General features: G+C 64.7%; 108 protein-coding genes and 1 tRNA gene (2 of these 109 cut by a window edge). 65 read left to right on the top strand and 44 right to left on the bottom strand.

All coding sequences use genetic code 11. The annotated features are described in order from the left end of the window. Together ABIA70_RS15540 and ABIA70_RS15535 are read left to right on the top strand one after the other, a co-directional pair. Nucleotides 1–338 carry the end of an alpha-E domain-containing protein gene (locus ABIA70_RS15540; protein ID WP_111909491.1) on the top strand. 589 nt of this gene lie to the left of the window's left edge, so only the last 338 of its 927 coding nucleotides appear in the window; its start codon lies off the left edge, out of view; its stop codon occupies nucleotides 336–338. Further along, nucleotides 335–1186 (top strand): transglutaminase family protein, encoded by an 852-nt coding sequence (locus ABIA70_RS15535; RefSeq protein ID WP_354148468.1) that lies wholly within the window; start codon nucleotides 335–337, stop codon nucleotides 1184–1186. The genes ABIA70_RS15540 and ABIA70_RS15535 overlap by 4 nt, the downstream gene beginning before the upstream one ends. A gap of 53 nt (nucleotides 1187–1239) precedes the next feature. Here the strand turns inward: ABIA70_RS15535 and ABIA70_RS15530 are convergent, their stop codons facing one another. The 3 genes from ABIA70_RS15530 to glgC form a co-directional block, all read right to left on the bottom strand. Further along, entirely contained in the window at nucleotides 1240–1704 is a 465-nt protein-coding gene (locus tag ABIA70_RS15530) for a pyridoxamine 5'-phosphate oxidase family protein (RefSeq protein ID WP_354148467.1), read from the bottom strand. A 43-nt stretch (nucleotides 1705–1747) separates the two neighbouring features. Beyond that, complete coding sequence (locus ABIA70_RS15525) at nucleotides 1748–3199, bottom strand: SDR family NAD(P)-dependent oxidoreductase (protein WP_354148466.1); 1452 nt, start codon at nucleotides 3197–3199, stop codon at nucleotides 1748–1750. 73 nt (nucleotides 3200–3272) lie between these two features. Beyond that, entirely contained in the window at nucleotides 3273–4682 is a 1410-nt protein-coding gene (gene glgC / locus ABIA70_RS15520; RefSeq protein WP_354148465.1) for a glucose-1-phosphate adenylyltransferase, read from the bottom strand. Nucleotides 4683–4783: 101 nt separating this feature from the next. Between glgC and glgA the strand changes: the two genes are divergently transcribed. Then, the gene (gene glgA / locus ABIA70_RS15515; protein ID WP_354148464.1) at nucleotides 4784–5980 is read left to right on the top strand and encodes a glycogen synthase; all 1197 of its coding nucleotides are present in this window, start codon (nucleotides 4784–4786) and stop codon (nucleotides 5978–5980) included. Nucleotides 5981–6098: 118 nt separating this feature from the next. Here glgA and ABIA70_RS15510 read toward each other — a convergent pair whose 3' ends face one another. Together ABIA70_RS15510 and ABIA70_RS15505 are read right to left on the bottom strand one after the other, a co-directional pair. Continuing rightward, nucleotides 6099–8243, bottom strand: a complete 2145-nt coding sequence (locus ABIA70_RS15510) for an acyl-CoA dehydrogenase family protein (RefSeq protein WP_354148463.1) — start codon at nucleotides 8241–8243, stop codon at nucleotides 6099–6101. Nucleotide 8244: 1 nt separating this feature from the next. After that, complete coding sequence (locus tag ABIA70_RS15505; protein ID WP_502917216.1) at nucleotides 8245–8952, bottom strand: TetR/AcrR family transcriptional regulator; 708 nt, start codon at nucleotides 8950–8952, stop codon at nucleotides 8245–8247. A gap of 61 nt (nucleotides 8953–9013) precedes the next feature. Between ABIA70_RS15505 and ABIA70_RS15500 the strand changes: the two genes are divergently transcribed. From ABIA70_RS15500 to ABIA70_RS15490, 3 genes are read left to right on the top strand one after another with little or no spacing between them, the layout of a single operon-like run. After that, nucleotides 9014–10381, top strand: coding sequence for an acetyl-CoA C-acetyltransferase (locus tag ABIA70_RS15500; protein ID WP_354148461.1), 1368 nt, complete (start codon nucleotides 9014–9016; stop codon nucleotides 10379–10381). Between the two features lie 8 nt (nucleotides 10382–10389). Next, nucleotides 10390–11730, top strand: a complete 1341-nt coding sequence (locus ABIA70_RS15495) for a 3-oxoacyl-ACP reductase (RefSeq protein ID WP_354148460.1) — start codon at nucleotides 10390–10392, stop codon at nucleotides 11728–11730. Then, nucleotides 11727–12638: a MaoC family dehydratase gene (locus ABIA70_RS15490; RefSeq protein WP_354148459.1), complete on the top strand. Its 912-nt coding sequence runs from the start codon at nucleotides 11727–11729 to the stop codon at nucleotides 12636–12638. The genes ABIA70_RS15495 and ABIA70_RS15490 overlap by 4 nt, the downstream gene beginning before the upstream one ends. A gap of 23 nt (nucleotides 12639–12661) precedes the next feature. Here the strand turns inward: ABIA70_RS15490 and ABIA70_RS15485 are convergent, their stop codons facing one another. From ABIA70_RS15485 to ABIA70_RS15470, 4 genes are all read right to left on the bottom strand, one after another. Beyond that, nucleotides 12662–13717, bottom strand: coding sequence for an FUSC family protein (locus tag ABIA70_RS15485; RefSeq protein ID WP_354148698.1), 1056 nt, complete (start codon nucleotides 13715–13717; stop codon nucleotides 12662–12664). Nucleotides 13718–13822: 105 nt separating this feature from the next. Further along, on the bottom strand, nucleotides 13823–14932 hold the full coding sequence (locus tag ABIA70_RS15480) for a serine hydrolase domain-containing protein (RefSeq protein ID WP_354148458.1): 1110 nt from the start codon (nucleotides 14930–14932) through the stop codon (nucleotides 13823–13825). A 35-nt stretch (nucleotides 14933–14967) separates the two neighbouring features. After that, entirely contained in the window at nucleotides 14968–16053 is a 1086-nt protein-coding gene (locus ABIA70_RS15475; protein ID WP_354148457.1) for a glutathione S-transferase family protein, read from the bottom strand. A 9-nt stretch (nucleotides 16054–16062) separates the two neighbouring features. Then, a complete protein-coding gene (locus ABIA70_RS15470; protein ID WP_354148456.1) occupies nucleotides 16063–16806 on the bottom strand; it encodes a M50 family metallopeptidase in 744 nt (247 codons plus the stop codon). A gap of 105 nt (nucleotides 16807–16911) precedes the next feature. On the opposite strand from ABIA70_RS15470, the gene ABIA70_RS15465 reads away from it, so the two are divergent. Next, nucleotides 16912–17376: a GatB/YqeY domain-containing protein gene (locus ABIA70_RS15465; RefSeq protein ID WP_354148455.1), complete on the top strand. Its 465-nt coding sequence runs from the start codon at nucleotides 16912–16914 to the stop codon at nucleotides 17374–17376. Between the two features lie 109 nt (nucleotides 17377–17485). Here ABIA70_RS15465 and ABIA70_RS15460 read toward each other — a convergent pair whose 3' ends face one another. Then, a complete protein-coding gene (locus tag ABIA70_RS15460) occupies nucleotides 17486–17788 on the bottom strand; it encodes a DUF4193 domain-containing protein (protein ID WP_108598821.1) in 303 nt (100 codons plus the stop codon). 345 nt (nucleotides 17789–18133) lie between these two features. On the opposite strand from ABIA70_RS15460, the gene ABIA70_RS15455 reads away from it, so the two are divergent. Both ABIA70_RS15455 and ABIA70_RS15450 read left to right on the top strand, forming a co-directional pair. Further along, complete coding sequence (locus ABIA70_RS15455) at nucleotides 18134–18349, top strand: hypothetical protein (RefSeq protein WP_354148454.1); 216 nt, start codon at nucleotides 18134–18136, stop codon at nucleotides 18347–18349. Nucleotides 18350–18455: 106 nt separating this feature from the next. Next, complete coding sequence (locus tag ABIA70_RS15450) at nucleotides 18456–18707, top strand: hypothetical protein (protein ID WP_354148453.1); 252 nt, start codon at nucleotides 18456–18458, stop codon at nucleotides 18705–18707. Between the two features lie 59 nt (nucleotides 18708–18766). Here ABIA70_RS15450 and ABIA70_RS15445 read toward each other — a convergent pair. Continuing rightward, nucleotides 18767–18849, bottom strand: a tRNA-Leu gene (locus ABIA70_RS15445). A 174-nt stretch (nucleotides 18850–19023) separates the two neighbouring features. Between ABIA70_RS15445 and ABIA70_RS15440 the strand changes: the two genes are divergently transcribed. After that, complete coding sequence (locus tag ABIA70_RS15440) at nucleotides 19024–20328, top strand: M20/M25/M40 family metallo-hydrolase (protein ID WP_354148452.1); 1305 nt, start codon at nucleotides 19024–19026, stop codon at nucleotides 20326–20328. An 11-nt stretch (nucleotides 20329–20339) separates the two neighbouring features. Then, nucleotides 20340–21500: an acyl-CoA dehydrogenase family protein gene (locus ABIA70_RS15435; RefSeq protein WP_354148451.1), complete on the top strand. Its 1161-nt coding sequence runs from the start codon at nucleotides 20340–20342 to the stop codon at nucleotides 21498–21500. Here the strand turns inward: ABIA70_RS15435 and ABIA70_RS15430 are convergent. Beyond that, the gene (locus tag ABIA70_RS15430; protein ID WP_354148450.1) at nucleotides 21497–21730 is read right to left on the bottom strand and encodes a DUF5703 family protein; all 234 of its coding nucleotides are present in this window, start codon (nucleotides 21728–21730) and stop codon (nucleotides 21497–21499) included. The two genes, ABIA70_RS15435 and ABIA70_RS15430, sit on opposite strands and share 4 nt — an antisense overlap. Before the next feature lie 39 nt (nucleotides 21731–21769). Here ABIA70_RS15430 and ABIA70_RS15425 point away from each other — a divergent pair, with 39 nt between their 5' ends. Then, nucleotides 21770–22042, top strand: coding sequence for a hypothetical protein (locus tag ABIA70_RS15425; protein ID WP_354148449.1), 273 nt, complete (start codon nucleotides 21770–21772; stop codon nucleotides 22040–22042). 26 nt (nucleotides 22043–22068) lie between these two features. Here ABIA70_RS15425 and ABIA70_RS15420 read toward each other — a convergent pair whose 3' ends face one another. After that, complete coding sequence (locus ABIA70_RS15420; RefSeq protein WP_354148448.1) at nucleotides 22069–23004, bottom strand: aldo/keto reductase; 936 nt, start codon at nucleotides 23002–23004, stop codon at nucleotides 22069–22071. A gap of 51 nt (nucleotides 23005–23055) precedes the next feature. Here ABIA70_RS15420 and ABIA70_RS15415 point away from each other — a divergent pair, with 51 nt between their 5' ends. Both ABIA70_RS15415 and mshC read left to right on the top strand, forming a co-directional pair. After that, nucleotides 23056–23889: an undecaprenyl-diphosphate phosphatase gene (locus ABIA70_RS15415; RefSeq protein WP_354148447.1), complete on the top strand. Its 834-nt coding sequence runs from the start codon at nucleotides 23056–23058 to the stop codon at nucleotides 23887–23889. A gap of 15 nt (nucleotides 23890–23904) precedes the next feature. Further along, nucleotides 23905–25182, top strand: coding sequence for a cysteine--1-D-myo-inosityl 2-amino-2-deoxy-alpha-D-glucopyranoside ligase (mshC, locus tag ABIA70_RS15410; RefSeq protein WP_354148446.1), 1278 nt, complete (start codon nucleotides 23905–23907; stop codon nucleotides 25180–25182). Between the two features lie 9 nt (nucleotides 25183–25191). Here mshC and ABIA70_RS15405 read toward each other — a convergent pair whose 3' ends face one another. Beyond that, nucleotides 25192–26097 carry a PAC2 family protein gene (locus ABIA70_RS15405; protein WP_354148445.1) on the bottom strand — a complete coding sequence of 302 codons (906 nt, stop codon included), beginning with the start codon at nucleotides 26095–26097 and terminating at the stop codon, nucleotides 25192–25194. A 200-nt stretch (nucleotides 26098–26297) separates the two neighbouring features. Between ABIA70_RS15405 and ABIA70_RS15400 the strand changes: the two genes are divergently transcribed. The 18 genes from ABIA70_RS15400 to ABIA70_RS15315 all read left to right on the top strand — a co-directional run bounded on the left by ABIA70_RS15400 (nucleotide 26298) and on the right by ABIA70_RS15315 (nucleotide 46706). Then, a complete protein-coding gene (locus ABIA70_RS15400) occupies nucleotides 26298–26984 on the top strand; it encodes an HAD family hydrolase (RefSeq protein ID WP_354148697.1) in 687 nt (228 codons plus the stop codon). Continuing rightward, nucleotides 26981–28126, top strand: a complete 1146-nt coding sequence (locus ABIA70_RS15395; RefSeq protein WP_354148444.1) for a site-2 protease family protein — start codon at nucleotides 26981–26983, stop codon at nucleotides 28124–28126. Before ABIA70_RS15400 ends, ABIA70_RS15395 begins: the two co-directional genes overlap by 4 nt. Nucleotides 28127–28261: 135 nt before the next feature. Then, a complete protein-coding gene (locus tag ABIA70_RS15390) occupies nucleotides 28262–29326 on the top strand; it encodes a tRNA (adenine-N1)-methyltransferase (RefSeq protein ID WP_354148443.1) in 1065 nt (354 codons plus the stop codon). Nucleotides 29327–29409: 83 nt separating this feature from the next. After that, nucleotides 29410–31161, top strand: coding sequence for a proteasome ATPase (gene arc, locus ABIA70_RS15385; RefSeq protein WP_354148442.1), 1752 nt, complete (start codon nucleotides 29410–29412; stop codon nucleotides 31159–31161). A gap of 50 nt (nucleotides 31162–31211) precedes the next feature. After that, a complete protein-coding gene (gene dop / locus ABIA70_RS15380) occupies nucleotides 31212–32831 on the top strand; it encodes a depupylase/deamidase Dop (RefSeq protein WP_354148696.1) in 1620 nt (539 codons plus the stop codon). Between the two features lie 84 nt (nucleotides 32832–32915). Beyond that, on the top strand, nucleotides 32916–33119 hold the full coding sequence (locus ABIA70_RS15375) for a ubiquitin-like protein Pup (protein WP_354148441.1): 204 nt from the start codon (nucleotides 32916–32918) through the stop codon (nucleotides 33117–33119). Nucleotides 33120–33201: 82 nt separating this feature from the next. Next, nucleotides 33202–34023, top strand: coding sequence for a proteasome subunit beta (prcB, locus tag ABIA70_RS15370; protein WP_354148440.1), 822 nt, complete (start codon nucleotides 33202–33204; stop codon nucleotides 34021–34023). 1 nt (nucleotide 34024) lies between these two features. After that, nucleotides 34025–34744 (top strand): proteasome subunit alpha, encoded by a 720-nt coding sequence (gene prcA, locus ABIA70_RS15365; protein WP_354148439.1) that lies wholly within the window; start codon nucleotides 34025–34027, stop codon nucleotides 34742–34744. A gap of 1 nt (nucleotide 34745) precedes the next feature. Then, the gene (pafA, locus tag ABIA70_RS15360) at nucleotides 34746–36110 is read left to right on the top strand and encodes a Pup--protein ligase (protein WP_354148438.1); all 1365 of its coding nucleotides are present in this window, start codon (nucleotides 34746–34748) and stop codon (nucleotides 36108–36110) included. 111 nt (nucleotides 36111–36221) lie between these two features. Further along, a complete protein-coding gene (locus ABIA70_RS15355) occupies nucleotides 36222–37151 on the top strand; it encodes an FKBP-type peptidyl-prolyl cis-trans isomerase (protein WP_354148437.1) in 930 nt (309 codons plus the stop codon). Nucleotides 37152–37201: 50 nt separating this feature from the next. Next, nucleotides 37202–37597, top strand: a complete 396-nt coding sequence (locus ABIA70_RS15350; RefSeq protein WP_354148436.1) for an FKBP-type peptidyl-prolyl cis-trans isomerase — start codon at nucleotides 37202–37204, stop codon at nucleotides 37595–37597. Nucleotides 37598–37713: 116 nt separating this feature from the next. Further along, on the top strand, nucleotides 37714–39696 hold the full coding sequence (locus ABIA70_RS15345) for a helix-turn-helix transcriptional regulator (RefSeq protein ID WP_354148435.1): 1983 nt from the start codon (nucleotides 37714–37716) through the stop codon (nucleotides 39694–39696). Nucleotides 39697–39706: 10 nt separating this feature from the next. Then, nucleotides 39707–40057 carry a hypothetical protein gene (locus ABIA70_RS15340; RefSeq protein WP_354148434.1) on the top strand — a complete coding sequence of 117 codons (351 nt, stop codon included), beginning with the start codon at nucleotides 39707–39709 and terminating at the stop codon, nucleotides 40055–40057. Nucleotides 40058–40089: 32 nt separating this feature from the next. Then, on the top strand, nucleotides 40090–40380 hold the full coding sequence (gene tatA / locus ABIA70_RS15335; RefSeq protein WP_108599376.1) for a Sec-independent protein translocase subunit TatA: 291 nt from the start codon (nucleotides 40090–40092) through the stop codon (nucleotides 40378–40380). Between the two features lie 48 nt (nucleotides 40381–40428). Next, nucleotides 40429–41223 (top strand): twin-arginine translocase subunit TatC, encoded by a 795-nt coding sequence (tatC, locus tag ABIA70_RS15330; RefSeq protein ID WP_354148433.1) that lies wholly within the window; start codon nucleotides 40429–40431, stop codon nucleotides 41221–41223. 24 nt (nucleotides 41224–41247) lie between these two features. Then, complete coding sequence (locus ABIA70_RS15325) at nucleotides 41248–44154, top strand: DEAD/DEAH box helicase (RefSeq protein WP_354148432.1); 2907 nt, start codon at nucleotides 41248–41250, stop codon at nucleotides 44152–44154. A gap of 46 nt (nucleotides 44155–44200) precedes the next feature. After that, entirely contained in the window at nucleotides 44201–45856 is a 1656-nt protein-coding gene (locus tag ABIA70_RS15320) for an amidohydrolase (protein WP_354148431.1), read from the top strand. 115 nt (nucleotides 45857–45971) lie between these two features. Continuing rightward, complete coding sequence (locus ABIA70_RS15315) at nucleotides 45972–46706, top strand: polyprenol monophosphomannose synthase (RefSeq protein WP_354148430.1); 735 nt, start codon at nucleotides 45972–45974, stop codon at nucleotides 46704–46706. A 118-nt stretch (nucleotides 46707–46824) separates the two neighbouring features. Here ABIA70_RS15315 and ABIA70_RS15310 read toward each other — a convergent pair whose 3' ends face one another. From ABIA70_RS15310 to ABIA70_RS15295, 4 genes are all read right to left on the bottom strand, one after another. Continuing rightward, nucleotides 46825–47172, bottom strand: a complete 348-nt coding sequence (locus ABIA70_RS15310) for an RNA polymerase-binding protein RbpA (protein ID WP_003802221.1) — start codon at nucleotides 47170–47172, stop codon at nucleotides 46825–46827. Nucleotides 47173–47434: 262 nt separating this feature from the next. Continuing rightward, on the bottom strand, nucleotides 47435–48382 hold the full coding sequence (locus tag ABIA70_RS15305) for an SPFH domain-containing protein (protein ID WP_354148429.1): 948 nt from the start codon (nucleotides 48380–48382) through the stop codon (nucleotides 47435–47437). Nucleotides 48383–48419: 37 nt separating this feature from the next. After that, nucleotides 48420–48884 (bottom strand): NfeD family protein, encoded by a 465-nt coding sequence (locus ABIA70_RS15300; protein ID WP_354148428.1) that lies wholly within the window; start codon nucleotides 48882–48884, stop codon nucleotides 48420–48422. 112 nt (nucleotides 48885–48996) lie between these two features. Next, nucleotides 48997–49881: a putative RNA methyltransferase gene (locus ABIA70_RS15295; protein WP_354148427.1), complete on the bottom strand. Its 885-nt coding sequence runs from the start codon at nucleotides 49879–49881 to the stop codon at nucleotides 48997–48999. A 40-nt stretch (nucleotides 49882–49921) separates the two neighbouring features. Here ABIA70_RS15295 and ABIA70_RS15290 point away from each other — a divergent pair, with 40 nt between their 5' ends. Next, nucleotides 49922–51952, top strand: a complete 2031-nt coding sequence (locus ABIA70_RS15290; RefSeq protein WP_354148426.1) for a S9 family peptidase — start codon at nucleotides 49922–49924, stop codon at nucleotides 51950–51952. Between the two features lie 12 nt (nucleotides 51953–51964). On the opposite strand, the gene ABIA70_RS15285 is transcribed toward ABIA70_RS15290, so the two are convergent. Next, nucleotides 51965–52621, bottom strand: a complete 657-nt coding sequence (locus ABIA70_RS15285; protein ID WP_354148425.1) for a peptide deformylase — start codon at nucleotides 52619–52621, stop codon at nucleotides 51965–51967. Between the two features lie 55 nt (nucleotides 52622–52676). Here ABIA70_RS15285 and ABIA70_RS15280 point away from each other — a divergent pair, with 55 nt between their 5' ends. After that, a complete protein-coding gene (locus ABIA70_RS15280; RefSeq protein ID WP_354148424.1) occupies nucleotides 52677–53096 on the top strand; it encodes a nuclear transport factor 2 family protein in 420 nt (139 codons plus the stop codon). Nucleotides 53097–53123: 27 nt separating this feature from the next. Here ABIA70_RS15280 and ABIA70_RS15275 read toward each other — a convergent pair whose 3' ends face one another. From ABIA70_RS15275 to ABIA70_RS15260, 4 genes are all read right to left on the bottom strand, one after another. Further along, nucleotides 53124–54314 (bottom strand): FAD-dependent oxidoreductase, encoded by a 1191-nt coding sequence (locus ABIA70_RS15275; RefSeq protein ID WP_354148423.1) that lies wholly within the window; start codon nucleotides 54312–54314, stop codon nucleotides 53124–53126. Beyond that, nucleotides 54274–54981 carry a class I SAM-dependent methyltransferase gene (locus ABIA70_RS15270; protein WP_354148422.1) on the bottom strand — a complete coding sequence of 236 codons (708 nt, stop codon included), beginning with the start codon at nucleotides 54979–54981 and terminating at the stop codon, nucleotides 54274–54276. The genes ABIA70_RS15275 and ABIA70_RS15270 overlap by 41 nt, the downstream gene beginning before the upstream one ends. A 13-nt stretch (nucleotides 54982–54994) precedes the next feature. Next, the gene (locus ABIA70_RS15265) at nucleotides 54995–56176 is read right to left on the bottom strand and encodes a type III polyketide synthase (RefSeq protein ID WP_354148421.1); all 1182 of its coding nucleotides are present in this window, start codon (nucleotides 56174–56176) and stop codon (nucleotides 54995–54997) included. A gap of 243 nt (nucleotides 56177–56419) precedes the next feature. Then, a complete protein-coding gene (locus ABIA70_RS15260; protein ID WP_354148420.1) occupies nucleotides 56420–57253 on the bottom strand; it encodes a S1 family peptidase in 834 nt (277 codons plus the stop codon). Nucleotides 57254–57542: 289 nt separating this feature from the next. Here ABIA70_RS15260 and ABIA70_RS15255 point away from each other — a divergent pair, with 289 nt between their 5' ends. The 4 genes from ABIA70_RS15255 to ABIA70_RS15240 all read left to right on the top strand — a co-directional run bounded on the left by ABIA70_RS15255 (nucleotide 57543) and on the right by ABIA70_RS15240 (nucleotide 60883). After that, on the top strand, nucleotides 57543–58013 hold the full coding sequence (locus tag ABIA70_RS15255) for a GyrI-like domain-containing protein (RefSeq protein ID WP_354148419.1): 471 nt from the start codon (nucleotides 57543–57545) through the stop codon (nucleotides 58011–58013). After that, the gene (locus ABIA70_RS15250; protein ID WP_354148418.1) at nucleotides 58013–59458 is read left to right on the top strand and encodes a DUF5129 domain-containing protein; all 1446 of its coding nucleotides are present in this window, start codon (nucleotides 58013–58015) and stop codon (nucleotides 59456–59458) included. Before ABIA70_RS15255 ends, ABIA70_RS15250 begins: the two co-directional genes overlap by 1 nt. A 77-nt stretch (nucleotides 59459–59535) precedes the next feature. Further along, nucleotides 59536–60396, top strand: a complete 861-nt coding sequence (locus ABIA70_RS15245) for a universal stress protein (RefSeq protein WP_502917215.1) — start codon at nucleotides 59536–59538, stop codon at nucleotides 60394–60396. A 13-nt stretch (nucleotides 60397–60409) separates the two neighbouring features. Beyond that, nucleotides 60410–60883 (top strand): pyridoxamine 5'-phosphate oxidase family protein, encoded by a 474-nt coding sequence (locus tag ABIA70_RS15240; protein ID WP_354148416.1) that lies wholly within the window; start codon nucleotides 60410–60412, stop codon nucleotides 60881–60883. Between the two features lie 17 nt (nucleotides 60884–60900). On the opposite strand, the gene ABIA70_RS15235 is transcribed toward ABIA70_RS15240, so the two are convergent. Then, nucleotides 60901–62802: a heavy metal translocating P-type ATPase gene (locus tag ABIA70_RS15235; RefSeq protein WP_354148415.1), complete on the bottom strand. Its 1902-nt coding sequence runs from the start codon at nucleotides 62800–62802 to the stop codon at nucleotides 60901–60903. A gap of 67 nt (nucleotides 62803–62869) precedes the next feature. Between ABIA70_RS15235 and ABIA70_RS15230 the strand changes: the two genes are divergently transcribed. Genes ABIA70_RS15230 through ABIA70_RS15220 form a run of 3 tightly spaced genes read left to right on the top strand, consistent with a single transcriptional unit; the run spans nucleotide 62870 to nucleotide 66145 of the window. Continuing rightward, nucleotides 62870–63808, top strand: coding sequence for an ABC transporter ATP-binding protein (locus ABIA70_RS15230; protein WP_354148414.1), 939 nt, complete (start codon nucleotides 62870–62872; stop codon nucleotides 63806–63808). A 1-nt stretch (nucleotide 63809) separates the two neighbouring features. Then, nucleotides 63810–64982 (top strand): ABC transporter permease, encoded by a 1173-nt coding sequence (locus ABIA70_RS15225; protein WP_354148413.1) that lies wholly within the window; start codon nucleotides 63810–63812, stop codon nucleotides 64980–64982. Beyond that, nucleotides 64979–66145: an ABC transporter permease gene (locus tag ABIA70_RS15220; RefSeq protein ID WP_354148412.1), complete on the top strand. Its 1167-nt coding sequence runs from the start codon at nucleotides 64979–64981 to the stop codon at nucleotides 66143–66145. The genes ABIA70_RS15225 and ABIA70_RS15220 overlap by 4 nt, the downstream gene beginning before the upstream one ends. On the opposite strand, the gene ABIA70_RS15215 is transcribed toward ABIA70_RS15220, so the two are convergent. Then, nucleotides 66129–67772: a DUF4389 domain-containing protein gene (locus tag ABIA70_RS15215; RefSeq protein WP_354148411.1), complete on the bottom strand. Its 1644-nt coding sequence runs from the start codon at nucleotides 67770–67772 to the stop codon at nucleotides 66129–66131. The genes ABIA70_RS15220 and ABIA70_RS15215 overlap by 17 nt on opposite strands. A 216-nt stretch (nucleotides 67773–67988) precedes the next feature. Here ABIA70_RS15215 and ABIA70_RS15210 point away from each other — a divergent pair, with 216 nt between their 5' ends. Further along, nucleotides 67989–68630, top strand: coding sequence for an NADPH-dependent F420 reductase (locus ABIA70_RS15210; RefSeq protein ID WP_354148410.1), 642 nt, complete (start codon nucleotides 67989–67991; stop codon nucleotides 68628–68630). 86 nt (nucleotides 68631–68716) lie between these two features. Beyond that, nucleotides 68717–69400, top strand: coding sequence for a response regulator (locus tag ABIA70_RS15205; RefSeq protein WP_502917214.1), 684 nt, complete (start codon nucleotides 68717–68719; stop codon nucleotides 69398–69400). A 70-nt stretch (nucleotides 69401–69470) separates the two neighbouring features. On the opposite strand, the gene ABIA70_RS15200 is transcribed toward ABIA70_RS15205, so the two are convergent. Continuing rightward, nucleotides 69471–71246, bottom strand: coding sequence for a GAF domain-containing sensor histidine kinase (locus tag ABIA70_RS15200; protein WP_354148409.1), 1776 nt, complete (start codon nucleotides 71244–71246; stop codon nucleotides 69471–69473). Between the two features lie 160 nt (nucleotides 71247–71406). Here ABIA70_RS15200 and ABIA70_RS15195 point away from each other — a divergent pair, with 160 nt between their 5' ends. From ABIA70_RS15195 to ABIA70_RS15160, 8 genes are all read left to right on the top strand, one after another. After that, entirely contained in the window at nucleotides 71407–71874 is a 468-nt protein-coding gene (locus ABIA70_RS15195; protein WP_354148408.1) for a pyridoxamine 5'-phosphate oxidase family protein, read from the top strand. Further along, nucleotides 71846–72886 carry a zinc-dependent alcohol dehydrogenase family protein gene (locus tag ABIA70_RS15190; protein ID WP_354148407.1) on the top strand — a complete coding sequence of 347 codons (1041 nt, stop codon included), beginning with the start codon at nucleotides 71846–71848 and terminating at the stop codon, nucleotides 72884–72886. The genes ABIA70_RS15195 and ABIA70_RS15190 overlap by 29 nt, the downstream gene beginning before the upstream one ends. A 155-nt stretch (nucleotides 72887–73041) precedes the next feature. Continuing rightward, a complete protein-coding gene (locus ABIA70_RS15185; protein ID WP_354148406.1) occupies nucleotides 73042–73557 on the top strand; it encodes a universal stress protein in 516 nt (171 codons plus the stop codon). After that, nucleotides 73544–74407: a universal stress protein gene (locus ABIA70_RS15180; protein ID WP_354148405.1), complete on the top strand. Its 864-nt coding sequence runs from the start codon at nucleotides 73544–73546 to the stop codon at nucleotides 74405–74407. The genes ABIA70_RS15185 and ABIA70_RS15180 overlap by 14 nt, the downstream gene beginning before the upstream one ends. A 217-nt stretch (nucleotides 74408–74624) precedes the next feature. Beyond that, nucleotides 74625–75680, top strand: coding sequence for a zinc-dependent alcohol dehydrogenase family protein (locus tag ABIA70_RS15175; protein ID WP_354148404.1), 1056 nt, complete (start codon nucleotides 74625–74627; stop codon nucleotides 75678–75680). Further along, the gene (locus ABIA70_RS15170; protein ID WP_354148403.1) at nucleotides 75677–76135 is read left to right on the top strand and encodes a flavodoxin family protein; all 459 of its coding nucleotides are present in this window, start codon (nucleotides 75677–75679) and stop codon (nucleotides 76133–76135) included. The genes ABIA70_RS15175 and ABIA70_RS15170 overlap by 4 nt, the downstream gene beginning before the upstream one ends. Then, a complete protein-coding gene (locus ABIA70_RS15165; RefSeq protein ID WP_354148402.1) occupies nucleotides 76132–76665 on the top strand; it encodes a flavodoxin family protein in 534 nt (177 codons plus the stop codon). Before ABIA70_RS15170 ends, ABIA70_RS15165 begins: the two co-directional genes overlap by 4 nt. A 10-nt stretch (nucleotides 76666–76675) precedes the next feature. Beyond that, on the top strand, nucleotides 76676–79132 hold the full coding sequence (locus ABIA70_RS15160) for an HAD-IC family P-type ATPase (RefSeq protein WP_354148401.1): 2457 nt from the start codon (nucleotides 76676–76678) through the stop codon (nucleotides 79130–79132). Between the two features lie 24 nt (nucleotides 79133–79156). Here ABIA70_RS15160 and ABIA70_RS15155 read toward each other — a convergent pair whose 3' ends face one another. Continuing rightward, nucleotides 79157–79621: a pyridoxamine 5'-phosphate oxidase family protein gene (locus tag ABIA70_RS15155; protein WP_354148400.1), complete on the bottom strand. Its 465-nt coding sequence runs from the start codon at nucleotides 79619–79621 to the stop codon at nucleotides 79157–79159. Between the two features lie 142 nt (nucleotides 79622–79763). Between ABIA70_RS15155 and ABIA70_RS15150 the strand changes: the two genes are divergently transcribed. Then, nucleotides 79764–80186 (top strand): Hsp20/alpha crystallin family protein, encoded by a 423-nt coding sequence (locus ABIA70_RS15150; protein WP_354148399.1) that lies wholly within the window; start codon nucleotides 79764–79766, stop codon nucleotides 80184–80186. A 58-nt stretch (nucleotides 80187–80244) separates the two neighbouring features. On the opposite strand, the gene ABIA70_RS15145 is transcribed toward ABIA70_RS15150, so the two are convergent. The 3 genes from ABIA70_RS15145 to ABIA70_RS15135 are packed head-to-tail and all read right to left on the bottom strand — an operon-like array spanning nucleotide 80245 to nucleotide 86331. After that, a complete protein-coding gene (locus ABIA70_RS15145; RefSeq protein ID WP_354148398.1) occupies nucleotides 80245–81270 on the bottom strand; it encodes a 6-phosphofructokinase in 1026 nt (341 codons plus the stop codon). Beyond that, a complete protein-coding gene (ppsA, locus tag ABIA70_RS15140; protein ID WP_354148397.1) occupies nucleotides 81267–83651 on the bottom strand; it encodes a phosphoenolpyruvate synthase in 2385 nt (794 codons plus the stop codon). The genes ABIA70_RS15145 and ppsA overlap by 4 nt, the downstream gene beginning before the upstream one ends. Before the next feature lie 58 nt (nucleotides 83652–83709). Continuing rightward, nucleotides 83710–86331: a cation-translocating P-type ATPase gene (locus ABIA70_RS15135; RefSeq protein WP_354148396.1), complete on the bottom strand. Its 2622-nt coding sequence runs from the start codon at nucleotides 86329–86331 to the stop codon at nucleotides 83710–83712. A gap of 201 nt (nucleotides 86332–86532) precedes the next feature. On the opposite strand from ABIA70_RS15135, the gene ABIA70_RS15130 reads away from it, so the two are divergent. From ABIA70_RS15130 to ABIA70_RS15120, 3 genes are read left to right on the top strand one after another with little or no spacing between them, the layout of a single operon-like run. Further along, nucleotides 86533–86841, top strand: a complete 309-nt coding sequence (locus tag ABIA70_RS15130; protein ID WP_354148395.1) for a PLD nuclease N-terminal domain-containing protein — start codon at nucleotides 86533–86535, stop codon at nucleotides 86839–86841. Continuing rightward, on the top strand, nucleotides 86838–87767 hold the full coding sequence (locus ABIA70_RS15125) for an ABC transporter ATP-binding protein (RefSeq protein ID WP_354148394.1): 930 nt from the start codon (nucleotides 86838–86840) through the stop codon (nucleotides 87765–87767). Before ABIA70_RS15130 ends, ABIA70_RS15125 begins: the two co-directional genes overlap by 4 nt. Beyond that, nucleotides 87764–88528 carry an ABC transporter permease gene (locus ABIA70_RS15120; protein WP_354148393.1) on the top strand — a complete coding sequence of 255 codons (765 nt, stop codon included), beginning with the start codon at nucleotides 87764–87766 and terminating at the stop codon, nucleotides 88526–88528. The genes ABIA70_RS15125 and ABIA70_RS15120 overlap by 4 nt, the downstream gene beginning before the upstream one ends. On the opposite strand, the gene ABIA70_RS15115 is transcribed toward ABIA70_RS15120, so the two are convergent. The 3 genes from ABIA70_RS15115 to ABIA70_RS15105 form a co-directional block, all read right to left on the bottom strand. Next, a complete protein-coding gene (locus ABIA70_RS15115) occupies nucleotides 88523–91777 on the bottom strand; it encodes an HAD-IA family hydrolase (RefSeq protein WP_354148392.1) in 3255 nt (1084 codons plus the stop codon). The two genes, ABIA70_RS15120 and ABIA70_RS15115, sit on opposite strands and share 6 nt — an antisense overlap. 12 nt (nucleotides 91778–91789) lie before the next feature. Then, nucleotides 91790–92641: a hypothetical protein gene (locus ABIA70_RS15110; protein WP_354148391.1), complete on the bottom strand. Its 852-nt coding sequence runs from the start codon at nucleotides 92639–92641 to the stop codon at nucleotides 91790–91792. Nucleotides 92642–92738: 97 nt separating this feature from the next. Next, a complete protein-coding gene (locus ABIA70_RS15105) occupies nucleotides 92739–92888 on the bottom strand; it encodes a hypothetical protein (protein WP_354148390.1) in 150 nt (49 codons plus the stop codon). A gap of 190 nt (nucleotides 92889–93078) precedes the next feature. Here ABIA70_RS15105 and ABIA70_RS15100 point away from each other — a divergent pair, with 190 nt between their 5' ends. After that, complete coding sequence (locus tag ABIA70_RS15100; RefSeq protein ID WP_354148389.1) at nucleotides 93079–93498, top strand: DUF3054 domain-containing protein; 420 nt, start codon at nucleotides 93079–93081, stop codon at nucleotides 93496–93498. An 83-nt stretch (nucleotides 93499–93581) separates the two neighbouring features. Further along, nucleotides 93582–93863, top strand: a complete 282-nt coding sequence (locus ABIA70_RS15095; protein ID WP_056340053.1) for an Lrp/AsnC family transcriptional regulator — start codon at nucleotides 93582–93584, stop codon at nucleotides 93861–93863. A gap of 71 nt (nucleotides 93864–93934) precedes the next feature. Here the strand turns inward: ABIA70_RS15095 and trpD are convergent, their stop codons facing one another. Then, entirely contained in the window at nucleotides 93935–94993 is a 1059-nt protein-coding gene (trpD, locus tag ABIA70_RS15090; protein ID WP_354148388.1) for an anthranilate phosphoribosyltransferase, read from the bottom strand. 148 nt (nucleotides 94994–95141) lie between these two features. Here trpD and ctaE point away from each other — a divergent pair, with 148 nt between their 5' ends. The 4 genes from ctaE (at nucleotide 95142) to qcrB (ending at nucleotide 99474) form a co-directional block, all read left to right on the top strand. Continuing rightward, a complete protein-coding gene (gene ctaE, locus ABIA70_RS15085; RefSeq protein WP_181365225.1) occupies nucleotides 95142–95780 on the top strand; it encodes an aa3-type cytochrome oxidase subunit III in 639 nt (212 codons plus the stop codon). An 86-nt stretch (nucleotides 95781–95866) separates the two neighbouring features. Next, nucleotides 95867–96655, top strand: a complete 789-nt coding sequence (gene qcrC, locus ABIA70_RS15080) for a cytochrome bc1 complex diheme cytochrome c subunit (protein ID WP_354148386.1) — start codon at nucleotides 95867–95869, stop codon at nucleotides 96653–96655. 100 nt (nucleotides 96656–96755) lie between these two features. After that, the gene (gene qcrA, locus ABIA70_RS15075; protein ID WP_354148385.1) at nucleotides 96756–97823 is read left to right on the top strand and encodes a cytochrome bc1 complex Rieske iron-sulfur subunit; all 1068 of its coding nucleotides are present in this window, start codon (nucleotides 96756–96758) and stop codon (nucleotides 97821–97823) included. Continuing rightward, nucleotides 97801–99474, top strand: coding sequence for a cytochrome bc1 complex cytochrome b subunit (gene qcrB / locus ABIA70_RS15070; RefSeq protein WP_354148384.1), 1674 nt, complete (start codon nucleotides 97801–97803; stop codon nucleotides 99472–99474). Before qcrA ends, qcrB begins: the two co-directional genes overlap by 23 nt. 86 nt (nucleotides 99475–99560) lie before the next feature. Here qcrB and ABIA70_RS15065 read toward each other — a convergent pair whose 3' ends face one another. Then, on the bottom strand, nucleotides 99561–100352 hold the full coding sequence (locus tag ABIA70_RS15065; RefSeq protein ID WP_354148383.1) for a GntR family transcriptional regulator: 792 nt from the start codon (nucleotides 100350–100352) through the stop codon (nucleotides 99561–99563). 193 nt (nucleotides 100353–100545) lie between these two features. On the opposite strand from ABIA70_RS15065, the gene ABIA70_RS15060 reads away from it, so the two are divergent. Further along, a complete protein-coding gene (locus tag ABIA70_RS15060; protein WP_354148694.1) occupies nucleotides 100546–100833 on the top strand; it encodes an HPr family phosphocarrier protein in 288 nt (95 codons plus the stop codon). Nucleotides 100834–101359: 526 nt separating this feature from the next. Here the strand turns inward: ABIA70_RS15060 and ABIA70_RS15055 are convergent. The 5 genes from ABIA70_RS15055 to ABIA70_RS15035 all read right to left on the bottom strand — a co-directional run bounded on the left by ABIA70_RS15055 (nucleotide 101360) and on the right by ABIA70_RS15035 (nucleotide 106573). Continuing rightward, a complete protein-coding gene (locus ABIA70_RS15055) occupies nucleotides 101360–101761 on the bottom strand; it encodes a cytochrome c oxidase subunit 4 (protein ID WP_354148382.1) in 402 nt (133 codons plus the stop codon). Then, nucleotides 101758–103491, bottom strand: a complete 1734-nt coding sequence (gene ctaD / locus ABIA70_RS15050) for an aa3-type cytochrome oxidase subunit I (RefSeq protein WP_502917213.1) — start codon at nucleotides 103489–103491, stop codon at nucleotides 101758–101760. Before ctaD ends, ABIA70_RS15055 begins: the two co-directional genes overlap by 4 nt. Nucleotides 103492–103501: 10 nt before the next feature. Then, complete coding sequence (gene ctaC / locus ABIA70_RS15045) at nucleotides 103502–104374, bottom strand: aa3-type cytochrome oxidase subunit II (protein WP_354148381.1); 873 nt, start codon at nucleotides 104372–104374, stop codon at nucleotides 103502–103504. Between the two features lie 186 nt (nucleotides 104375–104560). Beyond that, complete coding sequence (locus ABIA70_RS15040; RefSeq protein ID WP_354148380.1) at nucleotides 104561–104950, bottom strand: HesB/IscA family protein; 390 nt, start codon at nucleotides 104948–104950, stop codon at nucleotides 104561–104563. Between the two features lie 180 nt (nucleotides 104951–105130). Then, nucleotides 105131–106573, bottom strand: a complete 1443-nt coding sequence (locus ABIA70_RS15035; RefSeq protein WP_354148379.1) for a dipeptidase — start codon at nucleotides 106571–106573, stop codon at nucleotides 105131–105133. Between the two features lie 54 nt (nucleotides 106574–106627). On the opposite strand from ABIA70_RS15035, the gene ABIA70_RS15030 reads away from it, so the two are divergent. Continuing rightward, nucleotides 106628–107230, top strand: coding sequence for a DUF3043 domain-containing protein (locus ABIA70_RS15030; RefSeq protein ID WP_354148378.1), 603 nt, complete (start codon nucleotides 106628–106630; stop codon nucleotides 107228–107230). Nucleotides 107231–107421: 191 nt separating this feature from the next. Here the strand turns inward: ABIA70_RS15030 and ABIA70_RS15025 are convergent, their stop codons facing one another. Then, on the bottom strand, nucleotides 107422–108504 hold the full coding sequence (locus tag ABIA70_RS15025; protein ID WP_354148377.1) for a quinone-dependent dihydroorotate dehydrogenase: 1083 nt from the start codon (nucleotides 108502–108504) through the stop codon (nucleotides 107422–107424). Nucleotides 108505–108577: 73 nt separating this feature from the next. On the opposite strand from ABIA70_RS15025, the gene ABIA70_RS15020 reads away from it, so the two are divergent. Together ABIA70_RS15020 and ABIA70_RS15015 are read left to right on the top strand one after the other, a co-directional pair. After that, on the top strand, nucleotides 108578–109669 hold the full coding sequence (locus ABIA70_RS15020; RefSeq protein ID WP_354148376.1) for an alpha/beta hydrolase: 1092 nt from the start codon (nucleotides 108578–108580) through the stop codon (nucleotides 109667–109669). Next, on the top strand, nucleotides 109666–110781 hold the full coding sequence (locus ABIA70_RS15015; RefSeq protein WP_354148375.1) for an alpha/beta hydrolase: 1116 nt from the start codon (nucleotides 109666–109668) through the stop codon (nucleotides 110779–110781). Before ABIA70_RS15020 ends, ABIA70_RS15015 begins: the two co-directional genes overlap by 4 nt. On the opposite strand, the gene ABIA70_RS15010 is transcribed toward ABIA70_RS15015, so the two are convergent. The 3 genes from ABIA70_RS15010 to leuA form a co-directional block, all read right to left on the bottom strand. Continuing rightward, nucleotides 110694–111566 (bottom strand): isoprenyl transferase, encoded by an 873-nt coding sequence (locus ABIA70_RS15010; protein WP_354148374.1) that lies wholly within the window; start codon nucleotides 111564–111566, stop codon nucleotides 110694–110696. The genes ABIA70_RS15015 and ABIA70_RS15010 overlap by 88 nt on opposite strands. 2 nt (nucleotides 111567–111568) lie before the next feature. Continuing rightward, a complete protein-coding gene (gene recO / locus ABIA70_RS15005) occupies nucleotides 111569–112321 on the bottom strand; it encodes a DNA repair protein RecO (RefSeq protein ID WP_354148373.1) in 753 nt (250 codons plus the stop codon). A gap of 84 nt (nucleotides 112322–112405) precedes the next feature. Further along, nucleotides 112406–114071 carry the 3' portion of a 2-isopropylmalate synthase gene (gene leuA, locus ABIA70_RS15000; RefSeq protein ID WP_354148372.1) on the bottom strand. It continues 74 nt past the right edge of the window, so 1666 of the gene's 1740 nt are visible here — the last part of the coding sequence; its start codon lies off the right edge, out of view; its stop codon occupies nucleotides 112406–112408.

The following is a 114071-nucleotide window of genomic DNA, read 5'->3' as shown; positions in this document are numbered from 1 at the left end:
GGACCCGCCGCGCTGCCTTCGGGGACCAGCACGCCGCCGAGTTCCTCCTGCTGGACCGCTTGTTTCCCCGTTCCATTGTCTACGCCCTGCGCGACGCCGACGAATGCCTCGCCAAGCTGGACCCCTCGGCTCAGCGCGTGGGCTTCATCAACGACGCCCGCCGGATTGTCGGGCAGGCCCGGACCTTCCTCGAGTTCCACCGGACCGACGATCTGATGTCCGAACTGCCGGAGCACATGGAACGCGTGCAGAAGGCCGTGGCCCAGGCCTCGGACGCCATTTCCCGTAAGTACTTCAATCAGGCGGACGAACTTGCCTGGGTGGGAGAAGTTTCATGACCCGGCTGAGTATCGTCCACACGACGGCCTACAAGTACAACAAGCGCGTCACGCTCTCCTATAACGAAGCCCGCATGACGCCCCTGACCGATCCCCAGCAGGTGGTCCTCGAGTCGGTGCTCAAGGTATCCCCGACCCAGGCGGCCGTCAGCAGTTACCGTGACTACTGGGGCACCAGGGTTACAGCCTTCGATATGCAGATGCCGCACGACCACCTCGAAGTCATCTCCAACATCACGGTGGAGGTTCACCGTGCGGAGAAAATCCCGTCGGATTCGGAGATCGCCGGCTGGGACGTGCTGGCTTCGGCCGAGACCCTGAACAGGTTCAGTGACTGGTTGCCGCAGTCCCAGCTGAGCGGCCCGGGGGACGAGGTCCTGGGAATTATCCCCGGCGTGGTGGCGGGCAAGAACCCGTACGAGGCAGCGCAGGCGATCTTCGGGTGGATGCGCGGTGAGATGACGTACATGACGGGTTCCACGGCGGTGACCACCAACGCCGAGGAAGCCTGGGGCCAGCGGCAGGGCGTCTGCCAGGACCTTGCGCACCTGGCCATCGGCGCACTGCGAAGTTGCGGAATCCCGGCCCGCTATGTGTCCGGCTACCTGCACCCGCGGTCGACGGCGGGAATCGGCGAGACGGTTGCCGGCCAGTCCCATGCGTGGCTGGAGTGGTGGGACGGGGACTGGCGCAGTTGGGACCCGACCAACCACAAGCCCGCCGGTGACTACCATGTCACCGTGGCGAAGGGCCGGGACTACCGGGACGTGCCGCCGCTGAAGGGCATCCTGTCCGGCGGCGGCGGATCGGCGCTGAGCGTCAGCGTGGAAATCACCCGCCTCGCCTGACTGGCTGTAGGACTGTCCGTCGGACCGCCCCGGGGGCCGGAAGTCCGGGGGACCTACTCCGGGGATGCCTTCGCTGCTCCGCTGAGCTGGGTCCACCACGTCACAGGAGCGGTGACCTTGAACCGCCTGCCCGTGAGGGTGTCAGGGCTGATCCTCACAAAAACGTCCTTTTTCCCTGCTTGCCAGGGGAACAGGTAGAGGGCTGCGGTGTCCAGGATCCGTTCCGTCCCCTTCACCACGGCTGCGGGCCCCTTCAGCACCACGCTCCAAGCGAGGCCGCTGACGGCATCAACGCCGTCAGCCTCCACAGCCACCGGTGAGCCTCCTGTGGCGCTGGCCAGCTTGGTGCCCTCGGCGGTGCGGAAAACCAGCGTGCCGCCGTCGACGGTGAAGTTAATGGGGAAGATGTCCGGGTGACCGTCCACCACCACGGCCAGCCTGCCCACGGACACGGTCCGGAGCAGTTCCCAGCACTCGTGGTGTTCCAGGTTATGCACTTCGGAAATTGATTCGCTCATGCCGCTGAGCCTACGCCGTAGCGGGCCCGCAGGACAGTTCCTGTTACCAGGGGCTGGGCTTGTAATCCTTCAGGAAGACCCCGTACTGGTCCTCGCCCGCTTCGCCCATCACGATCGGATCGTAAACGCGCGCGGCGCCGTCAACCAGGTCCAGGGGAGCGTGGAAGCCCTCTTCCATCAGCCGGACCTTGGTGAAGTGCGGCCGTTCATCAGTGATCCAGCCCGTGTCCACCGCCGTCATCAGGATCCCGTCAGCGTCCAGCATTTCCTGCGCGCTGGTCCTGGTCATCATGTTGAGGGCGGCCTTTGCCATGTTCGTATGGGGATGGCCGGGTCCCTTGTAGGCCCGGGAGAACTGGCCTTCCATGGCGGATACGTTCACAATGTATTTCCGGTGCGCCGTGGAGCGTTTCATCGCCTCCCGCAGCCTGCTGACCAGCAGGAACGGAGCGGTGACGTTGCAGAGCTGGACTTCCAGCATTTCCAGCGGGTCCACCTCGTCCACCACCTGGGTCCAGCTGTTGATGCCGGCGAGGTCCGGGACCAGGCCGCCGGCGTCGATGGCCGTGCCGGCGGCAATGCGCTCCAGCGAGGCTGACCCTGTGGAGAGCGCCAATGACGTGATGGCGTCGCCGGCCAGCACAGGGTGCTCGGTGACACTGCTCGCCAGGGCAAGGGGGTGCTTGTCATGGGCATGGCCGAACGTGACAAGCTCCGGGCCGCCGTTGGCCGGTTCCAAGGCCGCCGGCAACGGTTCGTCCTCAGCGTCCACCAACGGTTTGTAGGCGTTGCCGGAACGGCGCACCGTCTGGGCGGCGTTGTTGATGATGATGTCCAGGGGGCCTGCAGTGTTCAGGGAATCCGTTAGGGCCATCACCTGGGAGGGGTCGCGGAGGTCGATGCCCACGATCCGGAGCCGGTGGAGCCAGTCGCCGCTGTCCTCCATGGCCGCGAACCGGCGGGCCGCATCTTTGGGGAACCTGGTGGTGATGGTGGTGTGCGCGCCGTCCCGGAGCAGGCGCAGGGCGATGTACATGCCGATCTTGGCGCGCCCGCCGGTCAGCAGCGCAGCCCTGCCGGAGAGGTCCGTCCGGGCATCGCGTTTGCTGTGGCTGAAGGCTGCGCATTCCGGGCAGAGCTGGTGGTAGAAGGCGTCCACCTGGGTGTAATGCTTCTTGCAGATGTAGCACGGCCGCGAACGGATCAGATGCCCCGCCACCTTGCCGGTGGCTGACGTCTCCAGCTTGTTGCCGCGCGTTTCGTCGTCGATCCGGTCCGGGGCCGCTGTTGCCGTCTGGGCGATAACCGCGCGGTCCGCTTCTGAGATCAGATCCCGCTTGGTCACCCTGCGGTGGCGCTTCACGGCCTTGAACATCTTGCCGGTGGCACGGCGTACCGAGACGTAGTCAGGGTGTTCCTCGTCGTAGACGTGGATAGTGTTCAAAACCTTGAGGCAGGCCTGGATTTCCTCAGGCGTCAGATCGGGGGAGCTCATTGTACTGATTTTACAGCCTGAAGAAGATCCGGCCGGCCCTGGTGTCAGGGTCCGGCCGGGACAACCGGGCGGTTCAGGAACGTCTGGCGCCGGAAGGGGCCCCCGCCGACGTGCCGGCGTGCTCTCCCGTTGCCTGCTTTATGGAGTCCCGGAATTCCGGAGACTGGGCAGTGGCGGCCCTGACTGCATTCGGAAGAAGGTGCATGTTCCTGGCGGCAAGCTCCCGCTCGGCGTCCCCCGGTTCCGGGACCTCCTGGCCCTTGGAAAGTACCGTGATGCCGGATTCGGTGACCTTGAAACCCCGGGCACGGTCCAGGTCGTGGTCCAGGCCGATGGCTGCACCGGCGGGCACCTTGACGTTCTTATCAATGATGGCGTGGTTCACCACCGCACCTTCACCGATGTACACCTTGTCCATCAGGACGGAATCCACCACCCGGCTGCCGGTCCCCACAAACACGTCCTGGGACAGGACCGAGCCCTCGACGATGCCGCCGGAGACGACCACGCCGCTGGAGACAATCGAGTCAAGGGCTGTTCCTACGGCGTCATTGACGCCCCGCACAAATTTGGCCGGCGGCGAAATGCTCTGCCGGGTGTAGATGGGCCACTCGGAGTTGTAGAGGTTGAAGACGGGCAGCGGTGAGATGAGGTCAATGTGTGCGTCGTAGAACGAATCGATGGTGCCAACGTCACGCCAGTAGGTCCGGTCACGCTCTGTCGAACCGGGAATGTCATTGAGCGTGAAGTCATAGACGCCGGCCTCACCCTGGTTGACGAAGTAGGGGATGATGTCCCCGCCCATGTCGTGTTTGGTGTCAAGCCGCTCGGCGTCGACATGCAGGGCAGCCACCAAAGCATCGGCGTTGAAGACGTAGTTGCCCATCGAGGCGAGGAACTGGGTGGGGTCCGCGGCGAGGCCGGGGGTGGTGGCAGGCTTCTCCACAAAAGCGGCGATCTTCTGGGGATCGTTCTGGTCCACTTCGATCACGCCGAACTGGTTTGCCATGTGCAGCGGCTGGCGTACAGCAGCAACGGTGGCCTTGGCCCCGCTGAGAACGTGCTGCTCAACCATCTGTGCGAAGTCCATGCGATAGACGTGGTCCGCACCGACCACGACGACGATGTCGGGGTTGGCGTCATGGATCAGGTTCAGGGACTGGTAGATGGCGTTGGCGCTGCCCAGGAACCAGCTCTTGCCGACGCGCTGCTGTGCAGGGACGGAGGCGACGTAGTTGCCGAGCTGGGTGGACATCCGCCAGGTTTCGGAGATGTGCCGGTCAAGGCTGTGGGATTTATATTGCGTCAACACCACGATCTGCAGATAGCGGGAATTCACCAGGTTGGAGAGGGCGAAGTCGATCAGGCGGTAGCTGCCCGCAAAGGGCACGGCCGGTTTGGCACGGTCTGCCGTCAGTGGCATTAGCCGGTTTCCCTCGCCGCCTGCGAGGACAATAGCCAGGACTTTTTTGTTCAACGGCATGGTGGTCGCTCCTGTACGCCTTCGTAACTCCCCAAACAGTCCGGCATGCCCGGACTCCTTCACACTAGAACAGTTAAGCCGGAACGACTACCTTGGGTAGCGTGCGAATAGACATTGTGACTAAAGAGTTCCCGCCGGAGATCTATGGTGGCGCCGGAGTCCACGTAGCCGAGTTGAGCAGGGTGCTTAGTAAGCATGTTGACCTGCAGGTTCGTGCTTTCGGCGCTCCCCGTGATGCCGATTACCACGGGGCCGGGGTGACATCCTATTCCGTGCCCGAGGACCTCGGTTCGGCCAATGCCGCCATCCAGACGCTCGGTGTGGACCTCCGGATCGTCCCGGACGTCGCGGGCGCAGACCTCGTCCATTCGCACACCTGGTATGCCAACATGGCGGGCCACCTGGCATCGCTGTTGCACGGCATCCCGCACGTCCTGAGCGCCCACAGCCTTGAACCGCTGCGCCCCTGGAAAGCGGAGCAGCTCGGCGGCGGCTACGCTGTCTCCTCCTGGGTCGAGAAGACCGCCTACGAGGCCGCAGCAGCCATCATCGCGGTTTCCGAGGGCATGCGCCAGGACATCCTGCGCAGCTACCCCGAGGTGGACCCTGCCAAGGTCCGTGTGGTGCATAACGGCATCGACGTCGACATGTGGCACCGCGACGAAAACGACGACGCCATCAGGGCACTTGGCATTGACCCTGACAAGCCCAGCGTGGTGTTCGTAGGCCGCAACACCCGCCAGAAGGGTGTGCCGTATCTCCTGCGCGCCGCGGCAAAGCTGCCTGCAGATGTGCAGCTTGTGCTGTGCCTCGGCGCGGCCGACACCCCTGAGCTGGCGGCGGAGACTGCACGCCTGATCGAGGAACTGCAGACCCAGCGGACCGGCGTCGTTCTCATTGAGCGGATGCTGCCCCGGAACGAACTGATCCAGGTCCTCAGCCACGCCACGGCTTTCGCCTGCCCCTCCATCTACGAGCCGCTGGGCATCGTCAACCTGGAAGCCATGGCCTGTGGTGCTGCCGTCGTTGCGAGCGCCACCGGCGGGATCCCCGAGGTGGTCGAGCACGGCAGGACCGGCCTGCTGGTGGACATCGAGCAGGTCACCGACGGCACGGGCACGCCGCTGGATCCGGAGAAGTTCGTCACAGAATTTGCCGCGGCCCTGACCGAGGTGGTGTCAGATCCCGAACGGGCCCGGGCCATGGGGCAGGCCGGCCGGCGCCGCGCGGAAGAGCACTTCTCCTGGGAGTCCATCACGGAAACCACCCTCGAGGTGTACCGGTCAGTTCTCTCCTGACGCGTCGGTTCTGACGTACGTTCAGCCAGTACACGACGACGGCGCCGCCCCCGCAGAGGGGGAGCGGCGCCGTCGTCATCTGTAAGTGGAAGGCGGGGCTGCCGGTCCGCTGGACGGCTTACTGGCCGCGGGTCGGCCGGGAGTTTGCGGCCGCCTTGGCGGCGGCCCCGGCCGAGGCACGGGCGATCAGCACCTTCTCATCGACAGGGGCGTTGCCGCTTGCGCGTTGTGCCCTGAAGTAGGCGCGCGCCTCGTCCTGCCGCGCCTTCTCAGCACCGGTAGCGATCGCGGCACGGACGTGGTCATCGCCGTACCCGAAGGCTTCCACCAGGTCCAGCGCATGCGGCCGGATCTTCACCAGCAGGCGGTTGATGTAACCGCCTACCGTCCGCGCCCGCTGCATGGAGAGCCTGCCGTTCATGAGGTACCACGAGAGGTTCTTTTCGATCAGCGAGAGGCCGAAGAGGTCACGGAGCCAGGTCAGGACGGTTTTGGTACCAGGGTCTGTGACGTCGGCGAGAGCTTCAGTGAAGGCCTCCCACTGCAGGAGTTCGGCGTGGGCCTGGGCGGCATCAATCAGCTCGTTCTGGTGCTGGTTGAAAAGGGCCGCACCCTTTTCAACCGGCAGCTTGTTGGCACCCTTCAATGCCGAACCGACGTCGGCCACCATGGTCTGGACCCGGTCGGTGAGCAGCGCCCGCTGGCCGTCCTCGTCCCGGAGGGCCAAGGCTGCCTTCTGGACTGAGCCGGTGTCGGCAACGAACTGCGCCACCTGGCGAAGGCCGGTCCGGTGGATGGCCGCGCCGGTCGCCTGGCCGACGACGTAGCGGGCCAGAACGCCGAAATCGACGTTCCGGAATTCCTTGGCATAGTCGGCCAGGAGGCGTTTGGCCACGAGCTGGAGGAGCACCGTATTGTCGCCTTCAAAGGTGACGTACACATCCAGGTCGGCACGGAGGGAAGCGAAGCGGTTTTCGATCAGGAACCCGGCGCCGCCACAGGCTTCCCGGCACTCCTGCAGGGTGTCGAGGGCATGCCAGGTGCTGAGCGGCTTGAGGGCGGCCGCGAGGGTCTCCAGGTCCTGCCTGTCAGCGTCGGTGTCATGGGCGCCGGAAAAGACTTCGTCGTACTTCCGGAGCAGCTGCTCGTGTGCGAAGCCTGCGGCGTAGGTGGTGGCCAGGCGGGTGAGCAGGCGGCGCTGGTGCCGCTGGTAGTCCAGGAGGACCTCCTCGTCGGTGTGGGACGAGGCGTTGAACTGGCGGCGCTCTGTGGCGTAACGGACCGCAGCAGTAAGGGCGATCTTCGACGCCGCCACCGCTGCGCCGTCCAGCGATACCCTGCCCTGGACGAGGGTTCCCAGCATGGTGAAGAACCGGCGGCCGGGGCTTGCGATGGTGGACGTGTAGGTGCCGTCCGCAGCCACGTCACCGTAGCGGTTGAGCAGGTTTGTCCTCGGAATGCGGACGTTGTCAAAGTGCAGCCGGCCGTTGTCGATGCCGTTGAGGCCGCCCTTGACGCCGTCGTCTTCACCGCCGATGCCCGGCAGGAACTCTTTGGTCCCGGGGTCCCGCAGCTCCACGTAGAAGGCGTGTACGCCGTGATTGACGCCCTTGGTCACCAGCTGGGCAAAAACCACCGCGTCCAGACCGTCGACGGCTGCGTTTCCGATGTAGTCCTTCCACGCCGCGCGGAACGGCGTGTGGACTATGAACTCCTGGGTCTCCGGGTCGAAAGTGGCCGTGGTGGCGATGCTGGCGACGTCGGAGCCGTGGCCGGTCTCCGTCATGGCGAAGCAGCCGGGGATCTCCAGGCTCATGATGCCCGGCAGCCACTTGGCATGGTGCCCGGCGGTACCCAGGTGCATGACGGCTGAGCCGAACAGGCCCCATTGGACGCCGGCCTTGATCTGCAGGGACGGATCCGCGGTGACCAGTTCCTCGAACCCGGCCACATTGCCGCCGTGGTCATCGGCACCGCCCAGCTCCGACGGAAAAGCCCGGTGCACGCCATTGTTCTCGACGAGGTACGTCAGCTGGCCGAAGGCCCGGGCCCGGTGGTCGGTGTGGGTCAGGCCTTCAATTTTGTGAAGTTCCGGCTGACTGGCCAGCGCACGTGCCTGCCGGCGGGCAGCCGCCCACTTGCCAAGCAGCTGTTCGCCAAGGGCCGCAACGTCAACGGCGGGCTGGACAGCCGTTTGCTGAGTGGCAGCCGGGACGCCCGTGGCGGGCCCGTTGCCGGTGGGACGGTCAACTACTTCAGTCATGTCAATGTCCTTCGTTGGTTCTGACAATTGGTTCGATAAGTTCAGGGGCGATACCGACGCACAGCCACGCCGTGATCTGGCGGGCCATGGCTTCCTGGTCCGGTTTCGTGCCCGACTCCGGCGTGCTGAGCCACTGCTCGCCCGCGTTCCGGACCAGGCCGATCGCTGCCGTGGGCCAGTATCCGATCACCGCTTCCTTGCCGCCGCCCAGGTGTGTCCGCATCGGCGCGGCGATCATCTCGGCGATGGATTCGAAGAAGTGGCCCAGCGCGCCTGAGATCGCCGCCGATGCCTGGGGACTGACCGCTTCAGCGGGGGAGTGGCGGGTGACAAAGGCGTACACGTTGGGGCTGGTCTCCGCCATCTGCAGGTACGCGGAAATCATGGCGAGCAGCCCTTCGCGCGGTGTCTGGGCGCTCTGGGCGGCGTCGCGGATCTTGCGCTGCATCTGGCTGAGGACAACTTCACCCACCGCCTGCTGCAGGCCGGCCTTGTCGCCGAAATACCGGTAGAAGACAGACTTGGACGTGCCCGCAGCGGCCGCAATTTCCTCCATGGAGGCATCGCTGCCCAGAGCATGCACTGCACGCCGCGCAGACTTGATGAGCTCCCGGCGTCGCTCCTCCCTGTGCGTCTGCCAGCGTGAGGAGCGGCCGTCGGCACTCGCGCCGGAAGGCGGCGTAGGAAGGTCCGGGGAGAGGTTGTTCACGATACCCAGCGTATCAGGTACGCTGGGTATCGATAACCGCCGCAGATCAGAGGAGACAGCCATGTCCGTCAACGGACAGTCCGCAACCGGACCCCAGGAATTCAGCAGCTCCGCAGTATCCGGCGGAGTGCGGCCGCTTCGCCGGGCAGTGGTGGTGGGCGGCAACAGGATCCCGTTCGCCCGCACGGGAGGTGCGTACACCAAGTCGTCCAACCAGGACATGCTCACGGCTGCCCTGGACGGCCTGATCGCCAGGTTCGGGCTGCAGGATGAGCGCATCGGCGAGGTGGCGGCCGGCGCGGTCCTTAAGCACTCCAGGGATTTCAACCTCACCCGCGAAGCCGTTCTCGGTTCCGCATTGTCAGCAGAGACTCCCGCCTATGACGTGCAGCAGGCGTGTGCGACAGGCCTTGAGACCGTCCTCGGCCTGGCCAACAAGATCAAGCTGGGCCAGATCGATTCCGCGATCGCCGGCGGCGTGGACTCGGCATCGGACGCGCCGATCGCGGTCAGCGAAGGGCTGCGCGAAGTCCTCCTCGATCTCAACCGGGCCAAGACCCTACCCCAGCGCCTGAAAGTGCTCAGCCGGCTCCGGCCCAAGGACATTGCACCCGACGCGCCGAACACCGGGGAGCCGCGCACGGGCCTGTCGATGGGGGAGCACCAGGCGCTGACTACCGCCCAGTGGAATATTCCGCGTGAAGCCCAGGACGAACTTGCCTACAACAGCCACCGCAACCTGGCGGCAGCCTACGATGCAGGTTTTTTCGATGACCTCCTGACGCCCTACCGCGGGCTGTCCCGGGACTCCAATCTCAGGGCGGACACCACCCTGGAGAAGCTGGCCACGCTCAAGCCCGTGTTCGGGAAGAGCCTCGGCGCGGAGGCCACTATGACGGCGGGAAACTCGACGCCGCTGACCGACGGAGCATCCACGGTCCTGCTTGCCTCGGAGGACTGGGCTGACGCCCATGACCTGCCCAAGCTCGCAGCCGTGGTGGACGGCGAAGCTGCTGCCGTGGATTTCGTCCACGGCAAGGACGGCCTGCTGATGGCCCCGGCGTTCGCGGTCCCGCGGCTGCTGGCCCGCAACGGCCTGACGCTTGCGGACTTTGACTTCTTCGAGATCCACGAGGCCTTCGCCGGGACCGTCCTGAGCACCCTGGCTGCGTGGGAGGACGAGGAATTCGGCCGCACCCGGCTCGGGTTGGACGGCGCCTTCGGGAGCATCGACCGGACCAGGCTGAACGTCAATGGCTCCTCCTTGGCCGCGGGGCACCCGTTTGCAGCCACCGGCGGCCGGATCGTCGCCTCGCTCGCAAAGATGCTGGCGGCAAAGAGGACGGTCGACGGCAGGCCGGCACGCGGCCTGATATCCATCTGCGCAGCCGGCGGCCAGGGCGTCGTCGCAATTCTCGAAGCACTCTAGGGGACCCGATGACGGACAAATACACCCGGTTGGTGAACCAGGGTCTCGGCCGGAACGTCGCCAGGAAGCTTGGCCTGCCGCAACCCGCAATCCTACGCCGGTACCAGCCAGGACAGCCGCTGATCACCGGGCCCGTCCTGGTCCAGGGCTCCACGGCGGGCGCCGATGCCCTTGCCGCCACGCTCCTTGCCTGGGACCTCGACGTCCGAAGGCACGCCGTCCCGCGTGAACGGCTCGGCGCCATCATCCTGGTGCTGGACGACGTCGCGCATCCGGACGGCCTGGAACGTCCCGTCCTGTCGGTGGCGTCCTCATTGCGGGATCTCGGCCCGAGCGGCCGGGTCATAACGGTGTCGCGGCCGGTCACCGCCGGCCTGGCGCCTGCCCAGGCGGCGGCGCGCCAGGGTGTGGACGGTTTCCTGCGATCGCTGGCCATGGAACTCAGGGCGGGCTCAACCGGCAACGGGATCCTGCTCGAAGAGGGCATCGAAACGACAAGCCCCAGTGCGCTGGCGGCCGTGCGGTTCCTGCTCTCCGGCCGGTCAGCATATGTGGATGGCCAGTTCCTGACGGTCACTTCCGCCGACGGCACGCTCCCCGCGGACCCCGACAAACCACTGGCCGGCAAGGTCGCCGTGGTCACCGGCGCAGCCCGCGGAATCGGCGCAGCCATCGCGCGCACCCTCCACCGGGACGGGGCCACCCTGGTGCTGGTGGACATTCCGGCCGCCGGAGACCACCTCGCCCGGGTTGCCAACGAAATCCGCGGCACAGCCCTGCAACTGGACATCAGCCGCGATGACGCCGGCCAGCGGATCATCGATCACGCTGTCCAGCGCCACGGCCATCTGGACATTGTTATCCACAACGCCGGCATCACCAGGGACAAGCTGCTGGCCAACATGGACCACGCGCGCTGGAGTTCCGTCATCAACGTCAACGTTGCCGCGCAGCTCAGGATCAACGACGCGCTCCTGGCCTCAGATCATTTCCGTGATTCGCCCCGGATTGTTTCGGTCGCCTCCACAAGTGGAATCGCCGGTAACCGCGGACAGACCAACTACGCCGCGTCCAAAGCGGGCGTCATGGGGATGGTCCGGGCAACCGCGCCACTGCTGTCGGAGCGCGGCGGGACCATCAACGCCGTCGCCCCCGGCTTCATCGAGACGGACATGACCGCCCGGGTCCCGCTGGTACTCAGGGAAGCCGGCCGCCGGCTCAACTCGCTCCGCCAGGGCGGCCAACCCACTGACGTTGCCGAGGCCATCGCTTTCCTGGCAAGTGACGCCGCCGGCGGCATCAACGGCGGCGTGCTCCGCGTCTGCGGACAATACATGGTGGGGGCATGAGCCACGTCCAGCCGGTTATTCTCGGGGAAATGCCGTCACTGTCCAAGCTGTACGTCAATGCCGCCGCGCAGGCCGCCCGCCGGCGGGTGCTTGGCACCCATGGGGGTTCACGCCTGCCGGAATCCGGCCATGAGGTGCGGGGGGTAACGGCCGACGTCGTCAACCTCACCGCGTACCAGCACCTCATCGGACTGACGGCACGGGACACCCTGCCGGCCGGCTACCTTCACGCCCTGGCGTTCCCGCTGGCGATCAGCGTGATGAACCGGGACGATTTTCCGCTGCCTGTGCTGGGTATGATCCACCTCAGCAACCATGTCGAGCAACGCTCGCCGGTCCTGTTCACCCAGCCCCTGGACATCCTGGCGTGGGTGGAAAACCTCAGGGGACACCGGGCAGGCACGCAAGTGGACGTTGTGGCCGAGATCCGCGCGGCCGGTACACCGGACATCCGCTGGACGGGCCGCTCCACTTACCTGGCGAAGGGGGTGTTCCTGCCCGGGATCGACAAGCCCATCCCGCGCAACGGCCTGAATGACTTCACCCCGGGAGACCCGACGGCGATCTGGCAGCTGGGGGTCGACACGGGCCGGGCCTACGCGGCCGTGTCCGGGGACTTCAACCCGATCCACCTCAGCGTCCTGTCGGCCAAGGCACTGGGGATGCGGCGCTCCATCGCCCACGGCATGTACCTTGCCTCGCGGGCACTGGCGGACGTAGGCCCGGCCAAGGGCGAGGCTTTCAGCTGGGACATCACGTTCGAGGCGCCGGTGTTCCTGCCCGGGCGCGTTGCCTTGGATATCAGGACGGCGCAGGGGTCCGGCGGAGCCTGGCACCGTTCTGACTATGTCGCATGGAATCCCCGCTCGGGCCGGAAGCACTTCAGCGGCTCCGTGGCGCCGCTCTAAGGGAGCACCCTCGCTGCGCTGGGCTATCCAGATTGCGGCCGCGCGGCACGGAGAATCCGGTGCAGGCTCAGGAGAATTGACTCGGAAGCGGGCACGGCGCCTTCAGTGGGCGTCCGCGCTGCCGCCGCAGCCACGCATTCCTCCACCGCAGATTCGGCCGCAGCGAGCAGTTTCCGTTGTTCTTCCACGTCCTCGTGCTGGAATGACTGCAGCAGCTGGCCGGTCGCAGTCATGGCTTCCGCGAGCGGAGCACTGTCCTCAAAGGGGACTTCGTAGGGGACGTCGTCCTTCCAGATGACGTCGGCGAGGACCTCAGTCATGTCCTGGATGTGGAAGGTCACCCGCTCGAGTTCGCGGAGATTGCGGTAGTCAAGATCCACGTCGCGGGGGTGCAGCTTCCGCCGGGGGTTGGCACGGCGGCTGGCGTCAGCTTCTTCAACCAGGTGGCGTACAGACCGTGCCGCTTCGGCCAGCTTGTCCGAGCGGCTCGACCAGTCCTCATGCTCAGGCGGCCATTCCTCCTTCAGGGCCGCTCCCATGTCGGTGAGTTGCTGGCCCAACGCGGCGCGGAGTTCATTTATGCTCTTCGCCGCTGCAGCGAAATGCAGAGGCGGGAAGATGAGGAAGTTCACGGCAATGCCCACAGCCACGCCGGCCCCCATTTGGATCAGGTAGCCAAAGGAGTAGTCCTCCGGATCACTGCCTCCCACCAGCAGCACCAGGAGGGCCGCCGTCGGGATCCAGTCACTCCCTGAACCGATCCTGGGCAGCCCTCCCAGCAGGACTCCGATGCCCATGAACACGGCCACACTGATCGGCGAGGGATCTGTGACGTTGACCAGGAGGAATGCCAGGCCAATACCTATGGCCAGGCCCGCCAGGGCCTGAACGCCCTGCCTTACCGAACCCGACACGTTGTGGTACATCGCAACGAGGGCGCCAAGGGGTGCGTAGTACGGGTAGTTCGCAGCGGCGCCCGGCATGAGCGGGGCAATGAGGAACGCCAATCCTGCCGCGATCGCCGCCTTGGCCGCGAGCTGCAAACGCTGCACGGTAAAGGCGGCGGCCAGTCCGGCCACGGCATTTCTTAGAAGCGTCGTTTCCTTGGCACTGGGCTCCGGCTGGGTTTTAGAGTTTCGCACCGCCCAACATTAGGGCGCCGCTTCGATCAGGACAAGGCGACGCTAGGACAGCATAGACGCTGCCCGCCGTACCTCAGCGGCGAGCCGGTGCGCTTTCCCTGGCGTACGGCCTTCCTCGGCCCGCTGCGGGATGTAGCCAAAACCCAGACCGTAGGCGGGATCCGCGAAGCCGAGCGCAGCGTTTGCACCCTCGTGGCCGAAAGCGCGATGGCTGCCAAAATTCCGTGATGGATGCGGCTTCATGAAAACCACGGCGAACGCGTTATCCAGCCCGGAGGTCCGGTCCAGTCCCCAGACCTGCTCCTGGGACATGGCATTGATGGTGTTAGGGATCAGTAACGCTGCCCCGCCGTCGACGCCGGTTGTCGCCGCTGCGTAAAGGCGGGCCAGGCCCTCGGCGGTGCCGACGCCGCCGGCAGCACTCATCCCGGCGGCGCGTACCACCCGCCGGTTAGGCAGTTCCATGATCGATCCGACTGCCGCGTTGCTGTTCAGGCCATCCAGGCTCAAAGGATCCAGCCAGGGCTGTCCGGGTTCCACCTCGTAAATAACGTCCCGGTAGCGCGGCTCCAGTTCTTCGGGCAGGCCCAGGAAGAAGTCGATTCCGTAGGCGCCCCGGATCCTGTGCTCATAGATGCTCTGCAGGTCTCTCCCGCTGACCCGCCGGCAAAGTTCCTCCATGAGGATGCCGATGGTGAGGGCGTGGTAGCCGAAGCAACGACCCGGACGCCATGAAGGCCTGGCGGCAGCGAGCCTCGCAGCTGCCTGCGTTGTGTGAAATTCGTCAAGGGCGAATCCGCCTTCCACACCGATGAGGCCAGCCTGGTGCGACAGTGCTTCACGCACCAGGAGCCGGTCCTTGCCGAGGACACCGAACTCGGGCCAGTAGTGCGCTACGGTCCGGTCAAGGTCCAGAAGCCCGTCCTGGACCAGCAATGAAATCACCAGCGCGGCTACGCCCTTGGAGACGGAATAAGCACCCGTCATGGAATCGGCGGTAATATGCGGTCCGCCGTTCAGGTCCACAACCTTCCGACCGTTCCGGTAGGCGGCGACCTGCGCGCTGTATTCCGGATCTTCCGCCAGCAAGGCCTCAAACAGGTTCAGAACGTTCTCATATCCGGGAGCTGCAAAGCCGTTCGATTTCTGCATGGTTCCCAGCCTAGCGGGTCAGAAAGCGCTTTCCTTCAGGAACGCGCGCCGTGGCCCGCCGCGACTTCCTCGCCGGGCCGGACCGGCCCAGGAGGAGTGCCGTCGCCGAACGGCCGGCCGCCAAGGGCTTCCCTGTTGTGCGGCTCCAGCCAGCCGGCAAGATCAGGTCCCTGCGGAACGATCCCGGTGGGGTTGATGTCCTCATGAACGATGTAATAGTGCTGCTTGATCTGGACGAAGTCGATGGTGTCGCCAAAGCCGGGGGTCTGGAAGAGATCCCGTGCATATCCCCAAAGCGCTGGCAGCTCGGTCAGTTTCTGCCGGTTGCACTTGAAATGCCCGTGGTACACCGGGTCGAAGCGGGCAAGAGTGGTGAACAGTCGCACGTCCGCCTCAGTGATGGTCTCGCCCACCAGGAATCTCTGGCCGGTGAGGCGTTCCTCAAGCCAGTCCAATGCCGTCCACAGGCGGTCGTACGCGGCGTTGTAGGCGTCCTGGGAGCCGGCGAAGCCGCACCGGTAAACGCCGTTGTTGACCTCAGTGAAAACCCGCTTATTGACCGCGTCGATCTCCTCCCGGAGGGCCTCGGGGTAAAGGTCCGGGGCGCCGTCACGGTGAAACGCGGTCCATTCCGTGGAGAAGTCAAGGGTGATCTGCGGAAAGTTGTTCGTCACCACCGCGCCGCTGGGCACGTCGACGATGGCCGGTACGGTAATGCCGCGCGGATAATCCGGGAAGCGACGGAAATAAGACTCCTGGATCCGTTCTATACCGAGCACAGGGTCCACCCCGCCGGGGTCCAGGTCAAAGGTCCATGAGCGTGCGTCGTGGGTGGGACCAGGCTGGCCCAAAGAGATGGCGTCCTCCAGCCCAAGGAGCCTGCGCACGATCACGGTCCGGTTTGCCCAGGGGCACGCACGCGCCGCTATCAGCCGGTAGCGGCCGGCTTCCACGGCCCAGCCCGGCTCGCCGTTGTCGCCGGCACGCCCGTCACGGGTAATCCGGTCCTCTATGTAATTCGTGTCCCGGGTGAATTCCGCTCCGCCGGTGACGTAGGCGCCACGGGTGCTGTGGTCCGGGGTTCCCGTGGTCTTCTGGGTCGCTTGCGTTTCCTGGCTCATGGGACCAGCCTATGCGCCGGCGGCAAGGATCGTGGAGATGGGGAGCCAGGCGACCAGCCAGCAGCCTGCCACGACCGCGGTGAACAGGACTATCCAGATAAAAGCCGGCACCGACGTGGCCCGGTACAGCAGGTAGGCGTCGGAACTGGCCAGTCTGTCGCGCCGGCGGAGGTGCACGTTGGTCAGTTTGATGAGGTCCCGGACAGCGGCCACGAGCAGGGCCAGTCCCAGAACGATCGCTGCGGGACCGCTGAATTCGGCAGGCACCCACAGGACCAGTGCGGCGCTGCCGAGGACACAAACCGCGGTGATCAGCAGCCCTGCCAGGTTACGGATGAAGATGAGCGAGACAAGCAGTATGAGGGTTCCGACGACGAGTGCGGCAGGTCCCCAGCCGCTGAAGCCGCACCACACGAATGCCGCGCCCACCAGGGCCGGTACGGGGTACCCCCAGAACCCGGACCAGACGGCGGCAATTGGCCGGCGGCTGTAGCTGGTGGTTGTGCCTGAGTGGTCGAGCCTGAGGTGGATCCCGCCGAGGCGCTGTCCGCTCAGTACAGCGGCGAAGGCATGGCCGAGCTCATGGGTAGCTGTTGCCAGCAGGCCGAAGTACTGCCAGGTCTGCCGCGGGATGGACAACGCGATCGCTGCGGCCAGGACAACCAACAGCTCGGTAAGCGTTACGGCGGGCGGTGCCGTGCGGCTGAAGGCTTCGATCAGCCGTTGCCACAGTTGCCCGGGGAGGGGGATCATGGCGGTCAGGAGGGGGAGTGGTCATTGTCAGCCATAGACCTCTACGGTACTAGAGGACCCTGAAAGACCACCCGCCGGGCCTGGCGTTGATGAACAGAGGAAATCGTGAGCACTTTGAAGGAACGGCTGCATGCCGACGTCGTAGTCCATATGAAGGAACGCAACAAGACGGCGTTGACGACCGTCCGCAATGTATTGGGCGAAATCGAAACGCGGGAGAAGTCAGGCAAAGCTCCCATCGAGCTTGACGACCTCCAGGTGACGGCACTGCTGCAGAAGGAAGCAGCCAAGCGGCGCGATACGGCCCGCATCTACACCGAGGCAGGCGAGCCTGAGCGCGCTGCCGCCGAAATTGCCGAAGCACAGGTTATCGAGGCCTATCTGCCCCAGGCCTTAACGCAGGCGGAAGTGGAGGCGATCGTGGATGAGGTCATCGCCGGCCTGCGGGAAGAGGGACGGGAGCTGACGGCCCGGCAGATGGGAGAGGTCATGAAACCCGTGACCGCGAAAGTTGCGGGCCGCTTCGACGGCAAGGCCGTGAGCCAGATCGTCCGCAGCCGCCTTGCCTAGAGGCCGGTAGCCCCACAACACGTAAGGCACGTCCACCATTGGGTGGCCGTGCCTTACATGTGCTGCCGGCACCGGAAATGGCCGGCGCCGGGAAGTCCTTTGTGACGGATCAGCCTTCGCAGTCCGTGCAGTAAGTGTGTCCGTCTTTCTGCTTCGCAATCTGTGAGCGGTGCCGGACCAGGAAGCAGGAATAGCAGGTGAACTCGTCGTCGGCCTGCGGGATGACCTGAACCACCAGTTCTTCGGCTACGAATTCGCCTCCGGGAACACCGGCGCCGTCCAGTCCGTCTGCTTCATCGAGCTCGAGGACCACGCTGCGGGCGTCCGGCGCGTTGGCTGACTGAAGCTGCTCGAGCGAGTTGTCCTGTGATTCCTTGACGTCGGAACGGAGCTCGTCGTAATCGGTTGCCACTTAGGTGTTTCTCTTTTCTTTGGTTCGTCTGTCGCGTATGAAACGTACAGCATCACACTGGTATTCCCCAATAGGTTCACGGAATTAAACCCCACATCCGCCGGAAAGTGCACCGGATGTGACCAACGGCACCTCCACTGCCGGCTGGTGAGGGCGCGAACACGGGGTTGGGAACGGGAGGTATTCGCAATCCCCCAGAGGCGCCGGCAGAAGGCGGAAAATTTTCGTTGTCTTCCGTAGTGGAGTGGCGTACTTTGGGGGCTCGGGGACCTCTCATATTCCTCGTCAATACCATGTTGCACACCGTGAGAACCAGCACCCATTCGGAAGGCAGCATCGATCACGATGAACATCAAAGACAATTGGGACCGCCTCGACCCGGCCACGCAGACGTGGCTCATCGAGAACCCGGGATGCCAGATTCTTCCGCGGACAATCACGTCCATCATCTCCAAGGAAACCGGAGCAGATCCTGCCACCGGGCAGCATGGGGAGATGGCCCTGTCCAAGGAAGACCATGACTTCATCCGCTCCAGAGCAGGCCGGGCCCTCAGCACGTGAGGTCACAGAAAGCCCCCGGAATCCACGGATTTCAGGGGCTTTCGCCATTTAAGGCACGCACCGGGGCGCATTCCTGATCAACCGGCGGCTAACAGGGGGAATTCAAGTGAGCGAGAACCGAACTGCACGCCGCGGGGGATGGCCTGGAACCGTGCTCTGGGGCCTGCTGGTCATTGCCGCCGTGGTCCTCATCGCCATAGGACTGCGGAGTGCCCTCTTCTTCGGCTACATGCCCGAACCCTCACAGGTCAAGGATCTTGAGACCGGCAGCCTCTACATCTTTGCGGGATCCGCCGTGTCTCTGGGTGCGGCACCGTGGTCAGCCCTTCGTGGTGATCCCTTTTGGGTCACGGCCTGAGGGGCCGTAGACGCAGAAAAGCCCCTGGAATCCGTGAATTCCAAGGGCTTTTCCCATTGTGCGCGGAGGGGGACTTGAACCCCCACCCCCTTTCGAGGACTAGCACCTCAAGCTAGCGCGTCTGCCATTCCGCCACCCGCGCAGGTGGTAATTCGGACCGCGATTCCGCCTTTCAGCGTTTCGCTCTTGTCCGAAGCAGCGAGAAAAACTCTAACACGAACTTTCCGGAAAGATGGAATCGGGACAACTGGGTAGGCTGAAGGCACATGAGGCCGCACAGCTTCTTAGCCGCCGTCCTACCGCCCAAGGAGTTTTTATGTCTGACATCCGTGCCGAGGATGAAGTAGTCCGGATCTGCCAGGAACTCATCCGAATCGACACCTCGAACTTTGGTGACGGATCCGGGCCGGGGGAGCGCGCGGCGGCTGAATACACCGCGGGACTGATCGAGGAGGTCGGCCTCACGGCCGAGATCTTCGAATCCGCCCCGGGCCGGGCCAGCGTGGTGACCCGGATGGAAGGGGAGGACCCATCGGCCAGTGCGTTGGTGGTGCATGGCCATCTGGATGTGGTTCCAGCCCTGCGTGAACAGTGGTCGGTGGATCCTTTCGGCGCCGAACTGAAGGACGGGCTCATCTGGGGCCGCGGGGCAGTTGACATGAAGGACATGGACGCCATGATCCTCTCCGTTATGCGGGATTTCGCCAGATCGGGACGCAAGCCCAAACGCGACATTGTCTTCGCTTTCTTCGCCGATGAGGAAGCGGGCGGCGAGTACGGCGCCCGCTATGCGGTGGACAAGCGGCCGGAGCTTTTCGATGGAGCAACGGAAGCCATCTCGGAGGTCGGCGGGTTCTCAGCGACCATCGGCGGTCAGCGCACTTATCTCCTGCAAACAGCCGAGAAGGGCATATCGTGGCTTCGCCTCGTAGCCCACGGCCGCGCAGGCCATGGTTCGCAGATCAACACCGACAACGCGGTCACGCGCCTGGCCGCGGCGGTGACCCGGATCGGCGAATACAAATGGCCCATCGAACTGACCCCCACCACGATTCAGTTCCTGGACGGCGTGACAGAACTCACCGGCGTCGAGTTCGATCCGGATAACCCTGACCGCCTGCTGGACCAGCTCGGCACGGTGGCCCGGTTCGTGGGAGCCACCCTGCAGAACACCACCAACCCCACATTGCTCAAGGGCGGCTACAAGCACAACGTCATCCCCGAATCTGCCGAAGCCCTGGTGGACTGCCGGACCTTGCCCGGCCAGCAGGACCACGTCCTGGAGATCGTAAGGGACCTCGCCGGCGCCGGCGTCGAAGTCAGCTACGTCCACAACGACGTCTCACTCGAAGTCCCGTTCGCCGGAAACCTGGTGGACTCCATGATCGACGCACTCCACTCCGAGGACCCCGGGGCCAAGGTTCTGCCCTACACGCTCTCCGGGGGAACGGACAACAAGTCACTCAGCCGATTGGGCATCACAGGCTACGGCTTCGCTCCGCTCCAACTGCCGGACGAACTCGATTTCACCGGCATGTTCCATGGCGTGGATGAAAGGGTCCCGGCCGACTCGCTGAAGTTCGGTGCCCGGGTCCTGAACACCCTTCTCACCAACTACTGAGGAAGCCGGCCTTGACTCCCGAAGAAGTGCTCCCCGAACCGCTTATCGAAGCCATCCGCGGGCGCGCTGCAGGCTACGACCGGGACAACGCATTCTTCACCGAAGACCTTGAGGAGTTGACGGCGGCCGGCTATCTCAAAATGTTTGTTCCCATGTCCGACGGCGGTCGGGGGCTCGGGCTCGAGGCTGCAGCCCAGTGCCAGCGGAGGTTGGCGACGGCCGCCCCGGCCACCGCCCTGGCGGTCAACATGCATCTGGTGTGGACCGGCGTCGCGCAGGTCTTGGCAGCCCGGGGGGACCGGTCCCTGGACTTTGTCCTGCGGGAAGCCGGCGGGGGAGAGATCTTTGCGTTCGGAAACTCTGAAGCAGGCAACGATTCCGTACTTTTCGACTCAAAGACTGATGCCGTCGCACTTCCGGGCGGAGGCTACAGCTTTACCGGGACGAAGATCTTCACAAGCCTTTCGCCGGCGTGGACGCGGCTGGGGATCTTCGGCAAGGACGGCCAGGGGCGGGATGGCCAGGGGGAACTGGTCCACGGGTTCATCACCCGGGACACCCCCGGGTACAGGATCCTGGACGACTGGAACACCCTCGGCATGCGCGCCAGCCAGTCCAACACCACGGTGCTGGAGGGAGTGGAGGTGGGTGCCGACCGGATCTTCCGCAGGCTGCCCGTCGGGCCGGCCCCGGACCCGCTGATTTTTGCCATTTTCGCCTGCTTCGAATCCCTCCTCGCCGCCGTATATACGGGCATCGGCGAGAGAGCCGTTGTTCTGGCGGTGGAGGCCGTGAAACGACGGACATCGTTCAAGAACGACGGCAGAAGCTACTCCCAGGACCCGGACATCCGGTGGAAGGTGGCCGAGGCCGCCATGGCGATGGACAGCCTCTACCCCCAACTGCAGTCCGTAACCCGCGACGTCGATGCCCTCGCCGAACATGGTGCCCAGTGGTTTCCCAAACTCGTTGGATTGAAAGTCAATGCGACGGAGACGGCGCGCCGGGTGGTGGACCTGGCGATCCGCGTCAGTGGGGGGTCCAGTTACTTCCGGGGCTCGGAACTCGAACGTTTGTACCGCGACGTACTGGCCGGGATGTTCCATCCCTCGGATGATGAATCAGCCCACAACACCGTGGCGAACGCCTGGCTGGGACCTCTTGAGACCTAGACGGTCCGCCGGACCTGCATGACACGCCGGCGGAGCCAGAAGCGCCTGGCGCCGCCAAGATACAGCTTGCTGCGTTCGAGTTCCCACTTGCCGTATTCGGAGTGCTCCACGAGCCGGCGCCTGGCTTCAGGCAGTGAATCGACGGGACTGACCGTCAGTACGAGGTACTCGTACTGACCGAGAAAGTCCCGTTCCCGCTGGACCGAGCTGGCCAGAAAATGTTCCTTCATTGCTCTCCATTTTCGTCCTTTTCCGGCTAACGTGAAGTCATGAGCATCGATCCGCGTGTCGCGCTTCAATCCTTGACCACCGCCTTGGAAGAACACCTTATAGCAGCATCCAACCGACGCGGAGATGGGGATCCTGCCGTTGAAGCCGCGTTTTTCGCGGTGGCCGATGCTTTCGAGGTCTATGAAGACGCAATCTACGAGGCTTACAGCGAAGTCACACCCCTCCAGGTCTTTGACGATGAGGAAGACGAGGACGAGGACGAGGAATCCGGTGTCGACGACGACGAGGACATCGAGATCCTCGAAGACTGAATTTGCGTAACCCGGCCAAGGAGCGGCTAGCCGGGCTGGGATACGTCCTCAAGCGCACGGGCAATTTCCGGTGGAAGGCGCGTGAGCTGGGCGGCCAGGATTTCCTTGGCCTGGACGGGGGTCCGGGGCCCGATGACGGCCGTTGCCACGCCGTGCTGGGCCAGCAGCCAGCTCAGCGAAACGTCCAGTGACGTCCGTCCCAACCCCTTGGCGGCCATCGCAACCGCCTCCACAACGCTTGAGGGCTCCGGCGCCAGATACGGTTCCACATACGGGGCAGAATCAGTGCGGGCCGCGCGGGAATCGGCAGGAATGCTGCTGCGGTACTTTCCAGTCAGGACACCACGCCCCAATGGCGCCCACGCCATGAGCCCGAGCCCGGCATCTTCGACGGCGGGTATCAGTTCCGCCTCCGGCTTTCGTTGCAGGAGCGAATACTCGGCCTGTGCGGCAACCATGGGAAACCCGGCCACGGCGGCTGCTTTGGCGCTCTGCCAGCCGTTGAAATTCGAGATCCCCACGTACCGGGCGCGGCCGCTGTGGAGCGCGAATTCTAGGGCGGACAGGGTCTCCTCCAGTGGCACGTTTCCGTCCCATGCCTGGGCAAACCAGAGGTCCACATAGTCGGTCCCAAGCCTGGCAAGGCTGGCGTCCAGGCCGGTCAGCATCGCGTTCCTGGAGGTGTCAACCGTCCGGCGGCCGTCCGACGTCGACGTCCCCGCTTTCGTGGAGATGCACACCTCAGTGCGGGAGACGACGTCACCGAGCAGAGAGCCGATCATGGCCTCGGCCCGCCCGTCAGCGTACGAGGCAGCAGTATCGATGAGTTTTCCACCACCATCGACGAAGGTCCGCAATATCTCAGTGGCGTCCTGTTCGTCGGTTTCACCGGCCCAGGACATGGTGCCGAGAGAGAGGGCGGAGACTCGCAATCCACTGTTGCCGACGTAACGCTGCTGCATAGCTGCAAGCTTACGGGGATTGAACTCAGGTCCATGACGTAGGGTCTTAGCGTGAACTGGTTTGAGGCGGCCCTGCTGGGCCTTGTGCAGGGACTGACCGAATTTCTTCCGATTTCATCAAGCGCGCATCTGCGCATCGTAGGCCAATTCCTGCCAAACGCCGCTGACCCGGGGGCGGCCTTTACGGCAATAACCCAACTGGGCACGGAAACAGCGGTGGTGGTCTACTTCTGGCGCGACATCGTCCGGATCGTCAAGGCGTGGGCAGGCTCCCTTACCGGAAAAATCTCCCGGCAGGACCCGGATGCCCGCATGGGATGGCTGGTCATCCTGGGCAGCCTCCCCATCATCGTGCTCGGACTGCTGTTCCAGGACCAGATCGAATCCGTGCTCCGCAGCCTGTGGCTCGTGGCGACGATGCTTATTGTTTTCGGGCTCTTCCTGGCAGTGGCGGATGCGATAGGGAAGCAGGAACGCGAACTTACACGGCTGACTTATAAACACGGCATCCTCTACGGCTTCGCCCAGGCACTTGCCCTCATTCCGGGCGTATCCCGGTCCGGCGGGACCATCACGGCAGGTCTCCTCATGGGCTACACCCGTGAGGCTGCTGCCCGGTATTCCTTCCTCCTTGCGATCCCTGCGGTGTTCGGCAGCGGCCTCTACCAGCTGTACAAAGTGGTTTCCAAGGAAGGCCTTACCGGGCCGTACGGTCTTCCAGAGACTGCGCTCGCCACAGTCATCGCGTTCGTGGTGGGCTATGTGATCATCGGCTGGTTCCTCAAATTCATCTCCACCCGGAGCTACCGGCTCTTTGTCTGGTACCGCATCATCCTGGGTATGGCCCTTTACCTCCTGCTCGGTTTCAATGTCATCAGCGCCTAGCACTAGGCTTGGTCTGTGAAATCCTGGACCTCCCGCCCTGTCCCCGTGCTGCCCGGCACCATGCCCGCCCTCCGGCTGTTCGACACAGCCCAGGGGAAAGAGGCGGCACTTCCGGCCGGCGGTGAGCAGTCCATGTATGTCTGCGGAATAACTCCCTATGACGCCACCCACATGGGCCACGCCGCCAGCTACGTTGCGTTTGACCTTCTGAACAGGGCATGGCGCGATGCCGGCCAACAGGTCTCCTATGTGCAGAACGTGACCGACGTCGACGACCCCTTGCTGGAGCGAGCCACGGCCACCGGCGTCGACTGGCGGGACCTGGCGGCGAGCCAGATTGAGCTTTTCCAGACCGACATGGAGGCGTTGAACGTCCTGGCGCCGGACCACTACGTGGGCGCTGTTGAATCGGTGCCCCTGATTGTTCCGGCCATCGAGCGGCTGGTGGATCTCGGGCTCGCGTACCGCGTACCCGGCACAGCGGGAGAGCCCGACGGCGACGTCTACTACGACGTCGAAGCCGCCGGGAAGCACACCGTCGCCCCGGACGCCTGGACCCTTGGTTCCATCTCCCATTTGGGAGAGTCGGAAATGCTGGAACTGTTTGCCGAACGCGGCGGGGACCCCGGCCGTGCCGGAAAACGGCAGGCCCTGGACCCGCTGCTGTGGCGCGTGGCCCGGGAGGGCGAGCCGAAGTGGCACGGCGGCGAACTGGGTGAGGGTAGGCCGGGCTGGCACATCGAGTGCACGGTCATCGCCCAGCAGTACCTTCCCGCCCCCTTCACGGTCCAGGGCGGCGGCACGGACCTCATCTTCCCCCACCATGAGATGGGTGCCGGCCACGCCTATTCGTTGGCCGGCGTCCCGCTGGCGCACCATTACGCCCACGCAGGAATGGTGGGCCTCGACGGCGAAAAGATGAGCAAGTCCAAGGGCAACCTGGTCCTCGTTTCCAGGCTGCGGGCCGAAGGCGAAGAGCCTGCCGCCATCCGCCTGGCGATCCTGGCGCACCACTACCGTTCCGACTGGTCCTGGACGGCCGAGGGGTTTGCCGAGGCGAAAGACAGGCTGGCCACCTGGCGGCGTGCCCTTGCCGGTGCGCCGGAGGGTTCGGCTGCCGGAGTGATCACAGAAATGCGGTCCGCCCTTGCCGCTGACCTCGATGCGCCGGCGGCACTGGCTGCCATGGACCGCTGGGCAGCAGCAGCAAACTCCGCCGCGGCAGCGGGCTGCCCGCAGGACCAGGCACTGGTGAGCGACGCCGCTGACGCCCTGCTCGGCGTCGTACTTTAGGGACGTACTTTACGGTTTGTCCCGGCCCCTGCGCTTGAGGTAACGCTCGAACTCGCGGGCGATGGATTCGCCGGTGGCTTCCGGGAGGTCGGCAGTGTCCTTTGCTTCCTCGAGCTGACGCACATAGGCCGCGATTTCGGGATCCTCCGTGGCCAATTCGTCTACGCCCCGCTCCCAGGCAGCTGACTCCTCGGCCAGCTCGTGGGTATCAAGCGGGACCTGGAGAAGCTCCTCCACCCGGTTCAGGAGAGCCAGCTGGGCTTTCGGCGACGGGGCCTGCGCCACGTAGTGCGGGACCGCAGCCCAGAGGGAAACGGTGGGAATGCCGGCCAGTAACGCCACCTCGGCCAGGACGCCGACAATACCGACCGGACCTTCATACTGGGAAGCCTCAAGGTTCAGCCGCTCCCGCAGCGGGGCGTCATCCGAAGACGTGCTCACCGGGATCGGCCTGCTGTGGGGGACATCCGCCAGGAGGGCTCCCACGAGGATCACGTAGTCCACCTTGAGCGCTTCGGCATGGACCAGCAGTTCCGCGGTGTAGGCGCGCCACTTGTAGGAGGGCTCAGTGCCCTGGACAAAGATGACGTCCACATTTGAATCCGGCACACTCGCCTTGTAGATCCGGGTGGACGGCCACTTGATTTTGCGTTCTCCCGTTGCGGTCCGGCGGACGGTGGGACGGGTGAACTGGAAGTCGTAGTATTCGTCGGCATCGATGGACGCAACCTTCTTGCCGCCCCAAAGCCTGTTCAGATAGCGCAAGGAGTCACTGGCGGCTTCGCCGGCATCATTCCAGCCCTCGAAAGCGGCAAGCATCACAGTGATGCGTTCCCCAGCGGCCACTGGCAGCAGGAACTGCTCCGGTTCAGGCGTGGCACCGGGTTCCGTGGTGTCTCCGTCGAAGCTATTCATTTCTTCACCCTACGTCCAAGAACCGGCGTGACGCATTGAATGAAGCGCGAAAAAGTATGAAGGTGCACCTGGGGGAGCGGGAACGCAATACTGATATTCGCCGAGGGCGTATCCCCCGGCTGGCGTTCAGGCCCGCATCGTAGACTGAAAACATGCGACCCTCACCCTCCGTGTCCCCGCTCAGAGCCGTACTTTGGGATATGGACGGCACCATCGTTGACACCGAGCCCTACTGGATTGCCGCCGAACATGCCCTGGTGGGAGCCCATGGCGGAACCTGGTCGCACCACCAGGCCATGCAGCTCGTGGGCCAGTCGTTGACATACTCAGCCGGGATCCTCCAGGAAGCCGGCGTTCAGCTGGAGATCCGGGAGATCATTGACTCGCTGACGGCGGAGGTCATCAGCAGCGTCCAGCGGTCGGTTCCCTGGCGCCCTGGTGCACGGGAGCTTCTGGAGGACCTGCACCAGGCCGGCGTGAGGTGTGCACTGGTCACCATGTCAGAAGCACCTCTGGCACGCGAAATTGTGGCCAGCCTTCCCAAGCCGTACTTTGAGTTCCTGGTCACCGGCGACACCGTGAGCCAGGGCAAGCCGCACCCGGAGGCGTACCTGACGGCGGTTGAACTGCTCCAGGATGCGGACCCCGGCCTGACCATCGGGCACTGCGTCGCGCTGGAGGACTCCGCGCCGGGAGTGGCAGCCGCAGTAGCCTCCGGCGTCGCCACCGTGGCCATCCCGCACATTGTTCCGCTGCCCGAGGACCCCAGGCACACCATGTGGGAGTCGCTGGCCGGCCGCACGGTCTCTGATCTTGAAGCCATAGCCGCGGTCAGCATGGCGGCGGCCGCAGTCCTGCCCGCACCGTTGTCCGGGAGGACACCATGAGTGCAGCCCCCGTAACAGGGCGCCGTGAAGGCATCAGCCTTGGGCGTATCGCCGGTATTCCGGTGATCCTTGCCTACTCCTGGTTCGTGATTGCCGCGTTCACTGTCATCGTCTACGGGCCGGTGCTGACGCAGAGGAATCCGGCGCTTGGCGTCGCCGCCTACTATGTGGCGTTCGCTTATGCCCTGCTTCTGCTGATATCCGTTTTGGTCCACGAACTGGCGCACGCGCTTACGGCCAAGATCTTCGGCTGGCCCACGCAGAAGATCGTGCTCAACCTGTGGGGCGGACACACCCAGTTTGAGAACTTCACGGCATCGCCCGGGCGCTCCGTCATCGTGGCCCTGGCCGGGCCCGCAGCGAACCTGGCCCTCGCCGGCAGCGCCTGGGTGGTCCTGTCCAGCGTCAGCATGGGCAGCGTGGCAGAGATCCTCGTCAATATTTTTATGTGGGCAAATTTCGTCATTGGGATATTCAACGTCCTGCCGGGGCTCCCGCTGGATGGCGGAAGGATCGTCGAGTCGGCCGTCTGGAAAGCCACCGGGAGCCAGGCCAAGGGGACAGTTGCCGCCGGTTGGGCCGGCCGTGTCATCGTGGTTGGACTGGTTCTCTGGTTCATCGGCCGGCCCCTGCTCGGAGGCGGCGAGACGGACTTCAGTGTTTTGATGGTCACAGTCCTTGTATGCGGGTTCCTGTGGATGGGGGCGAGCGCCTCGATCCAGCAGGGAACCCTGCGCGGCAGGCTGCACCTGGTCAGCGCCGCCGCGCTGGCGGGCCCCGCCGTCGGCATTCCCGCCACCGCCACCGTGACGGACCTCCACAGGCTCTCACCTGATGCTTCGCAGGCTGTTGTTGTCTGTGGGCCTGACGGACGCCCGCAGGGTGTAGTCGATAGGGCCGCCGTCGCTGCAGTCCCGGCCTCCGCTGCGGGATCCACGCCGGTTACCGCGGTCTCCTATGCCCTGGCTCCCGGAGCCTACGTTCCCGAGTGGTCCCAGGGGCAGGAGCTGATCCAGTACCTTTCCCAGCTCGGAGGCCATGAATATGCGGTGGTGGACCATAACGGAATTGTGACCGGACTCCTGGCGCAGGACGCTGTGGTCGGCGCCATCACTGGCAAGGCCGTCCGTTCAAATAGATAACCGCAGGGCCAAAACCGGTAGAGTTACGTGCCGGTCGTGTATTGCTGCCGCTTGGCCGCCCCTAAGGTTGCCCCGCAACGGGCGGACCCTTTCAATGCGCGCGGCCCCCACAGTGTTACAGGAGCGAGGAATTCCATGAGCAGCGAAACTGCAGCCACCGAAGCGGCAGCGGCAACCACGTCGGGCCCGGCCACCGCCGGCGCCCAGCCCGTTGGCGCTGCCCGGCGCCGGGGTCCCTTCCGTGAAGGGGAACGCGTCCAGCTGACGGACGAGCGCGGCCGCATGAACACCATCACCCTGGAAAGCGGAGGTGCCTTCCATACCCACCGCGGTTTCCTGAACCACGACGAAATCATCGGCAAGGTGGACGGCTCGGTGGTAGTGAACAACGTTGGCCAGCAGTACCAGACGCTGCGCCCGCTCCTTTCCGACTTTGTCCTCTCCATGCCCCGTGGCGCGGCCGTGGTCTACCCCAAGGACGCCGGCCAGATCGTCACCATGGCTGATATTTTCCCCGGGGCCAGGGTTGTCGAAGCCGGCGTGGGTTCGGGCGCACTTTCCATCTCGCTGCTGCGGGCAGTGGGCGACAACGGCTACCTCCATTCCTTTGAGCGGCGCGAGGAATTCGCTGACATTGCCCGCGGCAACGTGGAGACCATCTTTGGCGGCCCGCACCCGGCATGGCAGATTTCACTCGGCGATTTCCAGGAGGAAGTGGTCCGCACCGAAGCCCCCGGTTCCGTTGACCGCGTGGTGCTGGACATGCTGGCGCCCTGGGAGTGCCTCGATGCCGTCGCCACCGTGCTTGCTCCCGGCGGCGTCTGGATCAACTACGTCGCCACCGTCACGCAGCTTTCCCGGACAGCGGAAGCCATCAGGGCCGACGGCCGCTTCACCGAGCCCGACGCGTGGGAGTCAATGGTCCGTGGCTGGCACCTGGAAGGTCTCGCCGTGCGCCCGGACCACCGCATGGTGGCCCACACGGGTTTCCTGCTGGTCACGCGCCGCCTTGCCGACGGCGTCACCGGGATTTCAGTCAAGCGGCGCCCCTCAAAGACGGACTTCAACGAAGACGACGTCAATGCCTGGACCCCCGGCGCGGTGGGCGAACGTCTCGTCTCGGACAAGAAGCTTCGCCGTGCAGCACGCGACGCCATCGCCGGAACCAACGTCAAGGATGACCCCGAGGTCACGAACTAGTCCATATTTCGGGAGTCGCCAGCAGTACCTGCCAACTTGGGGCTAAGGTCTTAAGAGGAAGAGCAGGAAGGGGCTGATGCATCATGGAGACGCCGAACCAGGACTCCGGACGTACACCGGCGGAGCAGTCGGCCGCCAATGAACTGACTGTCGCGGACCGGCAGGTGAACATCCTCAGGGACAAGCTCAGGCACATCGACCGCCAGCTTGCAGCCGCTACGCAGAACAACACCAAGCTCGTCAGCATGCTGGAGGCGGCCAAAGCCGAGATCCTGCGGCTCAAGAATGCGCTGGAGCAGGAAGGCCAGCCGCCATACAGCTTTGGCACCATTCTGCAGCTCAACCCCAAGCGTCCGCCGTCCATCGGCGGCAGCAGCCAGGCGGCCACGGAGGAATCCGTGGACATCTTCAACGCCGGCCGGAAGATGCGGGTAGGGATCAGCCCGCTGGTCAACATCAGCCAGCTCGCCGTCGGCCAGGAGGTCCTCCTCAACGAGGCATTGCTGGTTGTTGCCGGCCTTGGCTACGAGCGGGCCGGTGAGCTTGCAACGCTCAAGGAAATGCTGGGAGCGGACCGCGCGCTGGTGGTGGGACGCGCCGATGAAGAACGGGTCATCAGATTGTCCGGCGCGCTGCTCTCCGAAAAGCTCAGGGTCGGGGACGCGTTGTCCATCGACTCACGGACCGGCTACGCCCTCGAGAAGGTGCCGCGCTCAGAGGTGGAGAACCTGGTTCTCGAGGAAGTCCCGGATATCACTTACGAGGATATCGGCGGCCTCGGCCCGCAGATCGAGCAGATCCGGGACGCGGTTGAACTGCCGTTCCTGCACCCGGACCTGTACCGCGAGCACGGCCTCAAGGCACCCAAGGGCATCCTCCTCTACGGTCCGCCGGGTTGCGGCAAAACCCTGATCGCCAAAGCTGTTGCGAACTCGCTCGCCGCGCGGGCTGCCGAGCGGTCCGGCAACGTGGACCTGAAGAGCTACTTCCTCAACATCAAGGGGCCCGAGCTCCTGGATAAGTACGTGGGTGAGACGGAGCGCCATATCCGCCTGATCTTCTCCCGGGCCCGCGAGAAAGCCTCAGACGGCAGCCCCGTGGTGGTTTTCTTCGACGAGATGGACTCACTGTTCCGGACCCGCGGAACGGGCATCTCCTCCGATGTCGAGACCACCATCGTCCCGCAGCTGCTCAGTGAGATCGACGGAGTCGAGAGGCTGGACAACGTCATTGTCATCGGTGCGTCCAACCGCGAGGACATGATTGACCCCGCCATCCTCCGGCCCGGCCGCCTTGACGTGAAAGTGAAGATCCAGCGTCCGGACGCCGAAGCAGCGGCGGACATCTTCAACAAGTACATCACCACGGACCTCCCGTTCCATGAATCCGACCTCGCAGAGCACGACGGCGACGTCCAGGCCACCGTGGACGCCATGGTCCAGCGGACCGTCGAAGCCATGTACTCCACGGAGAAATCCAATGAGTACTTGGAAGTCACGTACGCCAACGGCGACACGGAGATGCTGTACTTCAAGGACTTCAACTCCGGGGCCGTGGTCCAGAACGTTGTGGACCGTGCCAAGAAGTACGCCATCAAGGACCTGCTGACCCTGCACCAGAAGGGCCTCCGGATCGAGCACCTCCTTCGTGCCGTCGTTGATGAATTCCGCGAACACGAGGACATGCCCAACACCACCAACCCGGACGACTGGGCCCGGATCTCCGGTAAGAAGGGCGAGCGGATCACATACATCCGCACTATCGTGCAGGGCAAGGCCGGGCAGGAGCCGGGCAAATCCATCGAAACCATGCCCAACACGGGGCAGTACCTGTGACAGCAGTCCCGGAACGTGCCGGCGGGGGATCGCTCCCGGCCGGAGGAGCCATGCGTGTCATGGGCGCGGAAACCGAGTACGGCATCCATGCGCCGTCCGCGCCCGGAGCCAACGCCACCATGATGTCCGCCCGCGTCGTGCAGGCTTATGCCCACGTGACGCGGCAGCGGGCAGCCGGCGGCGCCGAAACCCGGTGGGACTACACGGACGAGGAGCCGTTGCACGACGCCCGTGGCTGGACCCTGGAACGGGGATCGGCCCACCCGAGCCAGCTTACCGACCAGCCGCCGGTGCTCGACGCCGAAGCGGTGGCACTGGCCTACGGCCGGGAGGAACTGGAGCTGGACGGCGAGGACGAGTCCGGAAGCCTCCTGATGAACATGGTCCTGGGGAACGGCGCCCGCCTGTACGTTGACCACGCCCACCCGGAGTACTCAAGCCCAGAGGTGACCAATCCCCGTGATGCCGTGGTCTGGGACGCCGCCGGGGACCTCGTTGCACTGGCTGCGGTGCGGCGCCTGGCCGCGGACCCGGAGCTGCCTCCCGTCAACCTGTACAAGAACAACACGGACAACAAGTCCGTCTCCTACGGCTCCCACGAGAACTACCTCATGCCGCGCTCCGTCCCGTTCGGAGACATCGTGCGGGGGCTGACTCCGTTCTTCGTGACGCGCCAGATCATGTGCGGCGCCGGGAGGGTAGGCCTGGGCCAGGACAGCTCCACCCCCGGCTACCAGATCAGCCAGCGGGCGGACTTCTTCGAGGCCGAGGTAGGGCTGGAAACCACTATCCGGCGGCCCATCATCAACACCCGCGATGAACCCCACGCCACTGCCGACAAATACCGGCGCCTGCACGTCATCATCGGGGACGCCAACCTGAGCCAGACCTCGAACTACCTCAAGTTCGGCACCACCGCCATGGTCCTCAGCCTCATCGAGGCCGGCCTCGCGCCGAAAGTGGAGGTCCATGAGCCGGTGTCGGCACTGCAGGCAGTCAGCCACGACACAACACTGACGGCCAAGCTTCGGCTGCTGGACGGCAGGCGGGTGACCGCCTTGGACCTGCAGTGGATTTACCACGAGGCCGCGGCGAAGCTGGCGCAGGACACCGGGGTTGGCGATGCCGTGGACGGGGACGGCCACACCCACGATGTACTCGACCGCTGGGCAGCCACCCTCACCCAACTGGACACCGACAGGAACGCGGCAGCCACGTCCGTTGAATGGTTGGCGAAACTGTCCCTGCTCGAGGGGTACCGCCAACGCGACAACCTTGCCTGGGATGACGCGAGGCTCGGTCTTGTGGACCTGCAATGGGCCGATATCCGGCCTGAGAAGGGCCTGTACTACCGGTTTCTAGCCAGGAACCGGATGCAGCGGGTCGTCGAGGACGCCCGCATCGCCGCGGCGGTGACCGAACCGCCGCCGGACACACGTGCCTTCTTCCGCGGGCGCTGCATCAGCAGCTTCGGCAAAGACGTGGTGGGGGCCAGCTGGGACTCAGTCATTTTCGATGTCCCGGGCTACGGCAGGCTCCAGCGTGTGCCCACCCGCGAACCCCTGCGGGGCACCAGGGCGCTGACCGGAGGGCTCTTTGCCCGCCACCGGACGGCAGGACCGTTCCTCGCCGAATTGCTCGGGCAAAATACTGCTCCGCCTCGGGCGTAAACGCCGACAGCGGGCGCGCAGCGTGGCAATATGGGCGTATCGGCAGATCCGCCCGGATCCGATGATTCAGAGGGAGAGATCACAATGGCAGGCCAGGAGCAACAGAAGCCACAATCACACGACAGCCAGGTCGACGAGGAGATCGCGGACGCCCCTCCGGCGGCCCCCGAGGCCCGGGCATCCGCAGCGACGGAGGGCGTTGATGACCTCCTTGACGAGATAGACGGCGTCCTGGAATCCAACGCCGAGGAGTTCGTCCGCGCCTTCGTTCAAAAGGGCGGTCAGTAAAGCCGGTACCGGGTCCACTGCTACGCGGCGCCCGGCCGGAATCTTTACCGACGTTGAAGGACCACGTTCAAGGAGTGCATCAGTGCAGGAATCAACCGCCAACCAGGTAGCCGGCAACGCGACGTCGTCCTTTACCGAGCACCTGCAACGGGACCGGCCGGACCTGCTTCCGTATAACCGGGCACTGCCGCTCCCTGCTGCCGCAGCGGCGCCGCTGCAGGTGCCGCACGCCACAACCATCGTGGCGATGGGCTACGCCGGCGGCGTGCTGATGGCCGGAGACCGGCGGGCCACAATGGGCAATGTCATTGCCAGCCGCCACATCGAAAAGGTCTTCCCGGCAGACAGGTACTCCGTGCTGGGAATCGCAGGCACGGCAGGGATCGCCATCGACCTCACCCGGCTGTTCCAGGTGGAACTGGAGCATTACGAAAAAATCGAAGGCACGCTCCTGAGCCTCGACGGCAAGGCCAACCGGCTCGGCGCCATGATCCGGGGCAACCTCCCGATGGCACTGCAGGGACTGGCAGTAGTGCCATTGTTTGCCGGCTTCGATACGACCGCCGGGGTGGGACGCCTCTTCTCCTACGACGTCACCGGCGGCAGGTACGAGGAACGCGAGCACCACACAGTGGGCTCCGGCTCCGTTTTTGCGCGGGGGGCCCTGAAAAAACTGTGGCGGCCCAACCTGACCGAAGCGGAAGCAGTGTCCGTCGCGGTGGAATCACTCTACGACGCGGCCGACGACGACTCCGCCACCGGCGGTCCGGATCCGGTCCGCCAGCTGTGGCCCGTGGTGTACACGGTGAACCGGAGCGGCGCGCGGCGTGTCCCGGAAGCAGAACTCGCGGCAGTCGCGGGCCGCATCATCGAAGTCCGTTCTGCCGAGCGGCGGGAGGCCTGAGATGACGCAGCAGTTTTATGTTTCCCCCGAACAGCTGATGAAGGACCGTGCGGACTTCGCACGGAAAGGCATCGCCCGCGGCAGGTCCGTGGTGGTGATCAGCTGCGAGGACGGGATCGCGCTGGTGGCTGAGAACCCCTCGCCTTCACTGCATAAGATCGGCGAGATCTACGACAAAATAGCGTTTGCCGCCGTCGGCAAGTACAACGAATTCGAAAGCCTCCGCCAGGCGGGCGTCCGGTACGCGGATGTCCGGGGCTACTCCTACGACCGCGAGGACGTCACAGCGCGGGGTCTCGCCAGCGTCTACGCCCAAAGCCTCGGTGCGGTTTTCACTGCTGAACAGAAACCTTTTGAGGTTGAACTGGCTGTCGCTGAAGTGGGCCAGACCCCGGAGCTGGACCACCTCTACCGGTTGACGTTCGACGGCTCAATCGCCGACGAGCACGGGTTCATTGTGATGGGTGGCCAGGCGGAACGCGTATCGGCGTCCATAGCCGGCGGCTGGCGGTCATCGCTCCGGTTCGCCGGCGCCGTCCGGCTGGCCATTGGCGCCCTTGCCAACGATGCTGACCAGAACGAGGCCGCAGGGACACCCCCTGCCAAAGCCGTCGAGGTTGCCGTCCTGGACCGGAAGTCGGAAACCTCCAGGGGTTCCCGCCGCGCCTTCCGACGACTGAACGACGCCGACATCACGGCGCTGCTTGCTGAGGAGGACTGAGATGGACAAACGGATCTTTGGCATCGAAACGGAATTCGGGATCTCTTACTCGAGCCCCGATTCGCGGCCGTTGGCGCCTGAAGAAGTAGCCCGCTACCTCTTCCGCAAGGTGGTGAGCTGGGGCCGTTCCTCCAACGTCTTCCTGACCAACGGGTCGCGCCTATACCTTGACGTCGGTTCCCACCCGGAGTACGCCACGGCGGAATGCGACGACCTCGCCCAGCTGATCGCGCACGACCGCGCGGGCGAGCTCATCCTTGACGACCTCGTGGACGAAGCACAGGCGAGGCTGGCCGCGGAGGGCTTCAACGGCACCGTCTACCTGTTTAAGAACAATACGGATTCGGCCGGGAACTCCTATGGCAGCCATGAGAACTACCTGATCCCGCGCCGGGGTGAATTCTCCAGGCTTGCCGAGATCCTGATCCCGTTCCTGGTGACGCGCCAGCTCATAGCCGGTGCGGGAAAGATCCTGAAAACCCCCCACGGTGCGACCTACGCTTTCTCGCAGCGGGCAGACCACATCTGGGAGGGCGTCTCGTCGGCCACCACGCGCTCCCGTCCCATCATCAACACCCGGGACGAGCCTCACGCCGACGCCGAATTCTTCCGCCGGCTCCACGTCATTGTGGGCGATTCCAACATGTCCGAGACCACCGCCCTGCTCAAGGTCGGCACGGTGGACTTGATCCTGCGGATGATCGAGGCGGGAGTGATCATGCGTGACATGAGGATGGAGAACCCCATCCGCAGCATCCGCGAAATCTCCCACGACCTCAGTGGAAGGGCACTGGTGCGGCTGGCCAACGGCCGCCAGCTCACGGCGCTGGAGATCCAGCAGGAGTACCTGACCAAAGTCACCGCCTTCGTGCACGAGCACGGCGCCCACAACCCGCATGTTCCGCTCATCCTTGACCTGTGGGAACGGACTCTGAGGGCCATTGAAAGCGGTGACACCAGCACCATCGACACCGAAATTGACTGGGCCATCAAGAAGAAGCTGATGGACAAGTACCGGGAGCGGCACGGCCTGGGTTTGGATGCACCCAGGATTGCGCAGCTTGACCTGACCTATCACGACATTTCGCGGACCCGCGGGCTGTTCTACCTGCTGCAGGGCCGCGGTGCAGTCCGCCGGATTGTGGATGACACCGTGGTCAAGGACGCCGTAGATGCACCGCCGCAGACCACGCGGGCGAAGTTGCGGGGCGACTTCGTCCGGCGCGCCCAGGAACTGGGCCGGGACTACACCGTTGACTGGGTGCATCTGAAGCTCAATGACCGCGCGCACCAGACCATCCTCTGCAAGGATCCGTTCCGCAGCGTCGACGACCGGGTGGACGCCCTGCTGGACTCTATGGGCTGACGTTCAGGTTGAGGGGCTATCCTTGACAGGGCCGTTCTTTGGCCCTGAAGCGGCGCCGAGGCACCTGTGCCCGGCATCGCGTCCACCCTGCCCCGACGAAAGTTCTCTTACGTGCGCCGAATCCTAGCAATCCTTATCCCCGGTCTGCTGTTGCTTACCGCCTGTGGCGGTTCCCCCGCAGCACCGGAACCCACCAGCCAGACCGCAGGTGATACTGCCAAGTTCGACTCCCTGAAACTGACGGACAACGGGGACAAGACAGCTCCCGGCGTTGAGTTCTCCAAGCCGCTTGAAGTTACAGAGCCCACCGTCAAGGTGGTCACCGAGGGCAACGGCGAGAGGGTGAAGGCCAACCAGGTCGCGAACATTTCCATCCTCGCGCTGAGCGGCGCCGACGGTTCCAAGCTGGAAGACACTTTCGCAGGCGAACCCGAACCGCTCGAGCTTAACGACGAACTGAAGACCGGCAGCCCGGTCATCTACAACGCGTTCGTCGGTTCCAAGGTCGGTTCCAACCTCGCCCTTGCCATCCCGGGCCAGGCGGCCGCCGAGGGAGCTGCAGCCCAGCCCACGCAGCTCCTGGTCATCAAGGTGGTCTCGGCCGAGGATGTAACTCCCGCCCTCGAGAAGCCCGAAGGCGACACCGTGACACCGCCGGCTGGTTTGCCGACGGTGACCGAGAACGGCCAGGGTGTTCCGGAGATCAAAGTCGAAGGAGCAGCGGCTCCGACCGCCCTCGTGTCCCAGGACCTCATCAAGGGCAAGGGCGCGGAGGTCAAGGAAACTGACACCCTGACCGTGAACTACGTCGGCGTCACCCTGGTGGGCGGCACCAAGTTCGACTCAAGCTTTGACCGCGGCGAAACCGCCAGCTTCCCGCTGACCGGCGTCATCAAGGGCTGGACCCAGGGCCTGGCGGGCAAGACCGTGGGCTCACGGGTCCTGCTGGTCATCCCCAAGGACCTCGCCTACGGCGACCAGGGCCAGGGCGAAGCCAAGGGCGACCTTGTTTTCGTTGTGGACATCCTCGGCGCCAAGTAACCTTTCCAAGGGTTTACCTGCGTCAGCAACCTCTAATCAAAGGAGCAACAATGTCATTTGGTCAGCGCAACTTCGACCGCCAGAAGCCGGAAATTGACTTCCCTGAAGGCGACGTCCCCAGCGAACTGGTCATCACCGACCTCATTGAAGGCGACGGTGCCGAGGCCAAGAAGGGTGACACCGTTTCCACCCACTACGTCGGCGTGGCCTGGTCCACCGGTGAAGAATTCGACGCATCCTGGGGCCGCGGCGCCCCGCTGGACTTCCGCGTGGGCGTGGGCCAGGTCATCCAGGGCTGGGACCAGGGCCTGCTTGGCATGAAGGTGGGCGGCCGGCGTCGCCTGGAGATCCCCTCTGAGCTCGCATACGGCTCCCGCGGGGCGGGCGGAGCCATCGGCCCCAACGAAGCACTGATCTTCGTAGTGGACCTCGTCGGCGTCCGCTGACCCCGGGACTTTCGCCTGAGCAAAGGCATTTGAAGGCGCGGTAACAATCAGGATCCGTTTTCCTGTTGTTGCCGCGCTTTCTGCTTTCCGCTGCGGACTTTAGTAACGTAGCCAGAGTGTCCGCATCCCGTACTGAACGACTGCTCAACCTGCTGATTGCCCTCCTGAACACCAAATACGGCCTGCGCCGCTCGGAGCTTCGGGAGAAGGTCTACCACGACACCTCCGGCAACGACATCGCCTTCGGCAGGATGTTCGAGCGGGACAAGAACGACCTCCGCCAATTCGGCTTCGACGTCGAAGCCGTCATGGACACGGGGTGGGAGGATGACCCCGCCACCACGCGCTACCGGATCGGCAAAGAGTCCAACCGGCTGCCTGATGTCCAGCTCAGTCCGGGGGAGTGGACGGTTCTTCTGCTGGCATCCCAGCTCTGGGAACGTGCCGCCCTGGGAACAGCGGCTGCAAGTGCCCTCCGGAAGCTCCAGGCCTCCGGAACCCTTGCCGACGTCGAACTTCCTGTTGGAGTCCAGCCCCGCATCAGGCCCGCAGGCCAGGCTTTCGACGATCTCGTCGCTGCCATGCACGCCCAACATCCCGTCCGGTTTCCCTACCTGGCAGGCAGCACCGGCCAGGAAGAACAGCGGACCGTGGAGCCGTGGGGCCTGGGGAGCCGGTTTGGGCACTGGTACCTGGCCGGCTACGACCGCTCGCGGCAGGCGGCGCGCCACTTCCGGCTCTCCCGGTTCACCGGCGCCGTCACAGTGCTGGACAGGGAAACGTACTCGCCGCCGCCGAACTTCAACGTCCGCGAGGCCCTGGCCCAGCTTCCCGAACTCCCACTCCAAACCGCCGTCGTGGACGTCCGGGCCGGGCGCCTCCTTGCGCTGCGCCAGCGGGCCACCGAGGACCCCGGCGGCAGCGCGGGCAAGCCCGGCGCCGGCAACGAACGGCTGAGCCTCAGCTTCAGGGACGTCGACGCCCTGGCCGAGGAGTTGGCCTCCTACGGTCCTGACGCCTTGGCTGTCGAGCCGGAAGAGCTCGTGGCCGCCGTTCGAACCAGGCTCCGCGGCGCAGCAGCGTTCTGCAGTGCTCCGGTACCGTCCTACCGGTTTGCTGACCCGGCACGGAACCGTCCGCTCCGGAAACGCACCTCGGAGGACCAGCTCAAGCGCATGCTGCAGCTGGTGCCGTTCCTGGTCCACAACCAGGGCCTGCACATCCGGGAGGTCGCCGCGCAGTTCGGCGTCACGCCCGAAGAGCTCGAAGGTGACCTGCGGATCCTCATCTGCTCCGGGCTGCCCGAGGGGTACCCCGACGACCTGCTGGACATCCACTGGGAGGAAGGCCATGTCTACATCACTGAGGACCTGGACCTCAAGAAGCCTGTCCGGTTCACAGTGGACGAGGCATGTGCGCTCCTGACCGGCCTGGAGACCCTCAACGGGCTTCCAGGCCTCGCCGAGGGGGGCGCCCTGGAGTCGGTGACGCTCAAGCTGATGGCGGCCGCGGGGGAACAGGGCCTGCGGGCCGGATCGCTCGCCGGTCCCGAAGTGGGACCCGCCGACTCGGCTGTCCTTGAGATTGTCCGGGATGCGATCGAGGCCCACGCCCAGCTGCGGCTCGTCTACCTTTCGGCCCAGCGCGATCAGGTGTCCGAACGGGATGTCGACCCGTTACGCCTGTATTCGCTGGACAACACCTGGTACTTCGAGGCCTACTGCCACTCAGCCCAAGGACTAAGGAACTTCCGGCTGGACCGGATCCGGGACGTCCATCCCAACGGTCAGCCCGCTTCCACCCAGGTGCGGGCCGCGGAAGGGTTCCCGGCGAAACTTTTCACACCGAACGACGACGACACCACCGTTCTGGTGCAGCTCACCAGGACGGGGGCCGGGCTGGCTGATGACTACTACGCCGAACGGGTGGCGCCCTTGCCGGACGGCGGGCTCGTCGCTGAGATCCGGTTCGGCAGCACCGCCTGGCTGCCGATGCTTGTAGCCCAGCACGGTGGTGCTGCCCGCATCCTCGAACCTGCTGACCTTGCGCAAACGGCGCGGGATTGGATCGAGGCCGCTCTGGCACGGTACGGCGGCTAGACTCTTCAGCATGCCTTGGTGGTCCTGGATCCTGATCTGGATAGCGCTCGTTGCGCTCTCCCTGCTTTTTTATGTCCTGCTGGGCATCCGCCTCTACCGCCAGTTCATGGCCACGGTCAAGGATCTGGGCGCTGCGGGAGAGAAAATCGGCCACCTGGCGCCGCTCCCGGCCGGCCCCGGGGAGGCCCGGCCGTTGGCGTCCGTTCCGCCCGGAGCGGCCATTTTTGCTACCCGGGCCCGGATGCGACATGATTACGACGCATCCAAGTCGTCCCGCCGGGAGGACCGCCGCCAGAGGCGGGTACAACGCAAGACCGACCGTGGCCAACCGCAGTCGCTTCGCGATCTGGATTTCAGTTAGACGTAGGATGTTGTTAGAGGAAAGGATTTCCCGTGGGAAGACTCTTTGATGGCCCGTGGCCAATTGTCATTATCATCGTCGTTGCGTTGCTGCTGTTTGCCGCGCCCAAACTCCCTGCCATGGCCCGCAGCCTTGGCCAGTCTATGCGGATCATCAAATCCGAGGTCAAGGAGATGAAGAACGACGGCAAGACTGAATCCACCCCCGACGCCTCGGGTCCGGTGGAAGGCAAAGTTGTGAACCACCCGCAGGCGAAGCCTGCACCTACCCAGCCCGGCGAGCCGACTGACGGCACTGACGTACCGCCGTCGAACCGCGCTTAACGCACAGTGGCACTGACGCGGGGCCGCAAGTCCAACCCTGAGGGGCGGATGGCTCTTTGGGACCACCTCAAGGAGCTCAAGAACCGGCTGATCAAATCGGCTATTGCCGTGCTGGCTGCTGCCGTGGGCGGCTGGTTCCTCTATGACCCCGTCGTGACCTCCCTGTCGGAACCCCTGGTCTCCATTGCGCGCGAGACCGGGCGCACTGCAGTGCTGAACTTTGCCACCATCGCGGATCCTTTCGCTTTCAAGATCCAGATCGCCATCCAGATCGGCCTGGTGATTTCCAGCCCGGTCTGGATCTACCAGGTGTGGGCGTTCATCACGCCCGGGCTGACCCGGAAGGAACGTGGCTACACCCTCGGCTTCATGGCCGCAGCAGTACCCCTGTTCCTGGCAGGTGTCTTCGTTGCCTGGCTGGTGTTCCCCACCGTGGTGCGGGCGCTTCTTCAGTTCACGCCATCCACAGGCGCCAACAACATATCGGCCACCGACTACCTCACGTTCACCTCGCAGATGCTGCTCATCCTGGGAATCTCATTCCTGGTGCCTGTGATTCTGGTAGGCATCAACATGGCCGGCGTGGTCCGGGGCAGAACCATCCTCAAAGCCTGGCGGATCATCGTTTTCCTGGTCTTTGTCCTTGCCGCGCTGGCGGCACCGGGTACGGATGCCCTGTCCATGTTCCTGCTTGCCGCCCCGCTGCTGGTCCTGTTTTTCGCTGCGATCGGCCTGTGTATTTTCAACGACAAGCGGCGTGATGCCCGGCTGGCGAAGCGCGCTGCCGAGACCGACGCGACAGCTGACACCCCGACGCCCGGCAGCGAACTGAAAAACCTGTAGCGCGCGGCGCACTAGGCTTGAGGTATGTCTATCTCCGAGCCGCTCTCGCCCTCTGAAAGATACCGGGCCAGCGCGGAACGCACCGCCGAGGCAGGCACCTATCTGGGCGGGTTCGTCCGCACGCTCGATTTTGAACTCGACGATTTCCAGCGCCTGGCCTGCAGGTCCCTGCAGGAGGGCAGGGGAGTGCTGGTGGCAGCCCCCACCGGCGCAGGCAAGACCATCGTGGGTGAGTTTGCCATTTACCTCGCCCTGGAACGCCACCTCAAGGCTTTTTACACCACTCCCATCAAGGCACTGAGCAACCAGAAGTTCACCGAACTCGCCGAGAAATACGGCGCGGAAAATGTGGGACTCCTGACGGGTGACACCAGCATCAACGGTGACGCGCCGGTGGTGGTCATGACCACTGAGGTCCTCCGGAACATGCTTTACGCCGATTCGGACACCCTGGATGATCTTGGGTTCGTGGTCATGGACGAAGTCCACTACCTCGCGGACCGGTTCCGGGGCGCTGTCTGGGAGGAAGTCATCATCCACCTTCCCAGCGAGGTCCAGGTGGCGTCGCTCAGCGCCACCGTGTCCAATGCGGAGGAGTTCGGTGCCTGGCTCGACACCGTTCGCGGCGATACGGACATCATCGTCTCCGAGCACCGGCCGGTGCCCCTGTGGCAGCACGTGATGGTGGGCCGGCAGATCGTGGACCTGTTTGCCGGCGAAACCACTTTCGATGAAATCGCGCCACCGGCCGACGCCGAGACCGGCGTGCCGGTGACGGCCCCCGTACCGCCGGACCAGGCAAGGACTGACACATCACGGCCCGGATTCGAGGTCAACCCGGACCTGCTGGCGATGGCACGAAGCGAGAGCCAGCAAAGTTTCAGCGGCCGTTTCGGGCACGGCGGGCGCAGCCAGCGCCGCCAGCACCGTCAGCGCGGAGATGACCGCCAGTCCCAGGCAGCCCCGCAGGGCGCTGTCCGGAAGGCCAGCCGCCCCCAGGTGATCGCCAGCCTTGACCGCCAGGACCTGCTGCCTGCCATCACGTTCATCTTCTCCCGGGCCGGCTGCGATGCAGCGGTGGCCCAGTGTGTCTCCTCCGGACTGTGGCTGACCACGGAAAAGGAACAGCGGATCATCGCCCAGCGCGTGGATGAGGCCGGACAGGACATCCCGTCCGATGACCTGGATGTCCTGGGCTTCTGGACGTGGCGGGACGGCCTGCTGCGGGGGTTCGCGGCCCATCACGCGGGGATGCTTCCAACGTTCAAGGAAGTCGTCGAGAAGCTCTTCGTCGAGGGACTCGTCAAGGCTGTCTTCGCCACCGAGACCCTGGCCCTGGGCGTCAACATGCCGGCGCGCTCCGTGGTGCTCGAGAAGCTGGACAAGTTCAATGGGGAAGCCCATGTGGACATCACCGCCGGCGAGTACACCCAACTTACGGGCCGCGCCGGCCGCCGCGGCATTGACGTCGAGGGCCACGCCGTTGTCCTGTGGCAGCCGGGTACGGATCCCGCTGCCGTGGCAGGCCTCGCCTCAAGGCGGACCTATCCGCTGAATTCAAGTTTCCGGCCGACCTACAACATGAGCATCAATCTCCTGGCCCAGTTCGGCCGCGCCAGGGCACGCGAGATCCTTGAATCGTCCTTTGCGCAGTTCCAGGCGGACCGGTCGGTGGTGGGGCTCGCGAAGCAGGTGCGCAGCCGGGAGGAGTCCCTGGCGGGCTACGCGAAGTCCATGACCTGTCACCTGGGTGATTTCACCGAGTATGCAAGGCTGCGCCGTGAGCTGTCCGACGCCGAGAACATCACCACGCGCAGCACCTCGCGTGCACGAAAGTCCTTGAACGAAGACTCCCTGGCCCGGCTCATGCCCGGCGATGTGGTGGACGTCCCGGGCGGCCGCGCACCCGGGCCGGCCGTTGTGCTGAGCTCCGACCACGTCGGCCGGGAGCCCCGGCCTGCTGTCCTGACGCTGGACAACCAGCTCCGGAGAATTGGCACAGAGGACCTGGAAGGGCCCATTGCGCCGCTGACCCGGATCCGGATCCCGAAGTCGTTCAACGCAAAAGTGCCCAAGTCACGGCGGGATCTGGCGTCCTCAGCGCGGAATGCCCTGCGCGAGAACCGTCCGCCGGCTCCGGGCCGCAGCACCGATTTCGGCCTGGGAGCGGTCCTGCCAAACCAGGAAAAGCGGATAACGGAGCTTCGGCGGGCACTGCGGGCCCACCCCTGCCACGGCTGCAGCGAACGCGAGGACCATGCGCGCTGGTCAGAGCGCTGGTGGAAGCTAAGGCGCGAGACAGACGCCCTGGTTCGCCAGATCCAGGGCCGGACCAACACCATTGCCAAAACCTTTGACCGCGTCTGTGACGTCCTTTCGGCGTACGGCTACCTGGAAACGGGCACGGACGGGCGGCTGTCGATCAGCGCCGACGGCCAGCGGCTGCGCAGGATTTACGGCGAGAAGGACCTGCTGATTTCGCAGTCACTGCGCCTGGGCGCCTTCGACGACCTGGACGCCGTCGAAGTGGCAACCCTCGCAACCGTGCTGGTCTACCAGGCCAAACGCGAGGACAGGGGACTGCGCCCGAGGATGCCCAGTATTTCGCTGGAAACCTCCGTGGACGTGGTGATCCGTGAGTGGTCGGCGCTGGAGGACGTGGAAGAACAGAACAAGCTTCCCTTGACTGGCGAACCTGAACTGGGACTGATCTGGCCGATGTACAAGTGGGCCAGGGGGCGTCACCTCCAGGATGTGCTCAGTGGCACGGATCTGGCGGCCGGCGACTTTGTCCGCTGGGTCAAACAGGTCATTGACCTCCTCGATCAGCTCGCCAAGATCCCGGGACTTGATCCGCGCCTGGCGCGGCTGTGCGCCGAAGCCATCTCCCTCATCCGTCGCGGCGTCGTCGCTTACTCTTCAGTCCTCTGATCTACCGGCAGCCAGCTGCCCATCCCAGTCCCAGGAGCTTGCCTGCATGAACAACGAACCTTCACCCGTGCCCGTCCCGCAGGAGCGGAAGGTGGTCCTGTACCGCAACGGCTCGGTGTACACGGCCGCGGACCCGTTTGCCACCGCCATGCTGGTCGACGGCGACACCGTTGCCTGGGTCGGCTCCGAGCAGGCGGCGACCTCCATTGCCGACAGTTCAATGGAGATCATCGACCTGAAGGGCGCCCTCGTTGCGCCGGGGTTCGTGGATTCCCACGTCCACCTCACGGAATCCGGAATTGCGCTGGGGGGCCTGCAGCTCGGCGGGGTCCGCTCAGCCCGGCAGCTGCTCGACGCCGTCGCCTCCTTCCAGGGGGAAGGACCGGTGTTCGGACATGGGTGGGATGAGTCCACATGGGCGGACCCGGCCATGCCGGCAGCCGATGAGCTGGAGCGTGCGGCCGGCGGCCGGAGCGTGTTCCTGTCCAGGGTCGACTCACACTCTGCCCTGGTGTCCTCCTCCCTGGCCGCTGCCGCCGGACTTTCAGGCCTCGACGGCTTCACCTCCGAAGCACAGGTCAAAAGGGCTGCCCACACAGCGGCCCGCCAGGAGGCGCGGCGGCTTCCGGAGGCCACCCTCCGCAGTTATCAGCAACGCGCCCTCGCTGAGGCGGCCGAAAACGGCTACGTTGCTTTGGTGGAGATGGCCGCGCCCCATATCGGCGGAGTATCGGACCTCCGGGTCGCTGCAGCCTGGAACACCGCCGACGGGCCGGCGGTGCCCGGGATTCTGCCGTATTGGGGGGAGCTTGCCGCCTCCGAGGAGCATGCCCGGACACTGCTGGAGGGGCTCGGCGTCCAGGTGCGCGGGCTCGCCGGCGACCTGAACATTGACGGATCCCTCGGCTCCCGGACCGCAGCCGTGCGTTCCGACTACAGCGACGCGGCAGGGGAGCGGGGAAGCCTCTTCATCTCTGCCGAGCAGGCGGGGGCGCACCTGGCGGCCTGCTCGCTGCTGGGCATCCAGGGTGGCTTCCACGTGATCGGCGATGCGGGCCTCGATGCCGCACTGAAGGCATTGGAACTCGCTGCGGCGGAAGTGGGGGAGCAGCGCATACGCGCGGCCGGCCACCGCTTCGAGCATGTGGAAATTGCCGACGCCGACGCCGTTCAGCAACTGGCACGGTACTCGGTCACCGTCAGCGCGCAGCCCGGGTTCGACGCGGCATGGGGGCACGACGGCGGGATGTATGATCAGCGCCTCGGCAGCCGGAGCCGCTCAATGAACGCGTTTGCCTCGTTCTACGCCGCCGGTGTCCCCATCTGTTTTGGCAGCGACAGCCCGGTGACACCTCTGCGTCCGTGGTCCAGTGTCCGTGCGTGCCTGGAGCACCACAACCACGACGAACGGATCTCCGCCCGTGCAGCCTTCCTGGGCCACACCCGGGCAGGCTGGCGTGCTGCCAAGTACCACAATCCGATGGCAGGCCAACTGGTTCCGGGCGCGCCCGCCAGCTTTGCGGTCTGGGACGTTGAAGAGCTGATGGTCCAGGTTGCGGACGGCCGCGTGCAGTCGTGGAGCACCGATCCCCGTGCCCGCACACCGCTGCTGCCGGCGCTCGACACGGGCGCCGACCCTGTCTGCCTCCAGACTGTGAAAGACGGCGCAGAGCTGTTTTCGAGTCCTGCCCTGCGTTCCTGACCAGTAAGTCAGGCCCTTTCAAACCGATCGCCCTATAATGGGTAGTTGCGCCTGCCGGCAAGCTACCCAGCTGCTGATCAGCCGCTCCGACCGCTCCCGTCCAGGAAGGCCCTTTGTGCGCGTCCTCACCATCATTCCGACCTATAACGAGTTGGAATCACTGCCTAAAACCCTGCAACGCCTCAGGGCAGCCGTCCCTGCCTCGGACGTGCTGGTGGTGGACGACAACAGCCCGGATGGGACCGGACAGCTCGCTGACAGCTTCGCCGCAGAGGACCAGCAGGTCCACGTTCTGCACCGCAAGGGCAAGGAAGGCCTGGGAGCGGCGTACATCGCCGGCTTCAAGTGGGGGCTGGATGCCGGCTACGAGGTGCTGGTCGAAATGGACGCCGACGGCTCACACCAGCCGGAGCAGCTTCCCCAGCTGCTGGAAGCCGTTGAACAGGGCGCAGACCTTGCCATGGGCTCACGCTGGGTTCCGGGCGGCAGCGTGGTCAACTGGCCGCTGTACCGGCAGGCCATCTCACGCGTCGGCAGCACCTACGCCCGGCTCATGCTGGGCCTGAAGATCAAAGACGTTACCGGCGGCTACCGCGCCTTCCGGCGGACCACACTGGAGAAGCTCAACCTGGACCTGGTCGATTCGGTCGGCTATGGCTTCCAGGTGGACCTGGCGTGGCGGGTCGCCAAGATGGGGCTCCGGATTGAGGAGCGTCCCATCACGTTCGTCGAGCGTGAGCTGGGGGCATCGAAAATGAGTGGCAACATCGTAGTTGAAGCAATGATCAACGTGACCAAGTGGGGCCTGCTGGCACGTTGGCACAAGCTCACCGGCAAAAGCGGAGCGTAGCAACAGAGCCCGGAAGCAAGAAAGGCCGGCCCGGCAACGTGATCACGTTGCCGGGCCGGCCTTTTCTTTGCCGTTCGTTCAGGCCGCCTTAATCAGCGGGCTGTGCCAACCGGTTCTGTCAGGCACTGCGCCGTTCGCCGCGACGCTCGCGCAGGATGGTCAGCCGGTCTTCAAGGATCTGTTCCAGCTCCGGGAGGGAGCGCCGTTCGAGGAGCATGTCCCAGTGGGTGCGTACAGCCTTTTCGTTGCTGGTGTCAGGGCGTTCCCCATCCACGAGAAGCGCTTCCTTGCCGGTCTTGGAAACCCACACAGGAGGAATTTCTGCCTCGGAGGAGAAGGTGACGAAAACCTGCTCGCCGTCCTCGCACCGGTATTCGACACGCTGACGCGGGGCCGGCTCAACGCCGGACTCGGTCTCCATGCTCTGCGCGCCAAGGCGCATACCCCGCAGGCTGCGATCGCTCATGTTTTCTCCCTCTGGTCGGTTCGCGGAGCAAGGCTCCACGCAGGCCGGCGCGACATTACCGCTCCGGACTTCGGTGTTAACTGTCCTGCATCATAAGTTTCAACGCATTGCGCAGCATTCTTGTTCCAGTGGATCTGGTCCGACCGGACAAATATCCAATTATACACCGCACTGCGCAGCAAAATGCCGCCCCGCCACCCAATGCGCGATCCGCATAGAGAGCGGGGCGCCCGCAGCAGCCCCTGCAAAGGAGCAGGCCGTGTCAGGACCCAGGTTGCTTCACAGGTTCCTCATCGAACAGGCTGCCGCCGGCGCGTGGATCAGGATTGGTACCGCCCAGTGCGTTGCCGATGCCTTTGAGGGCTTCGCCCACTTCGCTGGGGATGATCCACAACTTGTTCGAGGAGCCTTCAGCCAGCTTGGGCAGTGTCTGCAGGTACTGGTAGGCCAAGAGCTTCTGGTCCGGGTTGCCCTTGTGGATCGCGTCAAAGACCTTCTGGATGGCCTGGGCCTCACCGTCGGCACGCAGGATGGCCGCCTTGGCATCACCCTCTGCCGCCAGGATCGACGCCTGCCGCTGGCCTTCAGCCGTAAGAATGGCGGATTGCTTGGTGCCCTCCGCGGTGAGGATTGCAGCGCGGCGGTCGCGTTCAGCCCGCATCTGCTTCTCCATCGAGTCCTGGATGGAGTGCGGCGGATCGATGGCCTTGAGCTCGACCCGGGAAACCCGGATACCCCAGCGGCCGGTCGCCTCATCCAGAACGCCGCGCAGCTGTCCGTTGATCTGGTCACGCGACGTCAGCGCTTCCTCAAGGTTCAGGCCGCCAACCACGTTGCGCAGGGTTGTGGTGGTTAGCTGTTCCACGGCCTGGATGTAGTTGGCGATTTCATAGGTGGCAGCCCGCGGATCGGTGACCTGGAAGTAAACCACTGTGTCGATGGACACAACGAGGTTGTCTTCGGTGATGACCGGCTGCGGCGGGAAGGAAACCACCTGTTCCCTGAGGTCAAGGAGCGGCAGGAGCCTGTCCACGAACGGGATGAGGATGGTGAGCCCGGGGTTGAGTGTCCGCTGGTATTTACCGAGCCTTTCAACAACACCGGCCCTCGCCTGCGGGATGATCCGCACCGAGCGGACCAGCACAATGATTACGAACACGATCAGGACCACCAGCACTATGGCGAGGGCGGCTCCTCCGGCGTTATCCATACTTCTCCTTATTCCCCAGTTGTCAGTGAAGCTGTATTCAGGACGGGTTTGCCGGCTCCGGCGGGGCTGCCACCACGGCCGTGGCGCCATCGATGGCGGAGACCACGGCTTTCTGGCCAGCGGGCAGGACGGCCCCTGCGGACCGGGCGCTCCAGACGTCTCCGCCGATCTTGACGAGGCCGCCGGTGGAGCTGACGGCTTCCATCACCAGGGCCTGCTCGCCAATGAGCCGGTCCACGTTGGTGCGCTGTTCGGTGGGTCCCTTTTTCAGGTGGCTGAGGGCTACCGGGCGGACGAAGGCGATCATCAGCAGTGACACGACACAGAAGATGACAATCTGCAGCCACAGGTCAGCGCCGGCAAAATCAGCCACGAGTGCGGCGAGGGTTCCGCCGCCGAGCATGATAAAGAAGAGGTCCAGGGTGATCATCTCGATCACTGCGAAGGCGAGGAAAGCGGTGAGCCACAGGGCCCACCAGTTTTCGCCGAGCCATTCAAACATTCCGTCCCCTTCGACCGCGGCCGACCCTTTCGGTAACTGTCCCTTCATCCTAGTCCGCGGAAAGCGGGGCTGCAGGGCGCCGGGAGGACCGCCGTCGAACGTGGCCAAGTCGTTACGATGCTGCCGTCGCCCGCCGGAAGACGCTGATCCTGAACCTGGCTTCCACCGCCGTGGCCCCGCCTCCTGTGCCGAGGCTGGAGACCAGGGCCGCGCGGTCGAGGTGATGCCCGGCAGGACCCATGAACGCGAGGTCGGCAATCTCCCCGGGCGTGAGCATCATTCCTATATCAAGGTCCCGGACCGTATCAGCGACGAAGTGCCCGGACAGGGACTCAGCGAGCCTGGTGTCCTTGTCTTCCGCGATTCCCAGCATCCCTGTCCTCGCGGCCACCGCTGCCAGGTGCCCGGCCCGGGGCGTCACCACTATCAGCCTGCCGCCCGGACGGAGGACACGGGCGAATTCCGCTGCGTTGCGGGGCGCAAAGATGACCGTTACGGCGTCGACGGCGGCGTCCGCAATGGGTAACGGCTGCCACACGTCGCAGGCGAGGCAGATGGCCTCCGGATTGAGCCGGGCGGCGCGTCGCAGGGCAAACTTGGAGATGTCAAGCGCAAGGGCAGTGCAGGTGGCGCCTCTTCGGCTGACCTCATCGAGGACCACCCGGAGGTACTGGCCGGTCCCTGTGCCGGAATCGAGGATGGTGAATCCGCCCCGCCGGGTTAACAAAGGGGCGACGGCGGCCGCAACGGCCTCCGCCAGGGGACGGTAGTGCCCCGCGTCGAGAAAATCGAAACGGGAAGCCACCATCCGTGCACTGTCTGCTTCGAAGACTGTCCCCTTGCCGACCAGCAGGTTGTAGTACCCCTGCTTGGCGGCATCGAAGCTGTGCCCCGATGCGCACACCAGGGCCCGTTGCGGCGCGCCGGGGCCGTCCACAGGCTGCAGCGGCGCACCGCAGACGGGGCAGCGCAACGGCGTGGGAGGGGACGAAGGCATAGGCACCATCTTAGGTGGCCGGCACGTTAGGCTCACGTGGGTGAAGCCAGAACACCTCCCCTTGCTGAATTCAGTCTCCGCCCCCGCAGTCCATCCCGATGGCAGGCGGGCTGTTGTGTCCGTGACCAGGCCGGATTTCGATGCTGACTCGTATGTGGGCCAGTTGTGGAACGTTCCGCTGGACCAGGAGCAGCTGCCGCGCCGGATCACGAGGGGCTTCCGGGACACCGACCCGGCGTTCTCTCCGGACGGGTTGGTCCTTGCGTTTCTCCGCACTGACGGCCCGGCTTCGAAGGCGCAGCTGTGCGTCGTGGAGGCGGCCGGCGGCGAACCCCAGGTCATCACCGACAGGCTCCTGGGCGTGGAGGACTTCGCCTGGTCACCTGATTCCCACCGGATCGTTTTCTGCTCACGGGAGCCGGAAGCCGGACGGTACGGCAGCAGTGAGGCAATCACGCCCGAGGCGGAGGAGCCGCGGTTCATTTCCACCCGTCAGTACCGGCTCAATGGTGTGGGGTACACCCGTGATAAGCCGCGCCGGCTGTTCGTCATGGATGTCCCTGAGCTGGGAGGCGAGCCGCAGATTCCGCCCCGGAGCCGCCAACGAGCGCAGGACACGGGTGTTCAGGGCGCAGCGGTGCCTGCCGCCCGGTTACTGACGCCGTCCGCCGCGGATCAAAGCGGTGGCGTTTTCAGTGCCGACGGGGCCTGGGTCTATTTCATCGCAGAACAGCCGGAGCACGACGGGGACCTGTCCACCAGCATCTACAAGGTCCCGGTCACCGGCGGCGAGCCGCTGGCCGTGGAGCCGCCGGGCAGTCCGGACCGCATGGTGCTGGCAATACGTCCCTCGCGGGACGGTAAGTGGCTGTTCTACATTGCCCGGGACCTTGGCGGATCGGGCAGGGATTTCGTGGCCCGCAACGCCGTGCTGTACTGCCTCCCGGCCTCCGGAGGCCGGGCGGAAGCCCTGAGCGACCCTGAGGTAATGGACGTCTCAGCCCCGGGAGGGCGGATCGAACTCAGGGGCCCTGACCGTGCCCTGGTGCTCAACAATGCGCAGGGTTCAGTGGAACTCCTCGAACTCGGAGCCACCGGCGGGAATGCCCTCCTGGTGCACGGGGACCAGGTGGTCTCCGGAGCTGCCTGGGCGGGCGGCTCGCTTTTCGCCGCGTTCAGCGGTCCCTCCACGAACGGGGATCTCGCCGTACTCGACGACGGGCAGTTGCGGCTGCTGACCGACTTTTCCGCAGCGCTGCGGAACCAGGCTGACCTCACTGTGCCGCAGGAACTGACCATCGACGGGCCGGATGGCTATCCGGTGCACGGCTGGCTGGTCCGGCCTCCTGGCAAGGGTCCCCATCCGGTTCTCCTGAACATCCATGGCGGTCCTTTTGCGCAGTTCACTGTTGCGCTGTTGGACGAAGCCCAGGTCTACGCGGCAGCCGGGTACGCGGTGCTCATGTGTAATCCCCGCGGCTCGGCCGGTTACGGCCGGGAGCACGGCCTGGCCATCAAGGGCCGGTTCGGCACCCTCGACATGCAGGACGTCATCGCGTTCCTGGATGGCACACTCGCGAAATTCCCGGTACTTGACTCTGGCCGGGTGGGAATCATGGGCGGCTCGTACGGCGGGTATCTCACCGCGTGGACGATTGCGCACCACCACCGGTTCGAGGCAGCAATCGTGGAGCGCGGCTTCCTGGATCCGGTCAGCTTCGAAGGCTCCGCCGATATTGGCTGGTACTTCGGCCGGGAGTATCTCGGTGTGTCAGCGGCGGACGTTGAAGCCCAAAGCCCGTTCCACCACGTGGACCAGGTGCAGACCCCCACCCTGGTGATCCACAGCGAAAACGATCTCAGGTGCCCGCTGGAACAGGGCCAGCGCTACTACACGGCCCTGAAACGTCAAGGAGTGGAAACCGCGCTGCTGGTCTTTCCCGGTGAGGACCATGAGCTTTCCCGTTCGGGGAGACCGCTGCACCGCCGCCAGCGCTTTGAACACATCCTGCGCTGGTGGGCAAAGTTCCTCCCGACGGCTCAAAATCCGGCAGGCAAAGCAAAGGGCTGACGGTCACGGAGTTCAGGGCAGAAAACCCAGGGCTGCGCGGGCCTTTCCGATCCCTGGCTCAGCCCAGTTGGCAGCGTACTCGGCGTTCCCGCTCAAGGAACGCAGTTCGGCGAGGTCCACGTAGAGGACCCCGTGCAGGTGGTCAGTCTCGTGCTGGACAATCCGGGCCTGCCAGCCTTCGAATTCGCGCTCCGCGCCCATTCCATCGGGGGTCTGGTACTGCAGCAGCACGCGTTCATGGCGGACTACCACCGCCTGCAGGCCCCTGAGTGAGAGGCATCCTTCAAAGAAGGCGGCGGTCTCACCTCCGACCGGGCTGTACCGCGGATTGATGATGGCCAGAAAGTCCAGCGGGGTGCGGTGGCGTACCGCCGCCGCCTCCGGGTCGACGTCGAACCGGTCCTCCAGGACCGCCAGTTGAAGCGGGATCCCGAGCTGGGGTGCGGCAAGACCCACGCCGGGGGCTTCGTGCATGACCCGGCGCATCAGGGTTATCAGCTGCTCGAGTTCCCCGGGGCTGATCTGGCCGTCGAAGGGTACAGCCTCTTGGCGGAGCACAGGGTGCCCGGCCTGGACAATGGCCGGCAGGGATTCTGCTGAGAGCAACTCCTGCACGCATTCCCGGAGCTGCGCAGGACTGAACGGCGTGGGCGGCGATGCGGGGATCATGATGAAATCCTAACCGGGAAGCGCGGGTTGCTGCCGGTCAGATAGTGTCGACGCCATGGCTGAACTGATCGCGGCAGACCCCGCACCACGGGAGCACGTCCTGGAATTTATCCGTATTCTCGAGGACGGAGGGGGTGGCGCGGCCATCCGGCCCTTCCTGGCCGAAGACTTCGTCCTGTTTGAGGCGCCGCACCTGCTCGCTCCGGAAGGCTCAACCCGGACCCTGGGGCAGGTGCTTGCCGGGGCGGATCAGAGCGGCCAGGTGGTGGCCGGTCAGAAGTTCGGGATCCGGCGGATCACGTGCGAAGGCGGCCGGGTTGTTGTCGAGGCCGACTGGTCCGCCACGGCGCTGATGGACCTGCGGTATTGGGATGCGGGGGACACCATTCGCGCCCGGACGTCATCAGTCTTCGAAGTCCGCGGGGGCCTGATCGTCAGCCAGGACAGTTACGACTGTTACTTCAGGGATTCCTGACCGGAGCGGCCCCGGCACCCCGGAATCTCACTGCATGGTGAACCGCCGCGCCACCAGCCTGTTGGCTGCGGGGATACCGGCAACTGTCCCCAAGGCGCGGTTCCGGACTGCAAGGAAGGGCTGCGGCAAGGGGCGCCCAAGCGTCATGTTCAGCTCTGACTGCCATCGTGCAAGCCTGGCTGCTTTGCTGCGGCAGGCGGCGTAGTCCCGGAGGCGGCGCCCGACGGGTCCCCCTGCCAACGCCATGCAAATGACCGGCGCAAGCGCGGCGGCATCGAGCCAGCCAAGATTCATTCCCTGGCCCCCGATTGGGCTTATTTCATGGGCCGCATCACCGATCAGGACCGCCCGTCCCGCCACGGGCCGGTACGCCAGAGCGGAGTGCGGGCTGAAGGCGCTGAGCATCGTGTTGGTGGCCGGATCCGGCCCGGCTCCGGTGCGGCGGTGCAGTATCCGGGCCAGCTCCCCGGCGTCGACATCCGGGGCAGGACGGTCCACTCTGGCCACCCAGCGCCGGATCCCGCCCGGGAGTGGAAACGATTCCACGATTCCGCCGGCTTCGAGATACAGCACAGCCTCCTGGCGGTGGTTGCCGTCAGCTGCGAAATCACCCATGACGTAGTGGTCTGGATAGCTCCTGGCGATGGTCTTGATTCCCAGCAGCCCGCGCACCAGGGACCGGGAGCCGTCGGCAGCAACCAGGAGCGCCGCAGACAGCTGGTAGGCGGGACGTTCACTACCCGTGCCGCCGGGAGTGCGGCCGCCAACCGCCACGGTGACAAGGCCGCCGTCGTCCGCAATTCCCGTGACCCGGGCGCCCCTGACCAGTGCCAGGCTGTCCAAGTCGTTCACGCGCTGTTCCAGCATGGTTTCCGTAGCGAACTGGGGGAGCGAGAGGACGTACGGGAAGCGGCCCGAAACATGGGCGAAGGACATCGACCCAACCGTTTTCCCACCGCTCCTGGCGACGCCGCCGCGGATTTGCACCCCGGATTCCACCATGGCCTCCGCCAAGCCAACCTTCTCCAGCACGGCAAGGGCCGGCGGGTGGACGCCGATGGCCCGTGAATGCCGGTCGCGCCCGCTCCGCTGTTCCAGGATCCTCACGCCAACTCCCTCCTGAAGGAGCAGTGCGCCCAAGTAGAGACCCACCGGACCGCCGCCAACGATCAGTACGTCAATCATCGGCAAGGGTCCGAAGCGGATTGTCCGGGACATGCTTGAGCACCATGTGGAAAGGGGAGTGGGGCCCGACCCACCAGCCCGGGGGAGCGGCAGCACGGAGTTCGGCCGGCTTGTAGCTGCGGCGTATCGAGACCAGGCCGTCGGGCCGGATGAAAGAGCCCCGGAATGGCAGGGATGCGAGAGCGAACAGGCCGTAGGCTGCCCCGCTGCGGCGGAGGTCGTTGTGCAGGGAAAGCCGTTTTGCCAGTTTTTGCGAGTCTGCCAGGACCACTGCCAGTTCGGCCGGCCGCAGGTGGTGGACGACGTGGTTTGAGATCACGACGTCGTACCGGCGGCCTTCGCGCACAAGGTCGCCGCTGGCGGCCTGCCGGAACCGCACGGACGGGTTGGCCGCCTGGCGGGACGCATGCGCGCAGGCCCTCTCATCGGGATCGATGCCGGTGATCTCCACCTTCAGCTTGTCCCGGGCAGACCAGTTGGCGAGCAGCCGGGCAACATCCCCTCCGCCGCATCCGATGTCCAGGACGGTGGTGACCTGGTCCGGGGACATGAGGGGGCGCAGTTCCCGGACATAGAGCATGCGCCAGCCGGAAAAGAGCCGGTTCACCAGGCCGAACTGCCGGTAGGTCCGCTCGAGTTTCACGGGATCACAGTCCGGCCGGTCCATCATTTCGACGGCGTCGGCCGCGCGTTGCCGCATCACAAGCAAGAGATCAGGCCAGGGACGCCGCGGCCGCCGTTCCCAGGACGTGGGGAGCGCCGCTCACCTGCCGGAGCTTGGTGAACAGGCCGGTCTCCACCGTGAGTCCGGGGCCGAACGCCATGGAACAGATACGTTCTTCGCCGTCCACAGCGGGCTGTTCCAGGATATGACGGAGGACAAAGAGCACGGTGGCGCTGCTCATGTTGCCGAAATCCCGCAGCGTATCCCGTGCCGGAACGAGCTGCTGGTCCGTCAGCTCGAGGCGGGACTGGACCTTATCCAGGATGCTCCGGCCACCCGGATGAATGGCCCAGTGGCTGATGTCCCGGTAGGGGAGTCCGACCAGCGAGGGATCCCGGTCCAGAAGCGGCTTGAGTGCGCCGATGATGTGGTCATCGATGATGTGGGGGACGTAGTTGCCGAGCACCATTTCGAAGCCGTGGTCCCCGATGTTCCAGGCCATGGATTCCTCGCCCACCGGCGTCAGGACTGTTTCGAAGTGATCGAGCTGCAGCAGCGCCGGCGCCTCCGGGACGTCCCTGGCGGTCACGATAGCGGCCGCGGCGCCATCTGCGAACAGCGCCGAGCCCATGATGGTGTCCGGATCGTTCGATGTCCGCACGTGCAGGGAACACAGCTCGGCACATACCACCAGGACCACCGCCTGCGGATCGGCCTCGCAGAACGATTTGGCGGCGCGAAGGGCCGGAAAGGCGGCGTAACAGCCCATGAATCCGAGGTGATAGCGCTGGACGCCGGGGTCCAAACCCAGGGCGCGGACAATCTTATAGTCCGGGCCGGGGTTGAAGAAGCCTGTGCACGAAACGGTCACCACATGAGTTATGTCAAGTGGTGTGAGATCCGGGCAGGCGTCCAAAGCAGCCTGGGCGGACTCGATGAAGAGCTTGGTTGCCTGTTCGGCGAATATTTCGTTGCGGACCTGCGTGGTGGGGTTCAGCACGAGGCCGGTGGCCGGATCGAAGAACTGTGGTTCGTCCGAGCGGAATGCCATGGTCATTTCTTCAACCGCTGTGTGGCGGGTATCAATGGCAGCCGAGTCAAAGCAGGTGTTCACCAGCCTTGATCCCAGCCTGGTGAGCCCGGGCTGGGCAGCAAAAACGTCCCGGGCCTCGGATTGAACCAACACGGTGGGCGGAACAGCGGTTTCGAGTGAACGCAGATAGACCGTCATTGGTTCATTCTTGGCGAGCACCGTGGATTAGACAATGGCCGGGGCCGATCCTGCTCAGACGGCCACCCGATCAGGCACGCTTCACACTGCTCCCACGCACGTAGGTAAAACGCCGATAATGTACATTATGTAAAGTAAAGCAGAAATGATGCAGGTGGTGCCGCTGGGCACCACCTGCATTCCCACAACCATCAGACGGAGCTCCCCCGGCCGGAATCCACCAGATGTGTCGTCAGCGGCTGGTCATAAGTACGGGGTCAACCAGTCCTGCACAACCGGGATGTCCACGCGCTGGTATCCGCCAAGGTAACGGCAGTTCGCCGTATAGCCGTAGCTTGTGACTGCCACGAGGTAGCCGTTGAGGAATACCGGGCCGCCCGAGTCCCCGAAGCACGTTCCGCCGCCTCCGCGGTTATCGTTGGGATTGCCCTGCAGTTGCAGGATCTGCGGCGTGAGCTTCTGGCCAGGTGCCGTGGTGTAGCGGCGGATCAGCGGGTAGGACATCGGCTGTGGCTTCTGTGGTCCGCTCTCGGGCTTGCGCACTTCCGTGCCGTAGCCGACGAGTTCAAAGATGGTCCTGTTGAGAACGGGTGAGTCGAACTGATCGAGGTAACCGACCGGCGCGAGTGTGGCCGGCGTAATTCCGGTGACCGGCTCGTCGAGCACCACGATTCCCACATCATTCCAGTTGGCGAGGTCAGTAAATCCGGAGTACTCGGGATGCGCCGTGGGCGTTCCCCACACGTAGCCGGCTGCCTCCAGCTCCTCCGGGGTGTATCCGGTGCCAGGATCCGCGGCAACGGGCAGCGGCGACGGCGGCTCCTCGGCAATAACCGATTCGAAGGTCACGAGGGTGACGCCCGCGGTTCCTTCGGTGCAGTGTGCCGCCGTGATGAGGACGGTGGGCGAGATCAGCGTGGCGGAACAGCGGTACCGCAAATGATCGGCCGCATCGTAAAAGGCGATCATGCCGACGTTCGGGTGACGGTTGCCGTCCGGCTCGCCGCCGGTGATAGCTGTGGCAGGCAACGCGCCGGTGACGGTCAGCGTCAACGCCGCAGTTGCGACAAGCGCCAACCTCCTGAGTGTGCGAAACATCATCCTGGCCTTTCCATCGTGGTGGGACACGCCAACTCGCTGCCCTTGGTAGCTGGCCTATGCCTGGCACCATGTTGGCCGGGGTGTTCATCATCCGCCCGGCTTCTGTGGAACGTCAAGAGTGCGTTAGCGGGGATTTTCCGAGGTCAGGTCCGCAATGCCACTCCCCCGCGCTTCGCCACCGCCCGGGGAACCGAGAGCCGGGCTGAGGCGATGCAAATGACCTTTGGCCCTGTCTCCAGCCGGTTCAACGGCCGATTCTGGTTCTATGAACGCCATGACCCCGGAACCCAGGATGATCCAGTGCAGTGAGCAGCCAACCGCCGTCGTGCGCGAACGCGTGGCCATGGACGCGCTGACCGAGTTCTTCGGCCGCGCCTACGCCGCGGTGGCAGCCGAAACCCAGCAGCAAAACGTCCAGATCGCCGGACCTCCCTTCGCCCTCTACCGCGGGACGCCCACGGAAACGGTCGACGTCGAAGCCGGCTTTCCGGTCATGGGCACTTTCGCGGCGAGCGGGACCGTTGTGAGCAGCAGCCTCCCCGCAGCCGAGGCATACGAGACAGTGCACACCGGACCGTATGACACTCTGGAAGGCACTTACACGGCTGTCCGGGAACACATGAAAGCGGCCGGCAAGACCCCCTCGGAAACGATGTGGGAGTACTACCTGAACGGTCCCCCGGACGAACCCGATCCACAGAAGTGGCAAACCCGGGTCGTGTGGCCGGTGGCCTGATGCTCAGGATAACCAGGCTGCTCCTCCTGGTGTTCGCACTGCTTGTCGGCGGCGCCGCGGCAGCCGTCGCAGTGACGCCCGTGGACGTCGTTGTGGAGGACCGCGCAGGAGTCCTTGACCGCAACACCCTGCTGCCGGCCATCAATGCGATCGAGTTCCACTCCCCCACCAAAGTGGCCGTATATACCTACAACGGCAGCGCCGCGGACAACCTCAATGAAGAGGTTCTCAGGTTCGCCCGGGCGCAGCACCCCGAGTGGATCAGCGCGGACGGGCAGAAATGGGCCGACGGGCTCTACATTTTCGCCCTTGACCCCGTGGGCAGGCACGTGGGCACCTACATGGGCGAAGACCGCAAAGTCTCACTGGACCAGCGCGACGATATCCAGAACGCCACCAAAGACCTCCTGCGCGATGCCCAATGGACCGATGGCACCATCGCCGGGATCCGGCGGGGGGCCGAACTGATCAACCAGCCCTGGTACCGGTCAGCGGCCTTCACGGTCACTGCCTGGGTTACCGGAGCGGCAGCCGCGCTGGGCGCGGGCGCGTGGCTGATTGTCCGGGCGGTGACCCGTGCCGGCACGCGGAAGGAAGTGGAACGCGGAGACCGGAGCTACGCCAGCGTGAGCACGGACCTGGACGTCACGGAACTGAATGCAAGCACGATCCCCGATGAATCCCGCTACGGCAGCAGCGTCCTGGAAAAGCACCGCACGTTCCTCAACCGGTACAACGCCGCGACGGAACTCTCGAACCGGGTGCATGCCCTCACGCCGCGGGCCATGAGCAGAAGATCCAGCCTGAAGCTCGCGCGGGAGTATGCCGATGCGGCCGCTGAACTGGATGCCCTGGACGATGTCATTGCCGACAGCAACGCCCTCCTTAACCGGGGCAGCACCTGGCCCACGGCGTGGGACCGGCAACTGGCACCCTTCCGCAGTGACCTCGCGGGGCTTGAACAGCTGCTCAGCAAACGCAACGGGCAAGGAGACTCAGCCACCGCCGCGGCCCTGAGGTCCTTCAGGGACCAGAGTGTGCGCGAAATAGAGCGCCTGACAGCCCAGCTCACCGACGGAACGATCACCCCCGAAACGGCGCTGGACCGCCTGCGCGACGCCCGTGCCCACTTGTCCACGCTCCTGAAGAACCACGCTGAAACCGTCATCGAGGGCTTTGCCAGGACCGAGCGGGAAGCCAACCTCATGCGCAAGGAAATGCAGACGGCGCAGGAGGGCCTGGACCACGGCCGCAGGCGGACCTATGAGCCGAGCATCCTTGGAACGGTTTACCCGTCCTACTACTTCTTTTCGGTTCCCGTCTTCAACTCAGGCTTTAATACCGGCGTCGGAAGCGTCAATGCGGCCCGCGGCGGTGGCGGCACCACCGGCTACGGCAGCAGCGGCGGGAGCTTTTCCGGTTCCGGCAGCTCCTCGAGTTTCTAGGTGACTTTTGGCCCTACAGGTCCCCACTGTTGCACCGCAGGCTGGAAGTCCACGCAACAGAAAGGCCAGCCGTGTTAATGTCCAAACCGATCGCCGTCGCCACCAACGATTCCGAGCAAAGCCAGGCGGCGGTGACGTGGGCGGCACAGCGGGCTGCCCGCGCCGGCCTGCCCCTGGTCATCCTTCACGTCGTTGACGTCCGCTGGGTCGCGGAGCCAATCCCCTGGACCGGGGTGCTCATGGAGAAGGGCGAAGAGCTGCTTGAAACCGCCGCCGGGCGCGTCAGGGGCACCGTTCCGATCGACATCACAGTCAAGGTCCTCGAAGGCAGCGTGGCAGGCACGCTCGGCAAGTATTCAACGAAAGTATCAATGCTGGTAGTGGGATCCGGGGGCACCCATCTGGGCGGGTCGCTGACGGACCGCGCGCTTCAGGTGGCCGCCGCCGCCAAGTGTCCGGTGGCCGTCGTCGGACTGCACGGCGGGGAGGGGCGCAGCGGAGTTCTGGTGGGTGTTGACGGCTCTGAGGAATCCACCCAGGCTGTCGCCTTCGCTGCCGCCGAGGCAGACCGGGAGGGCCAGGAGCTGACCGTTTTGTACGCCTTCAGCGGCCCCAACCGCTGGGTCAGGTCCGGCCTGCCGACCAGCAGCCAGGCCGAACTGATTGTCGAAGAAGAACAGATCGTACTGTCCGAAGCAGTTTCCGGCCTTCGCGAGGACTACCCGGACCTTGTGGTGCACAAAGTCCTGGAAACCGAGAAGGAGCCTGCGCAGGCCCTCGTGGACGCCGCCGCCACGGCACAGCTGCTGGTGGTGGGGAGCCGCGGACGGGGCGGCTTCAAACGGCTGTTGCTCGGTTCCACCGCACATGCGGTACTGACCCACTTGCCATGCCCCACGGTAATCACTCCCATCCGACGCGTGAAACTCGAAAAGTAGGTGCCCGGCCAGCATGGACAGCAACGCATCAGAACCGGAAACCGAGGTACTGGACATTCATGACTGCTGGAAATACCTCCGCTCGGTGTCAGTAGGCAGGATTGCCGTGACCACCGACGCCGGACCCGAAATCTTCCCTGTGAACTACGTACCCGACTACGGCACCGTCATCTTCCGGACCGGCCCGGGGACCAAACTGGACGCGGTGCTCGCCGGCGGTCCCCTCGCACTGGAAGCGGATGGCCTCAATACCTTCGGGACCATTGCCTGGAGTGTCATCGTCAAGGGGACTGCCAAAGTTGTGGGCGCCGAGGAAGACTTCCGGGAAGCAGCCGAGGCCGGACTGGCTCCGTGGGAGCCCGGCAGCAAGGAGCATCTGGTGCGGATAACGCCGTCGGACGTCAGCGGCCGCCGGTTCGTCATCACTCCGCCCGGGCGCTGGTGGCAACCACTGGACAGCCAGGGACACTTTCCGCCGGACAGGTGAGGGTACGACGCCGGCACTCACCGAGCCGCCCCGACGCTGACACGGTTGCGTCCCACCGCCGTCGGACGTCCCCTTCCGCCGCCGCGGAGGGCACGGAGGGCGTTCAGGATCGTGGCGAGATCGACCAGTTCCTGCAGCAGGGCGCCCGCCACGGCTGGAATGTAACCGAATACTGCCGCGATCATCAGGCCTATGCTGAGCACAATCCCGATCCAGATGCTCGCCAGCGCTATGCGCACCGTGCGCTGGCCGATATCGACGGCCAGCGCCGCCTTGTACAGGTCATCAAGCATGATGACGACGTCGGCCGACTCGCTCGCCGCTGTTGAGCCTTTGGCACCCATGGCGACCCCGACATCTGCTGCCGCCAGAACCGGGGCGTCGTTGACACCGTCCCCCACCATCATTACCGGGCGCTCCCGCAGGCCTGCCACCACAGACACCTTGTCACCCGGGAGGCAACTTGCCTGGAACCGGGAGATCCCCGCCTGCGACGCGATTTTTGCGGCCGTGGCCTGCGCGTCGCCCGTGAGCAGCAGGGTGTCCCGGACTCCCAGCCGGCGGAGATGGTCAAGCGTAACGCGGGCATTGTCCCTCAGGGGGTCACTCATGATCAGGGCTCCCGCGAAGAGGCCGTCGACGCCCACGTAGACCGCCAGCTGTCCCCCGGCCACGTCGGCCTCCTCGAACCCCGCAGTGACGGAATGGACAAACTCCGGCTTGCCCACCACCACCGTCTGGCCCCCACAGACTGCTGTGACCCCCTCTGTGGCATGTTCGGTCGCGTTGTTCCCCGGAAGCAGGTCAAGGCCCCGGTGCCGGGCCGCAGCAATCACAGACGACGCAAGGACGTGGGAGGAGTACTGCTCTGCCGACGCGGCGAGCTGCAGCAAACGGTCCTCGGAGATCAGCGCCGAAGGTGCGGCCGGGATCCTGACGGCGTGCAGCGTGGGCCGGCCGTGGGTCAGCGTGCCTGTCTTGTCGAAGACTGCCGTCCGCACCCGGGCAAGCTGCTCCAGCGTGCCGCCGTTCTTGATGATGATTCCCGTGTGCGCAGCCCGGCTGGTTCCCGCAAGGAAAGCCACCGGAGCGGCGATAAGCAGGGGGCAGGGGGTAGCGACAACGAGGACCTGGGCGAAGCGGCCCGGGTCCTGGCTGAAATACCATCCCAGCCCGGCCAGGACGAAGGCGAAAAGGGTGAACGGAACGGCGTACCGGTCGGCAAGCCGGACCACCGGCGGCCGGCTCGACGCCGCCTCCTGGACCAGCGCCACGATCTGGCTGTATTGGGAATCCGCCGCAGTGGATGTGGCCTCCAAGTGCACGGCATTCTCGCCGTTGACTGAGCCGCTGAGCAGGGCATCGCCCTTCACATGTTCGGCAGGAAGGCTCTCCCCCGTCAACGAGGATTCGTCGAAAGTACCTGTCTCCCTAAGCAGTAGGCCGTCCACGGGCACCACTTCGGAGGGTTTGACCAGGAGGACGTCCCCAGGGCGGACCTCGCCTGCCGGGATGTCCTGTGGAGGAAGGCCAGGCTGTTCCCGGTGGGCGGTCTGCGGAACGCGCTCAAGCAGGGACCTGAGTTCGCGCGTCGCACGCCCCTGGGCGATCACCTCCAGCGCTTCGCCCCCTGAAAGCATCAGCACGATGATCAGGGCCGCCACGTACTCCCCCACTGCGACCGTTGAGGCGATGGCGGTTACGGCAAGGAGATCGATTCCCCACCTGCCCTTCAGCAGCGCCTTGACCATGGAGCCGGACCTGAAGACGGCAATTGCCAGTGCGTAGGCGCTCGCCAGCCACTGGGCTGCCGTCGGTTGGCCTGCGGCAAGCAGCCCGGCAACAACCAATCCTGCAGCTACTGTGGCCGCCACCAGGGGGAAGCGCACAACCAACGTTCTCAGCGCGGCGAGGGTCATGACTTGACCATAATGCCCCCGGCAGACACTGCCAAAGGTCTTCGGACCTAAGCGATAGGCTCAGTGCATGGCAGACGTACTGGCGGTCAGCGGCCTGGTCAAGCGTTACGGGGAACGGACTGTGGTGGACGGCGTTTCCTTTCACATCCGGGCGGGAGAAACGTATGGGCTTCTTGGTCCGAACGGCGCAGGCAAAACCACAATTATTTCCATGGTGGCCGGCTTGATCCCTGCCGACGGCGGGTCCGTGCACGTTGCGGGGGAAGCCATGAACCCGTCCAGCACTGTGCCCAAGGGACACATCGGCCTGGTGCCGCAGGACCTTGCCATCTATCCCGACCTGTCGGCGCGGGAAAACCTGCGGTTCTTCGGCAGCCTCCAAGGGCTTCCCCGCAAGGAACTCAGGTCCAGGACCGACGAGGTACTCGAGCTCATCGGCTTGGCCGACCGCGCCGGTGAACAGGTCAAGAAGTTCTCGGGCGGGATGAAGCGCAGGCTGAACATCGGCATCGGCCTGCTTCACCGGCCGGCGCTGCTGATTCTGGACGAACCGACCGTCGGCGTCGATCCCCAGTCCCGAAACTCAATCCTGGAGTCCGTGGAGGGCCTGGCCACCGAGGGCATGGCGGTCCTTTACACCACGCACTACATGGAAGAGGCGGAACGGTTGTGTGACCGGATCGCCATCATTGACGAAGGCCGTTTCCAGGCCGAAGGCACCAGGGACCAGCTGGTGACGCTGACCGGCGGGCTGGACCGGATCAATCTTCGCGGAAGCGGCAACACCCGCGCGGCAGCAGCGGTGTTGCGGGAAGCGCCGGGAGTACAACGGGTCGACGGCGACGGGACGGGTCTGGTTCTCACAGTCCGGGACGGACCGAGCATCCTGCCGGCCCTCCTCTCCGGGGCAGGGAACGCGGGAATGGCCCTGACGGCGGTGGAGATAGCCCGGCCCGACCTGGAATCCGTGTTTCTCCACCTGACCGGCAAAGCGCTCAGGGACTGACATGCGCGGCATCTGGACGATGGTGGTCAACGACCTGCGGCAACGGGTGCGCGACAGGTCCGTCTTCATCTACTCACTCCTCGTTCCCCTCTCGCTCATGGGCGTCCTGAACCTCGCCTTCGGCGGCCTCGGCAACGAGACCGTGGACCTCAAGCCGGCCACCGTGGTGGCCAGCGCTGAAGACGCGGGGCAGCTGGGCGGCGCACTGCTCGATACCGTGGATTCTCTGGAAATCATGGACGTCACAGTAAGGCGTGTGCCCGCCGCCGATGTCCGCCAGGAGACGCAGGACAGCGGCGCGGTTCTTGGCCTGGTCATTCCGCCGGACTTCACCGCCGCTGTTACCTCGGGCCGGCCTGTCGCTGTGCAGGTCGTGGAGGGCGACCAGCAGGGGCTCGAAAAGGACGTCCTCATATCGGTAGTGGACGGCCTCCTGGACCAGTTCGGCGCCGGGGCGGTCACGGCGGCAGCCGGCGAACTTGCCGGCCTCCCCCGCAGCTCCCTCGCGGAACTTGGCCGGCAGACCGCTGCAGGGCCTGCGGCGCTGACCCTGTCAGAGGGCATGGCGTCCGCAGAACAGCTTTCACTGCGGGGCACTCTCGTCGCAGGCCAGACCGGGCTATTTCTGCTGTTTACCGTGGGATTCGGGGTCTTGGGGCTGTTGGCCGAACGCGAGCAAGGCACCCTGGCCCGCCTGAAGTCGACTCCGGTGCCGGCCGGGTCAATTATCGCCGCCAAAGCCCTGGTGGGATTCATACTCGGCATAGCCGCAACAACAGTCCTGCTGGTGGCTGGGACGCTGCTGTTCCAGGTCTCCTTCGGCTCTCCGCTTGTGGTTGGACTCCTCGTCGTGAGCGTGGCCGCGGCGGCCACGAGCATGACTTTCATCGTCGCCCGCCTCGTCCGGACCGCGGAACAGGCAAATATTGCACAGTCCATCCTGGCCATGGTGCTGGGCATTGCCGGTGGCGCATTTTTCCCCATTGAGGCATCCGGCTTCATCGCCACCGTCATGGATCTGAATCCTGTGGGCGCCTTCATCCGCGGGTTGGGGATTTCAGCTGGAGGCGGCGGACCGGCGGACGTCGCAGTTCCGTTAGCCGTCATGCTGGGCTTTGCCGCCGTCTGCACTCTCGCTTCCCGGCTTATACCGGACAGGGGAACCCGCGCATGAACAGCATCCTGAGTGTGGCGGGCGTCGAAATCCGGCGCTTTCTCCGGGACAAGTCAAACATCTTCTTCGTTTTCGTTTTCCCCCTGCTGCTGATCCTCCTGCTGGGCTCCCAGTTCGGTGCGGGCAGCGGGCAGGCCCATGTTTCGCTGGCAGGCGGATCAGGGACGGCGTTGGAGAGAAAAATTGCCGGCCAGCTGGAGGCGGACGGACTCCGGGTCACTTCGGGCCGTCCGGACACGGTCCGGGCGGAACTGAGCCGTGGGCGGACCGACGTCGGGGTCTTCATCAGCGACGCCGCCGCATCCGCTTTTGGAGCGGGCCAACCGGCTGGTCTTGAAGTGGTGATGTCATCACAGGCCGGCGCGCAGGCAGCACTTCAGCGGGTCCGCGCATCCGTGCAGGCCGTCGCCACTGAACAGCGGCAACGTGCCGTCCTGGAGAACGCCGGCGTCACCGGCGACAAGGCGGCCGACGCCTTGAAGCAGGCAAGGGAATCCGTGCAGCTCCCCCGCCTTGAGCTCATCGACACCGGCAACGTATCGCAGCAGTTCACCGGTTTGGGCCAGTTCGACCTGGGCGCGGCCCAGCAGTTGCTGCTGTTCGTCTTCCTCAGTTCCCTCACCGGTTCAGCAACCCTGATCCAGGCCCGGCGCCTGGGGGTCATCGCACGCGTCATGGCGGCTCCGGTCACCAGCGGCCGCGTGATTGCCGGGCAGGCATTGGGACGCTTCGGGATCGCTGTGGTTCAAGGCGGGTACATCATGCTCGGCACGGCACTGCTGTTCGGCGTGGACTGGGGGAACCCCTTCCTGGCCGGCCTCATCCTTGCCGTCTTCTCGGCGGTCGCCGCTGCTGCAGCGATGGTCATCGGCTCAATCCTGGACAACGACGCCGCTGCGTCCGGGATCGGTGTGGGCGCCGGCCTGGTGCTGGCAGGGCTGGGAGGTTCCATGGTGCCGCCGGAGTTCTTCTCTGAAACCCTCCAGTCCGTTTCCCGCGCCACGCCGCACCGCTGGGCCTACGACGCGTTCGCCGAAGTACAGCGGCACGACGGCGGGTTGCTGGACATCCTTCCCCAACTGGGTGTTCTCGCTGCCATGGCCGCCGGGCTGCTGGTTGTGGGGGCGCTCCTGCTTCGGCGCAGCCTCAGCCGGGCACTGTAGGGTTCGGCGGCGCAGGGTTCGGCGGCGCAGAAGCAGGCGGAGTGGGACCTGGCGCTGGGCCTGGAGGCGGCCCTGCCGGCGGAATCGCCATGCTGGCACCTGTCCGGGGCTGCCAGCCGGGACCGGAGGGCCGGTCGTGGAGTTCGCTCCCACCCTGGTCCAAACGGAACGGCGGGTACTCATCGCGCATCAGGGCAACGTAGGTCATGACCCGGTAGATCCAGCGGTTGAAGCCCAACAGCAGATCGAACAGCGGACGCTGGTACCGGCCGCTGAACAGCAAAATCACGGCGGCCACCAGAACCAGGAAGCTGAACAGCGAAAACCCGCTTCCGGTCTCATACCTGATGCCCGGGGTCCGCGGGTCGGTCCAGCGCACGGTGCTGGCGCCGGTCAGCGCCGCAATGATCAACAGATGCGGCAGCGCAAGGAGCCACCATTTGACCAACACCAGCCCGCGTGAGAGCCGCTCGGGGTAGTCAACCTCAAAATCGGCCGGATAGTCGGTTTTGGCCAAGGTGAACGGCGGATACCTGTCAGTTCCCAGAGCAGCATAGGCGTAGAACGCCACACGCCAGCTCCAGCGCATGACCCCTACATTGAAATTGAAAAGGGACCGCGGATAACGGGCAGTGAAGAGAATCGCGAAGCCGGCTATGACCGTGACAATGAAAAAGGCAAACCAGAGAAAGAACAGGACGACGAAATGCGGTATTGCCAGGAACCATTTCACCAGCCACATCCACCGGGACAGCATCGGATCGAGCTCGCCCCGGAGCCTGGCCGGATAAGGCGCCCTCTCAGCCATTTCGGCAGCAGTGGCACCTGCCGGAGGCTGGCCTGATGGGCGCTGGTACGCCAGTGGTGAACCCGGAGGAGGCGGGACCGGGGAACCTGAGTAGGGCGGCATGGTGGAACCTGGATAGGGCGCCGGAACCGACGGCGGCGGGGGTGTATGCCGGCCCAGTCCCTGAGCTCCAAAAATCAGCAGGGGAACACCGAGAACCAGGAGAATGGCCCCTCCCGCCAGCAGGCCTGCTGCTATCGGGCCGAACAGCTCAGACCGGAACCCGGCCTTCAAATCCACTGCAACTCCCGGGCTGGCGTCCGCGTTCATGACCACCACTGACCAGTCGCCGGCCGCTATGCTCCAGTCGAACTCCCTTTCGCCGCTTCCGGACGAGGACGCAACCCAGAAGTCCTGAGCTGCCGGGACGGTCGGCTGCGCTGTCCCTTGGACCTCCCGGTACTCCACATTGAAGGGCCGGAAGCGTACTTCCCGCAGCTCAGAGAAATTGGAACCGGACAGGTACCGGTCCACGTCGGCCCGGGGCCCGATGCCCACGAATATGTCCTTGCCCGGGTTGGCCGATTCCGCCCAGATGCGGATACTGCCTACATCAAAGGGCAAAGGGCCCGGGAAGGCGTCATCCCGCATACCCTCGGCCCGGGCGGAGACAATGGCTGAGGAATCGACGGCGAACCGCTCCCTCGGCGAGGTGAGATAGCCGCCGTCGTTTTGGCGCGAATTGACCCAGGACGCTCCGATGCCCCCAAAGAGGAGGCCAACGCCGAGCATGGACAGCAGGATGCCCAGAACGAGCATGGTTATTGAACGGGCTTTCATGTCGACCTCCCGACATTGACGAAGCATTTCAGCCCAGCCCAGCCGTACTGAGTCTTTCCAGCGTCATGCGGGCAGGCGCCGGTCAGTAGGGCCGAAAGTCACGTCCCGTGACATACGGCCGCGCAACGGCCGGGGTCTTTCGTCCCTGTTGCCTGGCCCGGCTGCGTTATCTACTGGAAGACACGCAGGCCACGTGCGCTCCGGAAGAGGACGGCCATGACAAACATCAGCATTATCGGCAGTGGAAGCATGGCGCGGGGGCTCGCCGTCACGATGCTAAGGGGCAACAACCCGGTGCAGATCCTGGGCCGGGACGGCACGAAGACCAGGGCGCTGGTGGAGGCGCTTGGTCCCGGGGCCACCGGCGGCATAACGGGAGCGGAACTGACAGGCGCTATCGTCTTTCTGGCCATCCCGCACAAGGAAGTCCACACCGCCATCCTCGAAGCGGGAGATTCTCTGGACGGCAGGGTCGTCGTCGACGTCAGCAGCCCGGTGGATCCCGCGACATTTGACCGGCTGACCGTGCAACCGGGAACGTCGGCGGCTGAGGAAACGGCCAAAATGCTCAGCGGGCGTGCGGAGGTGGTCAAGGCCTTCAACACCACGTTTCCCCGGACGCTGGAGGCCGGCCAGGTGGGCGGCCAACACCTTGATGTCTTCATCGCCGGAGACTCCGAGCAGGCAAAAGAGAAGGTCAGCGCCGTCGCAGCGGCCGGCGGCCTGAGGCCCATTGATGTGGGCCCGCTGCGCCGTTCGCGGGAACTGGAAGCAATCATGCTCGTCGTCATGGGACTGCAGGTCAACCCCGGGCATGAGCACTTTAACTGGGACACCGCGCTTCGGATATTTCCGTGACGGTGTGTCCTGCGCCTTGTGGCAATGTGGCCGTTACTAAAGAATGAGTCAGTGCGATAGGAAACGGGTGTTTGGAAGGGATGACGATGGACGCCTCAGCATTGCCGGCGCAAACGGCTTCGTCAACCAACGCCGGGATCCGGGTCTTCGTCCTTGACGACCATGAACTGGTGCGGCGCGGCCTCAAAGACCTGCTGGAAAGCGAAGGTTTCGTCGTAGTGGGCATGTCCGGCTCTGCCGCTGAAGCCGCCCGGAGGATTCCCGCGCTGCGTCCTGACGTGGCCATCCTGGACGCGCGGCTGCCTGACGGGACCGGCATTGAGGTCTGCCGGGACGTGCATTCAGTTGACGAGACGATCAACTGCCTGATCCTCACCAGCTACGACGACGAGCAGGCTCTCCGCGGCGCCGTTCTGGCGGGGGCTTCCGGATACGTTCTCAAGGAGATCGGGGGCTCGGACCTGATCGGTGCACTGCGCAGGGCAGCCCGGGGCGAATCCCTTTTCGACGCCGACCTGAAGTCAAGGATTGTCCAGGGGCTTGCCGAACCGGAAAGGGTGGATCCGCGGTTGGCCTCGCTGACGCCACAGGAACGCCGGGTACTCGAACTTGTAGGTGAAGGCCTGACCAACCGCCAGATCGGGGAACGCATGCTTCTCGCCGAGAAGACGGTGAAGAACTACGTCTCATCGTTGCTGGCCAAGCTCGGTTTCGAACGGCGGACCCAGGCCGCCGTGCATGTGGCACAGCATTCCCCGCCAGACCAGTAATTCCGCCAGACCAGTAGCAGTTCAGGTCCGCAGGCGACTGCCGCCATGCGGCCGCGGACTCAGAACCGGGTCAAAAAACCGGGGCCGTCCACATCAGCGCCGTCCCGGACTCCGGGTTGGCTGAGACGTCAAAGGTCCCGCCCATCGACCGCGCCCTATGTTCCATATTCGTGAGGCCGTTGCCCGGCACCGGCGCAGTGAACCCCACGCCGTTGTCCTGGATATGGACTGCAACGTGTCCGTCGTTGACTGAGACAGTGACCCGGATGAAATCCGCTCCCGAGTGGCGGACGGCATTGCTCAGGCCCTCGGTGATGACAGCGAGCACGTTGGCAGCGGTCTCTTCGTCGCGGACAGCGTCGACGGCGCCCGTCAGTGTCAGGAGCGGCACAAAGGCGAGGGACTGCGTACTGCTGCGGACGGTTTGGAGGATTCGGCTGCTCAGAAGCTCCTTGCCTGTCTCGGAATCACTGAGCGAATAGATGGTGTTGCGGAGTTCCCTGATGGTCTCATCCAGTTCGTCGGTCACGGTCTGGATGGTGCTGGCCCCCGCACCGTCCGTCATGTAACGCCGGAGGCTTTGGATGCTCAGACCTGCCGCGAACAGCCGTTGGATCACCAGGTCGTGGAGGTCCCTGGCAATCCTGTCCCTGTCACTGAATACCGCTATCTGTTCCCGCATCCGGTGCGCACGCGCCAATTCGAGCGCCAGGGCAACGTGCGAACCGAACACCGGGGCCATCTCAATGTCCGTGGTACTGAACGTCCCGGAAGGACATTCCCGCAACAGGACCAGAAGGCCGTGATGGGTTCCGTGGGCGCTCAAATCAATCGCGAGCAGCCTGCTGGGAACCGGTACGTCCCGGGCACCCAGGACCGAGGCAGCGTCCGGGACCAGGGTGGCTTTGCCCGTGGCAATGACACTGTTGATCTCGCCGGACTCGAGGGACAGCAGGCGCCCCAGCCACCGCGAAGGGCTCCCGCCTGCGGCACCTGCGACGCGGAAATAGTTTGGCGTGTGGTCCCTCGCCACGTCGTTTTGTGAGGTGTTCTCCGCGGCTGCCATATCCCGGGCTGTGTTCTCCTGCACCAGGATCAGGGCCACGGACGAATCTGACTCGCGGAGCGCCCGGGCGGCAATCATGTCCAGTCCCCCGTCCTGGCCCGCCGGGGTGTCCTCGGAGCCCATCATCCGTCCGGTCACGTCCATGCACGCCTGGAGCCAGGCTGCCCTGCGGCGTGCATCCTCGAAAAGCCTGGCATTCTCGATTGCCACGCCGGCCGCAGCGGCGAGTGCCTCTGCCAGATGCTCGTCTTCGTCGGTGAAATCCCCGCCCCCGGTCTTTTGTGTCAAATAAAGGTTGCCGAAGACGGCGTCCCGGACCCGGACAGGGACGCCCAGGAAGGTCTTCATCGGAGGATGGTTTGCCGGAAAGCCGTAGGCATCCGGATGCCGGCTCAGATCATGCAGCCGTAACGGCTTCGGATCGCGGATGAGCAAGCCCAGGACGCCGTGACCTGTGGGAAGGGGGCCGATTCGCCTGGCGAGTTCGTCGTCAATGCCAACGGTGATGAAATGGCTCAGGGCCTGATCAGCGCCGATAACCCCGAGGGCCCCGTATTCGGCCCCCACCAGTTGGCAGGCTGAGCTGACAACCCTGTGCAGAACGGCTTCAAGGCTGAGGTCCTCGGCCAAGGCAACCACCGCGTTCAGCAGCCCCTGCATCCGCTGGTGGCCGTTCGTGGGTTGACCGGCAGAGTCCACAAAATCCGTCAGGAGTTCAGCGATGCGGGGACTGGCACCGGGTGGCCTGTTCTCCCCGTTTGGCTGCATTAAATCGCTCACGGAAACCGCCTTCCGCGGTAAGTACCGCATGCGAAGGTCTACCGGCTGCTGCAGTTGTTCACAGACTATCGCGCCCCGCCCGTTTCATCCATGCCTATAGGTCGATTAGGGGGTCTTTGTGCCCTAGATGGGGGCACAACCGCTCCGTAGGATCTTGGCCATGACTGCAGATGCATCAATCCCTGAGACGGCCGAGCTTCCTCCTAAGGACTGCTGGCACCTGTTGCGCGGCGATTCCGTGGGCCGTCTGGCGGTGTGGGTAAACGATCATCCCGAGATCTTTCCCATCAATTACAAAGTCGACCACGAGTCCTTGGTGTTCCGGACCGGCGCCGGAACCAAGCTGGCGTCTGCACTTGGCAAGCAGGTGGCTCTCGAGGCCGACGGCGCCGACACGGACAAGGGCGTTGCATGGAGCGTGATCGTGAAAGGGCAGGCCACTGCGCTAAATCGCACCCCTGAGGTGATGGACACCCTGGGCCAGTTGCTTTTTCCCTGGGAGACGGGCCGCAAGGACCACTTCATCCGGATTGTTCCGGAGAGCATCAGTGGCAGACGCTTCAAGATCGCCGCACCTCTGACCTGGGGCGGTCCGTTGGATGAGGCCACCCGGGCGGGTCTGGAGTAAGCCTTTCATGCGGGCATGGTGGGTCCAGTCCCCCGGTCCCATCGCAGCGGGGCCTTTGCGCTTTGGTGAGCGGCCTGACCCGTCCCCGGCGCCTCGAGAAGTTCTCCTGTCTGTACGTGTGTGCGGTGTGTGCCGCACTGATCTTCACCTCGCCGAAGGGGACCTCAAGCCCCGGGCCCTCGGCCGGATCCCGGGCCACGAAGTGGTCGGTGAGGTTGTGGGCCTTGGAGCCGGGTGCTCCAGGTTCGGCCTTGGAGAGCGGGTTGGGGCGGCCTGGCTGGCCCGCACCTGCGGCACCTGCCGTTTCTGCCGCCGGGGGTCCGAGAACCTTTGTCTGGAGCCCTCCTTCACCGGCTGGGATACCGACGGCGGCTATGCAGAGTTGATGACAGTCCACGAGGACTATGCCTACCGGATACCCGAAGTGTTCACCGATGAGAAAGCGGCGCCCCTGCTGTGCGCCGGAATCATCGGCTACCGCGCGCTGAGGTGCTCCGGCATCACGCCGGGCGGCAAACTGGGCATCTACGGATTCGGCGGATCGGCGCACCTGACGGCGCAAATGGCCATTTTCGAAGGTGCCGACGTCTATGTCATGACCCGGTCGGCTGCTGCGCAGAGCCTCGCCCTGGAGCTCGGAGCGGTGTTCGCCGGCGGCGCCGACGAGACGCCGCCTGAACTGCTGGACGCGGCCATCCTCTTCGCTCCGGCTGGCGGACTGGTCCCGCCAGCACTCGAGGCCCTGGACCGCGGAGGCACGCTGGCCGTGGCCGGGATCCACCTGAGCAACATCCCTGAGCTGGACTATCAGAAGGATCTTTTCAATGAGCGCCGGCTCCGGAGTGTGACCGCAAATACGCGGGCGGACGGCCAGGAATTCCTGGCCGAGGCAGGCAAAATACCACTGAACCCCACCACTGTTGCCTATCCCTGGACCGAGGCGGACCGGGCATTGCGGGATCTCTCCGCAGACCGGTTCACGGGCGCCGCCGTCCTCATCAGGGATTCCTGAACTGCTGAAAGAGTCGCTGCAGTGAGCCGCCGGGACGGCCTGGTCTTGGTGACCTTCGGCCCTAGGCGCAGCCCCCATAACAGGGGGAAGGTACTGGCATGAGTGACAGTGGACAATCCGTGGACCGGGGCGCCGAAACACGTCACGGAACTGAGATGCATCAACCGACCGAAAAGCACACAATCGTGGTGGGCGTCGACGGAAGCGCCCCGTCCATACTCGCCCTGCGCTGGGCAATGGCGCTGGCACCACTCTTCAACGCCGGCATCCGTGCCGTGACGTCCTGGCAGTACCAGATCGCCATTGGCACCTTCACCCCGGTTCTCTGGAACCCGGAAGAGGAAGCGCAAAAAATCTGTGCCGAAGCCGTGGCCCAGGCCTTCGACGGGAACCCACCCCCGGAACTGGAAATGATCGTGTCACAGGGGCCCGCGGCGAAGGTACTGGTCGAAGAAAGCAAAAATGCGCAGCTCGTCGTCGTTGGCAGCCGCGGGCATGGAGGATTTGAAGGCCTGCTCCTGGGGGCGGTCAGCACAACGGTGGCCGAGCACGCGAAATGCCCGGTCCTGATCGCGCATGGCACCGACCTGCCCGCAGGGCTCGTGACTGCTCCCGGACATGCATCCCCCGAAGAGGGCAGCCGGGCCGGGTCCAGCCATGCCCTCCCCTGAACGCGTCGTAACAGGTTACGACGGTTCGGAGGCGGCCGCCCTGGCGGTGCGGTGGGCTGCAAGGCACGCACTGGCCGTGGATGCTGAGCTGGAACTGGTTCACTGTTCGTTGTGGCCGATGCTGACCCACGACCTCGGACCCGTCCCGGGCGTAGCCGACAGCGGCCTCCGGCATCAGGCCCAGGCAGTTCTGGACCAGGGCAAAGCGGAAGCACTGACCGCAGCCCCCCAAGTCAAGATCCGGACCAGCCTCCTGTATGGACTCCCCGCCGGCCATCTCCGGCGCATCTCGGACGGGGCCGCCATGTTGGTCCTGGGCAGCCGTGGAATCGGCGGATTCATAGGACTTCTGGTGGGATCAGTGAGCCTGGAACTCGCCGCGACAGCGGCGTGTCCCGTTGTTGTTGTCCGGTCCGATCACCACGCGGACGGGCGCGTCGTGGTAGGAATTGACGCCTCCGGATCGGCCGGCGCCCTGAGCAAAGCCTGCGCTTTTGCGGCGGCGACGGGCGCCGACCTGCTGATCATCCACGTCCTCCGGTCCCATGACGGCCACCCCAGCGGCCCCCGGGGCGCCCCCGCCGGCGGTCCCGCGACTGCCCGTGGCATGCTCCGCACTGCGGTAAGCACGGCCCGCACCTTAGCCCCTGGGGTGACGGTCAGCCAGGAACTGGCCGAGGACACTTCCGTCCCGAGGGCACTCCTCAATGCCGCCCGCGGGGCAGCCCTCCTGGTGGTGGGGAGCAAAGGCGAAGGGCTCATCAAAGGAACATTCGGCTCAAACGCCCATGCCGTCCTTCACCACGCCACGGGGCCTGTCATGATCTGCCGGCAACGGACCGGAAGCTAGCCGACCTGGCGCCAGGCCTCGTTGGGCGCCAATCCTGACGGGCAGCCGGGATCATCGTGGCCAGGCCCACGGGCAGGGGATTAAGCCCCGGAACGGCGGGCCAATACCTGACCAAGGGACTTTCGTCCCTTACGGCTCCTCCCACCGGAGGCCATCGTTGAGGGGAACGTCATTCCGCGTGCGCAGTGGATCCCATCATCGACAGCGAGGAACAATTATGAAAGCCATCGTCTACGGCGGACCGGGGCAGAAATCCTGGACAGATGTGCCGGACCCCGCAATCAAGAGTCCCAGTGACGCGATCGTCAAGGTGGAAACCACCACCATCTGCGGGACGGATCTTCACATTCTCAAGGGCGACGTTCCGGCGGTGCAGGAGGGGAGAATCCTGGGCCACGAAGGCGTGGGAACCATTACGGAGGTCGGGTCGTCGGTGACCAGCCTGAAACCCGGCGACCGCGTCATTATTTCGTGCATCAAATCCTGCGGCCACTGCGCCAACTGCAAGACCGGGCTCTATTCCCATTGCATGGGCGAGGAAGGCGCCGCGGGGATCGGCTGGGTCTTCGGGCATCTGATCGACGGCACCCAGGCAGAGTACGTCCGGGTTCCGTATGCCGAGAACTCCCTCCACCTGCTGCCGGCGGGGGTGACGGACGAACAGGCCGTAATGCTCTCGGACATCCTCCCCACGGGCTTCGAAATCGGTGTCCAGTATGGGCGGGTAAAGCCCGGCGACACAGTGGCAGTCGTTGGGGCAGGCCCCGTGGGCCTGGCAGCAATCGCCACCGCGGGACTGTATGGCGCCGCGACCATCATCGCGGTGGATCTTGACGGGAACCGACTGGAGAAGTCCCGCGAATTCGGCGCAACCGACGTCGTGCTCTCCGGGGACGCCGACTGGAAGGAACAGGTGCTGGCCCTGACGGACGGCCAGGGTGTCGACGTAGCCATCGAGGCCGTAGGCATACCGGCAACGTTCAGCATGTGCACGGAGATTGTCCGGCCCGGCGGAAACGTGGCCAACGTCGGGGTCCACGGAAAGTCGGTGGAACTCCATGTGGAAAACCTTTGGATCCAAAACATCAACATCAGCATGGGGCTCGTGAACGCCAACACCACACCCATGCTGCTGAAACTCGTGGCGCAGAAAAAACTGCCTGCCGAGAAGTTTGCGACCCACCATTTCACTTTTGACCAGTTCCTGGATGCCTACGACACCTTCGCCAGGGCATCGGAGACGAACGCACTTAAGGTGGTCATCACGGCATGAAAGCGCACATCGTTTACGACTCTGCCTTTGGGAACACCAAGGCAGTTGCCGAGGCCGTGGCACGAGCCCTCACGCCCCTGCGCGCCAGCGCGGTTTCGGTGACCGACTTCGACCCCGGCAGTCTCGCAGCTGAAGACCTGCTCGTCGTCGGCTCCCCCATCAACGGCTGGCGCCCCACTCCGAAGATCACCCAGCTGCTGGCGCAGCTCGGCGAGGGCAAGCTGAAGGGAATCAACGCGGCGGCGTTCGACACCCGCGTCCGTTTCTTCATCCACGGCGACGCCGCCAAGAAGATGACCAGGCTGCTCAAGGAAGGCGGCGCCAACATCATCTCCAACCCGGCCCCCTTCTACGTCCGGGGTTCCGAGGGGCCTCTCCGCAGCGGGGAACTTGAAAAAGCAGCCAGCTGGGCGAAAACCCTCTCAACGGCACTGGAGCGGAAGGCACCGTCATGAAAGCGGCCATAGTGTACGAATCCCTTTACGGAAACACGCACGCCGTAGCGAATGCGATCGCGGAGGGGCTGAAGGACGCCGTCGAACCACAGGTGATGTCGGTCGAAGAGGCGGAGCGGACGGACCCCACCAGCACCGATCTCCTGGTGGTGGGAGGACCGACCCATGTCCACGGTATGAGCAGGAAGCCGATGTGGGAGGCGGCAGTCAAGGATGCCCTCGAGCATCCGGAGAAAGGGCTGGTCCCGGACGCCTCGTCCGACGGACCCGGGCTGCGGGCCTGGTTCGCTTCCCTGGACAAGGCACAAGGCAAAGCTGCAGCCTTTGATACCAGGCTGCAGGGCAACCAGCTCCTTACCGGCCATGCCTCCAAAGGCATTGCGAAGCGCCTCCGGCAGCATGGCCTTGAGCTGGTGGCTGAACCTGCCAGCTTCCTCGTTGACGACACAAACCAGCTGCTGCCCGGCGAGCTCGACAGGGCACGGGAATGGGGAAAGATGCTCGGCTCTGCGGTCTCGTCGCGTACCTGAAGGTCACGGCGTGAGCACCGCAGCGGCGTCTTATGAGTCCGGGGCGGATGCTCCCGCCGGGTCCGGGCTCTCGGCGGACGACGTCCGGGAGCGAACGCTGGCGGGGCTGGCGAACGGCGAACCTGAGGACTCCAGCAGGAGTCTGTGGCAGATCTTCCGGGCAAACGTGCTGACGCTGTTCAATGCCATAGTGGGCGCCTGCTTCCTGCTGTTGCTCCTGCTGGGACAGTGGAAGGACGCACTTTTCGGTTTTGCGGCAGTGAGCAACGCGGTCATCGGTGTGGTTCAGGAGTACCGCGCCAAGAAGCTGCTCGACCGTCTGGCCGTCCTCGATGCTCCCCGGGCCCGGGTGCTCAGGGACGGCTCGGTCCAGGAAATCGCAGTCGCGGACGTGGTCCTTGGCGACGTCGCAGTCTTGCAGGCCGGCGACCAGGTCGTGGCGGACGCGCTGATCCTCGACGAAACCGGCCTTGAAATGGACGAATCGCTCCTCACGGGTGAATCCGAACCCGTGGACAAGGACAGGGGCTCCCTGGTCCTCTCAGGGTCCACTGTGACGGCCGGCCAGGGCAGGGCACGCGTGGTGGCAGTGGGAGCAGGCTCATACGCCAGCCGGCTCACCGCTGAGGCCAAACGGTTCTCACTGGTTAATTCCGAGATCCGCAACGGGATCGGCCGCGTCCTTCGCTGGATCAGCTGGGCACTGTTTCCGGTCATGGTCATCATCACCAACGGCCAGATGCAGGCGAAGGGCGGCTGGGATGCGGCCTTCAGGTCCGGGGCCTGGGTGGAAGCATTCGTTGGTGCGGTGGCCGGTGCCATCGCGATGATCCCGTTGGGCCTGGTGCTCATGACCAGCGTCGCGTTCGCCGTCGGCGGGCTGCGGCTGGCACGCCAAAAAGTGCTGGTTCAGGAGCTGGCAGCTGTGGAAGGGCTTGCCCGCGTGGACGTCCTCTGCATCGACAAGACCGGCACCCTTACCGAGGGCAGGGTCATCCTGGACGGCGTGCACAATGCCGGGCTGACCGCTCCTCCCGGATGGCAGGAGGCGCTGGGATGGTTCGGTGCGGACCCCCACGCCAACGCCACTGCCCGCTGCCTCGCGGCCACGTTCGCGTTCGACGGCGGCCCGGCCCCCGCCGTCGTGGTTCCGTTCTCCTCCGCGAGGAAATGGAGTGCGGCGAGTTTTCCGGCACTCCATTCCGCGGCGGGCACCTGGGTCCTCGGGGCTCCCGAAATGGTGTTTACGGAGGACGCCGCAACGGGCGGCGCTTCCGCGGGGGCGGTTCTGGAGCATGCCAGCCGGCTGGCAACTTCTGGCCTGCGCACCCTGGTCCTGGCCCACAGCCAGGAGATCATCCCCGACGGCGAGGCGGAAGATGTGCAACTTCCCCCGGGCCTTGCTGCCGCCACCCTCCTGACCTTCAGGGAAAAGGTCCGCCCCGACGCCGCGCAGACCCTGGCCTACTTCCGCCGGCAGGGCGTGTCCGTGAAAATCCTTTCCGGTGATGACTACCGGACAGTGACAGCCGTGGCACGCGAGGTGGGGCTCGACGTCGGACGCGGCTTTGATGCGCGGCACCTGCCCACCGATGGGAAGCTGCTGGAAGAGACGCTGGCGGGCTATTCGGTGTTCGGCCGGGTCACGCCTGCCCAGAAAAAGGACATGGTGTTGGCCCTCCAGGGGATGGGGCACACCGTGGCCATGACCGGGGACGGCGTTAACGACGCCCTCGCGATCAAGGAAGCGGAGATCGGCATCGCCATGGACACCGCTGCCCCTGCCACCAAGGCTGTGGCCCGCCTGGTGCTCCTGGACGGGCGTTTCGACAGGCTGCCGGCAGTCCTGGCGGAAGGCCGCCAGGTCATCGCCAACATTGAACGGGTCTCAGTGCTGTTCCTGAGCAAAACCACTTACGCCGTGGCACTGTCGGTGGTGTTCGGAGCCCTGATGTGGAGCTTTCCGTTCCTTCCGCGGCAACTCTCCGCCACGGACGGGCTGACGATCGGCATTCCCGCATTTTTCCTGGCCTTGATGAGCAACGCCCGCCGCTATAACCCCGGATTCCTGAAGCGGTCCTTGGCCATGGCCATCCCGGCCGGGATCATCATTGCGGCCGCGGTGCTGGCGGTGAACGTGTATTCCGCCATGATGGGCGGCTTCAGCGAGGCGTCAAGCCGCACGGCGTCCGTGGTGACGTTGTCCCTCGTTGCCCTGAGCGTCCTGGCGGCCATCAGCCGCCCGGTCAGCGGCCTCCGCCTCGCCATCATTGCGGCCATGTGTGCGGGGCTCGTCCTGCTGCTGACCGTTCCTCTCCTCCAGGACTTCTTTATGCTTGAATGGCCTCCGCCGGAGCTGGCAGCCGCTTCCCTGGCCGCCTCCGCCGCCGGCATTATTGGCGTCCTGATCCTCAGCCACGTCCACGCGCGGCGGTACGCCCCGGACCGCTCCGACCGCTCCCGGTGAAGCAGCTTGACCGTGCGCGCCGTGCTACGTCCAGTCCGCCGCGAAGTCCTGTGGCGGCCACCAGCGCGAGCGCGGTGACACGGCAAACCTCCGTCCCGTTATCTCTGCGGGAGTGATCTGCACCAGATGCTCCTTGAGGCCGGACTGCCAGGGCTCGCGGTCAGGACCGGCCTCCTCGAGGCTGGCCGGATCCCCGTCAAAGGGCCCCGGCGTTCCCTTGACCACAACGCTCCACACCTCGGTCGAATAGGCGTTCAGCCCGTCGGTCTCGAAGGCCACGGCGCCGCCGCTGAGCAGGGCACGAAGTTTCGTGCCGGGGGCCGTGCGGAAGACCAGCGTTTCTCCGATGACAATAAAATTCACCGGAAAGATTTCCGGTGCCGCGCCATTGATCACCGCCAGCCTGCCGATGTATGAGGCCTGCAGGTATTTCCAGCATTCCACCGGGGCCAGGACTTCGGTTTGCGACTCTGAATGGGAGCTGCTCATGGTAGCGATCCTAGCCCCCACCCCGTCAAGCGCCGCGCCCGTGTTGAAGGGACCAAAGCCTCTGGGTGCGTCCGGACGGGGGTCCGAAGCTTAAAAGGTGGGGCACACGGCCCCGGCGGTCACCGTTGCAGGAGGCAGAGACATGGCTGATTTGATGAAGTGGTTCGACACCCGGCGCTCCCCCGTCGAGCTGATTGAAAGGCTTTTCGAAGGCGACACCGCGGCGTCGGGGATCCGGGTCGAAGAATCGGTTGAGGGCAACACCCTGGTGGTCCGTGCCGAACTGCCGGGGATTGATCCGGAGAAGGACGTCAGCGTCGCCATCGTTGAAGGCGCCCTCGAAATCAAGGCTGAGCGCAGGGAAAAGACCGAGCAGAAGGACAAGAACAGCTACCGGTCGGAGTTCCGCTACGGGTCCTTTGTCCGGAGGCTTGCGTTGCCCGACGGCGTTGACCAGGGTGATATCACCGCGACCTACAAGGACGGTGTGCTCGAGGTCCGGACCCCGGTGCCCGAAACAGCCCAGAAGCCTGCTGCAAGGAAGATCGAGATACAACGCAGCTGATCTATACCGGGCCGGCTCTTTACCGTGCCGGCCCGGTCAGCCGAACGTGCCGGCCCGGTCAGCCGAACAGGACCGCTGCCTCCCGGTAACGTTCCTCCGGCACGGTCTTGAGCCGGCCCAGGGCGGCTGCAAAGCCGACGTTAACGATGGTGGTTCCGCGCAGGGAGACCATGGTCCCCCAACGCCCGTTGGCAGCAGAATCGACTGCCGCCAGCCCCAGCCGCGTGGCAAGAACCCTGTCGAAGGCGGTGGGCGCGCCGCCCCGCTGGATGTGGCCGAGGACGGTGGCCCTGGTCTCGATCCCCGTGAGCTTCTGCAGTTCCTGCTCGAGAAGCATGCCGATGCCGCCCAGCCGCGGCCTGCCAAAGGCGTCCAGTCCGCGGGGTGAATAGGGTGCGTCGTGGCCCGCGGGCGCGAAGGCTTCCGCTACGACAACCAGCGGTGCGCGTCCCCGGTCACGCGCAGACTGCACCCACCCGGCAACCTGCTCCAGCGAAACCCTGTGTTCGGGAATGAGGATGGCGTGGGCGCCTGAGGCCATCCCGGAGTGGAGGGCGATCCAGCCGGCGTTCCTGCCCATGACCTCTGCGATCATGCAGCGGTGGTGCGACTCCCCGGTGGTGCGGAGCCTGTCGATGGCCTCCGTTGCGGTCTGGACGGCGGTGTCGAACCCAAAGGTGAAATCGGTCGCATCGAGGTCATTGTCGATCGTCTTGGGCACGCCCACGACCTTGATCCTCTGGCTTGACAGTTCCTGGGCTGCCGCGAGGGTACCCTCTCCCCCGACGGCGATGATTCCGTCGACGCCCAGAACCTGAAGGCTCTCCCGGACGGCCGGCACGCCGCCGTCCCTGAGCGGATTGGTCCGCGAAGTGCCCAGGATAGTGCCGCCCATTCGCGCAAGCCCGCGGACGGCGTGCCGTGGCAAGGGGACCAGGTCCCTTTCCAGCACGCCCCGCCACCCATCCCGGAATCCCACGAAGTCATAGCCGTGGGAAATAACGCCACCAAGCACCGCACCGCGGATGACGGCATTCAGGCCTGGGCAGTCCCCGCCGCTGGTGAGTATGCCCAGGCGGCTCACGATGCGGATTTCTCAGCGGCGGCGATGACCGGAACCGTCCTGAGGTAGGTATCCGGGTTGAGCGAAATCGAATCGATGCCCTGCGACACAAGGAATTGCGCGAAGTCCGGATGGTTGCTCGGTCCTTGGCCGCAGATCCCGATCCTGATGCCGGCTGCATGGGCCTTGCCGATGACCTGGGCGATCATCGAGGTGACAGCCTCATCCCTTTCGTCGAAGAGCTCCGCGAGCTGCTCGGAGTCGCGGTCCACGCCCAGGACAAGTTGCGTCAGGTCGTTGGAGCCGATCGAGAACCCGTCGAAGCGCCGGGCGAACTCTGTGGCCAGAATGACGTTTGAGGGGATCTCACACATCATGTAGAGCTGGAGTCCTTCCTCACCGCGGACCAGGCCGTTTTCGGCCATCACCCTGATGACCATGTCCGCCTCCTGGAGTGTGCGGCAGAACGGAACCATCACCACCACATTGGCGAATCCGAGCTGCTCCCGCACCCGCTTCAGCGCCCGGCATTCCAAGGCAAATCCTTCGCGGTACCGCTCGTGGTAGTAGCGTGATGCGCCACGGAAGCCCAGCATGGGATTCTCCTCCGCAACTTCGAAGGAGCCGCCGCCAATCAGGTGGGCATATTCGTTGCTCTTAAAGTCACTGAGCCTGACGATCACAGGGTGCGGGTGGTAGGGCGCCGCAATTTTCCCGATGCCCGTGGCGAGGACGTCGACGAAGTACTCCTTGAGATCGTCATAGCCATACGTAAGTTCCCTGATGCGGTCCGCCTCGCCGGGGTCCTTGACGCGTTCGGGATGGATTAGCGCCATGGGATGGATCCGGATGAGGTTGCTGATAATGAACTCCATCCTTGCCAGGCCAACTCCCGCGGCAGGCAGGCGCCACCACTGGAAGGCAGCTGACGGGCTTGCGATGTTGACCATTACTGCAGTCCGGGTCTCAGGCAACGCCCCGAGATCCACGTCCTCGACGTCGAACGCCAACGTACCCTCGTAGACTTCCCCGTCCTCACCCCCGGCGCAGGAAAGCGTAATCGGCTTTCCATCCTCAAGGACGGAGGTGCCGTTGCCGGTACCTACGACGGCAGGTACGCCCAGTTCCCTGCTGACGATGGCGGCATGGCTAGTCGGACCCCCGTGGTCGGTAACAATGCCGGCGGCCCGTTGCATGATTGGCACCCAATCAGGATCGGTCATCCTGGTAACGAGAATGTCCCCGTCCCGGAAGTTGTCAATGTCCTTGGCATCCCGGATCACGCAGGAAACTCCGTGCGCGATCGCTTCCCCGACTGCGGCACCGGCGGCCAGCAGCCGCCCCCTTTCGCGGAGGTGGTAGACGCTGAACACCGACCCGCTGCGCCGGGCCTGGACCGTCTCCGGCCGGGCCTGGACCATGAAGAGCTCTCCGGTGGAACCGTCTCGTGCCCACTCCATGTCCATCGGCCGCCCGTAGTGGTCCTCCACCGCCACGGCCCAGCGGGCAAGGGTCACGATCTCTGAGTCCGTGAGAACAAAGGACCGCCGCTCCTGGTCGGATGTGTCCACTGTCCTGGTCCGCGCATGCCCACCCCGGCTGTACACCATCTTCCGTTCTTTGGCACCCAGCGTCTTCTCGATGATGGGTACGAACCGGGGGTTGGACAGCAGCGGTTTGAACACCTGGTATTTGTCGGGGTTGATACTGCCCTGAACCACGGTTTCGCCCAGTCCCCAGGCCGCGCTGATCAGCACGCTGCGCGGAAAACCGGACTCGGTGTCGATCGAGAACATAACCCCTGATGCCCCCAGATCCGAGCGGACCATCCTCTGTACACCAATGGACAGGGCTACCTCCAGATGGTCGAAGCCCTTGATTTCCCGGTAGCTGATGGCCCGGTCGGTAAACAGCGAGGCGTAACAGCGCCGGCAGGCCTCCATGAGCTCCCGCTCGCCTGCGATGTTGAGGAACGTTTCCTGCTGACCGGCGAAGCTGGCGTCGGGAAGGTCTTCAGCAGTGGCGCTGCTGCGGACAGCCACTGACGCGGTGCCGTGTCCGGTGCGTTTGGACAGCGCCCGGTAATGCTCCCTGATATCCGCTGCGATGTCCGGCGGAAACTGGCCACCGAGAATGAGCTCACGGACAGCCTCGCCGCTCTCCCGCAGGGTTTTGCGGCCTGCGCGGTATTCATCAATGGCGGCGCGTATTCCCGGTTCAAGGCCATTGGCTGCGATGAAGGCGCGGTAGGCCGCGGCAGTGGTGGCAAAGCCCTCCGGCACGCGGACACCCGAAGCCAGCAGTGAACGGGTCAGTTCGCCAAGGGATGCGTTCTTGCCGCCGACTGAGGGCACGTCTCCCATGCCGACGTCTTCGAGCCACACCACGTGAACATCAGTCATGGTTGTCCTTGCATTCATGGCTCGATCCTGCCGTTCCACCCAGGGCTGGAGCAGAGGCTTAGGTCCTGTGGATTGCGGGGACGCCACGCGGCTGGCCGGCGTTCTTTCCCGGCCGCCCTGTCCTCTTGTACACCCAGTCCGCGACGAGTACCGCCGGTACGGCCAGGGCCGCGACGGCGAACCCTGCCGGCGGTGGCGGGAGCTGTCCCAGCACTGCGGAAACGGGAACGACGTACAGGCACAGCGCCAGGACACAGATCTCGGCGATCACTGCCCAAAGCAGGAGCCGGTTGGAGAACCAGCCCAGCTGCCAGGGTGGCCGGGACGCGCTGCGGCACGCGAATGCATTTGCCAGCTGGCCAAGGACGACGGCGGTGAAGGCTGCTCCGGAGGCCGCCATCAGAAGGCCGCCATCGTGAGGGTCCCCGCGGGTCCACCCGCCGCCGAACAGCACCGTGGAGAAAGCCGTCATCTCCACAGCGGCTTCGACGGGACCAAGGATGCAGAAGACACGGAACATCAGCGCTCGGTCCATCAGGTGCCGCCGTTCCGGGGGCTTGCCCAGCACACCTTTGCCCGGCGCTTCGCCGCCGAGGGCGAGGGCGGGAAGAAGGTCTGTGCCGATGTCCAGGGCGAGGATCTGAAGCACGCCCAGGGCGAGGGGAAACTGGCCGCCGGACAGGGCCCAGATCACGAAGGGCGTCAGTTCTGCGACGTTGTCTGTCAGGTGGTAGGTCAGGAAGCGGCGGATGTTTGAGTAGGTGGCACGGCCCTGTTCAATGGCTGCGACGATCGTGGCGAAATGGTCGTCCAGGAGCACCAGGTCAGCGGCTTCGCGCGCAACGTCGGTTCCGCTCAGTCCCATGGCTACCCCGATGTCCGCTTCCTGAAGCGCGGGACCGTCATTGACGCCGTCGCCCGTCATCGCCACAACGTGGCCACGGGCCTGCAGGGCCCTGGCTACGCGCAGTTTCTGTTCCGGGGACACCCGGCTCACCACGATGCCGTCCCGGTCAAGCAAGGCGCCGAGGATCTGCTCGTCCTCCGGAAGCTGGAAACCTTCCACCACCGTTTCCGGCGATCCCATCAGGCCGATTTCCCTGGCAATGGCGGCGGCGGTGGCCGGATGGTCACCGGTGATCATGCCGATCCGGATTCCGGCGCCGCGGGCCGTTCTGATCACCTCGGCCACGTCCGGCCTGGGCGGGTCGTGCAAGGCGATCAGCCCCAGCAGCTCAAGGCCCTCCTCAACGTCCGCCGCCGGACTTTCCAGCCAGCGCTGTGCCGGACCGGGAAGCTCACGGGAAGCTACAGCGATGACCCGCAGGCCCCGCGAAGCCATCGCGTCCACTTCCCCCAGGGCACCGGCTCCTGAGTCTCCGCAGAGCGGCAGGACCGATTCGGGCGCTCCCTTAACAAAGACCGTTGTGCCCACGATGACCGATTCACGGCGACGCCGGGGATCAAAGGCGAACCTGCGCAGAGGTTTCACATCCTCCGGGGCTGACCCTGAAAGCCTGCGGGCGAGGACATCAATGGCAGCCTCCATCGGGTCTCCTTCTGCCCTCCACTCACCACCATGGAGGACAGCCCTGCCCACGGAAGCGGACCTTGCGGCGAGCGCAACCCGGATGGCCAAAGGAGTCCCGGTTCCCTCGACGTCGGCGTCGGGCTGGTACCCCTCTCCGGTGATCCTCACATAGCCGTCTGCCGTAAAGACTTCGACGGCGTTCATCCTGTTCTGCGTCAGGGTCCCGGTCTTGTCGGTGCAGATGAAAGTGGTGGATCCCAGGGTCTCCACAGCCTCCAGATTGCGGACCAGAGCGTTGCGCGCCGCCATCCGTTGTGCCCCCATCGCCAGGGACAGGGTGACAGTTGGCAGGAGCCCTTCGGGGATGAGTGCTACGGCGACGCCGATCGCGAACAGGAAAGCGTCGCGCCAGGGGATGCCCACCAGGAGGGAGACGAGGAAGAAGAAACCGGCCACGGCCAGGGCGACTGCAGCGACGAGGCGGACGATCCGGCGCAGCTCGAGGGCCAGCGGGGTGGGCGGCGACTCCGTTCCGCTTGTCAGTGCGGCGATGCCGGCCAGCCGGGTGTTCCCTCCGGTGCTGGCCACCACCGCCTCGGCCTCTCCGTTGACAAGGAACGTCCCGCCCCAGGCGCTGTCCCCGCTGGCCTTCGCGACGGCTTCACTTTCACCGGTCAGCATGGATTCGTCCACCGCGCAGCCCGAGGCTCCGGCCAGGACGACGTCGGCAGGCACCCGGTCCCCCGCCGTCAGCACCACTGCGTCGCCGGGGACCAGTGCACTGGTGTGCACCCTCAGAAGGCGTCCGTCCCGCCGGACCGAGACATCAGCCGGAAGCAGGCCGCGGAGTTTCGCAGCCGCGTTCTGGGCACGTTCCTGCTGGACGTGGGCGAAGATGCCGTTGACGATCACCACCACGATGATGGCGACACCCAGTTCGGGCATCCCGGCGATGAAAGCCAGGGCCGCCGCGGCCCACAGCATCAGGGCAAAGAAGTGGGTCAGTTCGCCCACGAGTCTGCGCCAGCGCGGCACTGCTTTGGCAGCCGGCAGGACATTAGGTCCGGTTTCCGTCAGCAGGGCTGCGGCGCGCTCCGAACTCAGCCCGGCTGTGACCGGCCGCAGAGGCGGCTCCCGCTGTTGCGTCACTTCTTCTCCAAGTCCGGACAGTCTGGTTCGTTGACAGGCAAACACCGGGCAGACCGCAGCGTCCAGTGCCGAAGGTCACAGTGCACGCCAGGCCGAAAGGGGTCACAAACTGCAGTGACCAAAGACTCTGGCTGTTTACCTCCGTGGCCCCCAGTCTTGAACCTGATACGCGGTTGAAGTGCGCGTGGAAGGGCGGACGCCATGACGTACCAAACTCCCCTGCCCACGGGAATCATCGTGGTGCTTGCACTCGTCGCTGCGCTCGCCGTCACCCTGGACATTGTTGCCTTGGTGGATCTCTACCGCCGGAAGCCTGAGGAAGTCCTTTTCGGCAACAAATGGCTTTGGCTGGCAGTTATCGTGCTCATGAGCCTTATCGGCGCCATCCTCTACCTGGCGCAGGGCCGTGTGCATTCCGCGCCGTCAGTATCCGCCCCGCCGGAACGGGACAGCACTTCCGGCATTGCAGACAAGCTTTACGGCCGCAGGAACGGCACGGGGCAACGGTGACACCTGCCATCAGGACCACCGGGCTGACCAAAGCCTACGGCCGGAAACTTGCGCTCGACACCGTTGACCTGAGGGTGGAGCGTGGGGCCATCTTCGGGTTCCTCGGGCCCAATGGTGCCGGCAAGACAACGATGATCCGCATTTTGGCAGGACTGGCACGGGCAAGCACCGGATCCGTCGAGGTGCTTGGTCACAGGGTTGCGGGAGGGGACCCGCTGATGCGGTCCGACATCGGGTTTCTTCCAGACGTTCCCGCCTTTTACAGCTGGATGGACGCCCACGAGACCCTCCGTTTTGCGGGGCAGCTGTGCGGACTCAGCGGGGCTCAACTGAATGAAAGGGCCGCGCTGCTCCTCGGTCTTGCCGGGCTTGAGCGGGTCAGCGCCAGGGTTGGCGACTATTCCCGCGGGATGCGGCAAAGGCTTGGACTCGCACAGGCCCTGATCAATGCACCCAGCCTGCTTCTGCTCGACGAACCCACCAGTGCCCTTGATCCTATGGGCCGCAAGGACATTCTGGACTTCATTGAATCGCTGCGGGGCCGGACTACGGTCTTCTTCTCGACCCACATCCTTGCCGACGTCGAGCGCGTGTGCGATTCGGTGGCCATTCTGGACCAGGGGCGCGTTGTCGCACAGGCTCCCATGGACGAACTCAAGGACCGTTACGGCAGGCAGCGGATAGTGCTGGAGGTTACCGAGGGCGCCGACAAGCTGGCGGCGGCGATCTCGCGCTGCAGCTGGGCCAGGTCCGTCGCTCCCGGCCCGCAGGGCGAGATCAGCGTCACGGTCAGCGACCTTGCCGCAGCGCGGCACCAAATCCCGGTCCTGGTGAGCGCTCAAGGTACAGGCCTCGCGCGGCTGGAGGCAGGCGAGCTCGGGCTGGAAGAAGTGTTCGTCGAGCTGATCAAGGGTGACCGGCCGTGAACAGTTCAATGGTGTTTGCACACAAGGAAGTCCGAGAGATCGGCCGCACCTGGCGCATCTGGGTGCTTCCCGCCGTCGTCCTCTTCTTTGCAGCCACCGGTCCGCCACTGGCACGTTTCACGCCCGAGCTCATCAGCAGCATTGCTGGTGACCAGCTCGGACAGATCAAACTTCCCGCGCCCACCTACCGCGATTCCTACGCGCAGTGGACCAAGAACGTTTCCCAAATCATCATGTTCGTGCTCATCATCATCTACGGGAGCCTCATCTCCTCGGAGGTTAAGAGCGGGACGGCGGTTTTTGCGCTCACCAAGCCGCTCTCCCGGACCGCGTTCGTCACTGTCAAGGCTGTTATCCACTCGTGCTACGTCGCCGGAGTACTGGCGGCAGGAACCCTCATTACCTGGGCAGGGACAGCCGCTTTCTTCGGCGAAGCCCCGGGCGGGCCGCTGTGGACAGCTGGAGGCCTCCTTCTTGTGCTCAGCGTCCTCTTCGTCACACTCATGACGTTGTTGTCGGTAGCCATATCTTCCACCGCCGGAGCAGCCGGTGCGGGGGTGGGGATATACGCGGTCCTCAGCATCGGTGCCATCTGGAAACCACTGAGCAGCTACTCCCCGGCGGGTCTGGCGGGTAACGCCGCTTCCATTGCCGCGGGCACAGGGGAACCCTCGCTGCTCTGGCCTGTGACAACGTCCGTGGTGATCTCCGCGGCCTTGGTTGCACTGGCCGTAGCCGTGTTCCAGCACAAGGAGCTATAGAGAATCAAGCGTGAAATGACAGGTCTCACCCGCGCCCAGGAGTGCCTGCTCGGGACCAACCTGCACACAGATGGCGGCGGCATCACCGGGAGCTGTGGACACGGTCAGTCTTCCGTGCTCGAGGTTGACCGTCAGCAGATGGTCCCGGTAACGGACGCGGAAAGACACCGTCCGGATGCCTTTGGGCATTCTCGGCGCAAACAGCAGTGCATCCCGGGTAATCCTGAGGCCGGCAAAGCTGCGCTGGACGACGTCGATTGTTCCCGCCATCGCGCCAAGGTGAATGCCCGTGTGGGTGGTGCCGCCCTGCGTGTCGTCAAGATCGGCACTGAGTGCTTCCCGGAAGGTCGTCCAGGCCCGGTCAGGATCCCGTGCTGCCAGGACCGAAGCGTGGGCGACCCGGCTCAGGGTGGATCCATGCGCCGTCCGGGCAAGGTAATAATCGACCGTTCCGGCGAGCTGGGCTGCTGACACTTCATAGCCCAGCCGGGCCAGGGAGTCGGTCAACTCCTTCTCCCCCAGGACATACAGCAGCATCAGCACGTCAGCCTGTTTCGCCAGTCTGTAACGGTTGGTACTGTCACCCTCAGCTTCGAGGATCAGGTCCAGGCGTTCAATGTTGCCGTAAGTGTTGCGGTAGTGCTCCCAGTCCAGTTCCAACAGGTCCTCGTACCCGGCGAACTGGCTGATGATGCCATCGTGGAAGGGCACCGACATCCTTCTGCTCACGCGCATCCAACCCCCTATTTCGGCGGGTTCGATGGAAAAGCGTGCCTGCAGGTCTTCCAGATCGTGGCCATGGAGAAGCGTCATGATCTCGCAGGCCTGGGCACATACCCAGGCGGCCATGACGTTCGTGTAAGCGTTGTCATCCAGCCCGGCTTCCTTCTTTCCGGGATAGCCGGTGTGGTATTCATCGGGCCCCATGAGGCCCCGCAGATGAAACCGTTCCGAGTCCTGGTCGTAGTCGGCCATGGAGACAACCAGCCGGGCAACCTCCACGATCAGCTCGGCCCCGTGGCGGAGGAGCCACTCCTTGTCCTGCGTGGCCAGGAAATACTGCCAGGCGTTGTAGGCCACCGCCAGGCCTGCGTGGCGCTGAAGATGGGAGTGGTCCAGTACCCACCGGCCCGAGCGCCTGTTGTAAAGCCACCGGGGTGTCTCTTCCCGCCCGTCACTGCCGCTTTGCCAGGGAAAGAGCGCCCCCCGGAAGCCGGACGCCGCCGCGGCTTCCCGTGCTGCCGGGAGCCGCCGCCACCGGTAATTGATGAGGGAACGCGCCACCATCGGCATCCGGGATGTCAGGAGCGGCAGGACGAAGAGTTCGTCCCAGAAGATGTGGCCGCGGTAGCCCTCCCCGTGGAGACCGCGCGCGGGCACGCCGGCATCCAGTTCGGCCGTATGCGGGCTCAAGGTCTGGAGCAGGTGGAAGACATGAAGGTTCAGGATCAGCTGGACCTGCGGGCTTCCGTCCAGTTCTATGGCGAACAGGCGCAGGAGCCTGCTCCAGGCGTCCTCATGGTCCGTGAGCATCTCCTCGAAGCCCTTGCCTGCGGCCCTGAGGACGGTCAACGCAGCCAGCGACGGGGACGCGATTGCCCGGTCCCGGGAACACACCATGGCTGCCGTTTTGGTCACCACCGCCGGCACCCCGTCGGCCAACCGGACCACCCAGGAGCGGTAGGACAGCCCGGCTTCCTCCCCCGGCACCCCGTTGTCTGCCTGGCCGGCGGCTGACCCCACTCCGGCCGGCTTCCCGCCGGCTGACTCCCCGCCGGGGGGCTCCAGTCCGGCCGGATCCCCGCCGGGGGGCGCTCCCACGGTCGCGATTGTGGAGATGTCGGTGCGCAAAGCGGTGGCAACCCTGACATGGCTTTGGCTCGTTTCCACCTCGACCACCGGTACCGGCCCAGCAGGGTCCGGTTCTCCCAACCGGACAAGGTGGTGGTGGGACAGGAGCGCGTCCTCCGGGACATTTTCGTTGGTCACGCCGGTGTCCACCCCGCTGCGTACCGTCACCGGCCCGCTCCACCCCTGGGCAGTGAGGGTGGTTTCCAGAGCCATCAGGTGCGGCTGGGCCATCGACACAAACCGGCGCTGGACCACTGCCAGCCGTCGCCCGTCCGGTGCTTCCAGAAGGATTTGGCGTTCGAGGATGGCCCTGCGCATGTCGAGCACCCGCCGCTCACGGAGAATCTTCAGACCACCTCCTGACCACCACCCTGATTCGTCCAGCCGGATATCCAGCACCAGCCAGTTGGGCTGGTTCACCATGTGCTCGTCCTCGGTGTCCTGGCCCTGCACGCGGCTTACCAGCCGGTTGTAGACCCCGGCCAGGTAAGTCCCCGGATAATGGACCTCGCTCATCCGGGCCTCCGGAGCAGCGCCGCGGACAGCCACATACCCGTTGCCGAGGGTGGTCAGGGCCTCCCGGTGACCTTCGTGCGCCGGATCGTAGCCCTCATAGATCAGGCGCCACGGGTCCGTGAGGACGCGGCCCAGATCGAGTTGGCTGACGTCTGTCAGTACAACATCGGCACCGGCTGCCTCCAGTTCGGCCCGCCGTTCGTCTCTGTCTATCCCCACCACCAGGCCAAAGCCGCCGCGGCGTGCAGCCTCCACGCCCGCCACTGCGTCCTCGATCACGACGGCGCGTGCCGCAGGGATCCCCAGCCGGTGTACCACTTCAAGAAACAGCGCCGGGTCAGGTTTACCCGGCAGCCCCAACTCGCCGGCGACGACGCCGCCCACCACCAGGTCAAATGCGTCGGAGAGGCCCGCGGCCGCCAGGACAGCGGCTGCATTTCGGCTTGAAGTCGCCAGGACCACCGGAACCCGTGCTGAGCGGAGCCTTTCGAGCAGGGCAACGGTTCCCGGAAATGGCCTGACCCCATCACGTCCCAGCCGCGCCCTGAAGAGCTGGTCCTTACGCTTGGCCAGGCCTTGGACTGTCCACTCCCCGGCGGCATCGGTGGCCGTGCCTGCGGCCAGGGTGACCCCCCGCGATTTGAGGAATACCTCAACGCCGTCATTCCGGGGCCGGCCATCCACATAGGTGAGGTAATCGGCGCTGCTGAAGGGCTGCGTTGCAGTCCCGGCCGGGATGCGCGGGTCTTTCATCACCTCGTCAAAGAGTTCCCTCCACGCTGCCTCATGGACCGCGGCAGTGTCTGTCACGACTCCGTCAAGATCGAAAATAACAGCGTCAAAGGGTGAGAGGGCTGCTGAGACTGTGGGCGAGTGGTCCATGGGTGTCCACCATCAGCGCCTGGAGGTGGAGCCGGTATGCCTTTGGTGCGCTGCGCGCTGCGCAGGTTGGCCAGGCCCCGCTGTGAGTTCCAGCCTGAGCAGGTGTAATGCGCCGAGGACCCCGAAAAACACGGAGAGAACCAGGGAGGTCCAGAAGGACTGGATATTTGTGTCCAGGCCGAACAGTGGCTTCACAAGCTCGCCCAACGCCAGCGAAAAGATCAGCGCAAACCCGAGGACGTACAGTGCCGGCAAGAGGAGCATTCCAAGCGGACGGGACCGGTAGGCGAGGATGGCCAGCAGCAGGAAGCCCGGCATGATGAAACAAAGGTCAAGGATGAAAATGGAGTACAGCGAGTCGATCTGGTTTCCGCTGCTCATCAGGGGCAACAGCATGCCGATCCAGAGCGGATAGAAGATCATCGGCTGCAGCAATGCTCCGGAGGCCGAGATCAGGCGGAGGGACCGGGGAAGCTCCGGCGCCCGGAAATCCCGTTGGAGGCTGGCCCCCGCGGCTATGAGCGCCCAAAAGGAGAGGCTGAAGATAGCCAGGTACACGAGGTAGAAGCCGTTGTAGGTGCGTTCAATGACATAGATACCGAAGGCGTAAAAGAGGTACCCAAGCAGGCCCAGCGCAATGATCTGCCCCTTGGCCTGCTCCCTTCCGCCCGCCAGGGCCACGGAAATCAGCCCGACTGACGCCACAATCGAAATGAGGTCCTGGGAAAATGCCCCCGGAACCAGCTCGCTCGAGACCACACCCGCATAGATCCCCGGAACTGCCACACCCGTCACCGCTGCCACGAGCGCGAGCAGGCCGGTGACCGCCCAAAGGACACTGTGAAGCCGGAGGTTGTTGAGCACGACTGTCGTGGCCTTCCTTTCAAAGCCAACTCAAACACTGGTCTTTTTGCCCCGGGCAGAGGCTTTGGTCCCTGCCATCCCTGCCCGGAGGTCCGGTTCAGCGCCTCGGACCCAAGCCGGCCCCGATCAGGGCCCCCAGCCCCGCTCCCAATGCCACGCCAATGAATGGACTGTCGAAAACAGTCAGGCCAAGCGCGATTCCCAGGGCGGCTCCCAGGAGCACGCCGATCCACAGTGCACTATTCATTGACACAGTATGAAACCACCCGGCGGGCGGTGCCAGCCGCCATTGGTGACCTGCTCCCTTCCGGCATCACCCGGAGGGGCCAGAGCTTGGGCCCGGGCCTGTTCGTGGACCTGGTCCCGGGCCTGCTGGCCATACAATGGTCCTGGTCCGGTGCCCGGCGGGAGGAGCGGCCACGTTAGGCTGGTAACCGATGACTTCCCAGACTAAGCCGCCCGCCTCCGCCCAGCGGACCGCCAGGCGCGCCGTGGCCGGCGCGGCACTTGCCGATGCCCTCCTGATCCTGGTTTTTGCCGCGATGGGCAGGGACGCGCACCAGCGGGGCGACATCTTTACAGGCGTGCTCCTGACGGCGTGGCCTTTTCTCGCCGGGGCAGCACTTGGCTGGCTCGCAGCCAGGGTTTGGCTGCGTCCGCTCACCGTTCGCCCGTCGGGGCTGGCGGTATGGATCGGCGCAGTCGCCGGCGGCATGGTCCTCCGGGCCATCACAGGGCAAACCGTCGTGATCCCGTTTGTGGTTGTCGCACTCCTCAGCCTGGGATTTTTCCTCGTTGGCTACCGGCTTCTCGTGGCCGGGGCGCGGAGGTTTGGCCGGACGCGAAGCCAGCGTTGATCAATGCCCGCGTGTAATAGGCTGGCAACACCAACAGACTTGCCGGGCACAGCTACGGCCAACAGATCCGGAAGGATTGACTAGTGATCACCGCATTCGTTCTGATCAAGACCGACGCCGCGCGCATCCCGGAAACTGCTGAAGAGATTTCTGCCATCCCCGGCATCAGCGAGGTCTATTCGGTCACGGGAGAATGGGACCTCATCGCCGTCGCCCGTGTTGCGCGGCACGAAGACCTGGCCGACGTCATCGCCGACAAACTCTCCAAGGTGCCCGCCGTCGTCCACACCACCACCCACATTGCCTTTCGCGCCTACTCGCAGCACGATCTCGACGCGGCTTTCGCCCTCGGCTTCGAACAGTAGGCAGCCGCCCGGCCTTACAACGGCGGCGGGCCCGGCTCAGTGCCGGGCCCGCCGCGTTTTTGTGGAAGTTTTCAGGGCTGCGTGAGCGATACCCATTTATCGAGGACGGCAGCGGCGGCGCCTGAGTCAATCGAGTGCGCCGCCCGTGCCAGTGCTGAGCGCATGCGGTCAAGGAACGGGCCCTCCGCCGTCAGATCGTACGCGACGAGGCCGGCCGCAGCGTTGACCAGGACTGCATCCCTGGCCGCCCCTTCGCTGCCCGCCAGCACATCGCGGACGACGGCGGCGTTCGCCTTGGCGTCGCCGCCACGGAGTTCCTCCACCGTTACGGGACGGATTCCCAGGTCGGCCGGTGAAAAAGTCAGCTGGGACACCTTTCCGTCGCGGATTTCCCACACTGTGGAAGGCCCCGTTGTGGTGAGCTCGTCCAACCCGTCATTGCCGCGGAATACCAGGCCCCGGCTTCCCCGCTTCGCCAGAACCCCGGCGACAAGCGGAGCCATCCGGGCGTTTGCTACACCGACGGCGGAAGCCTGAACCAGCGCCGGGTTGGTGAGCGGTCCGAGGAAATTGAAGGCAGTGGGAATCGCGAGTTCGCGCCGGGGCACCGCCGTGTGGCGGAAGGACGGGTGAAACACCTGTGCAAAGCAGAAAGTAATGCCAGCCTCCGCCGCGTTTCGAGCCACCTGCTCAACCGCCAGGTCAAGCCGGACACCGAGGGCTTCGAGCACGTCAGCCGAACCGGAGGACGAGGACGCTGCGCGGTTACCGTGCTTCACTACCCTGGCGCCTGCACCGGCGGCCACCAGGGCGGCCATGGTGGAGATATTCACAGTGTTCAGCTGGTCGCCGCCGGTGCCAACGATGTCCAGCTTTTCACCAGGGATGGTGATGGGCTTCGCGTGTCCCAGCATTGCATCGACCAGCCCCGAGATTTCATCCACGGTCTCGCCCTTGGCACTGAGTGCGACGAGGAATCCGGCTATCTGGGAAGGCGTTGCCTCGCCGGACATGATGGTGTCCATGGCCCATGCCGTATTGTCCGCAGTCAGGTCGGTGCCGTTGATGAGAGCGGAGATGAGCCGCGGCCACGTGTTGCCGGACGCCGGTGCGGTTGCCTGAGAAGTCACCTCCTGATGCTATCCAGCGACCCCCGGCCGTGACCAATGCGAACGGCAGCGGGAACTTTTCCCGGTGATTTCGCGTCTTTGTAGAAAAAGTCCCCGGAAAAGGCGGTTCGCGTTGGGAACTGCGGAGTTTTATAGACATAATGTCTATGTGACATCTGCGACCCATGCCCCCAGTACCCCGGCGCACCCCACGCTGAACCGCCCCAATATGGTTTCTGTCGGAACCGTAGTCTGGCTCTCCAGCGAGTTGATGTTCTTCGCCGGTCTCTTCGCCATGTACTTCACGCTGCGCTCCACGAGCGGGCAGATGTGGGCGGAAGAGACAGCGAAGCTCAACTTCCCCTTTGCGCTCGTCAACACCATCGTCCTCGTGGCCAGTTCGTTTACGTGCCAGATGGGTGTATTCGCCGCCGAACGGCTGCAGCCGCGCAAGACCGGCGGCCCGTTCCAGTTTGTCCGCTGGGGCATGAACGAGTGGTTCACTCTGACGTTCATCATGGGGGCGTTCTTCGTCGCCGGCCAGACCACGGAATACGCCATGCTGGTTTCAGAGCACGTCTCGCTCTCCTCCAACGCCTATGGCTCCGCCTTCTACATCACCACCGGCTTCCACGGCCTCCACGTGATCGGCGGCCTCATCGCCTTCCTCTTCATCATCGGCCGCTCATTCGCGGCGAAGAAGTTCGGCCACTTCGAAGCAACCTCGGCAATTGTCACGTCTTACTACTGGCACTTTGTGGATGTTGTCTGGATCGGCCTCTTCCTGGTCATCTACGTACTGAAGTAGCCAGCTTTGATTCCTTTTCTACAAGAGGCAGAATTTCAAGAAGCGGCTCACGGAGCCGGCGCAGGATCGAATAAAGGAACCACCACGTGAAGGCTCTCTCGCAAAAGCGGCGTCACCCACTTGCAGTAATAGCGCTGCTCCTGATGGGACTCCTCGTCACTGGTGGGCTTTATGCCGTAGCCACCACCGTCAACCAGGCCAAGGCCTCCACCAGCAGCTTCAGTGCCACTGACACTGAAGAAGGCGGAAAGCTCTTTGCCGCCAACTGCGCCACCTGCCACGGCATGGGTGCCAGCGGTACCCAGGACGGCCCCTCCCTCGTGGGCGTCGGTGCAGCTGCGGTTGACTTCCAGGTCGGGACCGGCCGCATGCCGATGCAGATGAACGGCCCCCAGGCCTACAAGAAGCCGGCCCAGTTCAACGATGAACAGACCCACCAGCTTTCAGCCTACGTAGCTTCCCTGGGAGCAGGCCCGGCAATTCCTGAAGAGGGCCTGCTGGACGAAAAGGGTGACGCGGCCGCCGGTGGCGAGCTCTTCCGCGTGAACTGTGCCATGTGCCACAACGCAGCTGCAGCCGGCGGTGCCCTGACCCGCGGCAAGTTCGCTCCGGCCCTCGCTGACGTGTCAGGAAAGCACATCTACGAGGCAATGGTCACCGGTCCGCAGAACATGCCCGTCTTCAGTGACGCGAACGTTTCCCCTGAGGGCAAGCGCGACATCATCACCTTCCTGAAGCAGATCGAAGCCAACGGTTCCCCCGGCGGCGCCGACCTCGGTGCGCTCGGCCCCGTCGCCGAAGGTCTCTTCGTCTGGGTTGCAGGCCTGGGCGTCATCATCGCCTTCACCATCTGGCTGACCTCACGCACGTCCTAGGACGCTGCACCAACATAAACAACTTCTGCTGCCCAGTCAGCAGTTTGACATTGAAAACTAACTCGGCAGACGCCGGGACGAGAGAAGGATGAGGCGAATTATGGGCAACCATAGTGACGGCAGTCCGAACCACTCGGGCACCGTAGCTACGGCTGGTCAGAATGAGGTGGAGAAGTTCCAGGATCCTGGAATTCCCCCGCACCGTTTGCGCCTGGCCGACACGGACCCGAGGGCCGCAAAGCGTGCAGAACGGCAGGTTGCCCTGCTCTTCGGCGCCTCCGTGGTGGGCACCCTGTTGTTCCTGGTGGCGTACTTCGCCATCGATCTGGGCGACGCGAGCATCGCCACCATCCGGCTGCAGAATGCCCTGCTGGGGCTTGGCACGGCGTTCGCCATGCTGGGCATCGGGACCGGCATCGTGCACTGGGCAAAGGCCCTGATGCCGGACCATGAGGTCTCCGAAGAACGCCACGCGATCCGCCACGAAGAGGACCGCCAGGCCGCGGTCCGGATCGTGGACGACATCGTGGAAGAGACCGGCATCAAACGCCGCCCCCTCATCCGTAACACCCTGCTTGGCGCCGTGGCACTCGCACCGCTCCCCGCCCTTGCGATATTCGGTGACCTTGGCCCCCGTCCGGACAAGAAACTGGCCCACACCATGTGGGCGCCGCAGGAAGGCAAGCTCAAGCGCCTCACCCGTGACCCCGACGGCACGCCTATCAAGGCCTCGGACGTGACCCTCGGCTCTGCCTTCCACGTCATTCCGGAAGGCCTGAACGAACTGCATGAAGGCAAACTCAACGAGAAGGCGAAAGCCGTTGTTCTCCTGATGCGTCTTGATCCTGCCTCCCTGAATCCCTCAGCAGGCCGCGAGGACTGGAGCTACAACGGCATCGTTGCCTACTCCAAGATCTGCACCCACGTCGGTTGCCCCGTTGCCCTTTACGAGCAGCAAACGCACCATCTGCTGTGCCCGTGCCACCAGTCCACCTTTGACCTCACCAACGAGTGCAAGGTGATCTTTGGCCCGGCCAGCCGGCCCCTCCCCCAGCTGCCCATCGCAGTTGACGACGAAGGCTACCTGGTCGCCACCAGCGACTTCAATGAACCCGTAGGACCAAGTTACTGGGAGCGTGATGAGCATGAGCGCAGCATCAAGAGCTGAAGCCCCCGCCTTCGTCGCCAAGACCAAAGCCGGACGTATCACTGATTTTGTCGACTCACGGGTCGGCGGGTCGGGGATCCTGCGCGAATTCGGACGAAAAGTATTTCCCGACCACTGGTCGTTTATGTTCGGTGAAGTCGCGCTGTACTCCTTCGTCATTCTTTTGCTGTCGGGAACCTTCCTGACCTTCTTCTTTGACCCCTCCATGGCGGAAACGCACTACGACGGGTCCTACGTTCCGCTGAAGAACGTCGAAATGTCGGTGGCCTACAGCTCGTCGCTGGATATCTCCTTTGACGTTCGCGGCGGCCTCTTCATGCGCCAGGTACACCACTGGGCTGCACTCCTGTTCGTGGCCTCCATCGCTGTACACATGCTCCGGGTGTTCTTCACCGGCGCGTTCCGCAAGCCGCGCGAAATGAACTGGGTGGTAGGCGGCGTCCTGCTCATCCTGGCCATGGCCGCCGGCTTCACCGGTTACTCCCTCCCTGATGACCTGCTGTCCGGCAACGGCCTGCGGATCATCGACGGCGTCATCAAGTCCATTCCGGTGATCGGCACCTACATCTCCTTCTTCCTGTTCGGTGGAGAGTTCCCCGGGACCATGGTCATCGGCCGCCTGTACATGCTCCACATCCTGCTGGTGCCCGCCCTCATCCTCCTGATGATCGTGCTTCACCTCTTCATGGTTGTTGTCCACAAGCACACGCAGTATCCCGGCCCGGGCCGCAATGACGGCAACGTCGTTGGGTACCCGCTGGGACCTGTCTACGCAGCCAAGGCCGGCGGCTTCTTCTTCATCGTCTTCGGTGTCGTGGCACTTATGGCAGCGTTCTTCACGATCAACCCGATCTGGAACTACGGGCCCTACGACCCCTCACCGGTGTCCGCCGGTACCCAGCCTGACTGGTACATCGGTTTCGTCGACGGCGCCCTCCGGCTCATGCCCGGTGTGATCGGTGACTTCCACTTCGAGTACGTGATCTTCGGTTACGTGCTGACCCTGAACGTACTGCTTCCGGCCCTGGTGCCGGCAGGAATCCTGTTTACGGTGATGTTCATGTACCCGTGGATCGAGAGCTGGATCACCAAGGACAACCGCGAACACCACGTCCTGGACCGCCCGCGCAACGCCCCCACCCGCACCGCCATTGGTGTTGCAGGCTTCGTCTGGTACTGCGTGATGTGGGCGGCTGCAGGTTCGGACCTCATCGCCACCCACTTCCACGTATCGCTGAACGACGTCACCTACTGGTTGCGGACGCTGTTCTTCATCGGCCCGATCATCGCGTTCGTCGTCACCAAGCGTGTGGCTTTGGCGCTCCAGCGCAAGGACCGCGAGATCGCACTGCACGGCCGCGAAACCGGCCGCATCGTGCGTCTGCCGCACGGCGAATTCATCGAAGTACACGCCCCGCTGGACGAGTACAAGCGTTACAAGCTGGTGGGCTTTGAGTCACCGCGGCCGTTGCCTGCAGTCCCCAACGACCACGGCGTTGTCACCCGCAAGGAAAAGCGGCGCGCGTTCCTGTCGAGGTGGTTCTTCGAGGACCGCGTTGCACCGGCCACTCCCGCCGAACTGGAGGCCGCACACGGCCACCACGCCCCCGCAGTGGAGGCGGCAGCGGAAAGCAAGAGCCTCAGCCACTGATGCACAGCGGTTTCTGATCCGATACGAAAGGCCCGGTCCATTGGACCGGGCCTTTCGTATTGGAGCCCGCTTCGCCGGAATGGCGACTAGTGGTTGCGGTAACCCGAGGAATTGCTGCGCGCAGGCCTGGCCCCAGGCCGCTGGAGGGGCACCCATAGTTTGTACCTGTCGGCGCGGTAGTACGAGACGGAGTAGTCAACCATCGCCTTGGCAACAAATGCATGGCGCTGGATTTTCAGCAGCGGTGTGCCGACGTCAACGTTGAGCAGGCGGGCTGTGGACGGTGACGCCGCAGTGGCCTCAATCATGTCCTCTCCCCACTCCATGACAAGGCCGAACTGTTCATTGAGCACGTTGTACAGGGACGTTGGCGGGTCGCCGTCCAGCAGCCCTGGCACCCGGTGGGCCGGAATGAAATTCTCATCCACGCTCATTGGCTCGCCGTCCGCCAGCAAAAGCCGCCGGAAGCGGACCAGGGGTGTGCCCTCCTCGACCTGGAGCTCGCGGGCCAGAAACGCGCTGGCGCTGATCTGCTCGAAGCTGAGGACTTTCGCCGCCGGGACCATTCCGCGGCGCTGCATCTCCTCGCTGTAGGAGGTGAGCTTCACCTGGAGGTCCAGTTTTGGCTTCCGGACGAAGGTGCCGAGACCCACTACACGCTCGATGACCTCCTCGCCGACGAGGGCATCGATGGCCTGGCGGACCGTCATCCGGGCGAGGCCGAACCGGGTCGCCAGATCGCGTTCGGACGGCAGCGCAGAGCCCGGCGGGCACGAGTCGCTGATGTAGGCCCTGAGGATCTCCCTCAGTTGGACATAGATGGCAATTCCGTTGCTGCGGTCGATCTCACCGGCAACTCCGCTGGCATCAGCAGCCATGGAGGGACGCTTCTGCTTCTGTGTTCACCCTCCAATGTTAAAGCAAGTTCAAGCAGGTCTAGACCAGCTTGGAGCCGAAGGAGAGCCGGGACGGCCATCATTTGGATGAGCCAGCACCGGGCCGGATAATTGGACAGGAAAATTCAGCTGAAGACGGTGGGGGCCGTTAGGGAAAAAGGGAGTCCACTTGCCGGTGCATAAGGCCGTTGTATCAGCGTCGATCGGCTTGCACGCCCGCCCCGCCGCGGTGTTTGTCAGGGCCGTGAATGAAACAGGACTTCCCGTCCGGATCAGGAAAGCGGGCATCGAAGGGGTCGACGCACGGTCGCTGCTGGAAGTTATGACGGCGGATTTTTCGTTTGGCTGCGAGGTTGAGCTTTCCATACCTGACAGCGCCGTTGCTGGCCCCACCGGCCTCCGGACAGCCGAGGCGGCCCTCCAGTCCCTGGCCGAACTTCTGGAGTCCCAGGGGGCACGCTGACGCCCTGGGAGCGGAAACCGGACCCCGCCGTCGTCCCCCCCAAACCCTCTTTCACTTCCTGCCGCGATTTACCAAACCCTCTCTCACTTCCTGCAGCGAATCCCCAAACCCTCTTTCAGCTTCGGCAGCGCGTTGGCTGTCTGGGCCGGGTACCGGGAGCCGACCTTCTGCCGTCCGGAGCGAACACGCAGTTCGGATCGTCATACCTGAAGTGAAAGAGCGTCGCGCGAAAACCCGCAGGAAGTGAAAGAGCGTCGCGGGAAAATCCGCAGGAAGTGAAAGAGCGTCGACGGAAAACCCGCAGGAAGTGAGAGAGCGTCGCTGGGGCTCCCCGGCAGCACGCGGCCGCCATGGTAAGCCCGGTTCTGTCTATTGCAAGGACGCAGACCCCGCCTCAGGATTCCGCCGCTTCAGCCGGACCGGTTGGGCCGCCCATTGCGAAGAATGCAAACAAACGACGTCGGGCCCCACCAAAAGGCGGGGCCCGACGTCGTTGCTTGAAACTTCAGAACGGCTTTAGCGGGACCTAGTGTGCGTGGTCTCCACGGCTGTATTCGAAGACCCAGCCAACAAGGGCCACGACAGCGAGTCCGCCGGCAATGAACACAATCCAGAAGCCGACTGCCAGGCCGAGGAATCCACCTGCACAGGCAAGACCCAGGACCAGCGGCCACCAGCTCCAGGGGCTGAAATGACCCTGCTCGCCGGCACCCTCATGGACCTCGGCGTCACTGCGGTCCTCCGGACGGGGACCGACGCGCTTGCCGGTGAAGCCGAGGTAGGCGCCGATCATGCCGGCAAGGCCGGCCAGCAGCAAGACACCCAACAGGCCCACAGGCTCGTTCCAGTTGGTCAGGAAACCATAAACCAAGGCGACCGGAATGAAGAAGAAAACGCCGCCTCCAAAAATCCATGATTCGATCTTCACTTGGCTGTGTCCTTCTGGTCGGCGTTACCGAGAACCGAGGCGGCCGGAGCCGGTGACTCCACTGTATGTACCTGGGAGAGCTCGGGGTGGTGCAGGTCCAATGCCGGGCGTTCCGAACGGATGCGCGGCAGGGAGGTGAAGTTGTGGCGGGGCGGCGGGCAGGATGTAGCCCATTCCAGCGAAGCGCCGAAGCCCCAGGGATCGTCCACCTCAACACGTTCGGCACTGCGCCAGGTGATGTAAACGTTCCAGAAGAACGGGATCAGCGAAGCACCCAGCACGAAGGACGCCACCGTGGAGAACTGGTTCATCCAGGTGAAGTTGTCCTCCACCAGGTAGTCGGCGTAGCGGCGGGGCATGCCCTCGACACCGAGCCAGTGCTGGATGAGGAACGTGCCGTGGAAGCCCAGGAACAGGAGCCAGAAGTGGATCTTGCCCAGGCGTTCGTTCAACATCTTGCCGGTGAACTTGGGCCACCAGAAGTAGAAGCCCGCGAACATTGCGAACACCACGGTGCCGAACACCACGTAGTGGAAGTGCGCCACCACGAAGTAGGAGTCAGAGACGTGGAAGTCCAGCGGCGGTGAGGCCAGGATGATGCCGGTCAGGCCACCGAAGAGGAAGGTGATGAGGAAGCCGATGCTCCACAGCATGGGGGTCTCGAAGGTCAGGGACCCCCGCCACATGGTGCCGATCCAGTTGAAGAATTTCACGCCGGTCGGTACTGCGATCAGCATGGTCATGAAGGCGAAGAACGGCAGCAGGACCGAGCCGGTCACGTACATGTGGTGGGCCCACACCGTCACGGACAGGGCGGCGATGGAGATCGTCGCGTAAATCAGGCCCTTGTAGCCGAAGATGGGCTTCCGGCTGAAGACCGGGAAGATCTCCGAAACGATGCCGAAGAACGGCAGGGCGATGATGTACACCTCGGGGTGGCCGAAGAACCAGAACAGGTGCTGCCAGAGGACTGCACCTCCGTTTTCCGGATCAAAGATGTGTGCACCGAAACGGCGGTCCGCGCCGAGGGCGAACAGTGCGGCAGCCAGCGGCGGGAAAGCCATGAGGACCAGGATGGACGTGATCAGGGCGTTCCAGGTGAAAATCGGCATCCGCCACATGGTCATGCCCGGTGCACGCATGCACACGATGGTGGTGATGAAGTTGACCGCACCGAGGATGGTTCCGAAGCCGGACAGGGCCAGGCCGAAGACCCACAGGTCACCGCCGACGCCGGGGCTGAAGGTGGTGTTCGACAGCGGTGCATAGGCGAACCAGCCGAACGAGGCGGCACCCTGCGGGGTGATGAACCCGGAAACCGCAATGGTTGAGCCGAAGAGGAAGAACCAGAAAGCCAGCGCGTTCAGACGGGGGAACGCCACGTCAGGGGCACCGATCTGCAGCGGCATGATCACGTTGGTGAAGCCGGCAAACAGGGGTGTCGCAAACATCAGCAGCATCACCGTGCCGTGCATGGTGAACAGCTGGTTGTACTGCTCCTTGGTCTGCAGGATCTGCATGCCGGGCTCGAACAGTTCGGCGCGGATCAGCAACGCCATCACGCCACCGAAGCAGAAGAACACAAAGGAGGCGATCAGGTACATGTACCCGATGGTCTTGTGGTCAGTGGAGGTGATCCAGTTGACGACGATGCGTCCCTTGGACTTGGGAACCACAGGGGCCGTGAGGACGCCGGTGGTGGGTGCAGATTGAGTGTACGTAGTAGCCACGTCGCTCCCCTTACTTAATTTCGTTCAGGTTAGGGTTGCGGTCGTACTCTTCGCCGAGGAGGCCAACATTGCCGGCTGACCGGAGCTCGTCCATGTGTGCCTGGAATTCAGACTCCGACACCACCTTGACGCGGAACAGCATTTCGGAGTGGTACTCGCCACAGAGTTCGGCACACTTGCCGTCGTACGTCCCCTCTTTGGTGGGGGTAAACCTGATGTAGTTGGTCTTGCCGGGGATCATGTCGCGCTTCTGCAGGAAGGCGGGTACCCAGAAGGAGTGGATCACGTCGCGTGCATTGAGCTCGAGGTCAACGGACTTGTTGACCGGCAGGTAAAGCGTGGGGAGCTTTTCCTTGTCGATCGTGTTTCCGGTCAGGTGAGCCTGTTCACCGGCTTCGTAGACGTCTTCTTCGATGACGTCGCCGGCCTTGTAGTTGAAGTCCCAGGCCCACTGCTTGCCGCGGACGTCAACGACGACGTCGGCAGGCTTGGAACGGTCATCGATGGCCTGCTGGTCGCGGTCGGTGAAGTAGAAGAAGACCAGGACCATGAAAATCGGGATGGTCAGGTAGAAGACTTCCAGCGGCAGGTTGAAGCTGGTCTGGCGCGGGAAGCCTACGGTCCCCTTGCGGCGCCGGTAGGCAACGATGCACCAGATGATCAGGCCCCAGGTAATGGTGCCCACAACCAAGGCAGCAATCCATGAGTTGACCCAGAGGTCCATGATCCGGTCGGTGTTACTGGTGGTGCCACGTTCAGTGGGCAGCCACCCTCTCTCTACCTCTGGCGAACATCCAGTCAAAACCAACGCGCCGGCGATTGCCAAGGCTGAGATCGTAGTGATCGTTGTGCGTCGGCTGCCGGTTCGGTTCTGCGAACTCACAGACGGCCCTTCCTACTTGTTGCTGGAGCCCGGCAGGCAAAAAGCAGTCCCGGGCACACTAAAAGTTTTACTACTCGGTGTAGAGCTTACCGCTCCGCCGGGCGTTTCGCCCACATGTCGGCGCCGTGGCTCCGTGCCGTTAATCAGGGACGGAGGAGCGGCGCCGGCATCGGGCGAAAAGACCGGTCAGTGGAACGAATCACCGCAGGCGCAGGAGCCGCCGGCGTTGGGATTGTCGATGGTGAAACCCTGCTTCGAGATGGTGTCCTCGAAGTCGATGCTGGCGCCGCTGAGGTAGGGCACGCTCATCTTGTCAACAACGACCTCGACGCCGTCGTAGTCACGGACGGCATCGCCGTCGAGCAGCCTCTCGTCAAAGTAGAGCTGGTAGATCAGTCCCGAACATCCGCCGGGCTGGACAGCAACCCGGAGGCGAAGGTCGGTACGGCCTTCCTGTTCGAGAAGACTGCGTACCTTGCCTGCGGCAACGTCGGTCAGCTTGACCTCGTGGGCAGCCAGTTCATCACTGACGGCGCTGGTGGTTTCGGTGCTGTTCTCATTGGTTGCGGTGCTCATTGGCCTACCTTCTTAGGACGGGTCCTGGCGGTGCCACCTGGGAGGCACCTGCCCCTACGGATACGGTACGGGCTATAGCTACATGCTACTTCGGTCAGGCGTGTAGCTCTAACTGCTGGCGTAACCATGAGTGGACGCTGATTGTTCCCTGCGGCAGCAGACATCGCCGCCAGCGTGGTCTCAGGCCAGGCCTTCGGCGTTCAACCGGGCCAGGAGCAGGGCCTCGGCCACCACCGCATTCCTGAAATCACCGATATGGAGGGACTCGTTGGCGCTATGGGCGCGCGAATCCGGGTCCTCGACGCCGGTAACCAGGATCTGGACGTCAGGATAGAGCTCTGTCAGGTCCGAGATGAAAGGAATCGACCCGCCAATGCCCATCTCCACCGCAGGTACTCCCCAGGACTCGCCGAGGGCCCACATGGCAAGTTCCGCAGCTTTGGACGCAGTGTCGGTAAGGAACGAATTGCCGCTCTCACCCGGGGTGAATACCACTTTTGCGCCGAAGGGCGCGTTGGCTTCAACGTGGCGCCGCACAGCGTCCATCGCGTCGGCGGGCACCTGGCCCGGTGCCAGGCGGAGGCTGAACTTGGCGCGTGCCCGAGGCAGGAGCGTATTTGAGGCAACGTCAACTGCCGGCGCATCAAAGCCGATGATCGACAGTGCGGGCTTGGTCCACAGACGCGACGCAATGCTGCCTGTTCCGGCCAGCCGCACGCCGTCCAGGACCGAGGAGTCGGCCCGGTACTCCGCTTCAGTGAGGTCTACGGCCACGTTGTCGGTGGAAACCAGACCTTCGACCGCCACGTTGCCTTCGGCATCGTGGAGGGTGGCGATGAGCCGGGACAGCAGGGTGGGAGCGTCGAGCACGGGGCCGCCAAACATCCCCGAATGGACTGCGTGCTCAAGCACCTGGACCTCGATGGTTCCGTCCACGAGGCCCCGCAGGCTGGTGGTCAAAGCGGGAATGCCCACCTTCCAGTTGCTTGAATCGGCCACAACGATGACGTCCGCCTTCAGCAGTTCGCGGTGAGTCTCCAGGAAAGGTCGGAATGTTGGCGAGCCCGCTTCCTCCTCGCCTTCGATGAAGAACGTCACCCCAATGCCGAATTCGCGGCCCAGCACTTCGACGGCGGCACTGTAGGCGGCCACATGGGTCATGATGCCGGCTTTGTCATCTGCAGCCCCACGGCCATAGAGCCGGCCGTCACGCTCGACGGCGGTGAACGGCTCTGATTCCCACAGTGCCGGATCGCCCGGCGGCTGGACGTCGTGGTGGGCGTACAGGAGGATGGTCGGCTTCCCGGCGGCGGCCTGGCGGCGTGCGACGACGGCGGGCCCGCCGTCGGTTCCGTCCGCCTTCTGACTGCGCAGAACCTGGACTTCCTCAAGTCCTGCCGCGCGGAGCAGCTCCGCCGCTGCCTGGGCGCTGGCTTCCAAGGGAGCGGGATCGAAACTGGGCCAGGCTATCCCGGGGATGGCCACGAGCTCCTTGAGCCGGGCCATGGTGGTGTCGAAGGACCTGGTGACGGACAGCCGGAGCGCGGCCGTATCAATGGTGACAGCAGGGCGGGGGTCGGAGCTGCCGGCAGGGCGCGGGGTGTCCGCTGGAGAGGAAGTCATGGCGATCACAATACCCGCGCCGAATCTCCGCAGGCCGCAAGGTATTCTGTTGAGGTGTTCGGACGTAAAAAGGAAGCGCCAACGGCGCAGCAATCAATAGACCAGCAGGCTGCTGAAGCGGCCGCCCGGCAGGATGCCGCGTTCGGCAAGGGTGCACCCACCCCAACGCGCAGGGCCCAGGAAGCAGCGCGGAAGCGGCCCCTGGTGCCGGAGGACCGCAAGGCATCGAAGGCTGCTGAGCGCCAGGCCATCCAGGACCAGCGGACCAAAATGCGCCAGGCACTGGACACTGGTGACGAGAAGTTCCTGCCCCTGCGTGACAAGGGCCCGCAGAAGCGTTTCGCCCGCGATTATGTGGATGCGCGCTTCAGCCTGGGTGAATACCTTATGTTCGGGGCCCTGGTGTTCGTTATCATTTCGCTGATCGTCCCGGCCTCCAGCGAGCAGATGATTTATGTCCTCGGCGGCTTCTGGGTGATGTTCTTGGCTGTTTTCGTGGACGTGTTCATCCTGTCCCGGCAGCTCCGCAAGAAGCTGGCCGCCAAGTTCGGCGAAGTGGAGCGCGGCACCGTCTGGTACGGCTCCATGCGCTCCCTGCAGTTCCGCAAGCTGCGGCTGCCCAAGCCGCTCGTGAAGCGCGGCCAGTACCCGTCCTGATGTACGTGCCCGGGCTCAGCCCGCGGCTCACTGGCGATCTTCAATCAACAAACCCCGGCGGTCTTCCGCCGGGGTTTTTTCGTCGTTGCCCTCAGGCAGTTGCCTTCAGGCAGTTGCCTTCAGGCAGTTGTCGGCAGTCAGTTGGCTGCAGCCAGTTGCCGGCAGTCTGTTCCACTGCCGGCTTTCCGCGCTCAGCTGCCCTTTTTGCCGGCCCGCGCCCTGCCCAGCTCCCGGTTGATCCGCGCGGCCCAGAAGGGCCCTTCGTAAAGGAAGGCGGTATAGCCCTGGACCAGGGTTGCTCCAGCGTCCAGCCGCTCCTGCACATCGTGGGCGGTCTCCACGCCGCCAACGGCGACGAGGGTAAGCGCATCCCCGGTGGCTGCCTTGAGCCGCCGGAGGACTTCCAGCGACCGCTGTTTCAGCGGCGCACCGGAAAGCCCGCCGGCGCCGCACTCGGCAACTTTGCTGGCCGGCGACGTCAGCCCGCTTCGGCCAATGGTCGTATTGGTGGCGATGATTCCGTCCAGCTTAAGGTCCAGTGCCAGCCGGGCGACGTCGTCGATGTCTTCATCGCTGAGGTCCGGGGCAATCTTCACCAGCAACGGCACGTGCCGCCCTGCGGCCCGGTCGGCTTCCTCCCCCACCGCCGTCAGCAGCGGGCGGAGTGACTGGACATCCTGCAGGAGTCGAAGTCCGGGAGTGTTGGGTGAACTCACGTTGACCACCAGGTAGTCGGCTGCCGGGGCGAGGCTCCGGGCACTGATGAGGTAATCAGCAACGGCGTCGTCGAGTTCCACCACTTTGCTCTTGCCGATGTTCACCCCGATCACCGGGCGGACGTTGGGGTGTCTGCGCTGCAGGGCAGCGCGGGCCGCCTTGAGGCGCGGCTCGACGGCGGCCGCGCCGTCGTTGTTGAACCCCATCCTGTTGATCACGGCGCGGTCCTGAATCAGCCGGAACAGGCGAGGCTTCCCGTTGCCCGGCTGTGCCTGGCCGGTGATGGTCCCCACTTCCACATGGCCGAAACCCAGCTCGGTGAGGGCCTCGATGCCAAGGCCCTCCTTGTCGAATCCTGCAGCGAGACCGAACGGTGACGGGAAGGTGACCCCAAATGCCGTGGTCTGCAGGGACGGCGCCGGTGCGGTGAACCTCGCCAGGACGCGGCCCGCGCCGGAAGCATGGACGAGCTTGATCCCCTTGAATCCGATCTTGTGGGCGCGTTCGGCGTCCATCCATGAAAAGGCCAGCCTGAAGAATGTCGGATATACGCGCATGGCTCTAGTTTTCCGTCTTGGCCGGTCCAGACCAAACCGGGCAGCTGCGGTGCCGCCCGGTTAGCATAAAACCATGACCTGGCAGCCAGACATCCTCGGCGAAGGCTTCGAAGCCTGGACCTTTCATGCTGCCGGTGCCGACGGCGTTCAGCGGACTGCCACGCTGGTGCGTTTCCGCGCCGTGGAGCGGTCGGAGGAACGGTCCCCGGAGCAGCGCGCAGAGCAGCCCGGGGAACAGCAACAGGCGCGACCTGAACTACCGCGCCTGCCACGCAGGACAGTCCTGTTCCTGCACGGCTGGAGCGATTATTTCTTCAATGTTGACCTGGCTGAATTCTGGACCCGCAAGGGATACGGGTTTTATGCGCTGGACATGCATAACCACGGGCGCAGCCTCCGCCCGGACAGTCCCGGCGGTTACGTGGCCAACCTGGCCGATTACGACGCCGAAATTGAGCACGCCATCGAGCTCATCCGTGCCGATGCACACCACATCGAACCGGCCGGCCAGTCAGTGCCCGCTTCGGATGAGTCACTGTTCCTGACGCTGATGGGACATTCCACCGGCGGTCTGGTGGCGGCCTTGTGGGTCAGCAGGCACCCCGGCACTGTTTCACAGCTCGTGCTCAACAGTCCCTGGCTGGAAATGCATGGCAGCTCGCTGGTCCGCCGTGCAGCATCGACCATGGTGGGACCGGTGGCGCGCTTCCGCCCCGAGGCAGTCCTTCGCCTGCCCGAACGGGGTTTCTACTGGCGCACCATCAGCAGTTCGGCGGAGGGCGAGTGGGCACTGGACGACAGGTTCCGGCCTCCGATGGCCTTCCCGCTGAGGGCCGGCTGGCTGAGTGCCGTCCTGTCCGGCCACGCCAGGGTGGCCCGGGGCCTGGCCATCGATGTCCCCATCCTGGTCCTGCTCTCGCGCGGCAGTGCCAACGGGCCGTTCTGGACCGAGGAAATGCGGCGGACCGACGCTGTCCTGGACGTCAATATCATCGCTCTCCGGGCGCTGACTCTGGGGCGTACCGTCACGGTGGAGCGGATTGAAGGTGCCCTCCACGACGTCTTCCTCTCCCCCGCCAGGATCCGGGCGGACGCTTATGCCAGGCTTTCCCGGTGGCTGCGGGCCTACGGGTCCCCTGGCGACGAACCGGAAGGCAGCGCATGACCCGGGCGGGCAGTGACGCCCGGCCCGGCAGCGCCGTGGTCCCGGCCACTGGCACGTCACGGGACCTCTGGGCCGAGGATTTCCTGGGACCGGACTTCCAGGTCCGCGAACTGCCGCTTGCCCCCGACGACGAAGGCGAGGTGGTTGCCAGCCTTATCCGGTGCGCTGCGAGGCCCGCCAGGGCGCCCGGGCAAAGTACCGGCAATCACGATGCTTCCCGCGTCACGGTGGTGCTTTACCTGCACGGTTGGGCGGACTACTTTCTCCAGGCCGAACTCGCCCGGCACGTGGCCGGCGAGGGTATCCATTTCTATGCTTTGGACCTCAGGAAGTTCGGGCGCAGCCTGCGGGGCTGGCAAACCCCCGGCTACGCTACGGACCTGGCCATGTACGACGAGGACCTGGCAGCCGCGCTGGCGGCCATCAGGGACGACGTCGCGCATCTGACGGGACCGGGCCGGGCGCCCGCGGTCCACCTTTTGGCCCATTCCTTCGGCGGGCTTGTTGCGGCCACATGGGCAGACCGTCATCCAGGCGCACTGTCAACGCTGATCCTCAATGCCCCCTGGCTGGAACTGCAGGGCAGCGGCCTGGTCAGGAATATTGCCATGCACCTGGTGGAGCCCGTTGCCCGCTCCGATCCCCGGCGTCCCTTCCATTTTCCCGAGATGCCCGGCTACTGGCAGAGCATGAGCAGCGACGCCCACGGCGAGTGGCAGCTTAATCCGGTGTGGCGGCCGGCGTCCTCGTTCCCCATCAGGGCGGGCTGGGCAAAGGCGGTCCTCGCCGGCCACTCCGAGATTGCCCGGGGCCTGGACATCACGGTCCCCGTATTGGTGTTGCTTTCAGACCGGACCAGGATCCAGGCCGAATGGACCGCCGAGCTGATGCATGTGGATGCTGTGATCGACGTCGAGGAAACCGCAGTGCGGGCACTCCGCCTCGGCCGGAGGGTTGCGGTGTTCCGCTATCCGGGTGCGATGCACGACGTGTTTCTCTCCTTGCGGCGGATCCGCGAGGAGGCTTACAGGGACGTTGTACGCTGGGTGCTGTCCTGCTCTTCGGAGACCGCTGCCTCTGCCGGGACCGCAGCGTCGACGGCGCCACCGTAACGCCGGTCCCGCTGCGCGTAGATCTCCACGGCTTTCCAGAGTGTCCGGCGGTCCACATCGGGCCACAGCGTGTCCATAAAGACGAACTCCGCGTACGCCGACTGCCACAGCAGGAAGTTGGACAGCCGCTGCTCCCCCGAACTCCGCAGGAACAGGTCCACGTCGGGCAGGTCGGGTTCGTCCAGGTACTTCTGGATGGTTTTCTCGCTGATGGCTCCCGGCTTGAGCCGGCCGGCCGCAACCTCGGCGGCGATCGCCGTCACGGCATCCGTTATTTCGGCCCGCCCGCCGTAATTAACACACATGTTCAACGTGCAGGTGCTGTTGCCGGCTGTGAACTCCTCAGCCTCTTCGAGTTCGCGGATCACCGAACCCCACAACCGCGGCCGCCGGCCGGACCAGCGGACCCGGACGCCCCATTCGTCCAACTGGTTGCGCTGCCTGCGTAGCACGTCCTTGTTAAAACCCATCAGGAAGCGCACCTCTTCGGGTGAGCGCCGCCAGTTTTCGGTGGAGAATGCATAAACGCTCACGTACTCAATGCCGAGCTCAATGGCTCCGGCCATGACGTCCAGGAGGGCCGGCTCACCGGCCTTGTGGCCCTCGATCCGCGGCAGGCCCCGCTGGTTGGCCCAACGGCCGTTACCGTCCATGACGATGGCGACATGCCGCGGGACTAATTCTGCCGGGATGGCCGGGGCAACTGCACCGGAAGGATGGGGATACGGCGCCACCACGGGGGTGGTCCGCTTCCGCGAAGGAATGTGTTTTCTTCCCAGTGCCACTGTCAGCTACGCTCCACATGTTTGAGGGATTTGAGGACTCGCTCGAGGTGCCACTGCAGATAGGCGGCCACCAGGCCGGCACCCTCCCTGCGGTGCGGCTCCTGCGAGCTGTCCGCCGTCGTCCAGTCCCCCGTCAGCAACGCCGCCAGCAGGCTGACGGTCTCAGCCGCAGGAGCAGGCGAGCCGGGGGGCCGGCAGTCAGCGCAGACCATGCCGCCGATGGGCGCGGAAAACGCTGTGTGGGGGCCTTGCCGGCCGCAGCGCGCACAATCTGTAAAACTCGGTGCCCACCCGCCGGTGGAGAGGGCACGCAGCAAATAGGAATCGAGGATCAGCCCGGGCGCGTGTTCAGCGCGGCTCAGGGACGCCAACGCGCCTACAAGTAGGTTGTACTGGGCAGTTCCGGCCTCACCGTCGACGTCGGTCAGCTTCTCCGCTGTTTCGGTCATCGCCGCCGCGACGGTGTAGCTGGCATAGTCGGCGGCGATACTGCCGCCGTAGGCACCCTTGGCGACGGCCTGGGTGACAATGTCCAGCGTCCGGCCGGACACGAGCTGAAGGTCGGCCACCATAAAGGGCTCCAGCCGGGCGCCGAATTTGCTGCTGGTCCGGCGGACGCCCTTGGCGACGGCGCGGATCTGGCCGTGATGCTTGGTCAGCAGCGTGATGATGCGGTCAGCCTCGCCCAGCTTGTGCGTCCTGAGCACGACGGCGTCATCGCGGTATGAGCGCGAGGCAAAGGATTGTTGGACCACGGTTAATCTTCGCACTGTCTCCCGGAAAGCCGGCAATCCCGGCGCGTTGCGTGCCGGGAACCCCGGCACGCAACGCAACCGGGATCAGGCGCGGGAGTCCCGGATGGCGCGGTTGACGGCGGAAATGACTGCCTTCAACGAGGACATGCTGGTGTTGGCGTCGATGCCGACACCCCACAGGACCCGCTCCCCCACGGCACATTCAACATAGGCCGCTGCCAAGGCGTTCCCGCCTTCGGAAAGGGCGTGCTCGCTGTAGTCCAGGACGCGGACGTCCATGCCGTCCTCGCGCAGGATGCTGAGCAGTGCGGCGATCGGCCCGTTTCCGGTCCCGGTCCGGCGGACCTGGACCCCGTCCACCGTGAGGTTGGCGTGCAGCGTCATGCCGCCGTCTTCATCGGTTTCGGTACTGACCGCACCCAGGGCGTAGCGGCCCCACTGCCCGTCAGCCTGGCTAGAGGGCAGGTACTCGTCCTGGAATGCCTGCCAGAGCTGGGCGCCGCTGACTTCGCCGCCCACCGTGTCGGTGCGCTTCTGGATGACGCCGGAGAATTCCATCTGGGCGCGCCGCGGCAGGTCCAGGCTGTGCTCGTTCTTGAGCAGGTACGCCACACCGCCCTTGCCGGACTGCGAGTTGACGCGGATGACGGCCTCGTACGTGCGGCCCAGGTCCTTGGGGTCAATGGGCAGGTAGGGGACTTCCCAGTTGTAGTCCGAAACCTCCACACCGGCTGCCGCGGCGTCCTTCTCCAGCGCTTCAAAGCCCTTCTTGATGGCGTCCTGGTGCGAGCCGGAGAATGCGGTGAAGACCAGGTCCCCGCCGTAGGGTGACCGTTCGGCGACCGGCAGCTGGTTGCAGTACTCGACCGTGCGCCGGATCTCGTCGATGTTGGAGAAATCGATCATCGGGTCAATGCCCTGGACAAACATGTTCAGTCCCAGCGTGACCAGGTCAACGTTGCCGGTCCGCTCGCCGTTGCCGAACAGGCAGCCTTCGATCCGGTCCGCGCCGCCCAGGTAACCCAGCTCGGCGGCAGCCACGCCGGTGCCCCTGTCGTTGTGCGGGTGCAGGGACAGGATGATGCCCTCCCGCGGGTGGAGGTTCCGGCTCATCCACTCGATGGAATCGGCGTAGACGTTCGGGGTGGCCATCTCCACGGTGGCGGGCAGGTTGATGATCACCTGTTTGTCGGCCGAGGCTTCGAAGACATCGGCGATGGCGTTGCAGACCCGAACGGCGTAATCCAGCTCCGTGCCGGTGAAGGATTCCGGGGAGTATTCGTAGGTGACGTGCGTGTCAACGAGGGTTTCCTCGTACTTCCTGCACAGCCGCGCACCCTGCAGTGCGATGTCCAGGATTCCGTCCTGGTCCTGGTTGAACACGACGCGGCGCTGCAGGACGGAAGTGGAGTTGTACAGGTGGACGATCGCCTGCTTGGCCCCGACCAGGGACTCGTAGGTCCGCTCGATCAGGTGTTCGCGGGCCTGGGTCAGCACCTGGATGGTGACGTCGTCCGGGATGCGGTTGCCCTCGATGAGCTGGCGGACGAAATCGAAGTCCGTCTGGGACGCGGAGGGGAAACCGACTTCGATTTCCTTGTAGCCCATGCCCACCAGCAGTTCGAACATCTTCATTTTGCGTGCCGGGCTCATGGGGTCAATCAGTGCCTGGTTTCCGTCACGCAGGTCCACGGCGCACCAGCGGGGGGCCTTCGTGATGACTTTGTCCGGCCAGGTCCGGTCCGGCAGT

It is taken from the genome of Arthrobacter sp. 754, assembly GCF_040548695.1.
Taxonomy (GTDB): Bacteria; Actinomycetota; Actinomycetes; order Actinomycetales; family Micrococcaceae; genus Arthrobacter.
Note: the sequence above shows the minus strand (reverse complement) of the source record. Positions and strands in the feature narration are given on the sequence as shown.

Coding starts and splice junctions, on each gene's coding strand:
- ABIA70_RS15310 (WP_003802221.1), bottom strand. CDS start 47,172: ATGAGCGATCGCAGCCTGCGGGGTATGCGCCTTGGCGCGCAGAGCATG.
- ABIA70_RS15185 (WP_354148406.1), top strand. CDS start 73,042: ATGCATCAACCGACCGAAAAGCACACAATCGTGGTGGGCGTCGACGGA.
- tatC (WP_354148433.1), top strand. CDS start 40,429: ATGGCTCTTTGGGACCACCTCAAGGAGCTCAAGAACCGGCTGATCAAA.
- ABIA70_RS15350 (WP_354148436.1), top strand. CDS start 37,202: ATGTCATTTGGTCAGCGCAACTTCGACCGCCAGAAGCCGGAAATTGAC.
- ABIA70_RS15205 (WP_502917214.1), top strand. CDS start 68,717: ATGGACGCCTCAGCATTGCCGGCGCAAACGGCTTCGTCAACCAACGCC.
- ABIA70_RS15220 (WP_354148412.1), top strand. CDS start 64,979: ATGAACAGCATCCTGAGTGTGGCGGGCGTCGAAATCCGGCGCTTTCTC.
- ABIA70_RS15425 (WP_354148449.1), top strand. CDS start 21,770: ATGAGCATCGATCCGCGTGTCGCGCTTCAATCCTTGACCACCGCCTTG.
- ABIA70_RS15430 (WP_354148450.1), bottom strand. CDS start 21,730: ATGAAGGAACATTTTCTGGCCAGCTCGGTCCAGCGGGAACGGGACTTT.
- ABIA70_RS15180 (WP_354148405.1), top strand. CDS start 73,544: ATGCCCTCCCCTGAACGCGTCGTAACAGGTTACGACGGTTCGGAGGCG.
- ABIA70_RS15155 (WP_354148400.1), bottom strand. CDS start 79,621: ATGAGCAGCTCCCATTCAGAGTCGCAAACCGAAGTCCTGGCCCCGGTG.
- ABIA70_RS15210 (WP_354148410.1), top strand. CDS start 67,989: ATGACAAACATCAGCATTATCGGCAGTGGAAGCATGGCGCGGGGGCTC.
- ABIA70_RS15480 (WP_354148458.1), bottom strand. CDS start 14,932: ATGCAGAAATCGAACGGCTTTGCAGCTCCCGGATATGAGAACGTTCTG.
- dop (WP_354148696.1), top strand. CDS start 31,212: ATGCGTGTCATGGGCGCGGAAACCGAGTACGGCATCCATGCGCCGTCC.
- ABIA70_RS15190 (WP_354148407.1), top strand. CDS start 71,846: ATGAGGCCACCCGGGCGGGTCTGGAGTAAGCCTTTCATGCGGGCATGG.
- ABIA70_RS15020 (WP_354148376.1), top strand. CDS start 108,578: ATGACCTGGCAGCCAGACATCCTCGGCGAAGGCTTCGAAGCCTGGACC.
- ABIA70_RS15275 (WP_354148423.1), bottom strand. CDS start 54,314: ATGTCCCGGACAATCCGCTTCGGACCCTTGCCGATGATTGACGTACTG.
- ABIA70_RS15285 (WP_354148425.1), bottom strand. CDS start 52,621: ATGATCCCCGCATCGCCGCCCACGCCGTTCAGTCCTGCGCAGCTCCGG.
- ABIA70_RS15440 (WP_354148452.1), top strand. CDS start 19,024: ATGTCTGACATCCGTGCCGAGGATGAAGTAGTCCGGATCTGCCAGGAA.
- ABIA70_RS15240 (WP_354148416.1), top strand. CDS start 60,410: ATGGACAGCAACGCATCAGAACCGGAAACCGAGGTACTGGACATTCAT.
- ABIA70_RS15065 (WP_354148383.1), bottom strand. CDS start 100,352: ATGGCTGCTGATGCCAGCGGAGTTGCCGGTGAGATCGACCGCAGCAAC.
- ABIA70_RS15455 (WP_354148454.1), top strand. CDS start 18,134: ATGAACATCAAAGACAATTGGGACCGCCTCGACCCGGCCACGCAGACG.
- ABIA70_RS15115 (WP_354148392.1), bottom strand. CDS start 91,777: ATGGACCACTCGCCCACAGTCTCAGCAGCCCTCTCACCCTTTGACGCT.
- ABIA70_RS15130 (WP_354148395.1), top strand. CDS start 86,533: ATGACGTACCAAACTCCCCTGCCCACGGGAATCATCGTGGTGCTTGCA.
- ABIA70_RS15165 (WP_354148402.1), top strand. CDS start 76,132: ATGAAAGCGGCCATAGTGTACGAATCCCTTTACGGAAACACGCACGCC.
- ABIA70_RS15040 (WP_354148380.1), bottom strand. CDS start 104,950: ATGAGCACCGCAACCAATGAGAACAGCACCGAAACCACCAGCGCCGTC.
- ABIA70_RS15225 (WP_354148413.1), top strand. CDS start 63,810: ATGCGCGGCATCTGGACGATGGTGGTCAACGACCTGCGGCAACGGGTG.
- qcrA (WP_354148385.1), top strand. CDS start 96,756: ATGGGCAACCATAGTGACGGCAGTCCGAACCACTCGGGCACCGTAGCT.
- ABIA70_RS15390 (WP_354148443.1), top strand. CDS start 28,262: ATGAGCAGCGAAACTGCAGCCACCGAAGCGGCAGCGGCAACCACGTCG.
- ABIA70_RS15100 (WP_354148389.1), top strand. CDS start 93,079: ATGACTTCCCAGACTAAGCCGCCCGCCTCCGCCCAGCGGACCGCCAGG.
- ABIA70_RS15400 (WP_354148697.1), top strand. CDS start 26,298: ATGGACGGCACCATCGTTGACACCGAGCCCTACTGGATTGCCGCCGAA.
- ABIA70_RS15265 (WP_354148421.1), bottom strand. CDS start 56,176: ATGACGGTCTATCTGCGTTCACTCGAAACCGCTGTTCCGCCCACCGTG.
- ABIA70_RS15270 (WP_354148422.1), bottom strand. CDS start 54,981: ATGCGGCAACGCGCGGCCGACGCCGTCGAAATGATGGACCGGCCGGAC.
- ABIA70_RS15230 (WP_354148414.1), top strand. CDS start 62,870: ATGGCAGACGTACTGGCGGTCAGCGGCCTGGTCAAGCGTTACGGGGAA.
- ABIA70_RS15250 (WP_354148418.1), top strand. CDS start 58,013: ATGCTCAGGATAACCAGGCTGCTCCTCCTGGTGTTCGCACTGCTTGTC.
- ABIA70_RS15300 (WP_354148428.1), bottom strand. CDS start 48,884: ATGTTTGAATGGCTCGGCGAAAACTGGTGGGCCCTGTGGCTCACCGCT.
- ABIA70_RS15025 (WP_354148377.1), bottom strand. CDS start 108,504: ATGCGCGTATATCCGACATTCTTCAGGCTGGCCTTTTCATGGATGGAC.
- ppsA (WP_354148397.1), bottom strand. CDS start 83,651: ATGACTGATGTTCACGTGGTGTGGCTCGAAGACGTCGGCATGGGAGAC.
- ABIA70_RS15150 (WP_354148399.1), top strand. CDS start 79,764: ATGGCTGATTTGATGAAGTGGTTCGACACCCGGCGCTCCCCCGTCGAG.
- ABIA70_RS15420 (WP_354148448.1), bottom strand. CDS start 23,004: ATGCAGCAGCGTTACGTCGGCAACAGTGGATTGCGAGTCTCCGCCCTC.
- ABIA70_RS15535 (WP_354148468.1), top strand. CDS start 335: ATGACCCGGCTGAGTATCGTCCACACGACGGCCTACAAGTACAACAAG.
- ABIA70_RS15255 (WP_354148419.1), top strand. CDS start 57,543: ATGAACGCCATGACCCCGGAACCCAGGATGATCCAGTGCAGTGAGCAG.
- ABIA70_RS15320 (WP_354148431.1), top strand. CDS start 44,201: ATGAACAACGAACCTTCACCCGTGCCCGTCCCGCAGGAGCGGAAGGTG.
- ABIA70_RS15215 (WP_354148411.1), bottom strand. CDS start 67,772: ATGAAAGCCCGTTCAATAACCATGCTCGTTCTGGGCATCCTGCTGTCC.
- ABIA70_RS15325 (WP_354148432.1), top strand. CDS start 41,248: ATGTCTATCTCCGAGCCGCTCTCGCCCTCTGAAAGATACCGGGCCAGC.
- qcrB (WP_354148384.1), top strand. CDS start 97,801: ATGAGCGCAGCATCAAGAGCTGAAGCCCCCGCCTTCGTCGCCAAGACC.
- ABIA70_RS15340 (WP_354148434.1), top strand. CDS start 39,707: ATGCCTTGGTGGTCCTGGATCCTGATCTGGATAGCGCTCGTTGCGCTC.
- ABIA70_RS15235 (WP_354148415.1), bottom strand. CDS start 62,802: ATGACCCTCGCCGCGCTGAGAACGTTGGTTGTGCGCTTCCCCCTGGTG.
- ABIA70_RS15375 (WP_354148441.1), top strand. CDS start 32,916: ATGGCAGGCCAGGAGCAACAGAAGCCACAATCACACGACAGCCAGGTC.
- pafA (WP_354148438.1), top strand. CDS start 34,746: ATGGACAAACGGATCTTTGGCATCGAAACGGAATTCGGGATCTCTTAC.
- ABIA70_RS15035 (WP_354148379.1), bottom strand. CDS start 106,573: ATGACTTCCTCTCCAGCGGACACCCCGCGCCCTGCCGGCAGCTCCGAC.
- ABIA70_RS15195 (WP_354148408.1), top strand. CDS start 71,407: ATGACTGCAGATGCATCAATCCCTGAGACGGCCGAGCTTCCTCCTAAG.
- ABIA70_RS15395 (WP_354148444.1), top strand. CDS start 26,981: ATGAGTGCAGCCCCCGTAACAGGGCGCCGTGAAGGCATCAGCCTTGGG.
- ABIA70_RS15015 (WP_354148375.1), top strand. CDS start 109,666: ATGACCCGGGCGGGCAGTGACGCCCGGCCCGGCAGCGCCGTGGTCCCG.
- ABIA70_RS15245 (WP_502917215.1), top strand. CDS start 59,536: ATGTCCAAACCGATCGCCGTCGCCACCAACGATTCCGAGCAAAGCCAG.
- glgC (WP_354148465.1), bottom strand. CDS start 4,682: ATGCCGTTGAACAAAAAAGTCCTGGCTATTGTCCTCGCAGGCGGCGAG.
- ABIA70_RS15510 (WP_354148463.1), bottom strand. CDS start 8,243: ATGACTGAAGTAGTTGACCGTCCCACCGGCAACGGGCCCGCCACGGGC.
- ABIA70_RS15525 (WP_354148466.1), bottom strand. CDS start 3,199: ATGAGCTCCCCCGATCTGACGCCTGAGGAAATCCAGGCCTGCCTCAAG.
- arc (WP_354148442.1), top strand. CDS start 29,410: ATGGAGACGCCGAACCAGGACTCCGGACGTACACCGGCGGAGCAGTCG.
- ABIA70_RS15295 (WP_354148427.1), bottom strand. CDS start 49,881: ATGCCTTCGTCCCCTCCCACGCCGTTGCGCTGCCCCGTCTGCGGTGCG.
- ABIA70_RS15405 (WP_354148445.1), bottom strand. CDS start 26,097: ATGAATAGCTTCGACGGAGACACCACGGAACCCGGTGCCACGCCTGAA.
- ABIA70_RS15475 (WP_354148457.1), bottom strand. CDS start 16,053: ATGAGCCAGGAAACGCAAGCGACCCAGAAGACCACGGGAACCCCGGAC.
- ABIA70_RS15530 (WP_354148467.1), bottom strand. CDS start 1,704: ATGAGCGAATCAATTTCCGAAGTGCATAACCTGGAACACCACGAGTGC.
- ABIA70_RS15170 (WP_354148403.1), top strand. CDS start 75,677: ATGAAAGCGCACATCGTTTACGACTCTGCCTTTGGGAACACCAAGGCA.
- ABIA70_RS15490 (WP_354148459.1), top strand. CDS start 11,727: ATGAGCCACGTCCAGCCGGTTATTCTCGGGGAAATGCCGTCACTGTCC.
- ABIA70_RS15105 (WP_354148390.1), bottom strand. CDS start 92,888: ATGAATAGTGCACTGTGGATCGGCGTGCTCCTGGGAGCCGCCCTGGGA.
- ABIA70_RS15495 (WP_354148460.1), top strand. CDS start 10,390: ATGACGGACAAATACACCCGGTTGGTGAACCAGGGTCTCGGCCGGAAC.
- ABIA70_RS15280 (WP_354148424.1), top strand. CDS start 52,677: ATGGCTGAACTGATCGCGGCAGACCCCGCACCACGGGAGCACGTCCTG.
- ABIA70_RS15470 (WP_354148456.1), bottom strand. CDS start 16,806: ATGATCCCCCTCCCCGGGCAACTGTGGCAACGGCTGATCGAAGCCTTC.
- ABIA70_RS15175 (WP_354148404.1), top strand. CDS start 74,625: ATGAAAGCCATCGTCTACGGCGGACCGGGGCAGAAATCCTGGACAGAT.
- prcA (WP_354148439.1), top strand. CDS start 34,025: ATGACGCAGCAGTTTTATGTTTCCCCCGAACAGCTGATGAAGGACCGT.
- ABIA70_RS15305 (WP_354148429.1), bottom strand. CDS start 48,382: ATGGATAACGCCGGAGGAGCCGCCCTCGCCATAGTGCTGGTGGTCCTG.
- ABIA70_RS15500 (WP_354148461.1), top strand. CDS start 9,014: ATGTCCGTCAACGGACAGTCCGCAACCGGACCCCAGGAATTCAGCAGC.